An 87,104-nucleotide genomic window follows, 5' to 3' on the forward strand; every position below is an offset into this window, starting at 1 on the left:
ACATCCGGAATGTCGGTGATCAGGGCGCGGGTTAAGTTCGCTAACCCCTCTCGGGCATTCGTTGCTGTCGGTTTGAATCCATTCTCGATTAAAACGGCTACCTGCTGGTTAAAGTTATCAAGCCACGGTTGTAGTTTCGGGCTAACTTGGCGCATAGCGTGCTCCTTATGCTTTTCAGGACTTATACTACCGAATTTATAAAGCCGGATTATCCCTAATCCGCAATAATGAATGGTGTGATCTTATACAGCATGCAAATTATATGGTTGTTTTTTATATTATATTTCGACCAAACACAAAAAGCCCTGCACAAAGGCAGGGCAGTCATAACATGCTTTTTTGAAATTATGGCGTCAACGCTTTTAGCGCCTCCAGATTAACTCTTTCCTGATAATCAACGCCATCAAGCCAGAAACCATTCAACTGCATAAAATCCGTTTTGTATCTTTGGTAGTCACCCACCGCCGTAAAGTTCTCCGGGGTGATCTGTGCCATTAGCTGGCTTACCTGACGCTGTACATCGTCGTCCAGTTCCCAATCATCAATACGGATCAAACGCTGCTCATCAACAGGAACATGTTGTTGTGGCCCATAGAGTCGCTGTGAAAACAGGCGCTGCATTTGTTCAATACATCCCTCATGCACTCCCTTATCCTGCATAACCTTGAACAGTGCCAGGATATAGGGTGAAAACGCCGGGATGAAGACGCTGGCCTTGGTCACCAATGCCTTGCAAACCGAAACATAGGCCTCTCCGCCAATCCGGGCCAGTTTGTCATTGAGCAAATCACCGGTGTCATGAAGGTGGATTTTCGCCCTGCCCAGCGTCCCTTTATGGTAGATCGGGTAAGTTGCTTCAGGCCCAATATAGGAATAGGCGACGGTTTTACAGCCGTCGGCCAGTACATCGGCTTCCGACAGGATATCTATCCAGCTTTCCCAGTCCTCACCGCCCATGACCTTTTTCGTGGCTTCAATTTCTTCTTCTGTGGCGGTATCTATGGTCATAGGCTCCATGGTATCGGTTTCGATATTAATCGTCGGGCCGGTAACCGATTCACCGATAGTCTTAATCGACGAGCGCCACATTTCGCCCGTCTCGGGATCGGGTCTCACTCCCGTTGCCAGGCTATAGACAACCAAATCAAGCTTGCCGCCAAATTCCGCCTTGATATAGTCAATCACCTGCTGCCTCATCGATACCGAAAAGGCATCGCCGACAAAGTTCTTGCCAATAAGGTCTTGTTTCTCTGCCTCTTCCCGAAAGAAGATATTGTTATACCAGCCAGCCGTTCCGACCCCCTTCTCGCTTGGCCCACGTTCAAACGAGACTCCGATGGTGTCAGCATTCGAGCCGCCGAACGCCAATGCGATACGCGAAGCCAACCCAAACCCGGATGAGGCTCCGATAACCAGCACTTTCTTGGGACCGCCAACAATCGGCTCTGCCGCTCTGACATAATCGATCTGGTTTCGAATCGCCTGTTGACAACCATACGGGTGCGCAGAGCGTGCAACGACCCCTTTCACAACAGGTTCAATAATCATGGGTTACTCCTAACTATACTAATTCGGTTTTCAGGGGCATTACTGTGGTTACACCTTGCCACAAGGTCACTCGTTATGTCACCTGCTCAAATTTTAACTAGGCCGCAAAGCCTGCTTTTATCGTGTTAAAACGCAGTGTTTCTATACTGAGCCCATAGATGGCTCGCAAAAGATACGGGATCAGCCTCGAAGCCTTTCACCGTATTGCCATTATGGCCGCTGGCGAACTCGACACATTACCCCACAGCAGGGCGGTGATCACCTTGCTGGCCCTTCCGGCAACAACAGTTCAGGTTGTAATCTCCGCAACTAAAAATGCCAGTCATCAAGACTGGCATTTTATTATGTCGTTCTATATTCAGACGATCTTACTTTGAATATGGGTAAAGATAACCACGTGTAATCACTCGTCCGTAAGGGTCATAAGAGGAATGGTAAACATCACCCACATCAGGAAGCTTGGAACGAGACACTTCCGTCTTACCATCTTCAATTGACGCCCTAAACCCTGCCCCTACATGGTTAACACGGGCATAAATCCACAGATCAGCATCAGTGACCAAGTCCGAATCTCGGCGCCAAGCATACTTAAACTCTCCGGCATCAAGGGATAATTCAGTCTTACGAGCCATAAACGGCATCATTTCACTCATCGGGCTGATACCTTTGCCGGCATTGATTTTTCTCTCAAAGAACGGTGTAGATTCGCTATTACGGTAATAGGAAATGGTATATTCCGAATTATCCGGGATAGGTGCTTTTGCCTCAGACATTGGATCATAATCAAAGGTGTAACCAGTTAACACCGGGCTAAACTGATATTCACTTGATGCCAAATGACAACTGGCAAGCGCACCTTCAGCTTTATTTTCCATCTTGAAGACTTTGTCCAGCTTGAATGGCTTGTCAAAACCCGGGCCGCTGATCGTCACATAGTCCAAGTTAATATGTTTGTTTATATTCTCTAGCTTCGATGAGAAGTCCGGGTTGCCCCACTCCCAGCCGTTTGGCGAGGCTGTAAACATGTCACATGCTGCTTGACTCGGAAATGCATCGATTTCCATCCGCCATACATTATCTGCGAACTCTTTATCTGCCTTATCATATGACTCCAGCTTCAAGAAAAGTGAGGCATGGATTGGCAACTGGGTTTCTTCACCAAGAAACTTAAACTTACCGTCCGAATCTTTTTCGAACCACGCATGCATTCGGCTACCACTGGCAAACTGTGAATCTTCAAGTCGCTGGGTAAAGCTAATCTCGAAACGTTGGTTCGCACTATCGACGCTCACTAGGGAAAGATCACGATACCGGTCCATTCCCGTGTCGATCTCGTTGCCCATAGTGCGCTCTTTATATTCCCAAAGCCCGGTATCTGATTCACCAAACCAAGACGCGTCAGGGTGCACATAAGCCATATAATCTTGTTGGTCTTGCTCAAGTATCATTGATTCAAGAATCGAGTCAGCCGTAACGAGAAAACCTAATGACTCCGCAGCTTCTTCAACAGTCACGCTATCTGGCAACAAGCTGTCAGTCCATTTTTGGCCATACACCAAAGTCACTGAGTACTCAGGTTTTGCCCGATAAGTCACTGTGGCCTGAAGTTGATCGTCTGAAAATTGAATATCAAGCAAGTCCAATACGGCATCAGCTTTGGTGTAGTTAGCCTGAAACTTACTGCTAAGCAAGTCGAAATCAGCGTCCACCCCAGCGGCTAAAAATAGCTTGGCAAGCACCTGCTTTAACTCTGTCTGGGCCAAAGCAAGTTTTTCTTTGGTAAGGCTATCGGAATAATTTTCCGGCGCGTCAAAGACTTTCGATGCCGCCGCTCCAGTCGCATGAGAAATCAGCAGCTGAGTGAGGGGAGTAACATTTACCACACCGGCAGCCAACTGCTCCTTAACTACAACCGAATACAACTCATGGGCTTGCCCTCCTGAGCCACCGACCATTTTTAACAAAGCCGGTGTTTTAAGATCCGCTACAGAATCAAATGCAAACGCACCCTGCTCCTGAACGGTATACTCTGTGCTTGCCCCATCAGCTGCGCGCAAAGTCAGCTTGCCCTTTATAGGCGCACCTGTTGCAGCCGTACCAACTAACTGTCCCTCTTCAGCTGGAGCCACAGGGATCACTGGTAGTGGTTTTGCTGCAGGCGTCGGAGAGGAACTCCCACCACCTCCACATCCACCTAATAACAGTGATGAAATAGCTACAGCTAACGTTGTTCTTTTTATCATTGTTTTACTCTGCTTGTTGCCTATACAACTTATAAATTAGCCACGTAACACATAGCCTGAAGTTGCGTATTCTCACACTTACAATGTCTAGCGTGTAGAAACTTATGGGGCAAGTTTGACTCAGCTATCATTATTAGTGTTTTAACACTAATTCAGCAGATAAATAGAATAAAAACCCGTCAACTCGCTTACTTCCTTTCATACCAGTCCTGGCAAATTTGATGAAAACTCGCGCATTCCATCGTATACATTACACTTTGCAGTAAGCTCGGCATTGTTGTTCCAGTAACGGCCAGAGAGGTTGGTTATGTTTAGCAAGATTATGGTGCCTGTAGATTTAAGGCATGAAGAACAGCTCACTAAATCACTGGATGTGGTCGCCAAACTGGCAAAAATCTATAGCGCCAGGGTTGTCTTTGTCGGTGTTTCATTGGCCGCTCCGACGGAGATATCTCGTAACCCCGAAGAATACAAAGCTAAGCTCGAACTTTTCACTCAGGAGCAATCTGATCTCCACGACATTGATGCCGAGAGCCACCCAATCTTCAGCGTCGACCCCACTGCTGACCTCAACAAGAAGCTGCTTGACGCCATCGATGAAATAGACGCAGATCTCATTCTCATGGCAACCCATGTCCCCAATGTCAGCGATTATATTTTTGCCAACCACGGAAACTACATTTCGGATCACGCCGATATCTCGGTGTTCCTGATTCGTGGCTAGCGTTATGAGAATTTAGCGACGATTATCGACGCTGACACGAGGTACAACCTCGACAGGCGGATCGGGTATGTGGGTCCAGGCGACTTCGCTGTACCTTGCAATAGGCATTTTTGAGTGCGCGGCGGGCCGAAAACCAATCGTCCGGTTTTGAAATCAACAGGTATCCGTTAAAACGCTTCACCAACTGTGTACGGTACTCATTGATAAAACGACTATCAAAGTCGATTTCGAAATACTCAAGCGCCTGTTCTATAGAGGTAAAACTGGCTATTTTTTGATGAATGTCGGTCTGGCTCATGCTCTAAACGGGTGAAATGGTTTCCGCCAGTTTAGAAGAGCAGCCCTATTCAATCATTGATGTAACACGGATTTTGCGCAACTTTATCATCTGATGGGTTAAAAGAAATGTGAAGCAGACTCAGCACCTGCCACCACAGTAACAATGTCAAAAGAATAAATACTGACAAACCTCTATAAGTCGTTGTAAATCAACAATACAAGCTGCAATACTACATCACGCCATATACACCAAAAGGACTCTTCACAATGGACGTCAATGAATGCGTTTCATTCTTACTGGTTGACAGCAATAAGGTATTGCTGGAAAAGCGGGCAATGAACAAGGCCACAGATCCGGGGCTAATCACCATACCCGGGGGCCATATTGAAAATAACGAAACCAGAGAACAGGCGCTGTTGCGGGAGATGATAGAAGAGTTGGACATCAATCCGACCAGTTACACTTTCCTATGTACTTTGTACCATCCGACCGAAGAGCTACAGCTCATTCATTACTATGTTGTGGACGCGTGGACAGGTAACATCCAGAGCCAGGAGGCCGAGCAGCTCCAGTGGTGCGACCTTGATGGCGAGCTTCCGGTCGGTATCGAGGCCGACAACGTGGCAATAGGTGAATATGTTCGATTATTCAATAGATTAAAATGAAGGGCTGATTAATCGATTTGTTCTGCAACTCGCTCAAGGTTATTTCAAATACAGGTGCAAGCAGAAACGAGGGCATACCCTCTGAGCTCCTGCCTGCAAACCTGTTAATTGACTCAAAAGATTTCTTTTAGATACATTTCTTTTGCAATATCAATAAGGTGAGTATCTTTGCTTATAGGCAGTGTCGCTATCAGCCCGCTGAAAATGAGTTCAGCTTTCGTTGCTTTCTGTTGAGCATCGTCGACATCATGTCGAGCGAGCATTTCGGCTATCAATTCAACCCTATCATGACTGTATTGAGTACATATCGACGTAATATCTTCATCCTTGTTACAAAATTCGCTATAGGCAAGCTGGAAGTAGCACCCATAGAACTGGTTCTCTGCCACCAACTGGCGAAGTTTTTCAAACCTAGCATCGATTTTGTCTCTCAACGATAATTCCTGATCATTGATAAGCTCTACTAGAGCCTTCGTATGCATCTTCGAGTAATGTTCTAGAGTTGCAGCGATCAAGCACTCTTTTGATTTGAAATAGCGGTAAATCGTCGCTTTTGAGAAACCTGTTTTTGACGTAAGTTCATCAACGCTCGTACCCTGGTAGCCATTTCGAATACAGAGATCAGCTGTTACTTCAAGTATCTTCTGTATCTTCTCGTCTTTCTTGCTCATGTTCAGTCTCCCGGTAACTCTATACCTAAAAAATAAACTAAACCGTTTCGTATTAAAAGTGTTGACATATTATTTTTGTGAGCTAACCTTAACAACAAATGAAACGAAACAGTTTAGTTTAGAAAGCAAAGGGGAAACATCATGACTATTAAAACTATCGCTCTATCTACATTACTATTAGCTTCTGTCTCAACAGCTATTGCAGCACCTGGTAATGATCATGATCGCATTACTGACCGCTCGGCCAAAGAGCTACGCCTGCAAGCTTTAGACAATGCGCCGGCTATTCACTCACAGGTCGCTCCGCTGAAATATATTGACCGAGACGAGCCGACCTCAACACGACATGCGACTGAATTACGTATACAAGCCTTGTCGTCACCATCACGTAATGCTGAACCATTTGTGCAACGTGATCGCGACGAGCCAGTATCCACCCAGCACGCAACCAAACTACGTTTAAAAGCTTTGGAACAAAGCAGCTAAACACTAACAAACAATAGTTGAGTTAACTGAAGATAGACTTCTTCAAATACGGGCTTGGGGGATAGCAAGATCAGTGTCAATATTCATAGGACGAATTAAAAGGTCGCTTTGGGGCGGCCTTTTATATTCAACGGCTTACAATACTTAATCAATCAACAATTGTGTTTCATTCTTGCTGAGCGACAACCTCGTTGATCCCTTGCCAAAACTGCTCTACTGCAGGGCGATTCGCCCCTTTCGATCGGTAACAGACAATATCCAGCGAAATAGCCAACTCAGGTCTTTCCGCAAAGGCTTGGACCAACAGGCCTTGCTCAAGCTCTTCCTCAATCGCATGTAACGGCGCCCACGCAATCCCCATACCACTGACAGCCATTTTAATCAGCGACTCGCTTAAGGTCGTTTCAAATACAGGCTCTAGCGGCAGCCCTACTCTTTCGGTTAGGGGAGCGACGACGTTAAACAAGAAAGTATGCTCGGAATAAGCCAGATAAGGGTAGCGGCTATCTTTGGGATGATTTTCCAGCAACTCAGGAGAGATCACCGGAATGATCTTTTCCTTAAACACCAGACACCGTTCAACCTTGTCTTCAAGCAAAAAGGAAGGGCGCATACCCTTGGTGTTATAGGCAAATAAAATATCGTTGGAATTATCTAGCAGCGCCTGAAAGTGGTTATCAATTCCCTGCACCGAGGGATTGAGTGCGAGATTGAGCCCATCTAATAACGAACCGGCCTGGCGAAACAATCGCGGCATCAAGTTCACCGCGAAGGAATGCAGACAAACGATACGCACCGTATTGTCTGTTTTGAGGGATTCGCGGGAAAAATCTTCTTTAGTAACTTTGACCATTTCAAGCAGATTTTCGACGTAGGGAACAAACTTCTTACCTTGTTCGGTCAACGTGATCGGGTAAGAGGTGCGGTCGAATAACGGTACTCCAACCCACAATTCCAATGCCTGGATCCGGCGGCTAAACGCCGATTGGGTAACATGCCTTGCTTTTGCCGCAGCAGAGAAGTTACCCAATTCCATCAGGCTCATAAAGTCATCTAACCACTTGAATTCCATGGAAATATCCTTAATTGTCCCTATCTATGATCTGAGCGAATACTATCATTCAAAATCAGCAATGGAAATCAAAATACATATAGAAAAAGTAGGGGTATGCTCATTTTCGTTGATTGACGCAATGTTAGGCAATGCTGTTTTACGACGTATTTCGACACCTTTTCAATGCGTATTACCAGTAACGATTATCCAATAAAATACCAAGAGGAAATCATGTTTACCCTACTGAAAAATACCGATCTCTATAGCCCGCACCATATTGGCAAAGCCGATATGTTAATTGGACAAGGAAAAATCCTCGCCATTGAACCAGAACTGCATATCAATGGCCTGAGTGAAGTCACAACCATTGACTGCCAGGGAAAAATCGTAGCGCCGGGACTGATAGACCAACACATCCACCTGACCGGCGGCGGTGGCGAAGCCGGGTTTGCCAGCCGGACGCCGCAAGTTACGCTGAAAAAACTGATCCAGGCCGGAACAACCACGGTTGTCGGGGTGTTAGGTACTGACGGGATCTCCCGCTCACCCAAAGATCTCTATGCCAAAGCCGCAGCACTGACCAAAGAAGGCATCAGCGCATTTATGCACACTGGCTCCTACGAGGTGCCGACCAAAACCATTACCGGGTCGATCCGCGATGATCTTGCTTTCATTCCAGCCGTGCTAGGGGTCAAAATCGCACTGGCCGATCACCGTTGTTCATTCCCAACCCTCGAAGAGCTGGCACGGATCGTCTCTGATATTCGTATCGCCAGCATGCTCTCAGGCAAACGGGGATTGTTGCATGTGCATATGGGCGGTCTGCCCCAGCCCTTTAGTCTAGTCAACGAGTTACTCGATATGGGGCTGCCGATCCACCACTTCTCCCCGACCCATGTCGCCCGGACAGAGGCCCTGTTTGACGAAGCCATTGGCTTTGCCCTGCGAGGCGGCTGTATCGACATCACCTCAGGCGGCAGCCGATTTACGCCACCAGAGCAGGCAGCCAAAATGGCGCTCGAATCAGGGGTTGCAGCCAATCTAATCACCATCAGCTCCGACGGTAACGGCAGTTTGCCTAAGTTCAACTCGCACGGGGAGCTTACAGGGCTGACGGCAGCTAATGTCGACAGCAACCTGCTGTTGCTACCCAAACTGATCGATCAAGGAATAGCCCCGGAGCTGGCAATCGCCATGATGACCGCCAATGTTGCCGATTCTCTCGGGATCAACAAAGGGCGTATCCAGCCTGGCAAAGATGCCGATGTCTGTATCTTCAACGACGATTTCAGCCTGCATGGCGTGATTGCCAAGGGGCAGACATTACAGCTAAACAACGAACTTCTGGTCACCGGTAACTTCGAATAAAGGATTAATTATGAGTTTACTAATCGCCTTGATCGGGCTGGTGTTTGCCGGTCGCCTGATCCTCAAAAACTATAACCCCCAGGCAGTGCTGTTTCTGACCGGTATTGCCATGATGGCCATCGCCATCTTTACCAACAACGCGGTCTTTGTCGAAAAATCAACTGGCTGGGTCGGCTTTGATATCTTCGAGTATATCCGCAATACCTTCAGTAACCGTGCCGGTGGGCTTGGTCTCAAAATCATGCTAATCGGTGGCTTTGCCATGTTCATGTCGGCCATCGGTGCCAGTCAGGTCATGGTTAAAGTCGCCGCCAAACCTTTAATGAAACTGAACTCGCCCTACCTGATGCTGGCCATGGCTTTCATCCTTGGGCAGGCACTGTCACTGTTTATCTCCAGTGCTACCGGGCTGGGGCTACTGCTGATGGCTACGCTTTATCCGGTACTGATCCGTCTCGGTTGCAGCAAAGCTGCCGTTGCCGCCGTGCTCGCCAGTACATGTGCCATTGAATTCGGACCGGGCTCCGGTAACTCGATTCTTGCTGCACAGACAGCCGGAATAGACATTACCGAATTCTTTATCAATGAACAGCTGCCGGTGATCAGTATCCTGATTGTTGCGGTTGCCGCCATCCATGCGTTGGTACAGCGTTATTTTGACCGCAGACAAGATCAGGCCGGGCAATCAGTTTCGCTTGAGGATGAAGTAAAAGAGACCGAAGCCAAGGACGATGCACCACTCTACTACCTGCTGCTACCTATGCTGCCGCTGTTCTTTATGCTGACATTCAGCAAAATGGGCGTGGGTACCATCAAGGTCGGCATGGCCACAGCCATTTTATTGAGTATCTTTATCGGCCTTGTTTGCGAATACGCCCGCCATAAGCAAGCCAAGCCGGTTTTCGAAAAGCTACAGGGGATCTTCAATGATATGGGCAAAGTGTTCGCCACTGTCGTTACCCTGATCATCGCCGGTCAAACCTTCGCCATGGGACTGAAATCCATCGGTGCTATCGACGCCCTGCTACACATGGCCAGCAGCGCCGGCTTTACCGCCAGTGTGATCGTGCTATTCATGGCAGTACTGACCTTTTCCATCTCGGCCTTAATGGGTTCGGGCAATGCTGCCTTCTTCTCCTTTGCGCCTATGGTGCCGCAGATAGCAGAGAAAATTGGCACCAATGTGGCTGACATGATCCTCCCTATCCAGCTATCAGCAGGCTTTGGCCGTACGATTTCCCCAATTGCCGGGGTGATCATCGCCGTGGCGGGTATCTCGGGCTTGTCACCTTTTGACATTGTCCGCCGAACCCTTATCCCAATGCTAAGTGGCTGGCTCATCATGCTGGTTATCACCTTTACCCGCAGCGGGCAAATCATGCAGTTATTGCCGTTCCTGGCCGGGATTATCGCGCTAATCGCCGCAATTACTGTTCTCGTTAAAAAGAGAGCACAGCAGCAAATTGCTCGCGAGGCATAACCACAAGCAATAACATTCAGTAAGCCAACTATCAATGAGTTGGCTTACTGCCTGCTAGCATCAACTACTGCCAAAACAGCCAGGCGAAAATGGCAAGGGCAATGATACAGGCGATATTGACGATCACCCCCACTCGCATCATCTCGCGCTGTTTGATGTAACCCGAGCCGAATACTATCGCATTGGGCGGGGTAGCCACCGGCAACATAAAAGCGCAGGAAGCGGCAACACCAATCAACGCTGCCAGAATGACAGGCGGTATTCCCAATACCTCAGCGATAGAGGCAAATATCGGCACCAGAAGGGCTGCGCTTGCAGTATTGCTGGCAAACTCTGTCAGAAATACGACAAAAGCAACCACGATAAGAAAGACGAAGAACAACCCTGCCTGTTCAAGCAGCCCACTCAGGCTATGAGCCAGAAAGACACTGGTCCCGGTTTCCTTGAGAATATTACTCAAACAGATCCCGCCCCCGAACAGCAGCAATACGCCCCAATCAGTGGTCTTATCGATATCTTTCCATTCGACAACCCGGGCAACTCCCAGCATTACAATTGCCGACATTGCAACCAGACTGTCAAACTTGCTGAAGCCACCCAAAAAAGCATTAAGCGGCTTACTGAAAATCCACAAGGAAACGGTAATTGCGAAAATAACCAGGGTAGTCAGCTTGGCATTATCCCACTTGACCGGCTCATGGGTGATCTCAAACGTGTACTTCAAGTTTGGCTTTAGCATCAGATAGAGCAGCGCCACCACCATCGGCAACAGAACCAGTGTGATTGGCAACCCCAACGCCATCCACTCGGTAAAGCTCAATCCAACCTCGGTAGCGGCAATCGCATTGGGCGGACTACCGACAATCGTCGCGATACCGCCGATACTCGCGCAGTAGGCGATCCCGAGCAGAATAAACACATAGGTATTATGCTCTCGCTTGGCATCCACCTTGTTCAGTATTCCCAGCACCAGAGGCAGCATCATGGCCGTCGTTGCCGTGTTGCTGATCCACATCGACAGTACGGCCGTGACCCCGAATAACATCAGGGCGGCAATGGCCATATGTCCGTTGGCCAGCAACAAGACTTTATCGGCAATCGCTTTGTCCAGCTCTTGCCGATGCATGGCGGCCGCCAGCGCAAAGCCACCGAGGAAAAGAAAGATGATCGGATTGGCGAAATTGCTAAGAGCTTGCGGAGTCTCGAAAATCCCCAGCCCGACAGCCAACAGAGGAACCAATAGGGCAGTAATGCTGATATGAATGGCTTCTGTCAGCCACAAAATAGCAATGAAGATTAATAAGCTGAGCCCAAGTACGACATCAGGCTCAAACGGCAGGGTATTTAGCATCAGCACCAACAAAGCCACATCGGCAAGAAAAATGATGCTGTTACGGTCAAACAACCATTTTTTAATGGCGAGGCTTAAGGTTGTCATACGCCTTCCTTACTGGTAGTCCTTAATCCACGGCGCAACCATAAAGAAACAACCGGATATTTTGCCGGTACAGACTTTCCAAATACCCAATGGTCTCTTCTTCCGATTGGCCTTCCCTTTTTAGCGGATAGAAGAAAAATGGCATCATCACCAGCGCATTGAAGCTGTCTTTTAGCAAATCGACATCCAAGCTGGGATCAATAAAGCCTTTTTCCTGTAAAGTCGTAAATATCTTAATATGAAAAGCATCGGTATAGGACAAGATAGATTCATCAATATAGCTCCGGCGCGGCCCTTCATTAAGCACCAGAGTTTTATAGATGATACCCAGCAGCTCCGGATACTCGATATCCAGATAAAAGATTGTCATAAACAGCTCTTCAATCGTATTCCGGTTTGAAGAGGCTTTCTTGAGCTGGTCCAGCTTTTCAAAAAACGGGGCGTAGATATCGTCAAACACCGCTTTGTACAGTCCGGCCTTGTTCTCAAAATAATAGCTGATTAAGGCGACATCGACCCCAGCTTCCTCTGCAATTCTCCGGGTAGTGACCTTGTTATAGGAATACTTCATAAACAAACGCCTGGCTACATCAAGAATAACCTGCTGGCTACTGGGCAGCTCGGTTTCTTGCTTCGGACGACCACGGGATTTGGTTAAGGCATTCATGTTGTTACGTTTCCACTCAAATTTCAGGCACTACTCTAATTAGACCTTAACTAACAATCCTAAAACTAAGGGGCTGTTCAAACTTCCAGTATTAAGTGCCCAATTCTTCTAGAGAATTTGACACACATCAATGTTGCTATTTTCGTATTCATCAAAAGCCGGCCTTTGCGGAATAATTTACCCGGCCTAATGAGACCTGCATCAACCCAATTTCCCCTCTTGCTTCCTTAGAATAAATCTGAACAAAAAACATACAACCCAAAAATCATAAGTCGTCAGCGCCTTGGAATCAGTCCCTTAGGGCTGTGAACTCCCTACAGAACAAAAGAAAGGCAGCACAATCGATTAGCAACACCTCGGGACAAGATGGTTACAACAGGCGCTCATCTACTGGATGGAAGACGGAAAAGGAATCATTTATGACTACACCGAGCAATGAAAACAGTGCCCCCATCAGCGATCTCCCCAAAGACTCGCTGACTCAGTCTCAGCCCGAGCCCCAGCAGGGTTTCCTCGAGCGATATTTCAAACTTGCCGCCCATAACACCACGGCGTCAACCGAGGTTATTGCAGGTATCACGACCTTTATGACCATGGTGTACATTGTGTTTGTTAACCCGCAGATACTGTCTGCCGCAGGGATGGATCCCAGCGGGGTCTTTGTCGTGACCTGTATGATCAGTGCCATTGGCTGTATTGCCATGGGCCTGATTGCCAACCTCCCCATTGCCCTGGCTCCCGCCATGGGGCTCAATGCATTCTTCGCCTTCTCGGTCGTCGTCGGTATGGGCATCAGCTGGCAGGTCGGGATGGGAACCATCTTCTGGGGCGCGGTCTGCTTCACTCTGATGTCTGCCTTGGGTATCCGTTCCTGGATCCTCAGCAACATTCCCACCTGCCTGCGCATAGGGATCCCCAGCGGTATCGGCCTACTGATAGCACTCGTCGGCCTGAGCAATGCCGGTATTGTCGTTGCCAGCCCGGCTACTATGATCACTGTCGGCGATCTGAGCTCAATGCAGTGCGTGCTGGGTGCCCTCGGCTTCTTTATCATTGTGATCCTATCTTCACGTAACATTCATGCCGCAGTACTGATCTCTATTGTGGTCGTCACCTCCATTGCCGCCCTGATGGGAGATGTCGAATACACAGGTATCATCTCTATGCCGCCAAGCATTGAGAGCACCTTCGGCCAGCTCGATCTGGCAGGCTCGTTTGATATCGCCCTGGCCGGCGTCATTTTCTCCTTTGCTCTGGTCAGCCTGTTCGACAGCTCGGGCACCATGATTGGCGTCACCGAAAAGTGCGGTATTACCGACGAACGTGGCCGTTTCCCGCGCATGAAACAAGCCCTGATGACAGACTCCATCACCTCTGTCACCGGCGCTTATCTGGGCACCTCAACCGTCACAGCCTATATCGAAAGCTCTGCCGGGGTTGCCGTTGGTGGCCGCACCGGACTAACGGCCATTGTGGCCGGACTGCTCTTCATTGTGGTGATCTTCTTCTCCCCGCTCGCGGCAATGGTGCCGGGATACGCCGTGGCCGGCGCCCTGATCTATGTCGGGATCCTGATGTCTTCCGGGCTCGCCAAAGTCAACTGGACCGATATGACCGAAGCCGCACCGGCTTTTATCACCACCGTCATGATGCCGTTTAGTTTTTCGATCACAGAAGGGATCGCGACCGGCTTTATCACCTACTGCGTCATGAAAGCAGGTACCAACCGCTGGCGTGAAATCCATCCCGGCGTCGCTATTGTCGCCCTGCTATTCATCATCAAATTTGTCTTTGTCGACGGTCATTAATCAGGAATAAAAGGATGTCAAACCTCCAACACAAACATACCCAGCAACTTGACCGGGAACAGCTTGTTCACCTGCTGGCCGCCTTACGGAAAGAGCAAACCGCCGATCTCAAGCTGACCAATATCTCGGTACTTGATCTCGTCAACGGTGAGGTATCTCCCGGCCCCATTGTGATCGATCAAGGCTATATTGCCGCTATCGGTCCTGAGGCTGAGGAACTAACGGCCACACGGACCGTCGACTGCAAGGGCCAGATTGCCGTACCGGGATTTATCGACGGCCACATGCATGTCGAAACCTCTACCATGACGCCGTTCGAGTTCGAGCGCACCACCTTGCCACTCGGCACCACCAGCATCGTCTGTGATCCCCATGAACTTGTTAACGTAATGGGCAAACCGGGCATTGAGTGGTTCCTTCGCTGCAGCGAGATGATGCGACAGAACATGTTCGTTCAGGTGAGCTCCTGTGTACCGGCCGTTGCCGGATTGGATATCAACGGCAGCGACTTCACGCTGGATGAAATGCGCGCCTACCTCGACCATCCGCATGTATTGGGGCTGGCCGAAGTCATGGATTACCCGGCGGTTCTTAATGGTAGTCCTACCATGTTGGATAAGCTTGAAGCATTTAACTCGTTGAATATCGACGGGCATTGTCCTTTGCTCAGCGGCCGGGAACTGTCGGCCTATGTCGCCAGCGGGATCCAGAACTGCCATGAAACCACCAACTACCAGGAGGGAAAAGAAAAGCTGGCCAAAGGCATGGCAGTGATCATGCGCGAAGGGTCGGTAGCCAAGAACCTTGATGCGCTGGCACCGCTGATCACCGAGTTCAGCTCGCCATTGTGCCTGCTCTGTACCGATGATCGTAACCCCCACGAAATTGCCAAAGAAGGTCATATCGACTACATGGTCAGGCGGCTGATCCAGCATCATAAGATCAAGCCTCACCTAGCCTACCGGGTCGCATCATGGTCAGCTGCCCGGCACTTTGGTTTACAACGATTGGGACTGCTGGCTCCGGGTTATAAAGCTGATATCAATCTGGTCAAAAATCTCGATCAGGTCGATATCCAGCGGGTTGTGATTGGCGGGCAATTTGTCGACGAGCTGCACCTGGCCGATTCGGTAGCGGCCAAGCTAGATGCTTCTGTTCCCCCTTTGCAACCCACCCTGAAACATAAAGCGGTAACAGAAGACGAACTGGCAATTCCCCTGACAGCCGGTGACTACCATGTGATTGAAATCATCAAGGACGAGCTGCTGACCAATCACCTCGTTTGTCACTTTGACGGTAAGCAGTTTGATCGTGAAGGCATTAACAAGCTGGCTGTTGTCGAGCGCTATGGCCACCAACTGCCGCCCGCCAAGGGATTGGTAACAGGGTTTAGCCTCAATCAGGGAGCGATTGCAACCAGCGTCGGCCATGACTCGCACAATATCGTCGCTATTGGTGCCGATGAGCACAGCATGACTATTGCTATCAATCACTTGATCGCAATCGGTGGAGGCTACTGTGTGGTGCAAGACGGGAAAGTCTCTGCCGATCTCAAGCTTCCGCTGGGCGGGATCATGAGCCTCGACAGCTCAGAGGCAATAACCACGCAAATAGTTGCCCTCAAGCAAGCCGCACAAGCAATAGGCGTAGAGGTTGCAGAGCCGTTTGTTCAAATGAGTTTCCTCGCCCTGCCCGTGATCCCGTCGCTGAAGATGACGGTAAAAGGCCTGGTGGATGTCGATAAGTTCGAGCTCATTGAGCTTCGGCAGGAAACACCGCATAGCGCTGCCACTCACTAGAACCATAAAGTAGTGACAGGCACTGGCGACATTCATAGGAAATAAACGTACAGGAAAGCGTAAAAGAAAACAGGCCAGCCAATATCTTTGGCTGGCCTGTTCTATACAGACGTATTACTAAGTGAGTTTAGTTTGTCTCAGTTTCCTTGGAGAATGCCAAGCCCTTCTCGCCTTCTTTGCTGAAATCCTTGATTTCACCTGACTGTACACGGGCGATGAATGACTGTAGCTCTTTCTTCACAACCGGCATCAGGAAGTACAGACCGATGATGTTGAAGATAGACATAGCGAAGATAGCCGCATCCGAGAAGTCGATTACCGCACCGAAGCTAACGCTGGCACCGATAACCACAAAGCAACAGAACATGACTTTGTAGGCCAGCTCAGTACCTTTGCCTTCACCGAACAGGTAAGTCCAGGCTTTCAGACCATAGTAAGACCAGGAAATCATGGTTGAGAAGGCAAACATCACGACTGCTACAGCCAGAACATACTGGAAGATATCAGCAGTTTGGGTAAATGCCGCCGCCGTCAGGGTAACACCGCTCAGCTCACCGTTATTCATACCCGAAATAGTGATAACCAGCGCAGTCATTGTACAAATCACAACCGTATCAATGAATGGTTCCAGTACCGATACCAGACCTTCAGTTACAGGCTCCTTGGTTTTAACCGCCGCGTGCGCAATTGCTGCCGAACCCACACCCGCTTCGTTAGAGAACGTTGCACGTTTCATACCCTGGATAAGCGCACCGATGAAACCACCTGCTACACCTGCTCCTGTAAACGCACCTTCAATGATTTGACCGAAAGCATCGCCAATCAGTGAAGCATTGGCCACAAGAACAATCAGCGACATACCTACATAAATCAGGGCCATCGCTGGAACCAGCTTACCGGTTACTCGAGCAATCGACGGCATACCACCAATGATTACTGATGCCACCATACCCGCCATAATCAGACCTGTTACCCAACCATAGCCCTCAGGCAAACCAAGCGTCTGGACAATCATGGCATTGGCCTGGTTACCCTGGAACATGTTACCGCCGCCCAGCGCTCCCAGAATGGTCATAATCGCAAAGCCAACGGCCAGGCCTTTACCCAGACCGCCGAAACCACGCTCTTTCAGACCTCGACTCAGGTAGTACATTGGACCACCCGACACATCGCCATTTGGCAGTTCATTACGGTATTTAACACCCAGGGTACACTCACAGAACTTCGAGGCCATACCCAACAGACCACACAGGATCATCCAGAAAGTCGCACCCGGACCACCAATCGCCAGCGCCGCACCTACACCGGCAATGTTACCCAGACCGACCGTACCAGACAGTGCCGTTGCCAGCGCCTGGAAATGCGAAACCTGACCCGGCTCCTTGTTGTTCGGATCAGTAAAGTCTCCTTTGACGATTTTCACCGCCAAGCCAAAACGCTTGAACTGCACAAAACCGAAATACAGCGTGAAGATAATCGCAGCTACGAACAGCCAGCCAACGATGACCGGAAAGTTTGCCCCATTAACAGGCACCGATGTAAAAATTGTGTTCGCGAACCAACCGAGGTATTCGCTAAAAAAGTGATCGATTGCCTTATCAATTCCAACTTGCTCCCCCGCTGCGTACGCCGAAGAAGTAAACATGGTTAACGCTACAGCAAGATAACAACTAATTTTTGATATCATATTCCGTTCCACCTGTGTATTTATATTTTGTTGGCGGAACACAGCAGAATTTTTCACCATTCAGCACTGTGTTTACCTAATCACCAACATTTCCCTGTGGCGAAAAAAATTAGCAATAAGGAAACACGAACTCAACATACAACGCACTTAGGAAACAGTGTTTCCTGCTGTTGCGGAGAAGCTTTATACGATATATAACTGGTTTTATGACGCCGGCCAGCCCACACTGTTATCTTTTCATCTACACGTAGCGATTACCGATCTAATTACAATGCATTAACAATTCGTTAACCCAGTCACCTTTTGATACAGTTATCACTACTTCAACGTCGATGTAGTCAGTCACAAACACCAAAATATCCCTACTTTTTGGCAGACTTTTGTCCTCAGTCACCGCACTTTTCATGCTCCAGTAACCAGACTTTCAAATCCAGCCCGCCGGCATAACCGGTCAGCTTGCCGGAACTACCGATGACCCTGTGACAGGGAACAATAATCGGGATCGGGTTTTTACCGTTCGCGGCACCGACCGCCCTCACCGCCTTGGGATTACCGATACGGTTGGCAATATCGCCATATGAACACGTTTCGCCATACGGAATATGATTGAGCGCCTGCCAAACCTGGCGCTGAAAATCGGTGCCATTCATTTTCAGCGGCACGTCAAAATCTTGTATTTCACCGTTAAAATAAGCCACTAACTGCTCGCAACATTGGCGAGAAACGGCATTGGGCGTTTCGCTGCTATCCGGATTGGCATCAAACTCAATGGCCACCACCGCCGACTCATCGGTAACAATATTCAGCCAGCCGATTGGCGTCTGCAACAGTTGGTTGTTCATGACAAAGTGCTCCATAAATACAAAGTTAAATAACTGCGCCACGGGGCGGCGAGTGAATCGTCAATAAGGTTGGGTAATACGGCCAGCGCTTTTTTTATGCCCAAATCACTGACCAGATAAATATCAGGCTCGCTCAGCCCCCGCATCCTCATATAATCCACCGTCCACGGTCCGATGCCCGGCAAGGCCAACAAGCTTTTAGCGTCATCTAGCGGATTGTTTTCGGCAAAGACCGAGAAATTCCTCAATGTATCCCGCCTGCGTTGCGGCATACCAAGCTGTTCCAAATCAAACTGGCTAACCTGGGCCGGTTCGGGAAAATAACGATAATCACCATCATTGCGAGGACTAAAGTCCACGAACCGACTAACCAGATTACGTGCCGCCTTGACTGACACCTGCTGGCCGAGTATCGCCCGGATCCCGGCCTCAAACGGACTCCAGATCCCCGGCAGGCGAACCCCAGTCATTTCCAGCTGCTCGCAATCCATAGCCTGTAGCAACTGCTGCTCTATCAACAACGAGTCCGCATCCAAATCGAGGCAGCGGCGAATCGTCTTGATCACCCGGGGAAGATATTTCAAATCGCTAAGGTGTATCTCGACATGAAATACCGATTTCCCTTCATCATGCGTTGCGGTAAAGCGACCGGTACAGTCATCGTATTGAAAGGTCCGGCCGTAGCTTTTCTCATCCAGCCACTCCAGACCGGGGATCAGACGTGATGCGTAAAACTGGTGCAGATAGTTCCAGTTATACGGCGGACGGTAGGCAAGCGACAGGCAGATCCCTTTCCCAGCCTCAAGCGTCGACTTTTGCTGTTTGCGGATCTGGGACGGAGTCAGAGAAAACTGCTGCTTGAAACAGTCATTGAATCGACGAATGCTGTTAAAACCGCACGCCAACGCCACATCCGTTACCGGCATACGGGTATCATGCAACAGCTTTTTTGCCAGCAGGCATTGCTGATACAAACTGTAGGATTTGGGCGACAGGCCAACTTGCTCCACAAACAACTGGCGGAGATAGCGCTCGGTGATCCCCAACCTGTCTGCAAGGTGAGTAAGCGGTTGCTCCGCCAACGCTCCCTCATCAATAAGGCGTAGTGCCCGATTTAAGGTCGCATTCTTGCCCAGCCAGGCTGGCGAGCCCGGCGCACTGTCTGGTCGACAGCGCAGGCACGGCCGGTAGCCCGCGTTGGCCGCAGCAACCGCTGTCGGAAAATATTCGACATTCTTTTCTTTCGGTGCAGGAGCCGGGCAAATCGAACGGCAATAGATACCAGTGGTTTTTACTGCGGTAAAGAACAAACCATCATAACGGGTATCTCTGGCTAATCTGGCCTGCTGACATTGAAGTGGGGTCATATCCATGACTGAACTCTCGACGACTTATCTACTGCTAAGTCTAAAGACTTTCGGGAGCAAGACTAGCCAGAATCGGAACTGAACCCTGATTTAGTGTGTGCAATGAAACATCAGCAGGATACAATTCTGCACGTTTCAGACAAAAATCATTTAGAGTGTTAACTTTAAGTCTTCAACTCCCTATTAACACCAAAACACATATTAAGAGGGAATTGTTAAATAACTATCCACGTAAAATCTATTGCTAGTCTAATAAGCTATACGATTATCTACATAGCTTGTTAGACTACCTTACGCTGAATAACCGAACGATTGGTGAATTACGCCATGAAACACTGAGGCCCGTTATTATCAAATCGTACGGAAAACAACCTTAAGTCTGGATGTTTTCCGTTTTTAAGCGGTTCCAAGGAAACTGAGCCAAAGCTGCTTGGCAGCGCGGATACCCTACTCCTGATATTGTTCAAAAATGAATGAAAACTCATTCAAGAAAGATTCAATATCTTGATGGTCCGATTCACTTAGTGGGTAATCCGGCTTTCGGCAGTAATTCTTAGCTATAATACCTCGCTTCACCAATATCGCCTTTTCTACTGCAATGATGTACTCGCAATGAGTCATCCACTTACTAATGTATCTAAACAGCAAGGTGTGAAGAGCTTTGGCTTGTTGCAGTTCACCGTCTTGCCATAGATGGTAAATGGCGGTGTATATCTCGGTAAACGAGCAGCCCGGCATCACGCCTTTACCGCCGGTTTCGAGCATATCTAACATATACAAACCAGCGTAGCCGTTCATGATTATCGCATCGGGCAGTAACGAAAGTAGTTGCTGTGAATAGTTTACTGGCGGATTACACTCTATTTTAAATACCGCGTTTGGGTAACCATCGGTGATGGCTTTCATATCTTCTGGCGTAATTGGCAGTCCGGTTTCTGTTGGGGCGTATTGGAGCAAAACTGGAATATCAACCGCTTCAAGCACGCTTTGAATATGGTAAATAATGTGCTCATTACTTGGGTTCAAAAAGAACGGTGGTAATAGCATCAAACTATCAAAACCTTGTTGCTGGTACTCTTTTGCCTGTTTCACAGCTAGTTCAGTGGCATGCTCTGTTACCGAGACACAGCTAAACACTTGAGATTGCGCCGTAATCAACTTAAACCAATAAACGAGCTCTAGTCTCTCTTCTTGATTCAGCTTGTAAAACTCACTAGCAATCCCAAATAAAGTTAAGCCATTACATCCAGTTTGAACCAAATGCTGAACCAATCGCTTAAAGCTCTCAATATCAACTTCACCACTTTCATTGAACGGCATAGCCACAATAGGATTAACACCGTAAATATCTTGAGGTTTAAGCGGTAAAGATGGTGTGTGTGTTGAAGCTAAAGATGTCATTTCAAAATCGCTCCGTGGGCAGCGGAAGAAACGCGTTCACGGTACAAACGCAGAAAGCCTTTTGGTATTTCTTTATGTATCCTTTTCCATGTTGCTCGGCGCGCCGCGATTACGTTTTCATCAAGTTCTAGAGTAATCTCTCGCTTAGTGAGATCTATGGTGATCACATCGCCATCTTCAATCAGTCCAATCAAACCACCTTCGTAGGCCTCAGGTGAAACATGGCCGACAAAAAGTCCACGATTGGAGCCTGAAAAACGGCCATCCGTAATTAACGCACAACTTTCTGATAATCCCATGCCTTCAAGCAATTTCATTGGCTTATACATTTCAGGTAATCCAGCGCCACCCGTTGTACCTTCATAGCAAATCACCACCACGGTGCCTGATTTAATATCGCCTCGCATAATGGCATCTATTGTCGACTGCTCAGAATCAAACACCATGGCTTTTCCGCTAAAATGGAACATGGATTTTGGCACTGCCGCAGGTTTTGCTACCGATCCTAGAGGTGACAGGTTCCCAGTCAAAACACCGACACCAGACTCAAGCATAAAAGGATTGTCCAACGGACGAATCAACTCACGGTTGGTACTGTTAGCCACTTGCGCTAGACACTCACCTTTGCTGCCCGCAACCGTTATGGCATCAAGCTCTAATAACGGCGCGAGCTCTTTTTCTACCGCCGCAACACCGCCCGCTTCAAAGAAGTCGACCATATCATATTCTGATGCCGGATAGATCGAAGCCAATAACGGAACTTTGCGGCTCATTTGATCAAATACGTCAAGATCCAGCTCACCTAAACCAGCTTCATAATAAATTGCTTGTAAGTGAATAATGGCGTTGGTTGAACCACCTGTTGCCAACAAAGTGGTAATTGCGTTGTGTATCCCTTGTTTGGTGATGATTTTACGCGCAGTTAACCCTTCGGCGATCATCTCAACAATACGTTTGCCGCTCTGATAACCCACTTCGAGCCTTTGCGGGTGAATAGCGGGAATGGTTGAGGTCTGGGCCAAGGTCATCCCCAAAGATTCAGACAAACAACACATGGTGTTTGCCGTACCATACATGGTACAAGATCCTATGGTCGGCTCGGCAAGATCTTCGATTTTGCGAAACTCTTGCTCGTCGATCTGTCCTTTGTTTTTCCAACCAATCGCTTCGGTAACTATGTTGCCATCCCAGTGTTTGCCTGCATATTCTGCGGGATACATTGGTCCACCATTAACAAGAATGGCAGGAATATCCAGCCTTGCGGCAGCCATCAGCATTGCAGGAACAATTTTGTCGCACGAGCCGAGTAGCACCATGGCATCGAAGTTATGTGCTCTTACCATGATTTCAATCGATGCTGTGATCACTTCCCGTCCCGCGAGGATATAACGCATGCCGATATGCCCTTCGGCAATGCCATCACACGGGGCAATGGTACCAAAGGTCATGGCTGTGCCACCCGCATCTTCGATACCTCGGATCACTTCCGCCCCGACCACATCAAGGTTCGCATGTCCTGCGGTCGCATTGGTGTAACTATTAACCACCGCAATAATGGGTTTACGCAATGCGCTGTCCGTATGTCCCATTGATTTATACAGTGCGCGTTTTAGCGCACCGTCGTCGTCTTTTAAGATTTCATTGTGGTGAGGTACGCACACCCCTTCGCCACAAGAACCACATGATCCGCAATTACTCATAGTTACCACTCCGCAAACGAACCATCTTTATGGGTCCAGTGTGGGTTGCGCCATTTTGGTTGAGTGAGCGCTTTGTCGTGCTGAGCTCGCATGAAATTTTCATCGATTTCAATACCTAACCCCGGCCCTTCAAGGTTCAAGCAATAGCCTTCATCAAAATCAAACACCTCTTTGTTCTTGATATAATCCAATACGTCGTTACCTTTGTTGTAATGAATGCCGATACTTTGCTCTTGAATAATGGCGTTTTGACACGTGGTATCAATATGAACCGATGACGCTAACGCAATCGCACCTAATGGGCAGTGTGGTGCCAGCGCAACATCGTAAGCCTCAGCCATTGATGCAATTTTCTTAAGCTCCGTCAGCCCGCCACAATGACACACATCCGGCTGGATAATATCTACACCACCACGTTCCAATAATTGTTTGAACTCCCAACGTGAATGGAGACGTTCACCCGTTGCAATTGGAATCGCGCCGTATTGCGCTATCTCGTGAATACAATCAAAGTGCTCTGCCAAAACCGGCTCTTCAACGAACATTGGACGCATTGGCTCTAACTCTTTCATCATTATTTTCGCCATCGATTTGTGAACGCGACCATGAAAATCAATACCGATGCCGAAGTCTTTACCCATCGCATCGCGCAAGCCTTGAACGCGATCCAATAGCGCATCCACTTTGCTGAAATCATCAATAAAGTTAAGCTCTTCAGTGCCGTTCATCTTAATCGCATTAAAGCCAAGTTCTTTGCGCTCTTTTGCCATTCGTACCACGTCATCAGGTCGGTCGCCGCCAATCCATGAGTAGGTTTGGATCTTGTCACGACACTTGCCGCCAAGCAGTTGGTAAGCAGGTACATCCAGCGCTTTCCCTTTGATGTCCCACAATGCTTGGTCGATACCCGATAACGCGCTCATCATCACAGCGCCGCCACGATAGAAAGTGGCACGATATAAGTAGTTCCAGTGCAATTCGATATCACGCGGATCTTTGCCGATCAAGTATTCCATCAACTCATCAACACAAGCATGCACAGTATGCGTTCGACCTTCTAAGCACGGCTCCCCCCACCCGACAATGCCTTCGTCAGTGATGATTTTTAGATACCCCCAGCGTGGAGCAACAATGAATTTTTCGTAGCCAATAATCTTCATAATTCAGCCTTACTTAAATAATTCAGGGAGGAAAGTAATAACGCCAGGCATAAACACCAATGCTATCTGCACAAGCAACATACTAATTAAAAACGGAATAACAGCGCGAGTCAGCTGAACCATCGACGAGCCGGTAATACCTTTTGCAACAAACAAGTTCACCCCTACTGGCGGCGTAATGAGTGCCAGCTCGGTACCCACGATCAAGATGATACCGAAGTGGAATGGGCTAACACCTAACTCAACCAAGATAGGTAGGAATAACGGGGTATAAATTAAGATTTGCGCCGCGGTTTCTATGAACAAGCCAGTAAACATGATCAGCGCAACAAAGATCAGCAAGATGAGCGTTGGACTGTCGGTGACTTGTAATATCGCCTCACCGATCATTTGCGGGATCATGCTAATGGTGAGGTAGCGAGCAAAGGCTGTCGCAAAACCAAGGATGATAATGACGCAGCCCGTGGTTAACGCCGCACGCGAAACCGTTGGAATCAGATCTTCAAACCTCATTTCTTTATGAATAAAGAAACTGACAACCAAGGTGTAAATAACGGTGATACACGCAGCTTCTGTCGCAGTGAAGATACCGGAATAAATACCGCCGAGAATGATAACAGGCGTTAACAGTGCCCATTTAGCTTCAAGGAAGGTTTCTTTGACTTTTGATAGTGAGAAGTCTTCGTCCTGACCTTTATAACCGCGTTTTTTCGCAATCAAGTACACCGCTAAGATCAAACCAAAGCCGATCATACCGCCCGGTATAAAGCCTGCGAGGAACATATCACCAATCGAAATTTCAGCTGTCACAGCGTAGATAATCATCGGGATAGACGGTGGGATTAAGATCCCGAGCGAACCCGCTGACGCGGTTAGCGCCCCTGCAAAGTGGCGGTTGTAGCCTTTTTCTATCATCGACGGCACCATCATGGAACCGATAGCGGCAACCGTCGCTGGCGATGAACCAGAAATCGCAGCAAAGAACATACAAGCGACAACGGTAACAATACCTAGCCCACCAGCGGTACGACCAACCAAACTAGCGGCAAAGTTAACAATGCGTTTCGACAGCCCGCCCTTTTCCATCACAAAGCCCGCCATGATAAACATAGGAATGGCAAGGTAAGTAAATGAATCTAGTGAGGTGAAAGCAATTTGCGCAATAAATGAGATTGGAATATCAGCCAGCAATAATGCAAATGCCGTACACATACCAATACTGATCGCAATCGGCATACCAATCGCGAGCAATACCACAAAGACAAACATGGTTATTAGGAACACATCCATTATTTGTTTCCTCGCTCATCTTCAATTTTCTTTAATGCTTCTTCGGCTTCACTCGGTGCATATTCTTGCTCGAGTTTACCAGTCATTCGGCGGTATACACGTTGAACTAATCGCAGTGCAATTAAATAAAATGTGAAAGGAATAATTGCATATATCCAACCCACTTGCCATTCTAATGCTGGAGTAGTTTGTTCTAACGCTAACGCATCAACAGAAAGTTCTAATCCGTAATAACCAACCCAAGCCATAAAGCCAGCAAATGATAAATCAATAATTGAATCTAATACTTTTTTATTTCTTCCTTTGACGACGCCATCAATAACTTCAACACGTACGTGAGCTCCACGTACAACAGCTAAACTTGCTGAGAAATAAACTAATGCAATAAATACATAACGGGATAACTCTTCAGTCCACGACAGGGAAAAATTAAAAACGAACCTGAATAATATTTGCAAAAAGCACAAAATAATTAGCATAATAAAAAGGAAAGTACTTATATACTCCTCAATATTATCTAAGAATGAATTTTTTTTATCATCCATAACAGCACCATATTTTAATTATAGGGCTGCATTGCACAGCCCTTTTGGCAAGAACTTACTGTAGCTTCGTGACTTCTTCGGTCAGCTTCTTATATAGCTCAGGGTTAATTCTATCGGCATATTTTTGAACCACAGGTGCTACTTTCTCATGCATTTCTGCTTTTACCTCCGGTGAAAGTGGGGTATAAACCAAACCTGCATCAATCATACCTTGCAATGATTTCTCATCTTGGGCTTTCACCGATACACGCATATGGTTGATCGCTATTCGAGCCGCTTGCTGCATAGCTTGCTGTTCATCGGCTGTTAGGCCATCGTAGAACTTTTTACCCACGACAAACACAACCCAAGAATAAACGTGGCCGGTATCAGAAACGTATTTCTGTACTTCGTACAAACGTTGCGAGTAAATATTGGTGTATGGGTTTTCTTGACCATCAACTACCCCTTGCTGTAAGGATGAGAACAACTCAGAGAACGCCATTGGGGTTGGGTTCGCGCCTAATGAACGGAAAGCATCAAGGTGCGCTTTATTCTGCATGGTACGCAGCTTAAGACCATCCATATCTGCGATACTTTTGATTGGGCGAACATTGTTAGTAACATGGCGGAAACCAAAGTTACCATAACCTAAACCTACATAACCCGCAGCTTCTAACTTGGAAGACAGTTCTTGCCCCCATTCACCATCTACTACTTTATTGGCAACCTCATCATTGGGAAATATAAAAGGAAGGGTTAAAATATTAAAGTCTTTAACAATGTTACCAAGCACCGCTGGCGATGGCAGGTTCATCTGAACCGCATTAAACTTGATCTGCTCTAACGCTTCCTGATCATTACCTAACTGGTTACTTGGGTAAATTGTTACAGAAATATCAGTATTTTCTTCTACATACTGCTCAAATTTTTGCATCGCCGCATACTCAAAGTGAGATTCTGGCACCCCGATACCAATTCGCATCGTTTCCGCTTGAACATGAAGCGACATTGCCATAAAGGGGACAGCAGCTAGAGCAGCAATTTTACTTAGTTTCATAAGGTAACCTTTTGCTTTTCGTATGTTATATGGACATCCAACTGTCACGATACGCTTTTGCGCGTACGCTTAACTCTGAGAGCTTTATGCCCTTCTTATATAAGCCAGACCCTAAGCCAAATCCGTCTACACCAACATCTACGTACGACTTCATCTGCTCAACATCTGCCTCAATACCGCCAGTAGGACAACAAATCATCTCAGGAGGTAATACTGATTTGATTGCCTTCACACCTAATGGCTGAATCAGTTCTGCAGGGAAGAATTTCAATGCCGTTACACCACAATCAACCGCAGTAAAGGCTTCTGTTGCGGTTTGCACCCCAGAAAAAACAACGCAGTTTTTGGCACGTGCTGCGCGAATGACTTCTGGGTTCATATTGGGTGTAACTATTAATCGCGCTCCGGTTTCAAGCACAGGCATTAATTTACCTATATTGGTCACTGTTCCTGCACCAATAATGGCTTGATCACCATACGCTTCAACCAACATTTTGATACTTAATACCGCATTTGGTGAATTCAGTGGAACTTCGATGAATCTAAGTCCATTATCAATTAAAATGCCAGCAATATCTAAAACCTCACTCGGTTGCACACCACGTAATATTGCTATCAATGGTAACTCTTTAAACCATGGATTATTTTTTAATTCTTCAGTATTCATCGTTTTCACCACTGTTATAGATTTTTGTCATACCTTTTAGAAAACATTCATCACCATCAATAACATCAAAATCAATATTAAGGTAATCCAATGCAATTGCATAATTGGATGCCAGCTTTTGTGAGCCCACCAAATACAACTTACCCAACCAGTTTGATATAAAAAACTCGTGCCCAATCAATAATCCTGAGATATATGCATGAATATAGTGCTCACTAACTTGATTAAATAACTTAAATGTTCTGGCACTAAATAATACATGATTCAACGGATATTGATGACCAATATCTACACCTTTAATAAACGCATCTTTATTAAACTCTTGTGTCGGTAAAGATTTACCTAAGATACTGTGGTTCACCAAAACAGAGTACAGCTCCCCAGTCATTACTGTTGAGTAACTGTCTATATTTCCGTTAATCCAATGCGCATTCTTACTGTGTGTGCCAAATAATATGGCTTGAAAGTCTTCTTTTATTATTTCGTTTAAACCAATGAGCTGTATTTCCTCCCCTCGCATCACTTCGGGGTTACCAAACTGATTTATACAACTGACACCAGATACGATTTTTGCCTTATGCCCAGAAAGCAGCTCCACGCTATATGTGTTATTTGCTAAGTCTTGTACAGATGCTGGCGCTTGTACGTAGGGCACTTCTCGCCAGCCTTGCTGCGAACCCACCATGCCCGCCATGATCACAGGTAAATCACCGTAGCTATCATTCCAACGACTAATCAGCAAATCAAAAACCGCTGGAAACTGTGCCTGTGGCACAGAGAGCAGCCCCTTAGCCTGATCGATCCTATCTAAACACTCCCCGCCGTCTGACATTAAGAACGCTCTAAAATTTGTCGTTCCCCAATCTACTGCAATCCAACTCGGGTTCATCTCTCCTCCATGTACGACTATGATTGCAATCTTGTAATACAAGGTATTTCATTAAAAAAAGTAACACCTTGCTGTGTTAAATCTTCTTTAGAGCAAGTGGCTATATAAACGAAATAAGCGGGTCGCTCTTTAGCGAATTAGCTCTGTCCCTTTTAGTTTTTTGACCGTTTTCTCAATCGCACCCATGATAATTTCGCGCATCTTGTCCCTCGCCTCTTCAGACTTACGCATTCTGACTGCATCCATCACTTCATAGTGATCATCCAATGCTGGTTTACTCAGCAACACATCTTTCTCTAGGGTTCGAGAAAAAGACACTTCCATTGTGGTTGTTAAGGCATCCCCCAAAGAAATCAAAAATGGGTTTTTCGTTGCCAGCAACAACTGCTTATGGAAATCGATATCCCCCGTATTAATTTGCGTTCTGTCGTTTTGCTCTACGCCTTGCGCCATCATGTTATAGCTTCGTTCAAGCGCGGCGAGGTTATCCCCTGTTGCGTTCAACGCAGCTAGCGCGGCAGCATTCGGTTCAACCATCAAGCGAACTTCAAGTAAGTGCGGAATAAAAGTGTCAGAAGCTTTGTATTCTGTCACCCAACGCAGCACATCATGATCCAACCAATTCCATTTATCTGGCGTATTTGCCACACTGCCTACTTTCGGTGTAATGGTAATAAGACCTTTGCTTGCTAAGGTTTGCAAAGCACTTCGCACTGAAGTTCTTGAAACACCTAGTGATAGTGCTAATTCGTTTTCGCCTTTCAAATACTCACCAGCAGGCGTGTTTTCCTTTAAAATGTCACAAACTATTTGGTTTATCGCTAACGTTGATTTCGCTTTTGTCATTCTTGTATTCATTTACTAATTACTTGTAATACATGATAGAGCATTAATTGAACACCTACTGTGATCTATCTTCTACTTTCTAATTACAACGGATAATTAACTAGACGAGTTATTAGATAGCAAGACCAAGATTCGGGGGAGCTTACCTAGGTTCTCGATAATACAACCTATACATCGGTCGTTTGGTGCATCCAGACAAATGCAACTAGATTTACGCTCAGTTCAGGTAGTGAGAAGAAATAGCCCCCTATTAACGGAGGCGTTGAAACGTACGTCTTTGCGTTATAACCGTGCGTGATTATTTTTACTGCCTATCCGGCAGGACTTATTTCAGATATTTTGAGAATGAGCTACTTAAACTTCACCGCAGTGCCATAAACCAGAATTTCGGATGCGCCCTGCATAATCGCACTGGTTGTAAAGCGCATATTCACAATGGCATCGGCACCCATGGCTTCGGCTTCCCCGATTGCCCGGCTCAATGCCTGTTCGCGCGCTTCGGTAAGCATCTCGGTGTAGCCGCGGATCTCGCCGCCGAAGATGGTTTTGAAGCCCGCCATGATGTCACGGCCAACATGCTTGGACTGGACCACGTTTCCAGTGACGGTACCTAAAACTTCCTTAATCTCTCGATGGGCGACATCCGGTGTAGTAACACACAGCATAAATCCATTCCTTTTAATAAAAACAGTGTTTAAATTTTTTGACTAACAGCAAACAGAAAGGTTCAGCCCTTATCGGCCCAGGATCTGTTCCATCACCCAGCTCGTATGGGTTGCGGTCTTGCCAGTTGACGGGTGGCATCTCTGCTCTCGCAAATCCCTGTCGATGGCAGCCACATGGTATTGCTGAATATGTTTCGGGTTGTCGATAAACCGGCTCTGCTCACCATCTTGGTTGGCGAGACACACTGGCGCTTCGTCGAAGACAGAAAACATGATTTTGCCCTGGCTGCCAATGATCTCTACCCGATCTTCTCGCTTCGCCGAACCAAAGTTCCAGCTTCCCGATCCCGTGATGCCATTTTGATGCACCCAGCACCCCGTTACGGCATCATTTGCGGAGTATAGTCCTTGCTGATTAACCGCAAATCCGGAGGCGTGTTGTACCTCTCCCAGCAGATAGATCAGGAGATCAAGCCCATGGCTGGCCAGATCATCGAAATAGCCGCCGGCAGCAATAGTGGCATCAGTACGCCAGTTATAGTCACCGGATAAATCAAGAGGATTAGCTGGCTTGCTCAAATGCCAGCTGACATGGCGGATATCCCCAATCTTCCCGGCCTCGAGCCATGCCTTCACTTGCTGAAAACGCGGCAGGGAACGACGATAATAAGCCACAAACAAGGGAAGCTGTTGCTGTTCAAAAGCGGCAACAATGGCCTGGCAATCCTCATGACTCAGTGCCAGCGGCTTTTCGATACAGCACGGCTTGCCTGCCGCAGCAACCTTCTGGGCATAGTACCGATGGCTGTCAGGCGGGGTGGCAATATACACCGCATCGACCTCATCATCGGCGATCAACTGGTCGGCGTCTGTGTAGTATTTTTTTACACCATGGCGCGCGGCGTAGTCCCGGGCCTTTGCTTCATCACGGCGCATAACAGCAACCAGCTCGAACCCTTCGGCTTGCTGATAGGCCGGGCCACTTTTTACCTCGGTCACATTACCGCAGCCAATGATCCCCCAACGTATCGTTTTGTCTTGGTACTTGTTCATCTTACGCTCCTTCTATGACATACAGCATGCAGAACAAGTACCTACAAATCAATCAATTACTGCACCAATATAGGTCAAAAAACGCTGCCACGACTTATAGTCGGCCTTCTCACGGTAGTTATCCGAGCCGTAGACGGTAAAGGCATGAGGCGCGCCGCTATAGACGATCATCTCGTTATCAAGCGACGTCTTTTCCAGCTCCTGGGACAAGGCGGTAAAATCACTCATCGGAATGGCCTGATCGGCTCCGCCATGCATGATCAGCAGGCTGCCTTTGGTGTTCGAGTAATCCTGCCCCTTAGGCGTTTTCAATCCACCGTGAAAGGTAACGAACCCTTTCATCTCGGCACCAGAGCGGGCCATTTCCAGCACGGCAGCCCCGCCGAAACAGTAGCCCATGGCGACGGCATTATCAGTATTGCCCCCGAGCGAGTCGGCCATTGTCATGGCACCAATGAGTAATTCCCGCATTTTATTCCTGTCTTTATACAGTTCACCGGTATGCTGGCGTTTATCCTCAACCTTGGTCGGTCTCACCCCGGCACCAAACAAATCGGCGGCAAATACCGCGTAGCCTTCCTCGGCCAGCATCTGGGCCCGCTTGACCTCGTAATCGGTCAGGCCGTCCCAGTCATGTATCAACAGTACCAACGGCGCCTTGGCATCAGGTGAAATATAATACCCTTCGTAATCTTCGCCATTGACCTTGTAGCTCACAGCACGCCCTTCCGCCCAGGCAGGAAGAGAAAACAACAAGGTCATCACTATTGTCACAAGTTTGAGATTCATCGGCTCACCTTCTGTCAGTCCTAAATTCAGCACAGCTCTTTCAGTGTAGATGATTGGCAGCAGACGAAATGAAGTTGCCGAAGCGGATATCCCCCACTCCCACCTTAGACAGAACTTACTGATATCACTTTCAAAACCTGCACCTTGGCGGTGTTTGGGTATATACCCAAACTACCTCAAGATGCAGGATTCAGAGTGAGACCAGCGAACTCAGTTCAAGGAAAATGACGGTAGGAATGGCTATTCCCTTTCAACGTTATTTGACATAGAAATGGGTTCGCTGGCTCACTCCCAAAGGGCGAGTTTACTTGGCTTCTATGCGTTGTTACCGATTATTAATTTAGAACCACTAGATTTTCTAATCGGTGCCTAGCCTACAAGCCAAGTAATTCTCGCTGAAACGAGCATCTTGAGGTTGCTTGGGTATACTATTATTCGAATAACTCAAAAAATCAGGGATTGAAATGCCAGCCTTTTCAGAATTTATCAAACATGTCGGTCGCGGTGAGAAGGGCCGTCGTCCACTCACCCAGGAAGAAGCGCGCGAAGCGCTGTCTATGTACATTGACGGGAAAGCAGATCTGCTGCAGCTGGCCGTTCTGCTGATGCTGCAACGTGTTCGCTGTGAAACCGGCGAAGAAGCCGCAGGTTATATTCAGGCGCTACGTGAGCATATCGATGACGACTGGCAAGATCTCGATATCGACCTCGACTGGCCGTGTTTTGCCGGTAAACGACGCCAGCCGCCATGGCTGCTACTGGCGGCCAAATTGCTGGCTCAAAACGGTGTCCGGGTATTGTTGCATGGTCACGCCGCAGTCGACGCGATTAAATACCAGATAGAATCAGCCTGCCCGGCATTAGGGATCAGACAAGCCAATACCCCCGAAGAAGCCAAAGTCATCCTTGCTCACGATGATATCTGCTATGTCCCGCTGTCGGCCTATTGTGAGCCTCTGGTCGATCTCCTGGCACTACGGAACAAAGTTGGCCTGCGAACCCCGCTCAATACGGTGGCCCGCGCCCTGAACCCATCATCAGCAACCTTTGCTATCCACGGTATTTTCCATCAGGGTTATGAAAAGCTCCATGCCCAGGCAGCAGCATTGGTCGGCGATCCCAATATGGTGGCCTTCAAAGGCGAGGGCGGGGAAAGTGAACGCAGCCCACGTACTGCCTGCCGGATAGCCGGTGTCTCAAGCGGGCAGATTTATGAGGAGGAATGGCCGACATTTCTTGAAGGAGCCTCGGGCAAACACGGGGAAATCAGCGGCGAGTACCTGCAGAAAGTCTGGAGTGGCGAGGTGGAGAACAACTACGGAACCCATGCCGTCGTATCGACCATGGCCATTGTGCTAAAAATGATGCAGGTCTGCCCCAATCAGCAATCGGCCCTCATTCAGGCACAGCAATGGTGGGATACCCGTCACCAATAATAAGCCTCTCAATTGCCCGCCCTACCTGCGAGAAGAATAGGGCGGGTTCACTTTATACCGCGCAAAATGCCAATCAAATCAACAATCAAACAGTGAGGTGACTCATAATATAACCAGCATCACTGGGAACGCCCCTACATCATATGCAACTATAGCCATAATTTTGTAACCAACGGCTATATTGTCATGAACACCATCTCTTTTAAGTTAATTGACTGGGAAGCTCTATCGCCCGGTCTGACCGATCTCGATAAATGGAAAACCTGGGCCGAACTTGATATGACCTGGCCTGAAGATCCGCCTGCCGCCCCGGCCAATCTGATCCCGCCGATGATGCGCCGCCGCACCAGCAGCCTGAGCAAACTGGCGTTGCAAACCGCTCTCAGCCTGACCCAGGACAAGGACATCGACTACATCATTTTCGCCAGCCGCCACGGAGAACTAACACGTTCAATTCCGTTGATTGAGGAAACGTTGCAGGGAGAAAGCCCGTCACCGACCATTTTTTCCCAGTCAGTACATAACACAGCCTCCGGATTATTCACCATTGCGGCCAAACGTCCGGTTCCGGCCGTCTCACTGGCATCCGGCGCGAACACGCTGCATAGTGCCCTGATTGAAGCGGCTGCCTACCTGGCTGAATTTCCGAGCCATACCGTACTGGTCGTTGATTTTGACGAGCCGCTCCCCGAGCCCTTCCGCGATTTTGACCATGGCAAGTACCATGGCTATGCCTTAGGGTTACTGTTAACTGGCGGTAACGACTACCAGCTAAGCTGGGAGCCCCAGAAAGCGCCAATGTCCCCTATCTATCCGCAAACACTCACGGTGATCAACCAACTGGTCGGTAATGACTCTGCCTGGACGATAGCGACCGGATCACAGCTGTGGCATTGGCAGCGATCCATTACGTAAATCACGATATACAGCAATGACTACCAACATTGTTAATTGACTCGAATTTATTGCCTCTAGCGGTTTTGAATTAAAGTCGTTATGGCACAATTTGAATGCGAAACACGTTAAATCAATAACTTAAATAAATAATCAGGAATCAGCTGGCTATGGAACAACTACATACCGAACTCAAGAAACTCATCATCAACTCACTCAACCTTGAAGATATTACCGTCGATGATATCGGCACCAACGACCCTCTGTTTAATGACGGCCTGGGGCTGGATTCAATTGATGCGCTGGAACTCGGGCTGGCTATCAAGAAGCGCTACGGCATTGCCATCAATGCCGATGATAATGATGCGCGACAGCATTTTGCCTCGGTCGCCACTCTGGCAGAATTTATCTCTGCAGCCAAGGTCGCTTAATTAGCTTTACAGCAGGAATGCCGTTAGGTAGTCACTCTCCCTGACGGTATTCCTCATCGTTATTCTTTTTTTTCCAGAACTTCCCCCAAAACATCCTGTTGATTACTTAAACAACCAAACTTCTCCGTGACAAGACTCGAAAAACACTCCCCAACCAATACGCAACCCAGCGCATAACATATACGATGATCGAACCGTTAATATCGCTATAAGCGCTTAATATTCTTACACTTAGGTGGAAAATCAACATGACTGTACATACTCAAGACTCTATCCTCTTTGGTGCCGATCGTCTGACTATCGAAGATGTTATCGACATTGCCAACGGGGCACCGGCAGCATTAAACAGCTCGCCAGAATTTACGAGCAAAATTGACCGGGGAGCGGCTTTTCTTGAGCGCCTACTAAAAGAAGAAGGAGTGATCTACGGTGTCACGACAGGTTACGGAGACTCCTGTACCGTTGCGATCCCGCCCGAGCTGGTCGACGAACTGCCACTCCACTTAACACGTTTCCATGGCTGCGGTCTGGGTGAACACCTCGACCACCAGCAGGCCCGCGCCGTACTGGCAACCCGTCTATGCTCACTCTCACAAGGCGTTTCGGGCGTCAGCCGTGACCTGCTGAATCAGATCGTGGCCTTGGTCAATCATGACATCTCACCCCGTATTCCGCAGGAAGGCTCGGTCGGCGCCAGCGGCGATCTGACTCCGCTGTCCTACCTTGCCGCTGCCCTAATCGGCGAGCGTGAAGTACTCTATAAAGATGAAGTCCGCCCGACGGCAGAAGTCTATGCCGAACTCGGTTTGAGCCCAATCAAGCTCAAACCAAAAGAAGGGCTGGCATTAATGAACGGCACATCGGTCATGACTGCACTGGCCTGCCTGGCTTACAAGCGTGCCGAGTATTTGGCCCAGCTAGCCACCCGTATCACCTCTATGGTTACAGTTGGTATCCAGGGGAATGATTTCCACTTTGACGAAGCATTATTTGACGTCAAACCTCACCCTGGACAGCAGCAGATTGCCAGCTGGTTACGTGCTGATTTGCAAGCAGCCAAGCCACCGCGCAACAGCGACCGCCTGCAGGATCGCTACTCGCTGCGCTGTGCGCCGCATGTCATCGGTGCCCTGCAAGACAGCCTGCCATGGATCCGCCAGCTGATTGAAAACGAGCTCAACAGTGCAAACGACAACCCAATCATCGACGGTGATAACGAGCGCGTCCTGCACGGTGGGCATTTCTACGGCGGCCACATCGCCATGGCGATGGATACACTCAAGACAGCTATTGCCAACATTGCCGATCTGCTCGATCGCCAAATGGCTCAGCTGATGGACTACAAGTTCAACAATGGCCTGCCATTCAACCTGACGGGCGCGACCGGCAGCCGCAAGCCAATCAACCATGGTTTCAAGGCTGTACAAATCGGTATCTCGGCGTGGACGGCCGAAGCGCTTAAACACACCATGCCAGCCAGCGTGTTCTCGCGCTCAACAGAGTGCCACAACCAGGACAAGGTCAGTATGGGCACAATAGCCTCACGTGACTGCCTGCGGGTACTTGAACTTACCGAGCAAGTCGCATCAGCCTCTCTGCTAGCCGCTACCCAGGCATTGGAGATCCGCAAACAACAGGGTGAACTAAATAACAGTCATCTGAGCCCTGCCTTACAGGCAATGCAGAGCTCAATCCTCAAAGACTTCGAAGTGGTTAACGAAGACCGCCCACTAGAAGGTGATCTGCGCTTGTTCATCACCAAGATCCAGCAGCAGTCCTGGAAAATGTTTGACTAAGTAATTACCTACTCACTTTATAGTTATTGTCGATGCTGCCATTCAGGTTGCCAGGCATAAGAAAACACCGGGCAAATGCCCGGTGTTAGTTTACTTATTCATGCGCCTTGTTCGAACAAGAGACAAAGCTATATTCTTATCTCAGCCTTATCTGGGCACTCGGATCGTCGATCGTAAATTTGTTCACCTCATCCACCAGCTCGGTCATCCGCAGTTTCACCAGCTCCATCTCTTGTTGGATATCAACAATCGTCTTTTTGGTGTTGTCAGCCATTTCCAGCAACTCATCGACATCAGTATCGACACTTTTCGCCGTTTGCGATTGCTCATTGGAAGCAGTAGCAATGCTGGCATTGAATTCCGCTATCTCGTTGACCGTCACAATCAGGTTTTCGACTAGCGACTTGGTATCAGAGACGACTTCCTGAGTCTCGTAGCTGGCCTCACGGCTCTGCTGCATATTATCGAAAGAGTCCTTGGCATTTTGCCCGATGCCGCTCAGCAACTGGCGAATATCCTCTGTCGACTGTTTGCTGCGCTGGGCCAGCGTACGTACCTCGTCAGCCACAACTGCAAAACCGCGCCCCTGCTCACCCGCACGTGCCGCCTCGATAGCTGCGTTCAATGCCAGCAAGTTGGTCTGCTCGGAGATGGCATTAATGGTATCGAGAATTTCCGACACATTACCCATCTGCTTCTCCAGTATCTCGATACAGTCGAAGGTCTGGTTCACACTCTCCAGCAATGTGGTCGTCGACGTAAATGATTGCTCACTATGCTTATGGCATGCCTCGGCATTGTCTTTCACCGAATCCGTTCCGCGCTGGGCATCGACGGTTATCTCGGCAACCTGCTCGCTGGTCTGGGCCATTTCTGTCATTGCGGTAGCAATGTTGTCGCAGCGCAAGTGAGTCTGCTCACTGGCATTGTGGGCCTGGTTGACCAGAGTCACCATCGCCACCATTTCTTTTTCTGTCTGGCTGGCCACCTGATGCGCCTTGTTCAGCGTTTCACCCAGGCTCACCGCCAGATGGTCAAAATGCTGGGCAATTTCACCAAACTCATCCCGATTTCCATCCGACAGACGAATAGTCAAATCCTTATTTGACGCCATCTTGTCTAGCTGTGCCGTAAAGCTCTCGACCCGACGGCGCACATTGTTCACCACCCGAATGGTCAGCAGGATCAATGGCAGCACAATCAGCAACGTCACGGCGATATATACTATCCGCATCATGCTGGCATCGGCGCTGTCCTGAATAGCCTTGTCATTGATGTCCGCTGCTAGACTGTCACGTACCTTTTTCACCATACCGATACGCTCTGTCGCCAGCGCAAACCAAGCCGATGCTTCAGGCCCGTTAACCGTCGACAGGTTATTTTTCTGGGCCAGGTACTGCTGCTGAATATCCATCACCTGTTGCCAGGTTGAGTTACGGGTAATTTCCTGAAGTTGCTTAAGATGCTCACCGGTCAGCAACATCTTCGCCTGTCTTAGCGCATAGCTTTCCGCTTTAATGTAGGTTGAGATCTGCGCATACCTGTCTAGCGTTGATTTTTTCCCTGCGAAAGTACCATTTAATGCTCCTCGCGCCATACCGGCCTGCTCTTTGATAACCAATAAAGACAGCAACCCTTGTAGCTCTTGCTTGAGCTCACGGTTACTCACCAGCGACATCACAATCGCTAGGTTATCCAGCGACAAACGGTTCACGTTCGAGTAATACGCAAAGGGAGAATCAACCAGATTAAGGCTGTCTACCTGAGAGCGAATATTTTGCCGCTTGTCCAGCTGCGCCTTGACCTCGCTCAGCAAGGTCGATACCACGGCAGGATCCAGACTTTCAGGGCGAAACGCCAGCAAGCTATTGTAGGCATCATCTGCAACATCACGCTGTTTTTGCAGAGCGTCACGCTGCTTACCTTGCCCTTTTGCCGCAATCACACCGGCAGTAAGCCCACGTTCAACTGCAAACTGGTGCGCGACATTATCATAAAGGTTAAACAGCGCTACCGTTTCCTGGGAAAGCTCGGCATTAATAAGCTGTTCATTGGCATTTTTGATTTGTATCCCAATAAAAATAAGTAGCAAAAGAGTAGGAATAACGAAGACGGTAATCAGCGTCGTTCGAATATTCAGAGCACGGGTAGGGTTAAACATGATGCAACCTTAACGTTATAATTATTTTCATTTCTTATACAAAATAGCAAAGGCAACAACTATGCCAAAATGCTTTTAGCGCATACTATAAGGAATTATGACCCAGCTCAAATCATCCCTCTTGGCTTCAGCAATCCTTTTCAGCAAAATTCTGTAAACCACTTATAAAACAGATCATTAGATGTAATACATATGCATATTTAAGCTTATGTAGCACATTATTTATCAATACAGGCGAGTATGCAATGTAAGTCAGTGCCCTGAGTCTATAATTTGCATGTTAACACCGAGATAAATCAGTGTTAAAACACCATAGGTGAAAGCCATATAAATCATCAATGGTATGAGCACCCGCCAATACTGCGCTACCTGCAACAAGCTAGCTATAGTTTGCCGCTGTTTTAAACGCTCAATAAACCATCAACACGCTGTGACATTTACCATAAAGTTACCCACTGTTTTTGTGGATAAACTTATTTATCATATAAAAAACATAAACTTATCAATTGCAATGTTAATAATGGGATTTTTTTATCGTTTGTCATGGAATGAAATCATGCCACTCGCAGTGCACAATCAACCGCTTCGACTATTGAGTCAACACACAGAAACGATCCCTTGATCAGCTGCTCATCACTAGGCTGATACTTGCCTGTTTTCACCAAACACGCCTGCAGCCCAGCATTCAGCGCCCCTTCGACATCGCCGAATACGTCATCACCTACCATCAGCATCTTATCTGCCGGTGCTGCTACTGACCTCACAACCTGGGCAAAGAAGTCAGCCGATGGTTTGCCTACAATAATCGCCTCGGTAGCAGCGGCATATTCTATCGCCCGGATAAACGGCCCAGCATCAAGGTGTAGCTTTCCGTCTGACTTGAAATAACGGTTCAGACCGATACCGATGAGCGGCGCCCCCGCATGACACAACTGGAAGGCCTTATCCAAGGCATGATAGTTAAAGCCTGATTCGGCATCACTGATAAACACAGCATTAGGATCGGACTGATCGAGATCGGCAAATTCAGATCGAATGTTGTCATGAAGCAAGCAATACGGGCGCCAGTGATGTTGCTTGAGCAATGCTTGGGCTGCCACTGGCGCAGTAAAAATCTGTCCCAACTCCAACGAAAAGCCAAAGCGAATAAGGTCACGATAGATTTGCGTGCAGGTTTTGCGGGAAGTATTGGTGACAAAGCGCACCTCGAGATCACTGGCCTGTGCTCGGGAGATGGCTTCTACAGCGCCGGGAATCACTTGCTCCCCGTCATACAGAACGCCACTGATATCAAAAAACAGTGCCTGATACATCCGTCGCTCCCTTTCCTTTAGGGTAAGTATAGCCACGGCCGCTGTTCGACTACACTTAAGCCATCCCAACCTGTGGAATAGCACCGACGAGTAGAAACATCACTCAGGAGAGTTCCGCTATGCTATCCGATCAACAAGGTAATCATTTATCAGGTGCAACACCGGAAACGGTTGAGCTCTACAATCAGGCTGTCACCGCCTTCAACCTTTATCGAGGCGACCCTTTTGCCCTGTTAGACAATGCCACCGAACAGGCCCCTGGATTCGGGATGGCTTATATTCTCAATGCGTATCTGTATGCTATGGCGACAGAGCCGGCCGCTAATGCTGCGGCTCAACAATACCTTGAGAAAGCAAAAGCGCTCTCACTCAACAAAAGAGAGTACTCCCATATTGCCACCCTGAACCAATTGCTCAGCGGCAACTGGACCGCTGCGGCCATCGCCCTGGATCACCATAATGCCGCGTACCCGCAAGATCTTGTTGGCTTACAAGTTGGCCATCTGATCGACTTCTACCGGGCTAATGCCAGGAACCTGCGCGATCGTATGGCCCGGGTATTAAAGCACTGGTCTCCAGAAATTCCTGGCTACTCTATCGTACTTGGCATGTATTCGTTTGGCCTGGAAGAGTACGGCCATTATGCCCAAGCCGAAGAGACTGGACGACAGGCTATTGCACTAGAACCCTTAGATTGCTGGGCACACCATGCTGTTACCCATGTCATGGAGATGCAAGGGCGGGTCCAGGACGGTATTGGCTGGATGACGACCCGAGAGCCTTACTGGTCTGGCGATGATAACTTTTTCAAGGTTCACAATTGGTGGCATCTGGCGCTCTATCACCTGGATCTGGGCCAGCCCGAAGCCGCACTTGCACTCTATGACGGGCCGGTTCGCAAGGGTCCCAGCAGTGTAGCCCTGGATATGGTTGATGCCTCAGCACTGCTATGGCGACTGAAATTGTCAGGCTGCGAGGTGGCAGACCGTTGGCAGGAACTGGCAACAATGTGGGATAAACACGCCGATGGCAAACTCTACCCCTTTAATGACTGGCATGCTGTGATGGCCTATCTAGGCGCCTATCGGCATGACGAAGTCGAACGGCTCCTGACAATCTTCCGGCAAGAAAACACCCCACGAAACGAAGTGGAGCTATGGGCACGGCAAATCGGATTGCCGCTAGTTGAGGGATTCAAGGCATTCTGGCATGGTGACTATAAAACCGCAGCAGATCAACTATACGCTGCCCGCTACATCGCCAATAGCTTCGGAGGCAGCCATGCCCAACGCGATATCATCGACTGGACGCTGACCGAGGCAGCTTTGCGAGGCGGCCTGACAGATCTGGCTGAAGCCCTCGCCAACGAGCGTTTGGCACTAAAACCCCATAGCGTTATGAACCTAAGCTTTCTTTCCAGAGCTTCATCTGCCCGGGAGCACTAGCGCAATAGAAAACCCGAGAAACTTGTTTGAGAGAAATACAATGCCGTCCAGTGCGGGACGGCATTTACATTCAGGCGCTTTAATGGAGAGATAACGTTTGAAGGAACTTAAAACTGCCTGCTTTCGTGTTAGTCTTCTATTTGAGGAGAAAGAGGCACCAACTGGCTAACCCAGCCAATAACGTGTAATTCGGGCTCTGAATCTGGTTCTAAATGTGTAACGAAAGGACCAACCGACACTCGCTCTCCTTTTTGCCGAGCGTCATCAAGTGCCTGTTTATCTTTCACACTCCATTCTGCGGCCAACTCAACATCAATAGCAACCAACATAGAGGTGGTTATAAGAGGGATAACCCCTGAATTAATATCGAAATTTCCACTAGAAAAGTAACCTGCATTCTGTCCTTTGATAAACCATCCATCTAACTTGAATACTTCAAAGTTAAGCCAAGGTCGATTTAAGCGTACTTCCAGATATTTAAACTTAATGGATTTCAGCGATGTGTCTTTATCTATTGGCACTGACAATCCACTTCCGCTTTGTGTTAAAGATGAGAGAATATTGGTGCCGCCTTGTAAAACTCGATATGGTCCATCATCAGCGTCTTCTCCTATCAGATCTAACGTGATTTCACTAAACCGTTCTGGATCACTCGTATCATACCAATCCACGGGGGTGGCATATACCGGATACCAGGAGTCAGGGATCCCATCCATATTGGAAAAGTCAGACGACTCATATGTTCTTAGGGAGTCAGATATTACACTTTCCGTATATTGTTCATCGTTTCCTACTGATGAACCATGCAGCAAGTTACCGTATACGGATGAAATCCTATTCAGACTATCTGAATAGTACTCAGAGAAAGTAGGAATAGTATTAGCTAACTGAGAAAATGCATACAGTGATGTAAAGCTCCCATTAGGATTAATACTTGAATGCGCATTTTCATATGTTTTTGGTGACAATGTCATTGGAAGCGCATTGAGCTGTAATATAGGTCTATTATCGATCTTGATATTACTGTTAGAAAGCCGACTTTTACCGACTTTTTCCATCAGCATATTGCTCTTTGCCGTAGGCATAACAGCAGGAGGTTGAATACTTTTTCCTAATTTGCTTGTTAGGTTAAAAGACAAAGTGTTCTCCCTTTTTGTCGATTAAGAAGGTGACCGATATTAAATAATACCAGTCACCTTCCATAGTTTTATCGTGCACTTATGCGCTAATTAAATAGCAGGTGCTTCAGCTTCAGTTGATTCCTGCACAGGTGCATTTTCTGGCGGGCTAGCTGGTGTAATTTCACTAACCCAAGCGATGATTTGAATACCAGGGATCTTCAACGTACCACCATCGAAAGTCGACTTATGGTAGTCTTTGGATGAACTATGTGAATAGCTGCCACCCACACTGAATGGCCCCCATCCAACACTAGCCTTGGTGGAAATGGAATCTTCTACATGTTTTTTGTCGTCTGAACTCCAATCTGCTGTGATCTCTACATTACGAGCAACAACAAACCCTGTTGGGATCAAAGGTAATATAAGTTTTTCACTGGTAAGTTTACCCGTTGATATACCATGAATATCCGTCATATTCGTATACCAGTTGTTCAACTTAAAGATAAGATCATTAAGCCAAGGGCGGAAAACGCGAACGACAGCAATTTCAGCACTTAAGTCAAATTTACTTGCGTCCATATGTGAGTGACTTTCCGCATGATGTCCGCTGGCACTGGCACTACCGCTCCACAATCCCCAACTTGCAGAACCACTTGCCCCCCAATCCGTCGCTTTTGCACTGGCGGTCTCTTCTAAGTAATCGCTCTTAAGTGAGAAAGCTGTGAACCCCGACGCATTCGGATCAGCAAAGTCCGCAGGGAAAGGATAAGAAAAGTACCACTTACTGCCATCACCTGTTGATGATGCCATTCCTGAAGACATAGTTTTTTGAGCATCACGAATTACATTACCAACCGCATCATTAATGGCTGAAGCTAATACCGATAATGCTTCCTCCACCTGAGCAGCCCCCTGAGCACGCCAAGTATCATATGTCTGATTGACGTTATTGCTTAACATTGGCTCATTCGCCTGCCACTGTCGCTGCTGAGCAGGATCGGATAAATCATAACCGAGGTATGCCGTACGATACCCGCTCACAGCTGTGATATAAGCTGTTTGATTTTTAAGGTAAGTCTTGTATATCGCCGAGTTGTCTGTTTGAGTTGTCTCAGCCCCCGTGTAGTCCTTAATAGTAGATGTGGTGTTAAGGTAGTTATAAGCCTGCTTATACTTTTCTTCTTGTTCAGGATCTGGCTTTGTCGTTGAATTAGCGCCATCGACAATCGCCTTATAAGTTTGCGATATCAGTGTTGAAGATGGAGAGTAACTCGAAGTCTGAGATGGCATTTGATCAACAAGGTTGGCAAATGTCTGAGAAGCTCCTAGGTCTCCCGCTGGATTCGTTGGTGAAACTAAGTTTGTGAAATCTTTTGGATTCAGCGCCTGATTTTGTGCAAACTGGAGAAATGTATTCTCACTGGTAAACGCATCATTTTGCTTACCCTCAGGTGCATATGTGACAGCCTGAAAAAGCCTGTCATACAATGTATTGAGAACCTTTGTTTCTGTTGCTTGATCCATTGAGCTGTTCCTTATATTTGACATTTTATTTATGATTAACGGATTTCATTCCGTTTAAAGTGCTAGCTACTCCTCAAATCAATACAGCCCAACGATTGCTTCAAACACTACATAACCCATGTCTAACATGAGCCGCTCTCTCAGCAACAATTTGAGGGGATATAAAGCACTTAACCTGGCCGTTTACCCATCAAGAGTAAACTGTCTGACGTTCATGATTAAACGTAGAATATAAAACAAGATGCACAAGGTAAGGGATGTGATTTCCATCGCAACATTTGCCATTTAGCGATATAAGCATTGGTGGTCAGACCACGCTTTTCGTCACAAGCTAAACCATAGTCAAGGCACCTACGATAGGAAAATGAAGTTCATACACTTTTCCTATCAATAAAAATGCCGCCCATGACAGGGCGGCATTTGATAGTTCTCACCTGGCGATAGCTGTTCGCTCGATTACCAGATCTTAGAGACGTAAAAGTCATCCCCCCTTTGGCATAGGGAAATATTGAAACAAAGTTATGCTTCAGTGTTATGGTTTCGCTAAAATGCACGCATGTAATCCTGACAAGGGAAAAATCGTGAGTTCCAATAAGTCTTTCTCCGTAATGTTTTCTCAAGCCGTTGGCAGTTCCTATTTTCGTATTGGTCATGATCATTGGCACATTGAGGAATTACTTTCCCTGCAACACCTCTTGCTGTTAACAGCCCCAACAATCAAAGAAGGATTACTTTGGTGGAGCAAGTCGGTGTCATTGTACGACCGTTCAATCTATGTTGAACCAACCTCCCGATTCGACGGCCTATCGCTACACTTTCAATCACGAACAAACACTGAATTGCCTTTGTGGGTTCACTACCTGACCCAAGATTTACTCGAGCACATCTCCTCATTTACCAACTTAACGCATACTTGGCAGCAAACCCCCAGCAAACGCAACTCTTTAATTCGCAGCGAATACGGAGAGTCGCTGCTATTGCATTTTGACCATCAAGAGATTCAGGTTAATGCGACCCCCGATCCCAAATTATTTTCTCTCGCCAAACAGTTTTTTTTACTGCTACAGCACGTCCGTATTGAGAAAGAAGATCTGGTCTGCCGATTGAAAAAACATATCCATGATGACATCCGTTCACCTTTACGTTTATCCGACTTAGCCGTTCATCTCGGCTTATCACCCAGAACACTGCAACGGCGCCTACAGGAAAAACAGATCAACTTCACCACACTGGTTGATAACGAGAAAAAATCCATCGCTTTACGCCTGCTTGCCGATACACAAATTAGCGTTTCCAGTATCGCAAACCAACTCGGTTATGATGACCCTTCGAACTTCCACCGCGCATTTCGAAAATGGTATCCATTTTCGCCCCAAGTGTACCGTGAGCAATGCCGAACCAATCGAGTCATCCAACAAAATAATCCCATCAGGTTGCACTATGCGACAGCCGTGGTCGAATCGAGTACAGGCAAACAAGGCCAAAGTGGTCGAGTCTGGATTGAAGTTGATAACATCGCATTTGAAAAAAAAGTAGCGGTAGAATGTGAAGACAGAGATGGTGTCTGGCGCCGATACCCGGCCTTTTTTGATTACTTTCTGGCTGATGGCATCGAACTTTGGTCAACGGCAAATCTACCTGTGGCCCATCCATTGCGTTTTCGCTTATGTTACGAAGTCGACGGCAATCAATTCATCGATGATAACCTTCAACGCAACTTTCTTGTCGACGAGCCTATGTTGTTAGGTCATCCGATTATTGTCGTTCCAGTCCTTGTCGTGGTTCCCGAAATGAACGGTTTTCGTGTTGTTATACAGCTAGCATGCCGCCTGCCAGATATTGAGACCATCCATTGCCATATTGATACTCAAGAAAACAACCGCTGGGCAATGACAAAATCGGCCCAAAACCGTCACTTTTCATCGTGGTCTCTATCTACATTTCTGACCGCCCCCCCTCAGAAATGTCATTTTGAATTCATTTCACAGCAAGGCGAACATCTACGCTGTGATAATTACCAACAAGGCTACCTATTCACCTCACCGCTGTCATAGCCACATTAATGATAACAAGCTCAAAATTATCGTCAGATGACACGCCACAACCAATAACTTGGCGCGAAGTGACACTCTCATCGTATTAAATTTCCATTACTGTTTACGCAGATTTGTAGACGGGAAATTTAAACGTGAAACATAAAAAACATAATCCATTGAATAGTATTAAGTTTTTGTCATTATCGATAGCACTTGCTCTTACCGGTTGTCACTCAGACAGTAAGGTCATCGAAAAAGACAATAACACTGTGGCGCCAGTTGATAGTCATATTGCATCACCTGACTGGCAAGAGCAAATCATCTACTTCTTGATGATCGATCGATTTAACGATGGTAATAGCCAGAATAATGACCAAGGCCAGAATGAATATGATCCGGCATCAGACAAGAAGTTCAGCGGTGGCGATCTACAAGGCGTAACCGAGCAACTTAGCTACATCCAAGATTTAGGGGCAACCTCTATCTGGATCACTCCCCCGGTGGCGAATCAATGGTGGGATGCTGAACAAAACTACGGCGGTTATCATGGCTACTGGGCGCGTGATTTTCAGAAAGTAGACGAGCATTTCGGGGACCTAGAAGACTACCAAGCGCTTTCTCGTGAAATACACAGCCGAAATATGTTCCTCATTCAAGACATTGTAACCAATCATGTCGGTAACTTTTTTACCTACGATAACCCGTACAATTATGATGCTTCAAACCCTTGTACCGGTTTTCGTCTCATTGATAGTGCATTGGCTGCGAACCAACCCCTACCATACCCATTGAATCAGAATCAGTGCAAAGACGACGGTACAGGTAGTTATCATTGGACACCAAGCATTACCGATCACAATAATCCGATACAAGAAAAAACATGGCAACTCTCTGATTTGGATGATCTCAACACCTCGGATCCAGAAGTCAGAAAATACCTAAAAGAAAGCTACCGCAAATGGATCAAAGACGTCGGTGTAGATGCATATCGAGTGGATACCGCAAAATTTGTCGATCACGATTTCTGGAATGACTTTTTCCACAGTGAAGACGGCGTCTTATCGCAAGCCAAAGAAACTGGTCGTGATAATTTCCTGACCTTTGGTGAAGTCTTTGAAGCCTCGACACCGTACCAGACAGAAGGCGAAGAAAAAATGCTCACCTATATTGGTGAGAGTGGCTCTCCGGCACAGTTAACATCTGTTTTAAACTTCCCTCTGCAGACCACCATGACCCGTGTCTTTGCCTCAGGCCAACCAACGGATTATTTACGCTTTCGTCTAGAACGTATGATGGAAATGTTCCCTAACCCTTACATCATGCCTAACTTCATCGACAACCATGATATGCCGCGCTTCTTGTCCCAGGCTAGCCCGGAAGATATGCAGCAGGCTTTGATCACCATGATGACAATACCCGGTATTCCGGTTATCTATCAGGGTACAGAGCAAGCCATCGTCAACAGTCGCGACAGTATGTTTAACGGCGGCTACCGTACAGACGGTCAACTTGCCGATTCTTTCGATTCAGACAATAAAATGTATCAATTTATACAATCACTGGCCCAGCTTCGGACTGACAACAAAGTCTTAACGCGAGGAGAGTTAAAAGTCATCGCCAGTGATAAAGCGGGAGCCGGTATATTCAGTTTTACTCGTCGTCTAAATGATGATGAAGCGTTCGTTGTCATGAATACCTCTTCATCCCCTATGTTGTTAAACCAGCTAGATCTAGACCAAGGTGCTGGAGCTGTTTTTGAACGGAGAATTCAATCCAACTGGCAAGCCGCACCAGAAACACTCACAACCAATAGTCACGGTGAAGTCAGTCTTGAACTCGCACCAAAGTCCGCAGCGATTTATTTCAAAACAGCCAGAGCAGGTAATGCCGAAACCCCGAAGGCAACCGTCGAGCTAAATGACGACTGGAAAGATACGGTAATAACACAAAACACCGAAATTACCGGGACAGCAACACCCAATGCGATGTTGAAACTGGTCGTCGATGGTAACTTGGCCGTGGCAAAAGACATACCTGTTGATGCTAACGGAGATTGGAAAACGACAATTTCAATCCGTCATTTTGCTATCGGAGAACAACAGCACCGCTTTGCGATATACTACCCAGAAGCGAAAACCGGAACAAAAGATATTGCGTTTACTTCTGATCTGTCATGGGCAGACACACCCGTAAAAGTCATTGATGATGCAGGCGATGCCCAAGATGGTAGTGGCGGGCCATACGGTTCATATTCTCTACCCACAGACCCCTCTTTCAATAAAGATAAGAACCAACTCTCGATTGAAAAGGCAGAGGTTTATACCGTTGGCAGCAACGTTCGCTTAAAAATGACCATGGATAACGTCACCAACAGCTGGTTACCGCCCAATGGCTTTGATCATGTCGGCTTTTCTGTTTTTCTTGGCTTGCCCGATGAAAGTGAAAAGGGCTTAACCACTCTGCCTAAGCTTAATGCCGAAATGCCCACGGGCACTTGGAACCGAAACGCCGTGATATTTGGCTGGCAAAGCTCAATTTATAATTCAACCGGAGCAGACTCACAAACATGGGGAGAAGCAGTCTCACCCGCCCCTGTTGTCTCGGTCGATAAGGCTAACAGAGCCATTTATCTCGATTTTGCCAGTGATGCGCTTGGCCGCCCCGATTCGCTAGACGGTATCAGTATCTATGTCACGACATGGGATATCGACGGATTATCGGCCGTCTACCGTCCGCTAGATACTCAAAAAGGACCGTGGAATTTCACTGGTAACGATAGTTCAGAACCCAAGATTTGGGATGACCTCCCCGTCATCACTTTAAGTGAGTAAAAATTAGAAACCTCTGCTATCAGATAAGAAATGCCGCCCCTGACCGGGCGGCATTTGATAGTACTTCTTTGGCAATAGAAGCTTGGTTGATTACCAGATTTTAGAGACGTTAATCGTCACCGTATCACCGTTTTCAGACTGATCGGCCACCTGGAACAGGATGCCGTAATGCGGCGTCAAACGGCCTGTCGCAGGGCGAAGCGGGTTGGAGTAATCTTCCCAGTCAACGAACATCGGATTAGCAACAACGTATGGGTCGGTCAGTGTTCTGCCTTCCCTGTCGACAAGATCGATTTGCTGCCCCGGCTTGCTGTTGAAAGCCGCATCACGCACCTGGTAGCGCGACGTTGCAGGTGTGCCGTCACTCCAGATCTGCGGATTACGGTCAGCATCAACCACGCCTAACCAGCCTTCGCCCGGATGCGAGGCAACGCCGTTGTCAGTATGCGACGTATCGACATACCAAACCATCATACCGGCATCAAACGTCATGATGTGATTATTACGGTTGATCCGGCTCAGCCCTAAATCGACACCTTTGTGCTGGCGCCACTCGACAAGATAATAGTGCTCATAATCAAAATTACCGTCATTAAGTTCGACACCGGCATAGGTCACTTCCGGATGCACGCTTTCAGCATCTAGCAATAGGGTATTCTGACCGTCCGCTGCAACAGTGATGTTATCAACCCAGAAACCGTTCTTGATCAAACCGCCATCTGTCATGTACTGAACGCTGATCTCAACCTGCTGTCCGGCAAAAGCGCTCAGATCGAAGGTTGCATCAGTCCAGCCATCAGACTTGCCGGTAAAACCAATTCCGAATCCGATTTCATTCGGATCATTGCTGGTTGTGATCGAGCCGGCTATTGGCTGACCATTAACCAGGATCCGACCATAATCGAAATCATCTTCGATATCGTAGTGGATCTTGAACGACAGAGCAGCTTCAGCCACCGCACTCAGATCAACAGCAAAAGACATCGCATTGTTCAGGTTATTACCTCGACCCGAGTAGAACGAAGTGGTGCCGATCGGCGATATCAAGTTAATGCGCTTCGGTGGCAGATTGACCCGCAGATAATCATTATTGGGGCCTTTCATTGCAGCCTGATCTAGCACATATGGTTTCGGTGTTGCCGCCAGTTCTGCAAACTCAATGGTTGCACCGTGGAGCCAGTTACCCCCTAGAGAGTTTTGCAGGAACTGACGCGCCCACGGGCTAAACCCTGTCGGCTCTGTCCCCGGGATCAGGCCAGCCCATGAACCGGATGACATAATAGACCAGTAGGAAACAGGCTCTCCCGGCGGCGTGCCGTACTCATCCTTGCCATAGACAGTGTCATATTCATCAGGCAGACCCAGATCATGACCATACTCGTGCGCAGCGACTCCCGCAGCGGCATCAATTGGCTGGATGGTGTAATCGTAGGCTGCCATTAACCCGCCCCAGTTCGGTACGCTGGCTTGGGTACCTTCAATGGCAAACACGCCACCCAGATTCCAACGATGCGACCAGATAGCATCAGAGCCCAGGTTACCGCCACCGGCTTCCTGCCCGACACCAGAATGGAAGATCATGATGTGATCCACCAGACCATCTGCTTCGCGATAGTTACCGTCCCCGTCCAAGTCATAACGATCTTCAAGATCATAATCTGCCAGGTTAACTGCTGGATCGGCAGCAGCCGCAACCAGAGCCTCACGTACCAGTGCCCGGGCATTAACATCATTATTGGAACCCTGTTGCGCACCATAGAATGCCGCCGGGTGCTGCGCCTTGTACCAGCCGGCCACATCTCCAATCTGGGTATAGGAGCCACCACTTTGCTGGTTATAGAACTGCACCATGGAAATCAAGTTCTTGCCGTTACTGCCGGTATAACCATCCGGACCGAAGAGCATGTCCTGATAATGGCCTGGAGTATAGTCTTGGTAATAATTCGACGTTTCTTCCGGCGTCACCTTATTCGCCGGGTAATCAGGAAACTCAATCAAAATAGCTAAGATTTTGTCCTGAACCACAGGGCCATTCCAGGCATTATCCGAGCTAACCGCAGACTGCCCAGCCCTTTGTGTCTGGCCCGATGCCTGCTGATGCCCGCTGCTCATTAGCTGAAGCAAGCGATCTTTGCGCTTTTGCTCAAACTGAACCAGCTCACCCGGTTCACCGCTATGAGTATGGTTCGCTTCAAGATAAAGGTGAAGGGCTTTTACCGCCTCCGTTTCATTGGCATCCGCCGGAATTTGCCCACCCGCTTTGAGCATGCTGATGAGCTTATCCTGATTGACGATACCCAGGTCAACAGAGTGATTATGCTTATGTGGCGCGCCGATAGCAGTAGCAGAAATGCCTGCCAGCAGTACACCGAGCGCTACTTTATTTAGCGCACTGCGAAAAACGCTGAATTGAGTGATCATTATCTAGTCCTTTATGTAATGAAGACAATCGTACGCAGCGTCTTGCCAACCAGGCTGAAATACGCTGACTGCGAACAAATGCTTTTTCGAAAGTACTTGATATTGATCTTTTTTTTCAAAGCCTTACACAGAGTTTGCGATGAATCAGAGAGTTTTTATGAACTAGAATGTATCTTTAAATCAAGGTGTTAGCAAAATAATGCATTATTGTTAGACAATCCCGCAAAATAGAACACCAACAATTCAACCAATCAATATAATTAATCGCAAACAAAGCAACGGATTATTAGTTATTGATTCTGAATAATTATTGCGACAGGGAGACTCACGCATAAATCAACACACAGTAAACTGTTGATTTATAACAATAAAGCACCATCTCCCGCGTGAGCAAACCACAACAACTTGTTATTAACAAAGAGGTTTATTATCTTCAACGAGCATCAGGTTGCTTCAGTCCATTATGCTGATTTTGTTTACATTTTTGGCGAAATCTCAGCAGAGCGGCTTTTCGAGGCACTCGACATTTTTCTTGAGGGAACAAACAAAAACATTTACCTCATCGCGGGTAGACAGATATATCTTGTTGCCCTTAAACCCTGCGTACAGATGACGATGATATTGATGTGAGCTCTTAGATGTTCGCGAACCGTATTCCGATGCCCACTTAAGTAACTCCTGAAAATTCTTTTCAGCCAGTTCACTGTCCAATTGCTTTGAACTCTCCGAACCTCTCAATAACAACGATTGCTCACACACAGGCCAATCAATATCGAGAAAGATTAGCGTATCGGCTACAGGTGCTAATTGTTCGGCTAATGCGCCAAAAACGCCTTCGACAACCCAGCTCGATTGTGCGGAAATCTTATCTAACTCAAGATCTATCGATTCTTGAGAACGTTTTTGGTTATACCCTCCCGGCTCCCACACAACGCTATCCAAATTCACTTCTTTGACTTGCAATAATGATGACAAACGGGACGACAACCAGCTCTTCCCCGAGCCAGAATTACCAATAATTAATACTCTTTTCATGCTTATACCCAACGATTCACTCAACCAAACAGGCGGCTCAACTGCCGTCTGTTTAACCCTATTATTGTGTTTACCAACTTTGGTTTTTCAGGCTCAAATTTTGTTCCAGAAAATCAAGGAAGACCTTTAGCTTGGCCGGCTTAAATGCCTTTTGCGGGAACACAGCATATACCCCGTGCTCAGGCAGATGGTATTGTTCCAAAATCGGTACCAGCTCACCGCTGGCTAATTCAGATTCAACCAGAAAAAGCGGCATTTGGCAGATCCCCACATCATCGAGCATCAGCTGCTTGAGCACCTCGCTGTTGTTAACCTGGATATTGCCCTCTGGCTTGATACGCTCTAGGCCATTTGGGCCATCAAAGACCCACTCCATGCCAGCCCTGAAGTAGGAGTAATATAAACAGTTATGCTGTTTAAGCTCGGCCAGGGTTTCGGGCGTACCATTTATTTCCAGGTATCCCGGTGACGCGCAGACTACACTGCGGCACGGCGACAGCTTGCGGGCTATCAGGTTCGAATCCGACAAGGCCCCAATCCGCAGCACCATGTCCACTCCTTCTTCCACCAAATCAACCAGCCTGTCATCCAGTGACAAGCTCAGTTTGATATCCGGATATCGGCGCAAGAACTCACCGAGCAGAGGCGCAATATGGCGTTGGCCGAATACCATGGGAATACTGACCTTCAAATGCCCTTTCGGCGATCCCTGCAGGCTGCTGATCGCATCCTCTCCTTCATTGACCAGCACCTTGGCCTTTTGGATATAGCTGTAGTATTGCTCTCCGGCTTCGGTCAGGCTGAGCTTGCGCGTTGTCCGTTGGATAAGCTTGACGCCAAGGTGGGCCTCCAGCGCACTAATCCGCTTGCTCACTGCCGACTTGGTGATCCCTAGCTGACGGCTTGCCTCGGAAAAGCTGCCCAATTCAACCACTGCCGTAAAGACCGGTATCGTAGAAAAAGTATCCATTACCACTGTCAACCTGAGAGAAACAAAGAGTTCAAAATATATCGGGTTATCAATAATAGGGAAACCAAATATATTACTCGCCAACAGAAACTCGTTGGTAAATAACATGAAAGCTCATCCACTTAACTTATCTCTGGCGCTTGCAGGCGGGGTAACACTTGCCAGCATGATAGCTATCAACAGTGAACTTGCAGCGTACAGTTCCCCTGTACTAGCCTCATGGTTTGCGCATGGCATAGGCGCGATAACGTCCTTGCTCGTATTAATAACAGCGTCTCTATTAGCTGGAAAAAAGCTAACTATATTGCCAAAAGTCGGGACGCCTTTCTGGGCCTATCTGGGCGGCATACCGGGCGCGTTTACTGTGGTTCTGGCGGCAATCACGGTAAACAGCCCGCTCGGGCTGTCAGGCTCACTGGCACTCATTATGGCAGGCCAGGTGTTGTTCGGTCTTGTCTGTGACGGCTTTGGCCTGTTTGGGTTAACCAAGCGTCCATTAACGCTCACTGACGGCATAACACTGGGGCTCATGGCGACTGGCTGCCTTTTGACGTTATTCGGTAGGGGATAATAATGACAACATTAATTTTTCTCGCACTATTAAACGGCTGTTGCATCAGCTTCTGCAGGATCTTGAATGGGAGGCTCAGCCAAGGCGCCAGTGCCTTTACCGCCTCGCTCTGGAACCATGCGGTGGGCTTTATTTTTCTCAGCGTTGTGGTTTATTTCACCGCCTCCGAACCGGTTGGGTCGTTAGCAAATGCACCGGCAGCCACCTGGCTTGGCGGTGTGATCGGCGCTTTGTTTGTCGCACTCAACAGCTATGTATTAACAAAGGTTGGAGCCACACTGACCGCGCTGCTGGTTATCGGTGGGCAATTGATCACGGGTGTTATCTGGGAAGCTGTCAGCCATGGTGCCGATCTCACACAGGTGGCCGGCGTCATGTTTATATTGGCCGGGGTTGTCGTGGCCAAGTTCGGAAAGATACCAAGCTTCAAAAGCAAGCATATTTAAAATATTTAAACTACTTCTAGGCGAGAGTTAATACTGAGGTTGCCTGCTAAAGCAACTGAGTTTGCATGGAGGGTAATACACCCGGGTACTTACAGGCGCTGGCCGATGATCGCACCAGCCCCGGACTGGGGATCGCAATGAATTCAACATGGAGCATTCATTGATTACTTCGCCGACTATTTTGGCAATCCAACCTATTGCTGCCTTAGTTTTGCTCAAATGTACCAGTGCTTTTAATCATAACGGATAGCACCTCTTGTGAGTCACTTTTAGTGTTATGACTGGATGACAAAATCGCTTTCGTTCTTTCTAACCTTGCTAACAGACTTTCCGTTTCACTTTCAACTTGCTTAGACATCTCGGGAGTTGTTTCTTTTTTCATAGCTTCTTTCCAAAAGAGTTTTTGAACTATTGTGAACGTCATAAACAGAGAGGCAGGTTATATATATTGCCCATACCCCCTTACCTGATTTGAAGCTCATAGTATCTTTAATTATTATTGAACAAAGTTATTAACTATAAGATTTTCTGATATGTATAATTTGGAACACCTTAGAATGTTGGTCTGGTCCACCGAAGAAGGATCGTTTTCTGCCTGTGCAAGAAAACTTGGAAAAGCCCAATCAGCCGTCAGCCAAGGCATTTCAAACCTGGAAATAGATATCGGGATTCAGCTGTTTGACAGAACAACAAGAAAACCAACCTTAACGGAAGACGGCAAGCGAATTTATGCCTACGCCAAATCGGTTCTTGCGCTGACCGGTGAGCTTGATAGCGTCGTTAAGGCAATTCAAAATGAAGAAGAACCGAACCTACGTTTGGCATTCGATAACGCATTGTTTACCAATAAACTCTCCAGCATTCTGGGTGCGTTTTCCCGACAGTTTCCCAAGACACAAATTGAACTTCTATCTGTACCATGTACCGACATCGCCGAACTAGTTGTAAATAGACAAGCAGATATTGGCATCATGTTTACAACTCCCCCTCTTATTCAAGAGCTGGAGTATTGCTATATTGGCAGTCAGCCATTTTGTGCTGTTTGCCATCCGGAATCAGCTCTTCTTCTCAATGAGAAGGTATCCATCAGCCAGCTAGTCAATCACAGACAGCTTTACCTTCGCGGTATTTCAGGTGACGGCCTGATGCATTTACCAAAAATCTCCCCTGATATCTGGTACTGCAACGGCTTTGATATAACAGTCAAGCTGGTTGAAGAAAATTTAGGCTGGGCTTTTTTACCGCTTCATATGGCAAATAAGGCCATTACTAACGGCAATCTTGCGACGTTCAATTTTGAACTCGACGATAAGCCCTGGATGATGCCCGTCGATCTTGTCACCCACAAAGGCATAAAAAAGGGCGTCGCTTTTCAGTGGCTATTTGAGGAGCTAAAGAGCCTTGTTTGAGAATTTTCGAGAGGATCCTCATCAAGCAGGTAAGGAAATTCGGTAAGCCTTCATATAGACAGGATTCACGCAAGCCATTGCCAACTGAGATATAGATTAGCAGTACTTGTTTGTGTTGATAATCAAGGGCAATAAAGAAACAGTTTAAAGGTTTTATATATAATTAGATGTTCAATGACCTAACCAAGCAAATTGCTAACTGACAGATTCAGCAAAGAGAATCCGTACCGTCACGCCAGCTTCATCAGTGTTATTCTGCAGGCTCAAGCAAGCATGGTGGGCTTCCAGTATCTGCCTGCATAAAAGCAGCCCGATGCCGGAACCTTGCTTTTTCGTTGAATAAAAAGGAACAAAAAGATTCTCGGGATTACTGATCCCACAGCCATTATCGACAATCAGCAGCTCTGTACCGTTTGCCACCTTGTTCCAAGACACAGTGACCACACCTTGCTGATCGCAGACCGCTTCGAGGGCATTCTTGAGCAAATTGATAATAACCTGCTCAATCTGCACTCTATCTAGCATCAAGGCAACCGAAGGAGATGTGACTAGCCGAATTCGCTTATCTGCCAGCAGTGCCATACATCCAGATACCAAGCTTTCTAACTGAACATCAGCCTTATTAGGGGCTGGCAAGTGAGTTACATGACGATAACTCTTGATAAAGGCTTCCAGACCTTTTGCCCGTTGGGAGATCAATGTCAGCCCCTCTTGCAAGTCCTCATCTCCCAACGGCGCCGTTTCGGTTCGTAAAAAGTCACTGATGGTCGAAATAGGTGTCAGGCTGTTATTGATTTCATGGCTCAGCACCCTGAGTAAATTCTTCCACGCCTTAAGCTCTTCTTCCCGCAGCAACAGGCTGACATCGGTAATAAAGAAAAGCTGCTGGCGTTTTCCCTGATCGTAATAGTACTCATCAACCAGTTGCCAGCGGCCTCTTTTAGCCGGAAAGGCATAATCAACCGGCGAACGGCGATTCTGCTTAAACAGGGTATCCAGCCCAAGCTGCACACTGGACTCACCCACCAGCCCTTCTGGCAGGGAAAACAAGAGTTCAGCCTGCGGGTTCGCCCAGGTAATTTGCTGCTTGCCATCAACAGCAATGATTGCCACATTGATATTTTTCACCACCTTTCGCAGCAATAAAGGCGTGGATTGCTCGACCATTTGCTGATGGTGAATACGGTCGGCCAGCTCATTAATGGCCTCTGCAAAATTCCCCATTTCATCGTCATACTGATATCGGGCTCTGTGGGTACAGTCTCCTCTGGCTATCGAGTACATAAGATTGCTGTACGAGTTCAGCCTTTTGCTCAGCGTCTGATAGACAGAGCGGCTCAGTAACAAGGCAATCCCAACACCGAGCAGCGTCGCAATAACGATGAGCGGCGCGGGGATTGCGTAGCTCCACAACAACCAGGGCAGCATGATCAGCCCGGGAGCAGCCAGAAGGGTTTGCACCAAGACAAACTGAGAGAAAAAGCTTTTATTTTCTTTCACTTACAGACCAAACTTATCCAAACGACGATAGAATGCGCTGCGACTCAATCCCAACGAGCGACAGGCCGCCATCACATTACCCTTGTTGGACTTCAAGCGCTGGGCGATGACATCTTTTTCAATCTCATTCAGTGTCATCTCCTCAAAACCAGGGGAACCGCTATCAACCTGAGGGGCAATATCCCCCATCAGCATCAAGTGCTCTGGCTCAATCACACTGCCAGCAATCAACACGGCCCTTTCGATGGTATGGCTAAGCTCCCGCACATTGCCGGGCCATGAATAATCCAGCAATGCCCGCAAGGCCTGAGGACTGAGTTCAGCATTGGGCTTTTTGTACTTTGTCGCCGTTTGGGCAATAAACTGGCGACAAAGCTCAGGGATATCTTCCACTCGTTCTCTGAGACTTGGCAGCCTCAAAATAAGCGTATTGATCCGATACAGCAAATCTTGCCTGAAGGTACCATTGACAACCATGCCATTGAGATCGGCATTTGACGCGCAGATCAGTCTGAAATCAGCTTGCTGCGTCTTGCTCGCCCCAAGCTTTTCAAACTGCCGTTCCTCTAACACGCGTAATAATTTCGCCTGCTGCGAGAGCGGTACATTAGCGATTTCATCTAAAAACAGCGTCCCTTTGTCTGCGAGTTCAAAACGACCAATTCTCTCTTCCCTGGCATCGGTAAAAGCGCCTTTTTTATGGCCGAACATTTCGCTTTCGAACAGACCCTCATTGATGGCGCCCATATTAACGGATACAAGCAAGCCGTTCCGGCGTGACGACAGCTGGTGAATATAATTAACCAGCAGACTTTTTCCGGTGCCGTTTTCGCCCAACAGTAATATACTGGCATCCGTCGCTGACAATTGATGGATCTGAGAGAGCAATGCCTGCATCGCGGCAGAATGGGCCACAGGCTGCGTCGGGTGATTGAGCCCCAGCTCTTGCTTTAGCAGCTCATTCTCTTCGGCAAGGGTACGCGACTTACGCTTTTGATCCATCAGCTGGCACTGATGCTGCAGTACTGACACCAAGCGCTCATTGTTCCAAGGCTTTTCTATAAAGTCGCCAGCCCCTTTTTGCAAGGCGGCAACGGCCAGTTCAATACTGGCCCACCCTGTCATCACCACGATGGCGAGGTTCTCATCAACGGACTTTAGCCTGGGAATTAGGCTCAGCCCCTCCTCACCCGACGTGGTGTCTTTATCGTAATTCAGATCCATTAAAATAAGATCGAATTGCTCTGTTTTCACGAAATATTCAATTTCCTGAATATTATTTGCAAATGTTAACTGATAATCCTGATGCTTTAACAGCATACGTAAGCCAGCAAGTATTCCGGCATCATCATCAGCTATTAATAACTTTTTTTTAGTCATAGCTTTTCCTCGGAAAAATACTTCCAATCTTATTCTTCACGTAATGCAATTGCTGGCTCTAGCCTTAATGCTCGTTTAACCGGAATTAATGTTGCTGTCATAATCACAACTGCGATCAGGCAGGGTATAAGAACAAAAATCAGTGACATCGTCATCGTAGAACCGACAAATAAATACAGCACTTGATAACAAATAAACAGGGCCAAGCCTAATCCTAACGTGACACCTATCAGCAGTTGAATAAAACTTTTTCGAATAAAGAACAAAATTACCTGCCCTTCACTCGCCCCCAATGCACGCCGAATACCTATTTCCCTGACCCGCTGAGAAATACTGTTTGCCATCACGCCGTAAATACCCGTTGCAGCCAATAACAAAGCAACAGCGCCTAATATCACAAACAACCTGGCACCGAAAACCATTCCGACAATTTGCTTATCAAGCAAGCGTCCATATTGCATGACCATTGCCAGGGAAACATTCGCATCAAGCTCACGCATTATTGTATCAATACTATTCAGCAGCTCTCGGCTGCTCCCATCATAGTCAATCACTGCGTAATTAAATAGGGTAGAAAATTGCGAATTAGGTAAGTAAATAGAACCGAGCTGTGAACTTGGCAAATACGGTGACCCATAGTCGATATGCGAAATCACACCTATTACTGTGGCAACATGGTCATCTGAAATGTCTACAAGATGAATTTGTTTACCGAGAGGAGATTCGTTTGGCCACAGCTGTTTTGCCAATGAATCACTGATCACCGTAACACGCTGGCTCTCTTGAGTGTCCCGATGATCAAATAACCGCCCATATAATGGCCGAATACCAAATGACTCAAAGAAGTTGTTATTGGTGCTCACGGTATTTGCCAGCACTTTCTCCAGCTCATACCGGGTATCCATTGCTTTGATAGTGCTCGCCCACGAGAAAATACCGGGCGCCGACGAGCCCAACGCTATATTCCTCACTTGCGGCAACGCCATTATCTCTCGTTCGACACTGCTCAGGAAACGGTATCGCTTACCAGGGTCTACGTAGCCTTCCCACGGCATATAAATGTTAAAACTCAACATCTTATCTTGGTCGAAGCGCGCGCTGGTTTCAGCCGCATTCTTGCTGTAACTGATCAACATAGAGGCAACAATCAATATAAACACCGACAGGATAACTTCGATACTCACCAATATTCGGCTAAATCGCCCGGTATAATGATTGGTCGCCCCCCGGGAGCCATCACGCAGAATTTGGTTAAAGTCACGGCTGGTTGCTTTCCAGGCCGGCAAGAACCCCGAGATAAAAATAGTCACAATCACGACCACCACTGTCGCAATAACGGTGTCGCTATCAAGTTTGAAATCCCACCAGTAAATGGGTTTGGTAAAGCTGGCATTTGCCATTATTGACGTTGTCAGATCCAGCGCCCAGGCAGCAATAAAGAGCGCGAAAACAGCACTGATCACACAAATGATAATGCTCTCCCACAACATTTGGCCGATTAACCTGAACCGTGGTGCCCCCAATGCCATTCGGGTCGCAATTTCTTTGGCTCTTTCTGCCGACTTCGACAGCAGCATACTGCCGACATTAATACTCGCAAGGAGCAATACCAATACGCTGACCCCGAGCAAGGCCCATACCGTCGGCATCATCTGCGGCGTAATGGCCTGCACCTGAAAAGTATCGACATAAGCACTGGTGCCATGGTTAGTTTCCGGGTATTTTATCGCCAGTGACGCCATGATACGTTGCACATCCTGATTGGCAGCCTCTATCGACACACCATTTTTCAGACGGGCAACCCCGGCTAACGTAAAGCCGCTATCACGCTTGATATATTTGACACTAACAGGCAACCATAGATCGGCCGTCCCCGGAAATTCATACCCCTCAGGCATCACACCGACGACTTTCTTTCGATGGCCGTCGACATACAATACTTCCCCGATAGCATCAGCCCGTCTGGCAAAGCGTTCCTGCCACATGGTATAGCTGATGACAGCAACCGGTTCTGCTCCCTGCGCCATATCCTGAGTGTTGAACACCCGCCCGAGCACCGGTTTAACCCCGGTGAACGAAAAGCTATCCGCCTCAATCGCGATAACATGATTTCGCCGGGCCTTGGCGTCCACATCCACATTCGCCAAATAGTAGGCATACAGAACAAAGTCCTCGAACGCATTATTTCGTTGCTTGATTTCCAAGGCATCGGCTTCCGGGATCCGCCCACCTATATGCCGCATCCCGTTTTGAAGCTGGTCTATCACCACTACCTTGTCACTATCTGGAAAAGGCAGTGCCTTCAAGGCCAATGTGTTGATAAAGGAATACATATATATGCTAAGTGCCAGCCCGGCGGTCATGACCAGTAAAGTAAACAGCGAAAACGCCGGCGCTTTCATCAACAACCGCAGCGCATACTTAAAATCTGTCCACATCTTCTATGGCTCCTACGCTACTTTTTCTGATTGCTGGCATTTAATATCAACCAATTTGCCATCGAACAGTTCAATCACACGATCAGTTAACAGCGCACTGGCCGGATCATGGGTCACCATACAAATCGTCGAGCCATCACGGTGAAGTGCCTTGAGCAACTCCATCACAATGGCGGCATTTTTCGAATCCAGGTTACCGGTTGGCTCATCGGCAAACACAATCGATGGCGAGGCGACGATAGCACGGGCAACAGCCACCCGCTGCTGTTGACCACCGGAAAGCTGACCGGGAAAATGCTGCGAGCGATGGGCCATATCAACCTTAAGCAGGGCATCGTCCACTTTTTTCTTAATCTCTCCACGCTTAATGCCACGACGATAGGTAAGCGGCAAGGCGACGTTTTCCTCAACGGTTAAATCGCTGATCAGGTTGAATGACTGAAATATAAATCCCATCTCCTGATTTCGAATAACGGCTCGCTGGGAAGGTAATACTTGGGATATATCTTTTTCTTTTAATAAATATTGCCCCTCCGTATTACTGTCAAGCAAGCCGAGAATAGAGAGCAATGTCGATTTACCGCAGCCAGAAGGCCCGGTAATTGCCACGAATTCCCCGACATTAATACTGAGGCTAATATCGGATAATGCATGGGTTTCTAGCTCCTCGGTATAAAACACCTTGGTCACGTTATTAAGTTCAATAAGAACATTATTTCCCTTCATTTCTGTTCCTTAATAAATATTAATTTCCGCATAGCTTTGCCAAGGTGTGGAGTCAGACAAAATAACCTGATCACCGGGGTTTAACCCTTCTTTAATTTGAATTTGTGAGAGGGAGCCGGTTCCGAAATAGACATCATGACGAAATGCGCTTTTTCCGTCCTCACTGAGCTTATAGACATTGTTCAATTGATCTGCCTTGGCATAAGTAGGGCGTCTTACAAATAGCGCCTGATCAATTTGTTCGATGGCAATCTTTGCATCGACAGACAAATCGGGCCTGGCATCGGCAGGAAGAGGTTGGGTGAACATAATGTCGACTTTGACGATACCGTCATTCACTGACGGGGCAATCCGGCTAACCTTTCCCTTGATTAAATTGTTGCGGGTATCGACGGTAACGGCCTGATCCAAGCTAACTTGCCTGACTTGTGTTTCTGCAATATTCACTTGCGCGTAGAGCTGATCTTGCTGACCAATCAACGCCAGATTAGTACCGACACTGACTCGCTGCCCCAGTTCCACAGGAATATCTTGCACCACACCGTCAATAGACGCCGTAATCGTCAATGCCTCGACATCCTCGACAGCCCGGCGATGCTGCTGATGCAGACGCTGATAATTAGCCTTGGCGGCATGTATCTGCGCCTCGAAATTCTGCCGCATCTTCTCAAGTCGCCGGACTTCTATCTGCCACGCCTGCTGTTGCTGGGCAACATCCAGCTGAGAGCGCTGGTAATCGATACGGGAAACGGTGCTGTTGCCAATAGTCACCAGCTCGGTTTCGGCATCCAGCTTAAGGGCATTTTTGTCGTAGCGCATCTTGGCCGCCAGAATCACAGTTTCCTGATCCAATAGCTTAGATTCAAGCAGCACCCGATCTGCCAGATGTTTGGCCTCCATGGCTTTCAGCTCCCAGTTCAACTCGTCAACCCGCTGCGTCAACTGTGGATTGACCATGACAATAAGCGTCTCGCCTGGCTTCACAAACGTGCCCGGCTTGATGTTCAGCTGGTCAACACGCCCGGCAACACGGGATGCCACCCATCTTTCATGAAGCGGCAACAGCACACCAGGGCCGCGCACGCTGACATTGAATGAGCCATATTGAACTTCACCGATGATCAGGCTATCGCGTTCGACATTAAAACCGGCGTATTGCTTGTTTATCTGACGGTATCCCAAGAGTGCCATCACACAAAGCAGGCCCACGGCCGGTAGCAACAACCAGCGTTTAAACCGGCTTCGCTTCTTTCTTACTCTGTCCATCACCATCCTCCTATGCACTGTAGAGCACAAAGCAGGCCAGTTTTTAAATCATTGTTTTTAAATCACTTTGTATTGAAAGGGAGCGATAGTTCGACAATAAGTGTCCTGATTATGGGACAGGGGCTTCCCGGTAATGGGACGGGTTGAGAAAGATGGATATGACGAGAAAAATAAAAAGCCGCACCATTGCAGTGCGGCTTGGATTATATTTCTTTTCACCTTAGTCTACCTACTCAGCACACATAAGGTGTTACGATGGACCTGTTGCCATCATGAGGCTTCGCCACTCATTACGTTGAGTATGCCGTGTCCGATACAGTCACTTCTTTAAATCGGACATCTTTATCATTTGGCGAAGAAGTATAAATATGTTTTTTGTCACTTAACCAAATTGTAAGTCACTAAGCAATAAAGCACTTAGCTTTTCGCTTTGTTAATGTTGATTCACATCAGCACCAACACGAAACTTGCACCCTTGAGCCATATGAATACAGCTTAATCCTCCAGAAGCTAAGCAAGAAACAGCTCATCACAAGCTTCATATTAAATATGGTATGAAAATCTGCTTTTCGCAAATTCAATTTCCAGGAAAAGCTGTTTAAAACGTGACCTGCAGCACTTATTGACCAATTTCAATATAGCGCTTTTTGCCGCCAATCTGGTGTAAGATCCACCGTTACATCACACAGTCTTAACAGAAGGGATAAAGGCTTAATGATCGCAATTGGGAATGCGCTGAGACACGTGCCGACAGCTCAGGCTGCGCTGGCATTGGCAACAACGGGAACGGGCCTTGCCTGGTCACTGTTTTTACCGGGCAGCGGTGAGGTGATCCGCGGTTTCTGTGCATTTATCGGCGCATGCCTGCTGATGCCCGTACTCCTGAAGTACCTGTTAAGCCCGCAGCGTTTTATCCAGGATCTTCGCCATCCCCTCTACGGTAGCCTGATGGCGCCAGTGACCATGACCATGCTGGTACTGGCTGATTATCTGTCATCTATTCATATCGAGAGTGCCCGCTTGCTCTGGTATCCGGCCCTAATGCTCCATTTTGCCATGCTGATCTACTTTTTCAGTTTCCAGATCCGCCGGTTCCGCCTGACCAACCTGTACCCAAGCTGGTTCCTGTACCCTGTCGGCGCCATCAGCGGCACCCTTGCCGGCCCGCAGCTCGGACATACCGAGTTTGCGATCACCATGACCAATACCTGTGTCGGGATCTACTTTGTCATGTTGCCTCTGGTACTATACCGGCTCTGTTTTGCCGGACGCCTGCCCCGCCCGGCCCGGCCGACACTGGCGATTATGGCCGCGCCTGTTAACCTGTCCCTTACCGCCTACCTGCTTAACGTCGAACAGCCGGATCCGGTGCTGACCGGTGCACTAGCCGGTGTCGGCATTACAATGACCATTTTGGTCTACCTGTGCTATTTCAATTTGCTCAAGCAACGCTTTCAGCCTTCGCTGGCTGCGGTCACCTTCCCGTCAGTCATTAGTGCGGTGGCTATCGAGCGCCTGACCCAGTGGCTGGTCATCGATTTTCCTCACTGGGCCTGGCTTGGCAGACTGGGGTTGTTTGAGCTAACCGTCGCGACCGGACTGGTCATGTGGGTGGGATGGAACTATATCGGGTACTACTGGCCGAAGGCTAGGTTCTCCAAGCAGCCTTCAACCTAGTGTCTTGTTGTTACTGACACTGAATGCAATGTGAATATACCCCAAGTCAATAAAGACAAAAAATGGGACTAGACGACTGGTCTAGTTTGCTTTACTCTTACCGACATGAACGCACAAACGAATGAAACTCGCCAACATATTCTGGATACCGGTTACGCACTTATCGTCGCCAAAGGGTTTTCGAATGTTGGTCTGTCACAGTTGTTAAAGCATGCCGAAGTACCAAAAGGCTCGTTTTATCACTACTTCAAATCCAAAGAGCAGTTTGGTGAAGCCTTGATCCAGGACTACTTTGCCAACTACCTTAAACGGCTTGATACCTTGCTGTTCAGTGGTCATAACGGCACCGCTTATGATCGCCTTATCAGCTACTGGCAGCGTTGGGTAGATGTTGAAGAAGGTGTATGCGGTGCGCAGAAATGCCTGGTAGTCAAACTGACAGCCGAAGTCTCTGATCTGTCCGATCCCATGCGTCTGGCGCTGCTAGAAGGGGCCACGAGTATTATCTCGGCTATCCGCCAGTGTATTGATGACGGTGTGAAAGACGGCTCCATCACCATCAGTGATAGCCAGGAGACCGCCCAGCTACTCTATAACCTATGGATTGGTGCTAGCTTGATGAGAAAGCTCACACAAGATCAAGCAGGCCTGGAGTTGGCGATGAAAACAACCAAAAACCTATTGGCTGGTGAAGCCGCCCGCTAGGTGACTAACGAACTCTAAACCCCGTCAGTATGATGACGGGGATTTTTTTAAATCATCACTAGACGACCGGTCTAATTAGGTAGCTATAGACCAATCAAAAAAGCTGAAATTCAAAAGGAATGTACGATGACAGATACGCAAAATACCAACTCACGTATTGTGTTAGCCTCACGACCAGTCGGTGCCCCGACTCCGGATAACTTCCGTTTGGAAGACATTGAAATACCCGTCCCGGCGGACGGCGAAGTATTGCTTCGCAGTGTATACCTCTCGCTGGATCCCTATATGCGCGGGCGCATGAGCGATGCCAAATCCTACGCCGATCCTGTTGCCGTTGATGATGTCATGGTCGGCGCAACAGTGTGTCAGGTTGTCGAGTCAAACAACCCTGAGTTTGAAATCGGTGAGTGGGTGCTTGCCTACACCGGTTGGCAGAGTTACGGCATCTCCGATGGCGAAGGCCTGCTTAAACTAGGAAAACAACCGACCGCCCCGTCCTATGCATTAGGCATTATGGGCATGCCCGGTTTTACTGCCTACATGGGCTTGCTTGATATCGGCCAGCCAAAGCAAGGTGACACGCTGGTAGTCGCTGCGGCAACCGGCCCGGTAGGTGCTACGGTTGGCCAGATCGGCAAAATTAAAGGTTGCCGGGTGATCGGAGTGGCCGGTGGCGAAGAGAAGTGCCGCTATGCCAAAGAGGTGTTGGGCTTCGACGAGTGTATCGATCACAAGGCGGCGGATTTCGAGCAGCAGCTTCAGGCTGTCTGCGACAAGGGTATCGATGTCTATTTTGAAAATGTCGGCGGCAAGGTCTTCGACGCGGTGCTGCCATTGCTCAACACCGGAGCCCGCGTACCGGTCTGTGGCTTGATCTCCCAGTACAACGCAACTTCGCTGCCAGATGGTCCGGACCGTCTCTCGATGCTGATGGGCACACTGCTGATCAAGCGGATCAAGATGCAAGGATTCATCATTTTTGATGACTACGCACATCGCTACAACGAGTTCGCTCAGGACATGAGCCAGTGGCTAGCCGAAGGAAAAATCCAGTACCGGGAGCATTTGGTGCAAGGGCTTGATAAAGCACCGGAAGCCTTTATCGGCCTGCTGGAAGGCAAGAACTTCGGCAAACTGGTGATCCAGGTCAACCAGCCACTATAAGCAAGGAATAAATCTATGATTAAGCTGCATCATCTCAATAAATCACGTTCGAAACGTATTCTCTGGCTGTTGGAAGAGCTAGGGCTTGACTACAAAGTTGTGCCATATCAGCGCGATAGCGTGACATTTCTGGCACCGCCAGAGCTGAAGACCATCCACCCTCTGGGCAAATCGCCGGTCATTGAAGATGATGGTATGGTGATTGCCGAGTCCGGGGCGATCACTGAATACCTCATCGACAAGCATGCTGCCGGACAATTATCGCCAAAAAAGGGTACGAAGGAATATATCGAGTACTCGCAATGGATGCACTTTGCCGAGAGCTCTGCCATCCTCCCGTTGTTACTGAAACTGTTCATCGACAAAGATGGTTGCGAAACCAACTTCCTCGCCGGTTATGCCGATGCCGAGATCGCCAAGGTCATCAGCTATTTTGACCAGTCACTCGAGGGAAAACGCTACCTGGTGGCCGACAAGCTCACCGGGGCAGACATTATGATGTCCTTTATTGTCGAGATATTAGCGAACAACAACACACTGGGCAGCTTCCCCAACATTGCTGCTTACGCCAAGCAGCTCAGCACCCATGCCGCTTTTCGCAAAGCCGATGACATAGAGGCCAGTCACTAGCACTGCCTTCAGACAACAGAGCGGCCCCGAGTAATCTCGGGGCCGCTTATTTATTTGAGCTAGTTTAACGTTCCTTGCAAATCCCCTGCGCCTATCACTCCACAATCCTGTCTCACTCGCAAATCCTCCTTTTTAAGGCATAAGCCAAAACGTAAATATTCTTATGTCTGCATATTCTTTCTTCAGCTTATAGCCCAGCATTCTATAAACAAATCAATCACTAACCTTTTGTTAATATTCTAATTTATCAGGAGACAAACATGATAAAGGAACTTAAGCTCACCCTTGCTCTGTTGTTTGTTTTATTCAGTGCTTTATTCAGTACTTCTTACAGTAACTATGCCCTTGCGGCAAAAACAGAACTACCGGCCCTGAACGCCCTCCCCGACGCGACCTCTATCTCCGGACTGTCTTCCGGTGCCTTCATGGCAGCCCAGTTTCACGTCGCCTATTCCGAAAAACTGGTCGGGGCCGGAATAGTTGCCGGGGGGCCGTGGAACTGTGCCGGCAACAATCCGTTTAGCAACCCGTTCATTACCCCGATACTGACCGCCACCACGACCTGTATGAATCCCTGTAAAGGCAGTATTGTCGGATGTCCGTCCATGATGTATCCGAGCAGTGGTTTTCTGGTCGATCTCGCCAAGCAAACCGCCCGTATCGGCAAAATTGATCCTGTCGACAACCTGAAAGATGATAAAGTCTATATATTCTCGGGCGCCAGTGACGAAACTGTCGTCACCGGCGTAGTCGATACCACGGCGGAGTTTTACCAGAAACTCGGTGTCGGCGATGACCAGATCCTCTACAACAACCGCGTGGATGCAGGCCATGCCTTTATCACCACAGATCAAAACGATACCCCGTGTAGTAAAACGAAATCACCATATATCAACGATTGCGACATTCCACAGGCCCAGCGTATTCTCAAGCATATCTATGGCACTCAGAAGCCTGCGGCCAAAACACTCACAGGTGAGCTGATTGAATTTGATCAGAGTGCCTTCTTTGACGACCCGCTGACAAGCATGAACGAAACCGCCTTTGTCTATGTGCCGGAAAACTGCCAGAGCGAGCAATGCAAGGTCCACGTTGCCGTGCATGGTTGTGAGCAAGGAGTCTCAGTGATCGGAACCACCTATGTAAAAGAAACCGGGTATCTGGAAGCGGCCGATACCAACAGTACGATTGTGCTCTTCCCCCAGGTTAAAAAATCATCGCTAAACCCCATGAATCCGAAAGGGTGCTGGGACTTCTGGGGCTACAGTACCAATAACTTGCCACCGTATAACTATTACAGCAAAGAAGCGCCACAGATGGTTGCCATCAATAAAATGATTGCCCGCCTGATCAGCCAGCCGGTGAAGCTGACTCAGAACTAACCTTCCTTATATTGAAACGTGGAACACTAAAAAAGCAGTATCGGGCAATCGCTCGGCACTGCTTTTATTCCAGGTCTTCTGACATCTCCCACCCGCCACAACCTGATATGAACAGCCGCTCGAGAAACGGATTGAAACCCGGTTGCAACCTCCAACCAACGACACAAGCGATTGAATCAATTGATATATTGTCGGGTTCAGTAGGCTATTCTCTATCAGGAAAATATAATGAAGCATATTGTTAAACCCCTCATCCTCGCCGCCGCGGCATCGACCTTCTCCATGTCTGCTCTGTCGGCAGAAATCAAAAACGTTATCTTTATGATTGGAGACGGTATGGGGCCGCAGCAGGTCGGACTGTTGGAAACCTATGCCAACAATGCTCCCAACTCCATCTATCAGGGCAATAGCACTGCCCTGTATCAGCTTGCTCTGGAAGGTGTGGTCGGCTCCTCATTAACCCACCCGGATGAGGCCATTGTGGTCGATTCAGCATGCTCGGCCACAATGCTGGCCACCGGCCTAGCTACTGCCTCGGAAGTAATTGGTATCAACGCCAACGGCGACCATGTCGAAACCGTACTACAGAAAGCCAAACGGCTTGGAAAAGCAACCGGACTAGTGTCGGATACCCGCCTGACACACGCCACCCCGGCCTCTTTTGCCGCGCACCAACCACACCGCTCGCTCGAGAACGATATTGCTGCCGATATGCTGGAAACCGGCGCCGATGTGATGCTCTCCGGTGGCCTGCGCCACTGGCTTCCGAAATCAACCAATGACAAAGGGGCGGTTTACAAAGAGCTGGCTACCATTACCCGGGGAGACGTCAAGCTCAAGTCCAAACGCAAAGATGAGCGTAACCTGTTAACGGAAGCGCAAAGCGACGGCTATAGCCTGGTCTTTAACAGGAAGATGCTTGAAAACTCAGAAGGAGATAAGTTACTGGGGCTTTTTGCCAACTCGGGCATGAATGACGGCATAGCCCATAGCAACTCAAAAAACGATCCCGCCCGTACGCAGCCGACGCTCAAGGAGATGACAGAAAAAGCCCTGGCAGTGCTGTCGAAAGACGAGGACGGTTTCTTTCTTATGGTCGAAGGCGGCCAGATTGACTGGGCAGGGCACAGAAACGATGCCGGACGCATGCTACACGAAATGATCAAATTCGACGAAGCCATCGATTCGGTCTATCAATGGGCCAAGGACCGGGATGATACCCTGATCATCGTCACAGCCGATCACGAGACAGGCTCCTTTGGGTTCAGTTATTCGTCAAAAGACATTCCTGCGTCTGAACAACGAAGTGGAAAAGCTTTCCGGAAGCTCGACTACGCCCCGAACTATAATTTTGGCTCGTTTGATATTCTCGACAAACTGTACAACCAGAAGCAAAGCTATTCCGCGATGATCAAGGCGTTTGATGCGCTGGAAGACAGCCAGAAAACACCTGAAAAGCTCGCTGAGATCGTCAATGCCAACAGTGACTTCCCTATCACTGCCGCCCAGGCATCCAACGTCTTGCAGAAAAAGCCGAACCCGTATTACCGCAAAGGCCACAAGCACCTAGCTGCCAAGCAGGTTCCTAAGATCAACGACTTTGATGCTTTCTTCCCATACAACTACCGCGAAAACCTGCTCGCCCGCGAGCAGGCAACAGCACAGCACACCGTATGGGGCACAGGTACTCACACCCATACTCCGGTGAATGTGTTTGCCTGGGGACCACTGGAAGAGATTGTTCCGGTATCAAAAATCATGCACCACTCTGAGCTGGGCGAATACGTGATGAGCAAGGTGAAATAGGCAGCAGACATCACTGGCTATTAGCCAGTGCCAATAAAAATGGCTCTGAGCCAATACTCAGAGCCACTCTAGTTCCGGAAGATCTTTCGCTTATTGCCAGCGCCGGTGTTAAGCCGACGTCAGCTGCACATCAAGCGTTTCAACTGGGAATGTTTCGCTTGGCTCGACAAGCTCATCCTGCGCCAGAACGGTTTGCAGCTCCCATTCATTTTGTTGCTGCGTGCATTTAAGCACCCCGTAACAGGCATCATGGCAATGCTGGAAGGCTTCCCTTGGCGAGTTGCCTTTCAGCAAGCCTGCGGTAAAGACGGCAGATATCAGATCACCGACACCGACCGGCTGCAGCTCGAACGGTAGATGAGGACGCTGGGCAAGAAAACAGCCTTCGCGGGTGGCCAGCATCATGCTGAACTTATCATCTGAAATGCAATACAGGTGCTTAACAAGCACAGCCTTGGGCCCTTTCTCCAAAGCGATATGGCAGGCCGTCACAGCATCAGAAAGAGTATTGATTTCCATTTGCGCAAACTGGCTGAGCTCGAACTGATTTGGCACGATAACATCAGCAATTGGCATTAAGTTATTGACCAAATGTTCCGTAATACCGGGTGCTACAATACACCCTTTATCCGGCGCGCCCATTACAGGGTCGCAAACATAAATCGCAGACGGGTTATGAGCCTTCACTTTTTCGACGGTTCTAACTACCGCCTCGCACTGCTCTGCACTGCCTTGATAACCGGTAAGAATAGCCTCACAACGCGATAATGCATCAATATTATTAAGGCCTTGGACCAGCTCATCGATATCTGACGCCGAAAAGGCTCGTCCAGTCCAACCTTGTTTATATTGGGTATGGTTGGAAAACTGAACTGTATGAATTGGCCATACTTCAAATCCCATTCTTTGCATCGGAAAAACAGCAGAACTATTACCTGCGTGCCCGTATGTCACATGAGATTGAATAGATAAAATGCCGCGCATAATGTTTTCCTTTCTATATACCGAAGTGTCTCGAGAAACTCGTCCCGGCGAGCATGGAGATAGCTCAGGTATTACTAATCTAGAACCAGGCCAAACTGTGTTTTTCAAGAAGAGCTAATATTCAATAACACAATTTAGCAGTATTATTAATTTTATTAATGATGGTTAATGCTAATCGCCATTAATTTCCAACTCGCCATTTATTTCGATATCAATTTTTGAATAGAGCGGCTGTCGGACTTGAATTTATCATACATTTAAACATCATGATAGCGGCCAGAAAAGAGAAAGGAGGATATTTGATTTTATAAACTATAGACGAATTATATTCAAGCAACCTCATGATACTCGTTACAGCGATAATGACTGATCACTCCTGTAAAGATTGGCTATCTTTCTCAGCACAATAATTGTTCAAGTAAGATAACCAATCCAAGATTGAATATAACGACTAATTCATCTTACTTAACCAGTAAAGGCAGGAAGAATACCCAGCATCGCCATAAAGTGGAATACTGCGGTTAATACCCCGAAGCCTATCACCAAGGCAATCATTATCTGGCCACCCGGAGCCCGAAACCCTTCGCGACCATTTGCCAATGCTCTCGACTTTCTGACTAGAAGAGCCGGAATTATACAGGTCCACACTGTAGCGGCAGCGCCGGCATAACCAATCGCGATAACAAAACCAAACGGGAACAGCAGTGACATAACCAAAGGCGGCAGGAAGGTCACCGCCCAGGTTTTGGCACGACCTTGTCTGGTGTCTTCGAACTTGAACAAATCAGCCAGGTAATCAAAAACCCCGAGCCCAACACCGATAAAAGAGGACAGAATGGCCGCCATCGAGAACGCATTGATCGCATTCGCTACTTTTTCGGACTCAATCACAGAGCCCAGCGCGGTCAGTAAAGCATCCACATTACCACCCAGCTCAATCACCGGGCCAAACTGATTTCTTGGCAGGTTGCCAAAAATACTGAATAGCCACAGAAAGTACAGCCCAAGTGCAATCGTGGTGCCGCCCAGAATCGCTTTTTTGGCTTTGCTCTCATCCCCATAATAGGCACGCATTGACGAAACCGAGTGGTGATAACCAAACGACGTCAGCGCAACGGGAAGCATCGCCATTGCGTAAGGCGCATAGTTTGCTTTTTCATTGATGGAATCAAACAGTATAGACATGTCAACTTTGACGGCCAGCCCTGACACACCAAACGCGAAGCTTAAGACCATGAAGATAATGAGTAAAACAGAGATGCGGTCTACAGCACGCGTTGAATGCCATACAAACGCCGAAAATATCAACACAAACAATACTGAGCTGATTTTACTGTCAATGCCCAGCACATCCTGAAGGATAAGACCGGAAGAGGTGATATAGGCATAGAGCAATATTCCCCCGACAAAATACACCATCAGGTTATTGAACATGTTAGCTTTATCGCCAAGCATGTCTTTCGTTACCGTATTGAACGACACTTTTAAGTCGTAATGTTTAAAGGCCTCCAGTAGCATCCATCCCGACACCGTCATGACGACCATAGTCAATGTGATCGCCAGCACCGACCAGATTGTCCATGCCCCCGCACCGGCACTGGGCAAACCGAGCATTCCAGCCCCGACGCAAACACTGGCGATAATGCATGCCCCGCCAATTAACGACGGATGCTTTTCCTTCACTGTATCATTTACCACTAACGACGGACTTTTATCCATAATGCAGTCACTCTTCTAATTTCACGTTATTGGAACCATGAACCTAAACTGTTTTTTTGAGTATGTGTTTAGGAAAAGAGCGCCCATCGGGGCGCTCTTTTAAGGTTGTTATGCTTCTTCCAGTACCTTGACTTCCGGCGTCTTCGTTGCCGGCTTCACAGGCTCAACTTCCTTAAGCCGAGCCGTAAAGTGGCGAAGTACCGGAGGCTCGTAGGTAAACTCCAGTCCTTTCACGTTCGCCGCATTCTTCTTCACCTCTTCAAAGGCCTCGATAATGAAATCCATGTGCGTCTGGGTGTAAGTCGCACGAGGGATCGTCAAACGAAGCAACTCGGCCGGACACGGATGTTGCTTACCCGTCGCAGGATCACGGCCAAGCAGCAATGAACCGATTTCAACCGCTCGGATCCCTGCCACTTTATAAAGCTCACAAGCCAGCGCATGTGCCGGGAACTGCTCGGCAGGAATATGCGGCAACAGCTTGCCCGCATCAACAAATGCAGCGTGACCACCAGCTTGCTGGCAGACAATACCCAGCCCCTCCAGACCGTCGACAAGATACTGAACCTGACCGATACGGTAGGCCAGCCACTCCTGACGCATACCGTCATACAGGCCGACAGCAAGGCGTTCCATTGCACCACCTTCCAGGCCACCGTAGGTAGGGAAACCTTCCTGCACCACACACAACGTCCGGCACTCGGTGTACACGTCCATCATGGATTCATCTTTGAAGCAAAGCAGGCCGCCCATCTGGACCATGGCGTCTTTCTTGGCCGACATCGCAAGGCCATCGGCGTACTTATAGCTCTCGCGGGTGATCTCTTCGATCGTCCAGTCCTGATAGCCTTCTTCACGCTGCTGAATAAAGTAGGCATTCTCCGCATAACGTGCAGAATCCATGATCACCGGAATATCATACTTACGGGCAATGTCATACACGGCTTTTAGGTTCGCGATAGAAACCGGCTGGCCACCTGCGGAGTTACAGGTGATGGTGCTGACGATATAAGGCACGTTGGCCGGCCCCGCTTCGAGGATCGCCTCTTCTAGCTTGACCAGATCAAAGTTCCCCTTGAAATCTGCGTTGACCGCGGTATCAAAGGCTTCTTCGGTGTAGACATTTTTCGCCACACAGCAGTTCACCTGGGTGTGGCCCTGAGTGGTATCAAAGAAGTAGTTTGACAGGGCAACCATCTTGCTGCGATCAAGCCCTTTCTCGACCTCGCGTTTTTTGATCAGAACCGGAATGTAGATCTGCTCGGCACCACGGCCCTGGTGGGTTGGGATTGTTAGCTCATAGCCAAAGATATCTTTCACCGCATCTGCCAGTGCATGGTAGCTGCGACTACCGCTGTAAGCTTCGTCACCACGCAACATAGCCGCCTGCATATCTTGGGTGATGGCACCGGTTCCGCTGTCGGTCAACAGGTCGATAAACACATCTTCACTATCTAGCAAGAACGGGTTCATACCTGCCTTTAATACGGCCTCTTCACGGTAGGCACGGGTTGTACGTTTGACAGGCTCAATAACACGAATGCGGAATGGTTCAGGTAGGTGTTTAAAGTTTTCCATAATAATGCCTTTAATCATGTCGGGTGCTTAACCGCACCTTTTAGGTATGGGGTATAAATATAGCCAGATGCTTTGAAACTCATCTAACGAGCTAACTTCAAGACGAACGAAGACACGCTAAATAAATAACGAACATCAAAATAATGATTTAGTTTGAAATAATAGAAACGGCAGCGTTCTATTATTTACAATATAGATATCTACAGTATCGGAAAGAAATCAGACAGCTTATCGTCTTCAACATACCATGGCGTCAGCAATGGCAGTGATGATACTTTCAATTTAGGGCACACATTCATATTATGCTCTCACATGAAAATACAATTTAATTATCAGACAAATAAATCAAGTGCATTAACACTATTAATTAAAATCACCCTTATTCACGATAAAGTGACATGGGTACAAAATATTAAGTGCTAATATTCGGCGTAATCACGCCAGAAGGACTTACTCAGAAGAAAGACGGAAAGAAAGCTTATGGTCTACGTTATACCAGGCCGATAATATCGGCTGTGAGGGAGATTGCAATTTGAGGTACACGTCCATCTTATGTTCCTATCTGAAAAGCAATATTCGAAATTGATGAGGTCATCATCCTATAGTTAAATTAATAAATATATATTGATGATCAATAAGTGTGATCGGGGCAAATAAAAATTCACCTGTTTTATTCACGACAGAGATACATGACGAAAAAGATAATTGCACCACAATTCATATCAAATACTTATTACTGCAATAAAACCGTCATAAGTCCTTGATTTACTATCGCCGTATTTTAATATCAGGATTTTAAAATGAAACACATTGTTAAACCTCTCATTTTTGCCGCGGTAACCTCTACATTCTCCTTCTCAGCACACTCGGCAGAGATCAAAAACGTCATCCTAATGATTGGTGACGGCATGGGGCCGCAACAGGTCGGCTTATTGGAAACCTACGCCAACAATGCACCTCACTCTATTTACAAGGGCGAAACGACGGCCCTCTTTAAACTCGCCCAAGAGGGCGTTATCGGCTCGTCACTGACCCACCCGGAAGATGCTATCGTGGTCGATTCGGCATGCTCGGCAACGATGCTGGCGACTGGCATTTACACCGGTTCCGAAGTGATAGGCATCGACGCAAACGGCAACCATGTCGAAACCGTGCTTGAAAAAGCCAAGCGCGCCGGCAAGGCAACAGGACTGATTTCCGATACCCGACTGACACACGCGACACCCGCAGCGTTTGCCGCCCACCAGCCACACCGTTCGCTGGAAAATGACATCGCCTCTGATATGCTGGAAACCGGTGTCGATGTCATGTTATCTGGTGGTTTGCGCCACTGGATCCCTAAATCGACGAATGATAAAGGGGCTGTCTATAAAGAGCTGGAAACCCTTACCCAGGGAGGCGTCAAGCTGAAATCCAAACGCAAAGACGACCGTAACCTGCTCACCGAAGCAAAAAGCGACGGCTATAGCCTGGCTTTCAACAAGAAGATGCTTGAAGCCGCCCAAGGCGATAAGCTACTGGGGCTCTTCGCCTACTCGGGCATGAATGACGGCGTTGCCTACACCAACTCGAAAAATGATCCGGACCGCACCCAGCCAACCCTGAAAGAGATGACGAAAAAGGCCCTTGCCTTGCTATCTAAAGACAAGGACGGTTTCTTCCTCATGGTTGAAGGCGGGCAGATAGACTGGGCAGGCCACAGCAACGATGCCGGCACTATGCTGCATGAAATGATCAAGTTTGACGAAGCAGTGGGCTCCGTTTACGAATGGGCCAAAGATCGTGATGATACGCTGATCATCGTCACCGCCGACCATGAAACCGGATCATTCGGCTTTAGCTACTCATCGAACGATCTCCCGGCACCAGAGAAGCGTTCAGGCGAAGCTTTCCAGAAGCGCGATTACGCCCCTAATTTCAACTTCGGCCAATTTGAAATTCTGGATGGCCTCTATAACCAGAAGCTGAGTTACGCCGCCATGTTGGGCGAGTTTGATAAACTGGAACCATCGCAGCAAACGGCGGAAAAGCTGGCTAATATCGTCAATGCCAACAGCAGCTTCCCGATCTCCACGGCACAGGCTGCTAATGTCCTGGCCACCAAGCCAAACCCGTACTTCAAAGACAATCACAAGTACCTCAAGCTGAAAGACATCCCGACAATCAAAGACTTTGATGCCTTCTTCCCGTACAACGACCGGGGTAACCTGCTTGCCCGCGAACAGGCTACGGCTCAAAACACGGTATGGGGCACAGGCACCCATACCCACACGCCAGTCAACGTCTTTGCCTGGGGACCGCTGAAAGAGATAGTCCCGGTGTCGAGAATCATGCACCACTCGGAGTTGGGCGAATACATCAAAGACATCGTGAATTAAACGCACAAGAACATCGCTCCGTCTCTGTTCAAACAGCCTGGGCTAAATGAAGTCAATTACGCCAGGCACCAACAAAAACGGCCCCGAGCAGATGCTCGGGGCCGTTTCCCGTTCCGTCTTTCCCTGTGTTCCAAGCAGAGAGCCAACCAAACTCACAGGCAACTTGGTGACGCCAACGCAATTGTTGGCCTAAATTTCATAGCAAGAACTTTCGCTATACCTTAAACATCCTGACCGTATCACTAAGACGATTCGCCATTGAATCTAGCGATTCCGATGTACGAACATTCTCCTGTACATCTTCCCCTGTGCTGGTCGCAAGATCATTCACATTAACGACATTTTCATTTATCTCAGTAGCAACATTGGATTGCTGCTCCGCAGCTGTTGCAATTTGATTGTTCATGTCTTGTATTTTCTTGATTTCCTGCTGAATCACCTGAAGCGCATTACTCGCATCATCCGATTTACTCAATGTTTGTTTTGCACTATTGGCATTTTCTGTCATCAGGCTTACTGAGCGGGTGGCTTGCTCTTGCAGTGATTCAATCATAGTCTGAATTTCATTAGTACTTTCTTGAGTTTTAGTCGCCAAGGTTCTCACCTCGTCCGCCACGACCGCAAACCCACGACCGTGCTCTCCCGCACGTGCCGCTTCAATCGCTGCATTCAATGCAAGCAGGTTGGTCTGATCAGCAATACCGCGGATAACATCTAAAATCCCTCCGACGCTTTCGGTCTCACTTTGTACATTTACAATGGCTTCTTGAACCTGAACGATATCTGCAACCAGTCGTCCTATTTCGTCATTCATCTGACTGACAACACGCAGTCCTTGATCGGAATTTTGACTTGCATCATTTGATGAACGAGAAGCCTGCATCGCATTTTGTGCCACATCTGTAACGGTTGCAGTCATCTCATTCATTGCAGTCGCCACTTGTTCAAGTTGCATCATTTGCGATTTAGAAGAAGTATCGACTTTGCGAGAAGAGTCGCCAAGTTGTCCCGACACTTCAATAAGTTGTGTTGATGATTGATTAATGTCTGTGATGATGTCTTGAAGCTTATTTGCCATGATAAGCGTCGAACGATATACCCCAATACTGTCACTTCCCGCGGTTGGAATACCCGTCAGATCACCATTGGCAATTCTATCAACCAGCATTTCAATTTCTTTTGGTTCGCCACCAATCGGAACATACATCAACTTTGTGATGAGATAGTAAATTGCTGCAACCCCAAACACGATGAACATTAACCCAGCTATGATGTTGGTTTTCACCGCTGACTGTGATGTGGCGTTAATATCATCCCAATGAGCATAAGCCCAAACCGTCCAGTTCAGCGAGGCTATTTTTGAGGAAACAACATAAAACTCACCTTTTTCAGGTACCACATAGGAGTGTTCACTACGGTTTCTATCTGCATATTGCCGGTAGCTAGGACGTAACTCAAATAAGTCCTTACCAACAAGCTCTGAGTAACTGGAGGCCATCAAAAATCCATCCTCTCTGGCGGCAAACAAATTTAGTTTCTCCTCAGACAGCGCATTAATATAATCTGTAATATCATCTACTTTGAGGCTCATACCAAGAACAGCAACGACCCTCCCACTCAGCTTCAACGGTATGACCATTGCCATAGTGAGGTCCCCTGTTGTAGCCATAAACGGCTTGGTAACCGTTCTCAAGGTACCTGACATTCCCTTTATATACCATTCACGCTGCTTTTGTTTGGCATTAAAATTAGGGATTGGCCCATGATTGGATGCATCAAACGTCGTGCCGTCAGGCAAGCCAACAAATACATTCAGCACGTTCATGTTATCTTTATTACTCACCAATAGGTCCAACGTACGGTCATTAACAATGATGTTTCCCTGGATTATTTCTAGTCCAGCTGCAATACCTTCCAAAGCAACAAAATAGCTATGGACCTTTCCCTCTACGGCTTTTGCTACCAAATAGGATTTATTTGATAAACTATTTCTATAATCACGAGTCGATGATTCGTTAATTTGAGAGTATCCCAATGCAGATAATACCGAGATGATCAATATAATCAGTATTCCAATTGATAGCATCAGTTGGTTTCTTGCACTCACAATTTACTCCAATATTTGTTTATTAATCTTTATTTACTGAAGGTAATCATAGATTTGTCTTATCCAATGATATACGCATCCACAGTATATATTCACTGCCCTCTGGCTGAGGACTCAGACACATTCCCAGCCTTGGGTTTACTGGCTTATAACCTGTACTATTTATTACCGACTTGAGTATTCAACATTAATGCAAACCCTTTTGCTGTTAACGGATATGAATATAAAAACCCCTGAGCCATATCACATTCTACAAGTGATAGATAATCAGCTTGGCTTTGATGCTCAACACCTTCAGCAACGACTCTCAAGCCCAGATTATGAGCCATCTCCACTACAGACTTAACAATGGTTTTGTCATCCGCATTGATGGTGATATTTTTAATAAATGACTTGTCTATTTTTAAAATACTCGCCTGTATTTTTTTAAGATAAGCTAAAGAAGAATACCCCGTACCAAAATCATCAATCGCTATCGTAAAACCGAGCTTTGTCAACGAGGTCAATGTCTCCGAAGTGCTTTCTGGGTGGGTCATCAAGACCGACTCAGTCACTTCCAATTCAATTTGCGATGGTGAAACACCTGCACTTTCAATGATGGCAACCAGTTGGTCATAAAAATCAGGATGCTCTACCTGCTGAATGGAGAGATTGATTGCTAAACGCCCTGCCAGCCTCAACCCACCCAGTTCCCATTGCTTTAATTGACAACACACCTGCCTGATAACCCATTGACCAATTGCAAACATCTGCCCGGACTGTTCTGCAACCGGAATAAACTCAGCAGGAAACACCTCACCCAGTTCAGGGTTTTGCCAACGTAACAGGGCTTCTGCGCCGATCAAACGTCCCGTCTTTACATCCACTTTTGGCTGGTACATTAAATAGAACTGATTTTTGTCCGCCGCTTTTTCAAGTTTGCGAGCAATATTCCATTCTCTATGACGTTTTGTCCCCATCTCTGACTGATATGCACTGTATAAGCTTTTTAATGCCTTTGCATGATACATAGCAATATCAGCACACTGTAAAAGCTGTTCCACAGAATCACCATCAGCAGGATAAGTGGCACTGCCAATGCTCACTCCGATGTTATGTTCATGCCCGTCAATGAAAAAAGGTGCCTGCAAGTTACCTGATAACCGCTCAGCAAGTTCAGAAGCACTGGTTTCTGATGTATGCCTATGTAGAAAGACAAATTCATCCCCGCCAATTCGGGCCAAAATATCACCATTGTTAACCGCCTCTGTAAAACGGCTGGCAACTTCCTTTAGTACAATATCCCCTGAAAGATGACCTCGTGTATCATTGATCTCTTTAAACCGATTTAAGTCAGCAAATAGCACAGAGAAACTCTGCCTGCGCTTTGAAACGAATTCATTAATCAGCTTTTTCAACTCTTCAACAAAATACATCCTGTTCGGAAGGCCTGTTAATGAATCCAGATAGGCAAGGGCGTGAATTTTATTTTGAGCGAGTTTAAGCGCTGTAATATCGACTTTCTCCGCCAAATAGTAAACAGCTTTCCCCTTCTCATCTTTAATGGGGGTTATCACCGCTTCTTCAGTATACTCATGCCCATCTTTATGGGCATTCGTAAACTCACCTTTCCACTCATTGCCTTTCGCAAGCGTCTCGTTCATCTGTTGATACGTGTTTTCTGGTGTTTTCCCTGATTGGAGCACTCTCGGATTTTTCCCCAACACATCGCTAAGTGTATACCCGCTTATTTCTTCAAACTTTTTATTAACGTACAGGATGTTTCTCTGACTATCTGTTATAACAACCGCATTTGCACTCTGATGAACGATGGCATAAAAAAAGTCTGTTTTTTTTTGCAGGTCTTTTAACTTGTTAATTAGTCTTGTTGAGGTGTTCTTATGCAAGCCATCTCCAACGTTAGGTTGTTCATGAGCTGTCAAAGTATTGTCCTTCCATCCCTTGGCATTCATTTTAATCACACTCTTTTTCTTTTTTTATAATTCAACTCATGACAATCAGATAAAACAAGGACACCTGACACGCCCTTCACCTCCAAGTGTTTTTTTAAACCTTAAACTGGGAAACTAGCTCTTTTAACTGCTCTGACAACTGTGCGATTTCACTGGTAGAGGCCCGGGTCTGGTTGGCAGCAACCGCATTCTCTTCAGCGACACGTTTTACGTTTATCACGTTCTCGTTAATATTCTCGGCCACTGAGCTTTGCTGCTCGGATGCGCTGGCAATCTGAATATTCATATCGTTGATCACACCGATAGCATCGGTAATGGCCTGCAATGCATCACCAGCCTCGCTGGCTTGTTTCACACTATATTCCGCTTGCTCTTTCCCTTGATTCATAACGGCAACCGTACTCTGTGTGCCGGCCTGAAGCTGCTCGATAATATTTTGGATTTCCTGGGTAGACTCCTGTGTTCGCAGTGCCAGGGAGCGAACCTCATCAGCCACTACAGCAAAGCCACGTCCTTGCTCGCCTGCACGGGCAGCCTCAATCGCGGCATTGAGCGCCAGCAAGTTAGTCTGGTCAGCGATATCTCGGATTACATCCAGTATTTTGCCGATATTCATAGACTCTTGCTCGACCTCGCCCAGTTTTTCAGAAGACTCATTCACCCTGTCAGCCAACGTATTGATTGTCGAAATTGTCTGCGCAACCACCTGAGCACCGACTCCCGCATCACTGTCTGCTTGGTTGGCAGCCTCGGCAGCTTTAGCGGCATTGTCTGCCACATCATGGACTGTCGTCGCCATTTCATTCATGGCAGTAGCAACCAAATCCGTTTCAGTCTGCTGGTTTTGTATTCCCTGCGTGGACTGCTCTGTCACCACTGCCAGCTCTTCGGATGCTGAAGCCAGCTCTTCGGATGCTGAAGCCAGCTCATCACTAGCACCTGATATCGTCGTCACAATATTTCTCAAATTGGTCGCCGTCCCCTGTATAGATGCCAGTAGCAAGCCAGTTTCATCGCGTCCTTCATGGTTGATTTTGAGAGTTAAGTCACCTTCAGCCAGCTGGTTGGCAGCATCCACGGCCTGGTGAATCGGACGCGTAATCGAAACCGTCAGCAAATAAGCGGCAATAACACCTATAGCAATGGCAGAAACGGATAAAAACAGGCTGAGATTGACACTAGCATCAGTACTTGCTGCCAGTTCAGGCCCCAGCCTGTCTTGCTCAGCCATAACCGACAATTTTACGTCTTCTGCATTTTTCGCGATCTGCGGACCGATCCGGTTCAGTTTGTTTTCAATCAGTTCATTTCTTTCTTCGATAAGCCGGTGTATGTCAACCAGGCCGTTAACATAATCCTGTTGCGCTTTAATAAACTGAGATAATAGATTCCGGCGGGTTGGATTTTGCAGGTGCAGTTTCAGCTCAGTCGCTGCAGCTCCAAGCTTCTTATCTATTACATTGACAGCAATATTGTATTCATCATCACTATTGGAGTTAAGAAATTTAGAAACATACAGGCGTCCAAACAATAATTTTTCCTGGATATGAGAAGCATAGTAGGCAGCCTCAGCATCATTATCATCATAGGCTGACTGGATAATGTCAGCGATGGCCTTTCTCATCACCTCTCCCTGAGGGACAAGCTGCTCATTAACCACACGATTTCGCTGCTCGATCAATGATACCACCTTTGTGAAAGCGCTTTCGTATTCAGATATAAAAGAATTGATATCTTTTATCAATTCCGCTCGCTCTGACTGTTGAATTTCCTTTTTGGCTTCAGCCAGAAAGGTGCTCATCTTTTCAAGATAGACTTCGTATTGGACTAAGTCTTTATCACTCTTTGAGATCAGGTAGTCCTTCACATTCATCCTAACCATCAGCATATTGGCCTGCAAACGACCCGCAAGATTTGTTTCCCTTGCCAGGCTTCGGTATGTGGTGATCCCATTATCTGTTTCCTTAAGAGCCAAAACACTGACTCCGAGCACCACAGACAGCAAAACTAAAACAACTGAAAAACCCAGCCCTATTTTTAAGCCTAACCGCAAATTCTTAAACATATTTCCACCCCATCTCATCCAACGAAGTCGTCTTGACAAAAAATCAACTCTAACTCTCATAGGAAAGCGCTTTCATTATCGTTCTTGTTATATGCATAATATTGATTTAAATCATAACCTCTCCCCTCCCCCCTTAGTTTAGAGTAAAAGCTCTACAATACTCATCTCCAACAAGGTTTTTAACCAAATCATACTTAACCTTCCCTCCCGCAAAGAATAATCCACTAAAAAACACCCAATAATAAAGGAGGATATCGCCATCCTATGCAAATCACACAGCAATACAACACACAAAAGTTAAACTAACCGCGCACATTTAACCCCTCCCGTTAACCCAAAAGTCACAAAAACAGGTTACAGGCAACATCCATTCCAACACGGCAATGTGCCAATAAATCAATAGCATACTTAAGAACAGTCTATTTATTTTCACTGTCTACACGATTATATAAATTTGGTGTTCTACGACTTTAATTGATTCGGACATCAACGCCGTTGATTCCAACTAGTTCTTGATTGCAATAGAAAGCATCTCCTGATAAACCCATGATTTTTCAAGCTTTTGATGTGTTATAGCGTTCCTCTGTAAGTGTGGGTAGTTTTAGGTAAGTGGTAATTCACCATCGTGTTCAGGTTTAGTCAGAAGGGTAAGCCATCCAGCATTGAAGTAACCTCTTCTAGCAATTGTATTATCTACGATTTCTAATAGTTACTGTCTTAGATAAAACTGGGTGTATCAACGCCTTAACTTGCTCAATTCAAAACAAGCAAAAACTCGACACAAATCACATAAGAAAGCGCTTTCAATGAAGGCAGGATTAGCACCTGCTAAGATGCATTGTGGATGCTTCTTCAACAACGCTATAACACAAGGCTAATATAAAAATGCAGTTATCAGTAAAAATGAAACTAATGATACTAATTATACCGATATTAGTTGCACTAATACTCTCGACGGGTACTCAAATTTTGGAGGCCCGCACATTAACTACATCAGCAAATAATATTTCCCATCTCGTCAAACTCTCTACATATAGCAGTCAGTTAGTTCATGAATTGCAAAAAGAGCGTGGATACTCAGCAGGTTTTATAGGTTCAAATGGAAAAAAATTCAGTTCCAAATTAAAACCTCAACAAAATACAACTGACAAATATATCAAAGAGTTACAATCATATTTATACGAAAACGAAGAAGAATTTCGACACTTCAAAAGCATTTGGCAACAATTTCAGTCCATCGATTCACAACTAGAACATCTAAAAACGATTCGTTTAAGTGTTGCATCGCTATCAATTCCAGCAAGCGAAGCTATTGACTATTATACAAATTTGAACAAGCAGCTTATTTCGACATTATCAAATACAGTTCAGACTTCAGAAGTGGCTGTAATAAGTAAATCTTTACAATCTTATTATGATTTTTTACAAGGTAAGGAAAGAGCTGGTATTGAACGTGCGGTTTTGGGAAGTACCTTTAGCTCAGGAAAATTTGGGGATGGGATGTATAGACAGTTCATAGAGCTAGTCAGTGAGCAGGAAAACTATTTCGCTGACTTTAAAATCTATGCCAGTGATAGTCAAATCTCAGAGTTTGAACATATTTCGATGCAACCTGTATCAAAAAAAGTAGAAGGGTTCCGGGCTAAAGCATTTAGCAACAACCTCAACCAAAATGCAAGCAACTGGATTCAGGAGTCAACCAAACGGATTGATTTGCTGAAAGGTCTCGAAGACGTACTCACAGCCGACATTTTGACTCTAACCAACGATATAGCCCGGTCCCGTACCAGAACTCTTTGGCTTTACTTGCTTGTAACCTTTGCCCTAGCCACAGGCGTTTCTATTCTCAGCTATAAGCTGATTACTGACTTAAATAAGCAGGTCTTAAGCTTAACGAACACCATGAAAGAATCTGCAAGCAAAAACTTAACTTACCAAGCTGATATCGTTGCTAACGATGAACTTGGGGCTGTCGCCAACAATCTTAATCATATGCTTAACGAATTCACCAATGCCATTCACATTATCAGTGCCTCGAGTGAACAGCTTGCAACTGCCTCCGAAGAGTCCTCCATTGCGGTTAAAGAAAACGCAAAAAACTTGAAAGATCAGCAAACCGATGTTTTGCACGTGGCCAGTGCCATCGAGCAAATGACAGCGTCAGTACAGGAAGTATCTCAAAATATCAGCAACACTTCTGAAGCAGCAAACTCGGCAAATACACTTGTAAATGAAAGCAGTAAGCTAGTTGATGAATCGACGACTCTGACTCAAGACGTCTCAACCAGTATTGAATCGGTATCTAGAACTATCAACAAGTTGAATGCGAGTAGCCAGGATATCACTCGAGTTGTTGATGTGATAAAAAGCATTGCCGATCAGACGAATCTTTTAGCACTCAATGCCGCTATTGAGGCCGCCCGTGCTGGCGAGCAAGGACGTGGGTTTGCTGTGGTTGCCGATGAAGTACGAACCCTCGCTCAGCGTACGCAGGATTCCACCCAGGAAATTGAGGAAATGATCGCAACATTCCAGCAAGATAGCGAAAGTACCTTCTCACAAATGAGTGAAGCCAAAGGAAGGGTTGATTCAAGTGTCGATAAAGCCAACGAAGTACGGTCAGCGTTGAGCAGTGTTGTCGAAGCCATAAATGCAATTCGCGATATGGCCGCTCAAATTGCCGCAGCAGCAGAAGAGCAGGCTGCCGTAAGTGCTGAGATCGCATCTAAAGCACAAGGCATTAGTAACAGTGCTGAAATGACCGCTGTGGGAGGATCACAAATCGCAACGGCTGCACAAGAACAAACGCAACTTGCGGTGAAATTGCAAAATCTTGCACATCAATTTACCATTAGATAAGATTACGAGATCTAAAAAGGCCCAGAGCAAATGCCCTGGGCCATTTCAAATTCAGTTCTAATCGATGGGTTAAATCAATTAAGCGTGCAGTAACGCCATAGATTCTTTTGCGATAACCCACTCTTCGTTAGTTGGGATTACTTATATACAGCAAGATCTTTTACAAAAGAACACGCACAAAATAACTTTCTTCTTACATACCTGTCATGATGTACACATAACAACCCTATATTCCTAACAAGATCTAACCAAACTTATAGATTGCTTGGTGGTGCAAGCCTAATTACTAGTCCTCCCAGAGAGGTCACTTACTTTCGAATTCATAATCACAGTATGACCGCTGTAATCATTTTGTAACAATTCCTGTGTAACTATAGAGCAGTCTTGTTGCAAGACATACCTAACTTTTAGGTTGTTTTTATTTGATTAGCTTATTAACTTAGTCGTCATTAACGGCTCTCGTTATTTCTAGCTTTTACACAACTACATCCGTTTGTGGAGGATTTAACACGAAAATGAAAGCGCTTTCTATTTTCCGTGTTAAATTGGTTGCGTAAATTCAATTTGATTTCCATAGCCACCATAAGACCTCCTTATATTGGTAGTTTTTGATCAAGCCGTTTTCTTACGGCTTTTTTTTGGTTCTTCGCAGATTAGCGGGAACTGAAAACAAAAACGGTAGTAAGTGATATGGTTTAGTCGCCAAACAAAAACCTACACAAACTACCGTTTTCATGTCGAATAATACTTTCCTATCTTCCTTCTGGGAAGGCTTTC

At 47.3% G+C, this 87,104-nt stretch carries 70 protein-coding genes (1 of these 70 only partly in view); 26 read left to right on the forward strand and 44 right to left on the reverse strand.

Going from position 1 to position 87,104, the window contains the following annotated elements:
- Window positions 1-155: the start of an alpha/beta hydrolase gene (locus EIZ48_RS14820; RefSeq protein WP_160652872.1), read on the reverse strand. The gene continues 781 nt to the left of window position 1, outside the view; 155 of the gene's 936 nt are visible here — the first part of the coding sequence; it begins with the start codon at window positions 153-155; its stop codon lies beyond the left edge, outside the window.
- Window positions 156-345: 190 nt separating this feature from the next.
- Window positions 346-1,548, reverse strand: coding sequence for an enoyl-ACP reductase FabV (fabV, locus tag EIZ48_RS14825; RefSeq protein WP_160652874.1), 1,203 nt, complete (start codon window positions 1,546-1,548; stop codon window positions 346-348).
- 158 nt (window positions 1,549-1,706) lie between these two features.
- Here fabV and EIZ48_RS14830 point away from each other — a divergent pair, with 158 nt between their 5' ends.
- Entirely contained in the window at window positions 1,707-1,925 is a 219-nt protein-coding gene (locus EIZ48_RS14830) for a hypothetical protein (RefSeq protein ID WP_160652877.1), read from the forward strand.
- Here EIZ48_RS14830 and EIZ48_RS14835 read toward each other — a convergent pair.
- Complete coding sequence (locus EIZ48_RS14835; RefSeq protein ID WP_160652880.1) at window positions 1,917-3,791, reverse strand: hypothetical protein; 1,875 nt, start codon at window positions 3,789-3,791, stop codon at window positions 1,917-1,919. The two genes, EIZ48_RS14830 and EIZ48_RS14835, sit on opposite strands and share 9 nt — an antisense overlap.
- A gap of 307 nt (window positions 3,792-4,098) precedes the next feature.
- Here EIZ48_RS14835 and EIZ48_RS14840 point away from each other — a divergent pair, with 307 nt between their 5' ends.
- A complete protein-coding gene (locus EIZ48_RS14840; RefSeq protein WP_160652882.1) occupies window positions 4,099-4,515 on the forward strand; it encodes a universal stress protein in 417 nt (138 codons plus the stop codon).
- Between the two features lie 22 nt (window positions 4,516-4,537).
- On the opposite strand, the gene EIZ48_RS14845 is transcribed toward EIZ48_RS14840, so the two are convergent.
- On the reverse strand, window positions 4,538-4,813 hold the full coding sequence (locus tag EIZ48_RS14845; protein WP_160652885.1) for a nitrogenase-stabilizing/protective protein NifW: 276 nt from the start codon (window positions 4,811-4,813) through the stop codon (window positions 4,538-4,540).
- A gap of 248 nt (window positions 4,814-5,061) precedes the next feature.
- Here EIZ48_RS14845 and EIZ48_RS14850 point away from each other — a divergent pair, with 248 nt between their 5' ends.
- On the forward strand, window positions 5,062-5,460 hold the full coding sequence (locus tag EIZ48_RS14850) for an NUDIX hydrolase (protein WP_160652887.1): 399 nt from the start codon (window positions 5,062-5,064) through the stop codon (window positions 5,458-5,460).
- 113 nt (window positions 5,461-5,573) lie between these two features.
- Here EIZ48_RS14850 and EIZ48_RS14855 read toward each other — a convergent pair whose 3' ends face one another.
- Window positions 5,574-6,131: a TetR/AcrR family transcriptional regulator gene (locus tag EIZ48_RS14855; protein WP_160652890.1), complete on the reverse strand. Its 558-nt coding sequence runs from the start codon at window positions 6,129-6,131 to the stop codon at window positions 5,574-5,576.
- Between the two features lie 141 nt (window positions 6,132-6,272).
- Between EIZ48_RS14855 and EIZ48_RS14860 the strand changes: the two genes are divergently transcribed.
- Window positions 6,273-6,617 (forward strand): hypothetical protein, encoded by a 345-nt coding sequence (locus EIZ48_RS14860; protein ID WP_160652893.1) that lies wholly within the window; start codon window positions 6,273-6,275, stop codon window positions 6,615-6,617.
- 166 nt (window positions 6,618-6,783) lie between these two features.
- Here EIZ48_RS14860 and EIZ48_RS14865 read toward each other — a convergent pair whose 3' ends face one another.
- Window positions 6,784-7,689 (reverse strand): LysR substrate-binding domain-containing protein, encoded by a 906-nt coding sequence (locus tag EIZ48_RS14865; protein WP_160652896.1) that lies wholly within the window; start codon window positions 7,687-7,689, stop codon window positions 6,784-6,786.
- 213 nt (window positions 7,690-7,902) lie between these two features.
- On the opposite strand from EIZ48_RS14865, the gene iadA reads away from it, so the two are divergent.
- Both iadA and dcuC read left to right on the forward strand, forming a co-directional pair.
- Window positions 7,903-9,039, forward strand: a complete 1,137-nt coding sequence (gene iadA, locus EIZ48_RS14870) for a beta-aspartyl-peptidase (protein ID WP_160652899.1) — start codon at window positions 7,903-7,905, stop codon at window positions 9,037-9,039.
- 10 nt (window positions 9,040-9,049) lie between these two features.
- Complete coding sequence (gene dcuC, locus EIZ48_RS14875; protein ID WP_160652902.1) at window positions 9,050-10,519, forward strand: C4-dicarboxylate transporter DcuC; 1,470 nt, start codon at window positions 9,050-9,052, stop codon at window positions 10,517-10,519.
- Window positions 10,520-10,583: 64 nt separating this feature from the next.
- On the opposite strand, the gene EIZ48_RS14880 is transcribed toward dcuC, so the two are convergent.
- Both EIZ48_RS14880 and EIZ48_RS14885 read right to left on the reverse strand, forming a co-directional pair.
- Entirely contained in the window at window positions 10,584-11,957 is a 1,374-nt protein-coding gene (locus EIZ48_RS14880; protein ID WP_160652905.1) for an SLC13 family permease, read from the reverse strand.
- Window positions 11,958-11,979: 22 nt separating this feature from the next.
- Complete coding sequence (locus tag EIZ48_RS14885) at window positions 11,980-12,624, reverse strand: TetR/AcrR family transcriptional regulator (protein ID WP_160652907.1); 645 nt, start codon at window positions 12,622-12,624, stop codon at window positions 11,980-11,982.
- A gap of 419 nt (window positions 12,625-13,043) precedes the next feature.
- On the opposite strand from EIZ48_RS14885, the gene EIZ48_RS14890 reads away from it, so the two are divergent.
- Together EIZ48_RS14890 and adeD are read left to right on the forward strand one after the other, a co-directional pair.
- A complete protein-coding gene (locus EIZ48_RS14890; RefSeq protein ID WP_160652910.1) occupies window positions 13,044-14,432 on the forward strand; it encodes an NCS2 family permease in 1,389 nt (462 codons plus the stop codon).
- 14 nt (window positions 14,433-14,446) lie between these two features.
- Window positions 14,447-16,231 (forward strand): adenine deaminase, encoded by a 1,785-nt coding sequence (gene adeD, locus EIZ48_RS14895; RefSeq protein WP_160652913.1) that lies wholly within the window; start codon window positions 14,447-14,449, stop codon window positions 16,229-16,231.
- A gap of 127 nt (window positions 16,232-16,358) precedes the next feature.
- On the opposite strand, the gene EIZ48_RS14900 is transcribed toward adeD, so the two are convergent.
- The 15 genes from EIZ48_RS14900 to EIZ48_RS14970 form a co-directional block, all read right to left on the reverse strand.
- Window positions 16,359-17,918: an alanine/glycine:cation symporter family protein gene (locus EIZ48_RS14900; protein ID WP_160652916.1), complete on the reverse strand. Its 1,560-nt coding sequence runs from the start codon at window positions 17,916-17,918 to the stop codon at window positions 16,359-16,361.
- 386 nt (window positions 17,919-18,304) lie between these two features.
- Window positions 18,305-18,760: a methylated-DNA--[protein]-cysteine S-methyltransferase gene (locus EIZ48_RS14905; protein WP_160652918.1), complete on the reverse strand. Its 456-nt coding sequence runs from the start codon at window positions 18,758-18,760 to the stop codon at window positions 18,305-18,307.
- A complete protein-coding gene (locus EIZ48_RS14910) occupies window positions 18,757-20,133 on the reverse strand; it encodes a DNA-3-methyladenine glycosylase 2 family protein (RefSeq protein ID WP_160652921.1) in 1,377 nt (458 codons plus the stop codon). Before EIZ48_RS14910 ends, EIZ48_RS14905 begins: the two co-directional genes overlap by 4 nt.
- A gap of 441 nt (window positions 20,134-20,574) precedes the next feature.
- Complete coding sequence (locus EIZ48_RS14915) at window positions 20,575-21,528, reverse strand: dihydrodipicolinate synthase family protein (protein ID WP_160652924.1); 954 nt, start codon at window positions 21,526-21,528, stop codon at window positions 20,575-20,577.
- The gene (gene ilvD / locus EIZ48_RS14920) at window positions 21,525-23,228 is read right to left on the reverse strand and encodes a dihydroxy-acid dehydratase (protein WP_160652927.1); all 1,704 of its coding nucleotides are present in this window, start codon (window positions 23,226-23,228) and stop codon (window positions 21,525-21,527) included. Before ilvD ends, EIZ48_RS14915 begins: the two co-directional genes overlap by 4 nt.
- Window positions 23,229-23,230: 2 nt before the next feature.
- On the reverse strand, window positions 23,231-24,388 hold the full coding sequence (gene dgoD / locus EIZ48_RS14925) for a galactonate dehydratase (protein WP_160652930.1): 1,158 nt from the start codon (window positions 24,386-24,388) through the stop codon (window positions 23,231-23,233).
- A gap of 9 nt (window positions 24,389-24,397) precedes the next feature.
- Complete coding sequence (locus EIZ48_RS14930; RefSeq protein ID WP_160652933.1) at window positions 24,398-25,678, reverse strand: TRAP transporter large permease; 1,281 nt, start codon at window positions 25,676-25,678, stop codon at window positions 24,398-24,400.
- Entirely contained in the window at window positions 25,678-26,223 is a 546-nt protein-coding gene (locus EIZ48_RS14935; protein WP_160652935.1) for a TRAP transporter small permease, read from the reverse strand. The genes EIZ48_RS14930 and EIZ48_RS14935 overlap by 1 nt, the downstream gene beginning before the upstream one ends.
- Before the next feature lie 55 nt (window positions 26,224-26,278).
- On the reverse strand, window positions 26,279-27,262 hold the full coding sequence (locus EIZ48_RS14940) for a TRAP transporter substrate-binding protein (protein WP_160652938.1): 984 nt from the start codon (window positions 27,260-27,262) through the stop codon (window positions 26,279-26,281).
- Between the two features lie 25 nt (window positions 27,263-27,287).
- Window positions 27,288-27,929 (reverse strand): 2-dehydro-3-deoxy-6-phosphogalactonate aldolase, encoded by a 642-nt coding sequence (locus tag EIZ48_RS14945; protein WP_160652941.1) that lies wholly within the window; start codon window positions 27,927-27,929, stop codon window positions 27,288-27,290.
- Entirely contained in the window at window positions 27,919-28,818 is a 900-nt protein-coding gene (locus tag EIZ48_RS14950) for a 2-dehydro-3-deoxygalactonokinase (protein ID WP_160652943.1), read from the reverse strand. Before EIZ48_RS14950 ends, EIZ48_RS14945 begins: the two co-directional genes overlap by 11 nt.
- 129 nt (window positions 28,819-28,947) lie before the next feature.
- On the reverse strand, window positions 28,948-29,664 hold the full coding sequence (locus tag EIZ48_RS14955) for a FadR/GntR family transcriptional regulator (protein WP_160652946.1): 717 nt from the start codon (window positions 29,662-29,664) through the stop codon (window positions 28,948-28,950).
- 350 nt (window positions 29,665-30,014) lie between these two features.
- Entirely contained in the window at window positions 30,015-30,329 is a 315-nt protein-coding gene (locus tag EIZ48_RS14960) for a heavy metal-binding domain-containing protein (RefSeq protein WP_160652949.1), read from the reverse strand.
- A 69-nt stretch (window positions 30,330-30,398) separates the two neighbouring features.
- Window positions 30,399-31,382, reverse strand: coding sequence for a Gfo/Idh/MocA family protein (locus EIZ48_RS14965; protein ID WP_160652952.1), 984 nt, complete (start codon window positions 31,380-31,382; stop codon window positions 30,399-30,401).
- A gap of 48 nt (window positions 31,383-31,430) precedes the next feature.
- Window positions 31,431-32,144: a dienelactone hydrolase family protein gene (locus EIZ48_RS14970; RefSeq protein ID WP_240152980.1), complete on the reverse strand. Its 714-nt coding sequence runs from the start codon at window positions 32,142-32,144 to the stop codon at window positions 31,431-31,433.
- A 491-nt stretch (window positions 32,145-32,635) separates the two neighbouring features.
- Here EIZ48_RS14970 and EIZ48_RS14975 point away from each other — a divergent pair, with 491 nt between their 5' ends.
- From EIZ48_RS14975 to EIZ48_RS14990, 4 genes are all read left to right on the forward strand, one after another.
- Window positions 32,636-33,607, forward strand: coding sequence for a glycosyl transferase family protein (locus EIZ48_RS14975; RefSeq protein ID WP_160652960.1), 972 nt, complete (start codon window positions 32,636-32,638; stop codon window positions 33,605-33,607).
- Between the two features lie 186 nt (window positions 33,608-33,793).
- A complete protein-coding gene (locus EIZ48_RS14980) occupies window positions 33,794-34,522 on the forward strand; it encodes a beta-ketoacyl synthase chain length factor (RefSeq protein WP_160652963.1) in 729 nt (242 codons plus the stop codon).
- A gap of 149 nt (window positions 34,523-34,671) precedes the next feature.
- Entirely contained in the window at window positions 34,672-34,932 is a 261-nt protein-coding gene (locus EIZ48_RS14985) for a phosphopantetheine-binding protein (RefSeq protein WP_075766624.1), read from the forward strand.
- A 248-nt stretch (window positions 34,933-35,180) separates the two neighbouring features.
- The gene (locus EIZ48_RS14990; RefSeq protein ID WP_160652965.1) at window positions 35,181-36,728 is read left to right on the forward strand and encodes an HAL/PAL/TAL family ammonia-lyase; all 1,548 of its coding nucleotides are present in this window, start codon (window positions 35,181-35,183) and stop codon (window positions 36,726-36,728) included.
- 136 nt (window positions 36,729-36,864) lie between these two features.
- On the opposite strand, the gene EIZ48_RS14995 is transcribed toward EIZ48_RS14990, so the two are convergent.
- Both EIZ48_RS14995 and EIZ48_RS15000 read right to left on the reverse strand, forming a co-directional pair.
- Entirely contained in the window at window positions 36,865-38,889 is a 2,025-nt protein-coding gene (locus tag EIZ48_RS14995) for a methyl-accepting chemotaxis protein (RefSeq protein WP_160652968.1), read from the reverse strand.
- A gap of 554 nt (window positions 38,890-39,443) precedes the next feature.
- The gene (locus EIZ48_RS15000) at window positions 39,444-40,202 is read right to left on the reverse strand and encodes a TIGR01458 family HAD-type hydrolase (protein ID WP_160652971.1); all 759 of its coding nucleotides are present in this window, start codon (window positions 40,200-40,202) and stop codon (window positions 39,444-39,446) included.
- Window positions 40,203-40,321: 119 nt separating this feature from the next.
- Here EIZ48_RS15000 and EIZ48_RS15005 point away from each other — a divergent pair, with 119 nt between their 5' ends.
- On the forward strand, window positions 40,322-41,647 hold the full coding sequence (locus EIZ48_RS15005) for a tetratricopeptide repeat protein (protein WP_160652974.1): 1,326 nt from the start codon (window positions 40,322-40,324) through the stop codon (window positions 41,645-41,647).
- Window positions 41,648-41,775: 128 nt separating this feature from the next.
- On the opposite strand, the gene EIZ48_RS15010 is transcribed toward EIZ48_RS15005, so the two are convergent.
- Window positions 41,776-42,786, reverse strand: a complete 1,011-nt coding sequence (locus tag EIZ48_RS15010; RefSeq protein WP_160652977.1) for a hypothetical protein — start codon at window positions 42,784-42,786, stop codon at window positions 41,776-41,778.
- A 90-nt stretch (window positions 42,787-42,876) separates the two neighbouring features.
- Complete coding sequence (locus tag EIZ48_RS15015) at window positions 42,877-44,292, reverse strand: hypothetical protein (protein ID WP_160652980.1); 1,416 nt, start codon at window positions 44,290-44,292, stop codon at window positions 42,877-42,879.
- A 608-nt stretch (window positions 44,293-44,900) separates the two neighbouring features.
- On the opposite strand from EIZ48_RS15015, the gene EIZ48_RS15020 reads away from it, so the two are divergent.
- Together EIZ48_RS15020 and EIZ48_RS15025 are read left to right on the forward strand one after the other, a co-directional pair.
- A complete protein-coding gene (locus EIZ48_RS15020) occupies window positions 44,901-46,346 on the forward strand; it encodes a helix-turn-helix transcriptional regulator (RefSeq protein WP_160652982.1) in 1,446 nt (481 codons plus the stop codon).
- Window positions 46,347-46,480: 134 nt separating this feature from the next.
- Window positions 46,481-49,159, forward strand: coding sequence for an alpha-amylase family glycosyl hydrolase (locus tag EIZ48_RS15025; protein ID WP_338046924.1), 2,679 nt, complete (start codon window positions 46,481-46,483; stop codon window positions 49,157-49,159).
- Between the two features lie 90 nt (window positions 49,160-49,249).
- Here EIZ48_RS15025 and EIZ48_RS15030 read toward each other — a convergent pair whose 3' ends face one another.
- The 3 genes from EIZ48_RS15030 to EIZ48_RS15040 all read right to left on the reverse strand — a co-directional run bounded on the left by EIZ48_RS15030 (window position 49,250) and on the right by EIZ48_RS15040 (window position 53,585).
- Window positions 49,250-51,580, reverse strand: a complete 2,331-nt coding sequence (locus EIZ48_RS15030; protein WP_160652984.1) for an immune inhibitor A domain-containing protein — start codon at window positions 51,578-51,580, stop codon at window positions 49,250-49,252.
- Between the two features lie 495 nt (window positions 51,581-52,075).
- Window positions 52,076-52,615: a P-loop NTPase family protein gene (locus EIZ48_RS15035; RefSeq protein WP_160652987.1), complete on the reverse strand. Its 540-nt coding sequence runs from the start codon at window positions 52,613-52,615 to the stop codon at window positions 52,076-52,078.
- A 70-nt stretch (window positions 52,616-52,685) separates the two neighbouring features.
- Complete coding sequence (locus tag EIZ48_RS15040; protein ID WP_160652990.1) at window positions 52,686-53,585, reverse strand: LysR family transcriptional regulator; 900 nt, start codon at window positions 53,583-53,585, stop codon at window positions 52,686-52,688.
- Between the two features lie 106 nt (window positions 53,586-53,691).
- On the opposite strand from EIZ48_RS15040, the gene EIZ48_RS15045 reads away from it, so the two are divergent.
- Both EIZ48_RS15045 and EIZ48_RS15050 read left to right on the forward strand, forming a co-directional pair.
- Window positions 53,692-54,156 (forward strand): DMT family transporter, encoded by a 465-nt coding sequence (locus EIZ48_RS15045; RefSeq protein WP_075766632.1) that lies wholly within the window; start codon window positions 53,692-53,694, stop codon window positions 54,154-54,156.
- 2 nt (window positions 54,157-54,158) lie between these two features.
- Window positions 54,159-54,602, forward strand: coding sequence for a DMT family transporter (locus EIZ48_RS15050; protein ID WP_192928586.1), 444 nt, complete (start codon window positions 54,159-54,161; stop codon window positions 54,600-54,602).
- A 205-nt stretch (window positions 54,603-54,807) separates the two neighbouring features.
- On the opposite strand, the gene EIZ48_RS15055 is transcribed toward EIZ48_RS15050, so the two are convergent.
- The gene (locus EIZ48_RS15055; RefSeq protein ID WP_160652993.1) at window positions 54,808-54,984 is read right to left on the reverse strand and encodes a hypothetical protein; all 177 of its coding nucleotides are present in this window, start codon (window positions 54,982-54,984) and stop codon (window positions 54,808-54,810) included.
- A 151-nt stretch (window positions 54,985-55,135) separates the two neighbouring features.
- On the opposite strand from EIZ48_RS15055, the gene EIZ48_RS15060 reads away from it, so the two are divergent.
- Window positions 55,136-56,011 carry a LysR family transcriptional regulator gene (locus EIZ48_RS15060; RefSeq protein WP_275690372.1) on the forward strand — a complete coding sequence of 292 codons (876 nt, stop codon included), beginning with the start codon at window positions 55,136-55,138 and terminating at the stop codon, window positions 56,009-56,011.
- A 195-nt stretch (window positions 56,012-56,206) separates the two neighbouring features.
- On the opposite strand, the gene EIZ48_RS29750 is transcribed toward EIZ48_RS15060, so the two are convergent.
- Genes EIZ48_RS29750 through EIZ48_RS15085 form a run of 5 tightly spaced genes read right to left on the reverse strand, consistent with a single transcriptional unit; the run spans window position 56,207 to window position 63,321 of the window.
- Window positions 56,207-57,511 (reverse strand): ATP-binding protein, encoded by a 1,305-nt coding sequence (locus tag EIZ48_RS29750; RefSeq protein ID WP_160652999.1) that lies wholly within the window; start codon window positions 57,509-57,511, stop codon window positions 56,207-56,209.
- Window positions 57,512-58,891 carry a sigma-54-dependent transcriptional regulator gene (locus tag EIZ48_RS15070; RefSeq protein WP_160653002.1) on the reverse strand — a complete coding sequence of 460 codons (1,380 nt, stop codon included), beginning with the start codon at window positions 58,889-58,891 and terminating at the stop codon, window positions 57,512-57,514. It abuts the gene before it with no gap.
- A gap of 29 nt (window positions 58,892-58,920) precedes the next feature.
- Window positions 58,921-61,329, reverse strand: coding sequence for an ABC transporter permease (locus tag EIZ48_RS15075; RefSeq protein WP_160653006.1), 2,409 nt, complete (start codon window positions 61,327-61,329; stop codon window positions 58,921-58,923).
- A gap of 12 nt (window positions 61,330-61,341) precedes the next feature.
- A complete protein-coding gene (locus EIZ48_RS15080; protein ID WP_160653009.1) occupies window positions 61,342-62,055 on the reverse strand; it encodes an ABC transporter ATP-binding protein in 714 nt (237 codons plus the stop codon).
- A 9-nt stretch (window positions 62,056-62,064) separates the two neighbouring features.
- A complete protein-coding gene (locus EIZ48_RS15085; RefSeq protein WP_160653012.1) occupies window positions 62,065-63,321 on the reverse strand; it encodes an efflux RND transporter periplasmic adaptor subunit in 1,257 nt (418 codons plus the stop codon).
- Between the two features lie 714 nt (window positions 63,322-64,035).
- Between EIZ48_RS15085 and EIZ48_RS15090 the strand changes: the two genes are divergently transcribed.
- The 6 genes from EIZ48_RS15090 (at window position 64,036) to EIZ48_RS15115 (ending at window position 70,685) form a co-directional block, all read left to right on the forward strand.
- Window positions 64,036-64,998, forward strand: coding sequence for a TDT family transporter (locus EIZ48_RS15090; RefSeq protein ID WP_160653015.1), 963 nt, complete (start codon window positions 64,036-64,038; stop codon window positions 64,996-64,998).
- A gap of 105 nt (window positions 64,999-65,103) precedes the next feature.
- Window positions 65,104-65,703, forward strand: a complete 600-nt coding sequence (locus EIZ48_RS15095) for a TetR/AcrR family transcriptional regulator (protein ID WP_160653018.1) — start codon at window positions 65,104-65,106, stop codon at window positions 65,701-65,703.
- Between the two features lie 126 nt (window positions 65,704-65,829).
- Window positions 65,830-66,867, forward strand: a complete 1,038-nt coding sequence (gene curA / locus EIZ48_RS15100; protein ID WP_160653020.1) for an NADPH-dependent curcumin/dihydrocurcumin reductase — start codon at window positions 65,830-65,832, stop codon at window positions 66,865-66,867.
- A 15-nt stretch (window positions 66,868-66,882) separates the two neighbouring features.
- The gene (locus EIZ48_RS15105) at window positions 66,883-67,497 is read left to right on the forward strand and encodes a glutathione S-transferase family protein (protein WP_160653023.1); all 615 of its coding nucleotides are present in this window, start codon (window positions 66,883-66,885) and stop codon (window positions 67,495-67,497) included.
- A 260-nt stretch (window positions 67,498-67,757) separates the two neighbouring features.
- Window positions 67,758-68,879 (forward strand): extracellular catalytic domain type 2 short-chain-length polyhydroxyalkanoate depolymerase, encoded by a 1,122-nt coding sequence (locus EIZ48_RS15110; RefSeq protein ID WP_160653026.1) that lies wholly within the window; start codon window positions 67,758-67,760, stop codon window positions 68,877-68,879.
- Between the two features lie 228 nt (window positions 68,880-69,107).
- Complete coding sequence (locus EIZ48_RS15115) at window positions 69,108-70,685, forward strand: alkaline phosphatase (protein ID WP_160653028.1); 1,578 nt, start codon at window positions 69,108-69,110, stop codon at window positions 70,683-70,685.
- A 108-nt stretch (window positions 70,686-70,793) separates the two neighbouring features.
- Here the strand turns inward: EIZ48_RS15115 and pdxY are convergent, their stop codons facing one another.
- The 5 genes from pdxY to tnaC (EIZ48_RS30090) all read right to left on the reverse strand — a co-directional run bounded on the left by pdxY (window position 70,794) and on the right by tnaC (EIZ48_RS30090) (window position 75,515).
- The gene (gene pdxY / locus EIZ48_RS15120) at window positions 70,794-71,669 is read right to left on the reverse strand and encodes a pyridoxal kinase PdxY (protein ID WP_160653030.1); all 876 of its coding nucleotides are present in this window, start codon (window positions 71,667-71,669) and stop codon (window positions 70,794-70,796) included.
- Between the two features lie 465 nt (window positions 71,670-72,134).
- Window positions 72,135-73,388 (reverse strand): aromatic amino acid transporter, encoded by a 1,254-nt coding sequence (locus EIZ48_RS15125; RefSeq protein ID WP_160653033.1) that lies wholly within the window; start codon window positions 73,386-73,388, stop codon window positions 72,135-72,137.
- A gap of 108 nt (window positions 73,389-73,496) precedes the next feature.
- Window positions 73,497-74,966, reverse strand: a complete 1,470-nt coding sequence (gene tnaA, locus EIZ48_RS15130) for a tryptophanase (RefSeq protein WP_160653036.1) — start codon at window positions 74,964-74,966, stop codon at window positions 73,497-73,499.
- 200 nt (window positions 74,967-75,166) lie between these two features.
- Window positions 75,167-75,265: a tryptophanase leader peptide gene (gene tnaC, locus EIZ48_RS30085; RefSeq protein ID WP_160653039.1), complete on the reverse strand. Its 99-nt coding sequence runs from the start codon at window positions 75,263-75,265 to the stop codon at window positions 75,167-75,169.
- Window positions 75,266-75,416: 151 nt separating this feature from the next.
- Window positions 75,417-75,515: a tryptophanase leader peptide gene (gene tnaC, locus EIZ48_RS30090; RefSeq protein WP_160653042.1), complete on the reverse strand. Its 99-nt coding sequence runs from the start codon at window positions 75,513-75,515 to the stop codon at window positions 75,417-75,419.
- A 251-nt stretch (window positions 75,516-75,766) separates the two neighbouring features.
- On the opposite strand from tnaC (EIZ48_RS30090), the gene EIZ48_RS15145 reads away from it, so the two are divergent.
- A complete protein-coding gene (locus EIZ48_RS15145; RefSeq protein WP_160653044.1) occupies window positions 75,767-77,344 on the forward strand; it encodes an alkaline phosphatase in 1,578 nt (525 codons plus the stop codon).
- Between the two features lie 214 nt (window positions 77,345-77,558).
- On the opposite strand, the gene EIZ48_RS15150 is transcribed toward EIZ48_RS15145, so the two are convergent.
- The 3 genes from EIZ48_RS15150 to EIZ48_RS15160 all read right to left on the reverse strand — a co-directional run bounded on the left by EIZ48_RS15150 (window position 77,559) and on the right by EIZ48_RS15160 (window position 83,468).
- On the reverse strand, window positions 77,559-79,451 hold the full coding sequence (locus EIZ48_RS15150; RefSeq protein ID WP_160653047.1) for a methyl-accepting chemotaxis protein: 1,893 nt from the start codon (window positions 79,449-79,451) through the stop codon (window positions 77,559-77,561).
- Between the two features lie 158 nt (window positions 79,452-79,609).
- Window positions 79,610-81,403 carry a sensor domain-containing protein gene (locus EIZ48_RS15155; protein WP_240152983.1) on the reverse strand — a complete coding sequence of 598 codons (1,794 nt, stop codon included), beginning with the start codon at window positions 81,401-81,403 and terminating at the stop codon, window positions 79,610-79,612.
- 94 nt (window positions 81,404-81,497) lie between these two features.
- On the reverse strand, window positions 81,498-83,468 hold the full coding sequence (locus tag EIZ48_RS15160; protein WP_160653053.1) for a methyl-accepting chemotaxis protein: 1,971 nt from the start codon (window positions 83,466-83,468) through the stop codon (window positions 81,498-81,500).
- An 885-nt stretch (window positions 83,469-84,353) separates the two neighbouring features.
- Here EIZ48_RS15160 and EIZ48_RS15165 point away from each other — a divergent pair.
- Window positions 84,354-86,327: a methyl-accepting chemotaxis protein gene (locus EIZ48_RS15165; protein ID WP_160653055.1), complete on the forward strand. Its 1,974-nt coding sequence runs from the start codon at window positions 84,354-84,356 to the stop codon at window positions 86,325-86,327.
- Window positions 86,328-87,104: the final 777 nt, after the last annotated feature.

This window comes from Photobacterium alginatilyticum (assembly GCF_009910675.1).
Classification (GTDB): Bacteria; Pseudomonadota; Gammaproteobacteria; order Enterobacterales; family Vibrionaceae; genus Photobacterium; species Photobacterium alginatilyticum.

Coding starts and splice junctions, on each gene's coding strand:
- fabV (WP_160652874.1), bottom strand. CDS start 1,548: ATGATTATTGAACCTGTTGTGAAAGGGGTCGTTGCACGCTCTGCGCAC.
- EIZ48_RS14830 (WP_160652877.1), top strand. CDS start 1,707: ATGGCTCGCAAAAGATACGGGATCAGCCTCGAAGCCTTTCACCGTATT.
- EIZ48_RS14835 (WP_160652880.1), bottom strand. CDS start 3,791: ATGATAAAAAGAACAACGTTAGCTGTAGCTATTTCATCACTGTTATTA.
- EIZ48_RS14840 (WP_160652882.1), top strand. CDS start 4,099: ATGTTTAGCAAGATTATGGTGCCTGTAGATTTAAGGCATGAAGAACAG.
- EIZ48_RS14845 (WP_160652885.1), bottom strand. CDS start 4,813: ATGAGCCAGACCGACATTCATCAAAAAATAGCCAGTTTTACCTCTATA.
- EIZ48_RS14850 (WP_160652887.1), top strand. CDS start 5,062: ATGGACGTCAATGAATGCGTTTCATTCTTACTGGTTGACAGCAATAAG.
- EIZ48_RS14855 (WP_160652890.1), bottom strand. CDS start 6,131: ATGAGCAAGAAAGACGAGAAGATACAGAAGATACTTGAAGTAACAGCT.
- EIZ48_RS14860 (WP_160652893.1), top strand. CDS start 6,273: ATGACTATTAAAACTATCGCTCTATCTACATTACTATTAGCTTCTGTC.
- EIZ48_RS14865 (WP_160652896.1), bottom strand. CDS start 7,689: ATGGAATTCAAGTGGTTAGATGACTTTATGAGCCTGATGGAATTGGGT.
- iadA (WP_160652899.1), top strand. CDS start 7,903: ATGTTTACCCTACTGAAAAATACCGATCTCTATAGCCCGCACCATATT.
- dcuC (WP_160652902.1), top strand. CDS start 9,050: ATGAGTTTACTAATCGCCTTGATCGGGCTGGTGTTTGCCGGTCGCCTG.
- EIZ48_RS14880 (WP_160652905.1), bottom strand. CDS start 11,957: ATGACAACCTTAAGCCTCGCCATTAAAAAATGGTTGTTTGACCGTAAC.
- EIZ48_RS14885 (WP_160652907.1), bottom strand. CDS start 12,624: ATGAATGCCTTAACCAAATCCCGTGGTCGTCCGAAGCAAGAAACCGAG.
- EIZ48_RS14890 (WP_160652910.1), top strand. CDS start 13,044: ATGACTACACCGAGCAATGAAAACAGTGCCCCCATCAGCGATCTCCCC.
- adeD (WP_160652913.1), top strand. CDS start 14,447: ATGTCAAACCTCCAACACAAACATACCCAGCAACTTGACCGGGAACAG.
- EIZ48_RS14900 (WP_160652916.1), bottom strand. CDS start 17,918: ATGATATCAAAAATTAGTTGTTATCTTGCTGTAGCGTTAACCATGTTT.
- EIZ48_RS14905 (WP_160652918.1), bottom strand. CDS start 18,760: ATGAACAACCAACTGTTGCAGACGCCAATCGGCTGGCTGAATATTGTT.
- EIZ48_RS14910 (WP_160652921.1), bottom strand. CDS start 20,133: ATGGATATGACCCCACTTCAATGTCAGCAGGCCAGATTAGCCAGAGAT.
- EIZ48_RS14915 (WP_160652924.1), bottom strand. CDS start 21,528: ATGACATCTTTAGCTTCAACACACACACCATCTTTACCGCTTAAACCT.
- ilvD (WP_160652927.1), bottom strand. CDS start 23,228: ATGAGTAATTGCGGATCATGTGGTTCTTGTGGCGAAGGGGTGTGCGTA.
- dgoD (WP_160652930.1), bottom strand. CDS start 24,388: ATGAAGATTATTGGCTACGAAAAATTCATTGTTGCTCCACGCTGGGGG.
- EIZ48_RS14930 (WP_160652933.1), bottom strand. CDS start 25,678: ATGGATGTGTTCCTAATAACCATGTTTGTCTTTGTGGTATTGCTCGCG.
- EIZ48_RS14935 (WP_160652935.1), bottom strand. CDS start 26,223: ATGGATGATAAAAAAAATTCATTCTTAGATAATATTGAGGAGTATATA.
- EIZ48_RS14940 (WP_160652938.1), bottom strand. CDS start 27,262: ATGAAACTAAGTAAAATTGCTGCTCTAGCTGCTGTCCCCTTTATGGCA.
- EIZ48_RS14945 (WP_160652941.1), bottom strand. CDS start 27,929: ATGAATACTGAAGAATTAAAAAATAATCCATGGTTTAAAGAGTTACCA.
- EIZ48_RS14950 (WP_160652943.1), bottom strand. CDS start 28,818: ATGAACCCGAGTTGGATTGCAGTAGATTGGGGAACGACAAATTTTAGA.
- EIZ48_RS14955 (WP_160652946.1), bottom strand. CDS start 29,664: ATGACAAAAGCGAAATCAACGTTAGCGATAAACCAAATAGTTTGTGAC.
- EIZ48_RS14960 (WP_160652949.1), bottom strand. CDS start 30,329: ATGCTGTGTGTTACTACACCGGATGTCGCCCATCGAGAGATTAAGGAA.
- EIZ48_RS14965 (WP_160652952.1), bottom strand. CDS start 31,382: ATGAACAAGTACCAAGACAAAACGATACGTTGGGGGATCATTGGCTGC.
- EIZ48_RS14970 (WP_240152980.1), bottom strand. CDS start 32,144: ATGACCTTGTTGTTTTCTCTTCCTGCCTGGGCGGAAGGGCGTGCTGTG.
- EIZ48_RS14975 (WP_160652960.1), top strand. CDS start 32,636: ATGCCAGCCTTTTCAGAATTTATCAAACATGTCGGTCGCGGTGAGAAG.
- EIZ48_RS14980 (WP_160652963.1), top strand. CDS start 33,794: ATGAACACCATCTCTTTTAAGTTAATTGACTGGGAAGCTCTATCGCCC.
- EIZ48_RS14985 (WP_075766624.1), top strand. CDS start 34,672: ATGGAACAACTACATACCGAACTCAAGAAACTCATCATCAACTCACTC.
- EIZ48_RS14990 (WP_160652965.1), top strand. CDS start 35,181: ATGACTGTACATACTCAAGACTCTATCCTCTTTGGTGCCGATCGTCTG.
- EIZ48_RS14995 (WP_160652968.1), bottom strand. CDS start 38,889: ATGTTTAACCCTACCCGTGCTCTGAATATTCGAACGACGCTGATTACC.
- EIZ48_RS15000 (WP_160652971.1), bottom strand. CDS start 40,202: ATGTATCAGGCACTGTTTTTTGATATCAGTGGCGTTCTGTATGACGGG.
- EIZ48_RS15005 (WP_160652974.1), top strand. CDS start 40,322: ATGCTATCCGATCAACAAGGTAATCATTTATCAGGTGCAACACCGGAA.
- EIZ48_RS15015 (WP_160652980.1), bottom strand. CDS start 44,292: ATGGATCAAGCAACAGAAACAAAGGTTCTCAATACATTGTATGACAGG.
- EIZ48_RS15020 (WP_160652982.1), top strand. CDS start 44,901: ATGTTTTCTCAAGCCGTTGGCAGTTCCTATTTTCGTATTGGTCATGAT.
- EIZ48_RS15030 (WP_160652984.1), bottom strand. CDS start 51,580: ATGATCACTCAATTCAGCGTTTTTCGCAGTGCGCTAAATAAAGTAGCG.
- EIZ48_RS15035 (WP_160652987.1), bottom strand. CDS start 52,615: ATGAAAAGAGTATTAATTATTGGTAATTCTGGCTCGGGGAAGAGCTGG.
- EIZ48_RS15040 (WP_160652990.1), bottom strand. CDS start 53,585: ATGGATACTTTTTCTACGATACCGGTCTTTACGGCAGTGGTTGAATTG.
- EIZ48_RS15045 (WP_075766632.1), top strand. CDS start 53,692: ATGAAAGCTCATCCACTTAACTTATCTCTGGCGCTTGCAGGCGGGGTA.
- EIZ48_RS15050 (WP_192928586.1), top strand. CDS start 54,159: ATGACAACATTAATTTTTCTCGCACTATTAAACGGCTGTTGCATCAGC.
- EIZ48_RS15055 (WP_160652993.1), bottom strand. CDS start 54,984: ATGAAAAAAGAAACAACTCCCGAGATGTCTAAGCAAGTTGAAAGTGAA.
- EIZ48_RS15060 (WP_275690372.1), top strand. CDS start 55,136: ATGTATAATTTGGAACACCTTAGAATGTTGGTCTGGTCCACCGAAGAA.
- EIZ48_RS15070 (WP_160653002.1), bottom strand. CDS start 58,891: ATGACTAAAAAAAAGTTATTAATAGCTGATGATGATGCCGGAATACTT.
- EIZ48_RS15075 (WP_160653006.1), bottom strand. CDS start 61,329: ATGTGGACAGATTTTAAGTATGCGCTGCGGTTGTTGATGAAAGCGCCG.
- EIZ48_RS15080 (WP_160653009.1), bottom strand. CDS start 62,055: ATGAAGGGAAATAATGTTCTTATTGAACTTAATAACGTGACCAAGGTG.
- EIZ48_RS15085 (WP_160653012.1), bottom strand. CDS start 63,321: ATGGACAGAGTAAGAAAGAAGCGAAGCCGGTTTAAACGCTGGTTGTTG.
- EIZ48_RS15090 (WP_160653015.1), top strand. CDS start 64,036: ATGATCGCAATTGGGAATGCGCTGAGACACGTGCCGACAGCTCAGGCT.
- EIZ48_RS15095 (WP_160653018.1), top strand. CDS start 65,104: ATGAACGCACAAACGAATGAAACTCGCCAACATATTCTGGATACCGGT.
- curA (WP_160653020.1), top strand. CDS start 65,830: ATGACAGATACGCAAAATACCAACTCACGTATTGTGTTAGCCTCACGA.
- EIZ48_RS15105 (WP_160653023.1), top strand. CDS start 66,883: ATGATTAAGCTGCATCATCTCAATAAATCACGTTCGAAACGTATTCTC.
- EIZ48_RS15110 (WP_160653026.1), top strand. CDS start 67,758: ATGATAAAGGAACTTAAGCTCACCCTTGCTCTGTTGTTTGTTTTATTC.
- EIZ48_RS15115 (WP_160653028.1), top strand. CDS start 69,108: ATGAAGCATATTGTTAAACCCCTCATCCTCGCCGCCGCGGCATCGACC.
- pdxY (WP_160653030.1), bottom strand. CDS start 71,669: ATGCGCGGCATTTTATCTATTCAATCTCATGTGACATACGGGCACGCA.
- EIZ48_RS15125 (WP_160653033.1), bottom strand. CDS start 73,388: ATGGATAAAAGTCCGTCGTTAGTGGTAAATGATACAGTGAAGGAAAAG.
- tnaA (WP_160653036.1), bottom strand. CDS start 74,966: ATGGAAAACTTTAAACACCTACCTGAACCATTCCGCATTCGTGTTATT.
- tnaC (WP_160653039.1), bottom strand. CDS start 75,265: ATGAATGTGTGCCCTAAATTGAAAGTATCATCACTGCCATTGCTGACG.
- tnaC (WP_160653042.1), bottom strand. CDS start 75,515: ATGGACGTGTACCTCAAATTGCAATCTCCCTCACAGCCGATATTATCG.
- EIZ48_RS15145 (WP_160653044.1), top strand. CDS start 75,767: ATGAAACACATTGTTAAACCTCTCATTTTTGCCGCGGTAACCTCTACA.
- EIZ48_RS15155 (WP_240152983.1), bottom strand. CDS start 81,403: ATGAATGCCAAGGGATGGAAGGACAATACTTTGACAGCTCATGAACAA.
- EIZ48_RS15160 (WP_160653053.1), bottom strand. CDS start 83,468: ATGTTTAAGAATTTGCGGTTAGGCTTAAAAATAGGGCTGGGTTTTTCA.
- EIZ48_RS15165 (WP_160653055.1), top strand. CDS start 84,354: ATGCAGTTATCAGTAAAAATGAAACTAATGATACTAATTATACCGATA.